The sequence below is a fragment of the Streptomyces sp. NPDC107575 genome, from assembly GCF_055657265.1.
The window spans coordinates 563,618-644,467 of the sequence record NZ_JBVKBG010000006.1 but is presented as its reverse complement, the minus strand read 5'-3'; the positions used below and the strand labels follow the sequence as shown (position 1 = coordinate 644,467).

General features: G+C 71.6%; 55 protein-coding genes, 10 tRNA genes, 1 other RNA gene and 1 riboswitch (1 of these 67 running past the window's edge). Of the genes, 27 read left to right on the top strand and 39 right to left on the bottom strand.

The features are described 5' to 3' along the window. Positions 1 to 246 precede the first annotated feature (246 nt). Complete coding sequence (locus ACZ7L4_RS32395; protein ID WP_450817892.1) at positions 247 to 801, bottom strand: MarR family winged helix-turn-helix transcriptional regulator; 555 nt, start codon at positions 799 to 801, stop codon at positions 247 to 249. A gap of 146 nt (positions 802 to 947) precedes the next feature. Here ACZ7L4_RS32395 and ACZ7L4_RS32390 point away from each other — a divergent pair, with 146 nt between their 5' ends. Then, complete coding sequence (locus ACZ7L4_RS32390) at positions 948 to 2,219, top strand: MFS transporter (protein WP_472108181.1); 1,272 nt, start codon at positions 948 to 950, stop codon at positions 2,217 to 2,219. A 4-nt stretch (positions 2,220 to 2,223) separates the two neighbouring features. On the opposite strand, the gene ACZ7L4_RS32385 is transcribed toward ACZ7L4_RS32390, so the two are convergent. Then, positions 2,224 to 3,867, bottom strand: coding sequence for an ATP-binding SpoIIE family protein phosphatase (locus ACZ7L4_RS32385; protein WP_472108135.1), 1,644 nt, complete (start codon positions 3,865 to 3,867; stop codon positions 2,224 to 2,226). Between the two features lie 157 nt (positions 3,868 to 4,024). Further along, positions 4,025 to 5,446, bottom strand: a complete 1,422-nt coding sequence (locus tag ACZ7L4_RS32380) for an NAD(P)/FAD-dependent oxidoreductase (protein WP_472108180.1) — start codon at positions 5,444 to 5,446, stop codon at positions 4,025 to 4,027. 374 nt (positions 5,447 to 5,820) lie between these two features. On the opposite strand from ACZ7L4_RS32380, the gene ACZ7L4_RS32375 reads away from it, so the two are divergent. After that, positions 5,821 to 6,585, top strand: coding sequence for a TetR/AcrR family transcriptional regulator (locus tag ACZ7L4_RS32375; RefSeq protein WP_472108133.1), 765 nt, complete (start codon positions 5,821 to 5,823; stop codon positions 6,583 to 6,585). 239 nt (positions 6,586 to 6,824) lie between these two features. Next, positions 6,825 to 8,726 carry a sigma-70 family RNA polymerase sigma factor gene (locus tag ACZ7L4_RS32370; RefSeq protein WP_472108131.1) on the top strand — a complete coding sequence of 634 codons (1,902 nt, stop codon included), beginning with the start codon at positions 6,825 to 6,827 and terminating at the stop codon, positions 8,724 to 8,726. Positions 8,727 to 8,745: 19 nt separating this feature from the next. On the opposite strand, the gene ACZ7L4_RS32365 is transcribed toward ACZ7L4_RS32370, so the two are convergent. Continuing rightward, the gene (locus ACZ7L4_RS32365) at positions 8,746 to 12,006 is read right to left on the bottom strand and encodes a BTAD domain-containing putative transcriptional regulator (RefSeq protein WP_472108129.1); all 3,261 of its coding nucleotides are present in this window, start codon (positions 12,004 to 12,006) and stop codon (positions 8,746 to 8,748) included. A gap of 57 nt (positions 12,007 to 12,063) precedes the next feature. Beyond that, complete coding sequence (locus ACZ7L4_RS32360; RefSeq protein WP_472108127.1) at positions 12,064 to 14,157, bottom strand: asparagine synthase-related protein; 2,094 nt, start codon at positions 14,155 to 14,157, stop codon at positions 12,064 to 12,066. Between the two features lie 620 nt (positions 14,158 to 14,777). Between ACZ7L4_RS32360 and ACZ7L4_RS32355 the strand changes: the two genes are divergently transcribed. The 4 genes from ACZ7L4_RS32355 to ACZ7L4_RS32340 all read left to right on the top strand — a co-directional run bounded on the left by ACZ7L4_RS32355 (position 14,778) and on the right by ACZ7L4_RS32340 (position 19,813). Beyond that, positions 14,778 to 16,199, top strand: a complete 1,422-nt coding sequence (locus ACZ7L4_RS32355) for an MFS transporter (RefSeq protein ID WP_472108125.1) — start codon at positions 14,778 to 14,780, stop codon at positions 16,197 to 16,199. Between the two features lie 60 nt (positions 16,200 to 16,259). Further along, the gene (lhgO, locus tag ACZ7L4_RS32350) at positions 16,260 to 17,492 is read left to right on the top strand and encodes an L-2-hydroxyglutarate oxidase (RefSeq protein ID WP_472108123.1); all 1,233 of its coding nucleotides are present in this window, start codon (positions 16,260 to 16,262) and stop codon (positions 17,490 to 17,492) included. A 156-nt stretch (positions 17,493 to 17,648) separates the two neighbouring features. Beyond that, the gene (trmB, locus tag ACZ7L4_RS32345; RefSeq protein WP_472108121.1) at positions 17,649 to 18,416 is read left to right on the top strand and encodes a tRNA (guanosine(46)-N7)-methyltransferase TrmB; all 768 of its coding nucleotides are present in this window, start codon (positions 17,649 to 17,651) and stop codon (positions 18,414 to 18,416) included. 62 nt (positions 18,417 to 18,478) lie between these two features. Then, on the top strand, positions 18,479 to 19,813 hold the full coding sequence (locus ACZ7L4_RS32340) for a PrsW family intramembrane metalloprotease (protein WP_472108119.1): 1,335 nt from the start codon (positions 18,479 to 18,481) through the stop codon (positions 19,811 to 19,813). Positions 19,814 to 19,832: 19 nt separating this feature from the next. Here ACZ7L4_RS32340 and ACZ7L4_RS32335 read toward each other — a convergent pair whose 3' ends face one another. From ACZ7L4_RS32335 to ACZ7L4_RS32315, 5 genes are all read right to left on the bottom strand, one after another. Next, positions 19,833 to 20,789 (bottom strand): aldo/keto reductase, encoded by a 957-nt coding sequence (locus ACZ7L4_RS32335; RefSeq protein ID WP_472108117.1) that lies wholly within the window; start codon positions 20,787 to 20,789, stop codon positions 19,833 to 19,835. 125 nt (positions 20,790 to 20,914) lie between these two features. Then, positions 20,915 to 21,967, bottom strand: coding sequence for a M23 family metallopeptidase (locus tag ACZ7L4_RS32330; RefSeq protein ID WP_472108115.1), 1,053 nt, complete (start codon positions 21,965 to 21,967; stop codon positions 20,915 to 20,917). 11 nt (positions 21,968 to 21,978) lie between these two features. Next, positions 21,979 to 22,114: riboswitch (cyclic di-AMP (ydaO/yuaA leader) on the bottom strand. A 265-nt stretch (positions 22,115 to 22,379) separates the two neighbouring features. Then, on the bottom strand, positions 22,380 to 23,498 hold the full coding sequence (locus tag ACZ7L4_RS32325; RefSeq protein ID WP_472108113.1) for a PP2C family protein-serine/threonine phosphatase: 1,119 nt from the start codon (positions 23,496 to 23,498) through the stop codon (positions 22,380 to 22,382). A gap of 187 nt (positions 23,499 to 23,685) precedes the next feature. Beyond that, a tRNA-Met gene (locus ACZ7L4_RS32320) sits at positions 23,686 to 23,759 on the bottom strand. Between the two features lie 62 nt (positions 23,760 to 23,821). Continuing rightward, complete coding sequence (locus tag ACZ7L4_RS32315) at positions 23,822 to 25,045, bottom strand: alginate lyase family protein (RefSeq protein WP_472108112.1); 1,224 nt, start codon at positions 25,043 to 25,045, stop codon at positions 23,822 to 23,824. A 258-nt stretch (positions 25,046 to 25,303) separates the two neighbouring features. Between ACZ7L4_RS32315 and ACZ7L4_RS32310 the strand changes: the two genes are divergently transcribed. After that, positions 25,304 to 27,640, top strand: a complete 2,337-nt coding sequence (locus ACZ7L4_RS32310) for a helix-turn-helix transcriptional regulator (protein WP_472108110.1) — start codon at positions 25,304 to 25,306, stop codon at positions 27,638 to 27,640. Between the two features lie 15 nt (positions 27,641 to 27,655). Here ACZ7L4_RS32310 and ACZ7L4_RS32305 read toward each other — a convergent pair whose 3' ends face one another. The 7 genes from ACZ7L4_RS32305 to ACZ7L4_RS32275 all read right to left on the bottom strand — a co-directional run bounded on the left by ACZ7L4_RS32305 (position 27,656) and on the right by ACZ7L4_RS32275 (position 38,126). Further along, a complete protein-coding gene (locus ACZ7L4_RS32305) occupies positions 27,656 to 29,029 on the bottom strand; it encodes a chloride channel protein (protein WP_472108108.1) in 1,374 nt (457 codons plus the stop codon). 101 nt (positions 29,030 to 29,130) lie between these two features. Then, a complete protein-coding gene (locus tag ACZ7L4_RS32300) occupies positions 29,131 to 31,485 on the bottom strand; it encodes an arylsulfatase (RefSeq protein ID WP_472108106.1) in 2,355 nt (784 codons plus the stop codon). A gap of 40 nt (positions 31,486 to 31,525) precedes the next feature. Further along, positions 31,526 to 32,833: an MFS transporter gene (locus tag ACZ7L4_RS32295; RefSeq protein ID WP_472108104.1), complete on the bottom strand. Its 1,308-nt coding sequence runs from the start codon at positions 32,831 to 32,833 to the stop codon at positions 31,526 to 31,528. 167 nt (positions 32,834 to 33,000) lie between these two features. Beyond that, the gene (locus ACZ7L4_RS32290; protein ID WP_472108102.1) at positions 33,001 to 34,062 is read right to left on the bottom strand and encodes a zinc-binding dehydrogenase; all 1,062 of its coding nucleotides are present in this window, start codon (positions 34,060 to 34,062) and stop codon (positions 33,001 to 33,003) included. Between the two features lie 36 nt (positions 34,063 to 34,098). Then, positions 34,099 to 35,529: an aldehyde dehydrogenase family protein gene (locus tag ACZ7L4_RS32285; RefSeq protein ID WP_472108100.1), complete on the bottom strand. Its 1,431-nt coding sequence runs from the start codon at positions 35,527 to 35,529 to the stop codon at positions 34,099 to 34,101. 61 nt (positions 35,530 to 35,590) lie between these two features. Continuing rightward, positions 35,591 to 36,874, bottom strand: a complete 1,284-nt coding sequence (locus tag ACZ7L4_RS32280; RefSeq protein WP_472108098.1) for an MFS transporter — start codon at positions 36,872 to 36,874, stop codon at positions 35,591 to 35,593. Positions 36,875 to 36,938: 64 nt separating this feature from the next. Then, the gene (locus ACZ7L4_RS32275; protein ID WP_472108097.1) at positions 36,939 to 38,126 is read right to left on the bottom strand and encodes a CaiB/BaiF CoA transferase family protein; all 1,188 of its coding nucleotides are present in this window, start codon (positions 38,124 to 38,126) and stop codon (positions 36,939 to 36,941) included. A 138-nt stretch (positions 38,127 to 38,264) separates the two neighbouring features. Between ACZ7L4_RS32275 and ACZ7L4_RS32270 the strand changes: the two genes are divergently transcribed. Next, positions 38,265 to 38,873, top strand: a complete 609-nt coding sequence (locus ACZ7L4_RS32270) for a TetR/AcrR family transcriptional regulator (RefSeq protein ID WP_472108095.1) — start codon at positions 38,265 to 38,267, stop codon at positions 38,871 to 38,873. A 43-nt stretch (positions 38,874 to 38,916) separates the two neighbouring features. Here ACZ7L4_RS32270 and ACZ7L4_RS32265 read toward each other — a convergent pair. The 6 genes from ACZ7L4_RS32265 to ACZ7L4_RS32240 form a co-directional block, all read right to left on the bottom strand. Then, positions 38,917 to 38,989, bottom strand: a tRNA-Lys gene (locus ACZ7L4_RS32265). 99 nt (positions 38,990 to 39,088) lie between these two features. Next, on the bottom strand, positions 39,089 to 40,585 hold the full coding sequence (locus tag ACZ7L4_RS32260; protein ID WP_472108093.1) for an amino acid permease: 1,497 nt from the start codon (positions 40,583 to 40,585) through the stop codon (positions 39,089 to 39,091). A gap of 70 nt (positions 40,586 to 40,655) precedes the next feature. Next, on the bottom strand, positions 40,656 to 43,811 hold the full coding sequence (locus ACZ7L4_RS32255; RefSeq protein WP_472108091.1) for an FG-GAP repeat domain-containing protein: 3,156 nt from the start codon (positions 43,809 to 43,811) through the stop codon (positions 40,656 to 40,658). A gap of 201 nt (positions 43,812 to 44,012) precedes the next feature. Continuing rightward, positions 44,013 to 46,181, bottom strand: coding sequence for a DEAD/DEAH box helicase (locus ACZ7L4_RS32250; RefSeq protein WP_472108089.1), 2,169 nt, complete (start codon positions 46,179 to 46,181; stop codon positions 44,013 to 44,015). 233 nt (positions 46,182 to 46,414) lie between these two features. Beyond that, positions 46,415 to 46,951 (bottom strand): hypothetical protein, encoded by a 537-nt coding sequence (locus tag ACZ7L4_RS32245; protein WP_472108088.1) that lies wholly within the window; start codon positions 46,949 to 46,951, stop codon positions 46,415 to 46,417. A gap of 150 nt (positions 46,952 to 47,101) precedes the next feature. Beyond that, positions 47,102 to 47,452, bottom strand: coding sequence for a metallopeptidase family protein (locus ACZ7L4_RS32240; protein WP_450817565.1), 351 nt, complete (start codon positions 47,450 to 47,452; stop codon positions 47,102 to 47,104). Between the two features lie 58 nt (positions 47,453 to 47,510). On the opposite strand from ACZ7L4_RS32240, the gene ACZ7L4_RS32235 reads away from it, so the two are divergent. From ACZ7L4_RS32235 to ACZ7L4_RS32220, 4 genes are all read left to right on the top strand, one after another. Next, positions 47,511 to 49,100, top strand: a complete 1,590-nt coding sequence (locus tag ACZ7L4_RS32235; RefSeq protein WP_472108086.1) for a metallophosphoesterase family protein — start codon at positions 47,511 to 47,513, stop codon at positions 49,098 to 49,100. Positions 49,101 to 49,180: 80 nt separating this feature from the next. Continuing rightward, a tRNA-Glu gene (locus ACZ7L4_RS32230) sits at positions 49,181 to 49,253 on the top strand. Between the two features lie 49 nt (positions 49,254 to 49,302). Further along, a tRNA-Asp gene (locus tag ACZ7L4_RS32225) sits at positions 49,303 to 49,377 on the top strand. A gap of 23 nt (positions 49,378 to 49,400) precedes the next feature. Next, a tRNA-Phe gene (locus ACZ7L4_RS32220) sits at positions 49,401 to 49,474 on the top strand. Between the two features lie 62 nt (positions 49,475 to 49,536). On the opposite strand, the gene ACZ7L4_RS32215 is transcribed toward ACZ7L4_RS32220, so the two are convergent. After that, complete coding sequence (locus tag ACZ7L4_RS32215; protein WP_472108084.1) at positions 49,537 to 50,682, bottom strand: ABC-2 transporter permease; 1,146 nt, start codon at positions 50,680 to 50,682, stop codon at positions 49,537 to 49,539. Between the two features lie 120 nt (positions 50,683 to 50,802). Between ACZ7L4_RS32215 and hrpA the strand changes: the two genes are divergently transcribed. Both hrpA and ACZ7L4_RS32205 read left to right on the top strand, forming a co-directional pair. Beyond that, positions 50,803 to 54,813 carry an ATP-dependent RNA helicase HrpA gene (gene hrpA, locus ACZ7L4_RS32210; protein WP_472108083.1) on the top strand — a complete coding sequence of 1,337 codons (4,011 nt, stop codon included), beginning with the start codon at positions 50,803 to 50,805 and terminating at the stop codon, positions 54,811 to 54,813. 95 nt (positions 54,814 to 54,908) lie between these two features. Next, positions 54,909 to 54,983 (top strand) — tRNA-Asp (locus tag ACZ7L4_RS32205). Positions 54,984 to 55,654: 671 nt separating this feature from the next. Here the strand turns inward: ACZ7L4_RS32205 and bldC are convergent. Next, the gene (bldC, locus tag ACZ7L4_RS32200; RefSeq protein WP_003949541.1) at positions 55,655 to 55,861 is read right to left on the bottom strand and encodes a developmental transcriptional regulator BldC; all 207 of its coding nucleotides are present in this window, start codon (positions 55,859 to 55,861) and stop codon (positions 55,655 to 55,657) included. Between the two features lie 487 nt (positions 55,862 to 56,348). Next, on the bottom strand, positions 56,349 to 57,209 hold the full coding sequence (locus ACZ7L4_RS32195; protein ID WP_472108081.1) for a DUF8083 family protein: 861 nt from the start codon (positions 57,207 to 57,209) through the stop codon (positions 56,349 to 56,351). Between the two features lie 213 nt (positions 57,210 to 57,422). On the opposite strand from ACZ7L4_RS32195, the gene ACZ7L4_RS32190 reads away from it, so the two are divergent. Then, positions 57,423 to 58,565: a Leu/Phe/Val dehydrogenase gene (locus tag ACZ7L4_RS32190; protein ID WP_472108080.1), complete on the top strand. Its 1,143-nt coding sequence runs from the start codon at positions 57,423 to 57,425 to the stop codon at positions 58,563 to 58,565. A 263-nt stretch (positions 58,566 to 58,828) separates the two neighbouring features. Further along, entirely contained in the window at positions 58,829 to 59,092 is a 264-nt protein-coding gene (locus ACZ7L4_RS32185) for a DUF3073 domain-containing protein (protein WP_399228641.1), read from the top strand. Between the two features lie 117 nt (positions 59,093 to 59,209). Here ACZ7L4_RS32185 and purM read toward each other — a convergent pair whose 3' ends face one another. From purM to purS, 7 genes are all read right to left on the bottom strand, one after another. Continuing rightward, entirely contained in the window at positions 59,210 to 60,277 is a 1,068-nt protein-coding gene (purM, locus tag ACZ7L4_RS32180; protein ID WP_472108078.1) for a phosphoribosylformylglycinamidine cyclo-ligase, read from the bottom strand. A gap of 32 nt (positions 60,278 to 60,309) precedes the next feature. Beyond that, positions 60,310 to 61,836 (bottom strand): amidophosphoribosyltransferase, encoded by a 1,527-nt coding sequence (purF, locus tag ACZ7L4_RS32175; RefSeq protein WP_472108077.1) that lies wholly within the window; start codon positions 61,834 to 61,836, stop codon positions 60,310 to 60,312. A gap of 84 nt (positions 61,837 to 61,920) precedes the next feature. Further along, a complete protein-coding gene (locus ACZ7L4_RS32170) occupies positions 61,921 to 62,760 on the bottom strand; it encodes an META domain-containing protein (RefSeq protein WP_472108075.1) in 840 nt (279 codons plus the stop codon). Between the two features lie 58 nt (positions 62,761 to 62,818). Next, a complete protein-coding gene (locus ACZ7L4_RS32165; protein WP_472108073.1) occupies positions 62,819 to 63,613 on the bottom strand; it encodes a maleylpyruvate isomerase family mycothiol-dependent enzyme in 795 nt (264 codons plus the stop codon). A gap of 70 nt (positions 63,614 to 63,683) precedes the next feature. Beyond that, positions 63,684 to 65,933, bottom strand: coding sequence for a phosphoribosylformylglycinamidine synthase subunit PurL (gene purL, locus ACZ7L4_RS32160; protein ID WP_472108071.1), 2,250 nt, complete (start codon positions 65,931 to 65,933; stop codon positions 63,684 to 63,686). Continuing rightward, on the bottom strand, positions 65,930 to 66,613 hold the full coding sequence (gene purQ, locus ACZ7L4_RS32155) for a phosphoribosylformylglycinamidine synthase subunit PurQ (protein WP_472108069.1): 684 nt from the start codon (positions 66,611 to 66,613) through the stop codon (positions 65,930 to 65,932). Before purQ ends, purL begins: the two co-directional genes overlap by 4 nt. Further along, positions 66,610 to 66,882, bottom strand: coding sequence for a phosphoribosylformylglycinamidine synthase subunit PurS (gene purS / locus ACZ7L4_RS32150; protein WP_266712288.1), 273 nt, complete (start codon positions 66,880 to 66,882; stop codon positions 66,610 to 66,612). Before purS ends, purQ begins: the two co-directional genes overlap by 4 nt. Positions 66,883 to 67,167: 285 nt before the next feature. Between purS and ACZ7L4_RS32145 the strand changes: the two genes are divergently transcribed. The 8 genes from ACZ7L4_RS32145 (at position 67,168) to ACZ7L4_RS32110 (ending at position 71,679) form a co-directional block, all read left to right on the top strand. Next, positions 67,168 to 67,488, top strand: coding sequence for a histone-like nucleoid-structuring protein Lsr2 (locus ACZ7L4_RS32145; protein WP_450817577.1), 321 nt, complete (start codon positions 67,168 to 67,170; stop codon positions 67,486 to 67,488). Between the two features lie 122 nt (positions 67,489 to 67,610). Then, positions 67,611 to 67,682, top strand: a tRNA-Gly gene (locus tag ACZ7L4_RS32140). A 52-nt stretch (positions 67,683 to 67,734) separates the two neighbouring features. Beyond that, a tRNA-Gly gene (locus ACZ7L4_RS32135) sits at positions 67,735 to 67,807 on the top strand. A gap of 128 nt (positions 67,808 to 67,935) precedes the next feature. Next, positions 67,936 to 68,913, top strand: a complete 978-nt coding sequence (locus tag ACZ7L4_RS32130; RefSeq protein ID WP_472108067.1) for an ABC transporter ATP-binding protein — start codon at positions 67,936 to 67,938, stop codon at positions 68,911 to 68,913. After that, positions 68,910 to 69,695, top strand: a complete 786-nt coding sequence (locus tag ACZ7L4_RS32125; protein ID WP_472108065.1) for an ABC transporter permease — start codon at positions 68,910 to 68,912, stop codon at positions 69,693 to 69,695. The genes ACZ7L4_RS32130 and ACZ7L4_RS32125 overlap by 4 nt, the downstream gene beginning before the upstream one ends. An 11-nt stretch (positions 69,696 to 69,706) precedes the next feature. Further along, the gene (locus tag ACZ7L4_RS32120; RefSeq protein ID WP_472108063.1) at positions 69,707 to 70,954 is read left to right on the top strand and encodes a sensor histidine kinase; all 1,248 of its coding nucleotides are present in this window, start codon (positions 69,707 to 69,709) and stop codon (positions 70,952 to 70,954) included. Beyond that, positions 70,951 to 71,559 (top strand): response regulator, encoded by a 609-nt coding sequence (locus ACZ7L4_RS32115; protein ID WP_385767567.1) that lies wholly within the window; start codon positions 70,951 to 70,953, stop codon positions 71,557 to 71,559. The genes ACZ7L4_RS32120 and ACZ7L4_RS32115 overlap by 4 nt, the downstream gene beginning before the upstream one ends. 44 nt (positions 71,560 to 71,603) lie before the next feature. Continuing rightward, positions 71,604 to 71,679: transfer RNA gene (locus ACZ7L4_RS32110), tRNA-Gly, on the top strand. A gap of 54 nt (positions 71,680 to 71,733) precedes the next feature. Here the strand turns inward: ACZ7L4_RS32110 and ACZ7L4_RS32105 are convergent. The 6 genes from ACZ7L4_RS32105 to ffs form a co-directional block, all read right to left on the bottom strand. Further along, positions 71,734 to 72,639, bottom strand: coding sequence for a phosphoribosylaminoimidazolesuccinocarboxamide synthase (locus ACZ7L4_RS32105; protein WP_472108061.1), 906 nt, complete (start codon positions 72,637 to 72,639; stop codon positions 71,734 to 71,736). Between the two features lie 102 nt (positions 72,640 to 72,741). Continuing rightward, the gene (locus ACZ7L4_RS32100) at positions 72,742 to 74,277 is read right to left on the bottom strand and encodes a N,N-dimethylformamidase beta subunit family domain-containing protein (protein ID WP_472108060.1); all 1,536 of its coding nucleotides are present in this window, start codon (positions 74,275 to 74,277) and stop codon (positions 72,742 to 72,744) included. 162 nt (positions 74,278 to 74,439) lie between these two features. Continuing rightward, entirely contained in the window at positions 74,440 to 76,218 is a 1,779-nt protein-coding gene (locus ACZ7L4_RS32095; RefSeq protein ID WP_472108178.1) for a M48 family metalloprotease, read from the bottom strand. A gap of 328 nt (positions 76,219 to 76,546) precedes the next feature. After that, positions 76,547 to 77,806, bottom strand: a complete 1,260-nt coding sequence (gene purD / locus ACZ7L4_RS32090; protein WP_472108058.1) for a phosphoribosylamine--glycine ligase — start codon at positions 77,804 to 77,806, stop codon at positions 76,547 to 76,549. A gap of 101 nt (positions 77,807 to 77,907) precedes the next feature. Next, entirely contained in the window at positions 77,908 to 80,172 is a 2,265-nt protein-coding gene (locus ACZ7L4_RS32085) for a DNA polymerase III subunit gamma and tau (protein ID WP_472108057.1), read from the bottom strand. A gap of 69 nt (positions 80,173 to 80,241) precedes the next feature. Then, positions 80,242 to 80,336, bottom strand: an RNA gene (gene ffs, locus ACZ7L4_RS32080) — signal recognition particle sRNA small type. A 121-nt stretch (positions 80,337 to 80,457) separates the two neighbouring features. Between ffs and ACZ7L4_RS32075 the strand changes: the two genes are divergently transcribed. Together ACZ7L4_RS32075 and ACZ7L4_RS32070 are read left to right on the top strand one after the other, a co-directional pair. Further along, positions 80,458 to 80,542, top strand: a tRNA-Ser gene (locus tag ACZ7L4_RS32075). Between the two features lie 160 nt (positions 80,543 to 80,702). After that, positions 80,703 to 80,850, top strand: the 5' portion of a protein-coding gene (locus ACZ7L4_RS32070) for a sensor domain-containing protein (protein ID WP_472108056.1). Its footprint extends 542 nt past the window's final position; 148 of the gene's 690 nt are visible here — the first part of the coding sequence; it begins with the start codon at positions 80,703 to 80,705; the stop codon falls past the right edge of the window.

The window sequence follows — 80,850 nt, the reverse complement described above, 5'->3', positions numbered from 1 at the left end:
CTTGTCTTCCCGGCTGTTGGGCCGTTCCGACGTCCCAAACATTAGCGGATTCCCGGCTCCCGAGCGAATCGGGGGTTCGGAATTGAATTCGGGCATGCCGAATAGAATCCCGGTTGGGAGATCGTGCTGAGGTTGGGTGCCGCTTGAGCGGCGGATGTGTCGCCGCAGAACCGTTACGGCCCCGTGGCAACCCGAGGTACCTTACGGACCGGGGAAGGCCGTGTCAACCCTCCCCTGTGGCCGACTTCAGTCGAGGTCGTTGAGGCGGCCGCCGGCGTCCGGCTGGGCGTCCTCCACGCGACGTAGAAGACGGGTGAGGACCTCGCCGAGGGCGCTGCGCTCCTTCGCGTTGAGGTCCTGGAGCAGGTCCTCCTCGAAGACCGTGGCGAGGCGCATCGCCTCCAGCCACTTCTCGCGGCCCTCCGCGGTCAGCTCGACGATGACGCGGACGCGGTTGTTCTCGTCGCGGTCCCGGGTGACCAGGCCCTCCTGGACCATGCGGTCGATGCGGTGGGTCATCGCGGCGGGCGTCAGGCCGAGGCGCTTGGCGAGGTCGCCGGGGCCCAGGCGGTACGGGTCGCCCGAGAGGACGAGGGCCTTGAGGACCTCCCAGTCGGTGTTGCTGATCCCGATCTCCGCGGTCTGGCGTCCGTACGCCACGTTCATGCGGCGGTTGAGTCTGCCGAGCGCCGAGACGATCTGCTCGACCTGGGGGTCGAGGGCGTGGAACTCGCGCTGGTACGCGGCGATCTGCTCTTCGAGCGTCGGTTCGGCAGCCGGCGCGCCTGGGGTGTCCGCCATGGCGCGAAGTATGGCACGGGAGTGATTGGCGTTGAAGTCCTTGCGTGTGTACTCTTTAGCTTCGAACTTTAGCTTCTAAGTCTTCAGTACTAAGAGCCGGACCAGTGGCCGGGCCAGTGAAAGGGCAGGTGAACGTGACCAGGGCGATGGGCGCCGCGATGCGCCGGATTCAGGTGGGCAGCGCGCTGAGCGCGTTCGGGATCGGCTTCACGGTTCCGTTCCTCTACGTGTACGTGGCGGAGGTCCGAGGTCTTGGGGCCGGCGCGGCGGGCATCGTGCTGGCCGCGTTCGCCATGGCCGCCCTGGTCGTCCTGCCCTTCACCGGTCGTGCCATCGACCGGCGCGGCCCGCTGCCCGTGCTCGTCGTGGCCTCGGTCGTGGCGTCCGTGGGAGCGGTCGGCCTCGGGCTCGCCACCAATGAACCGGCGGCCATCGTGGGCGCCGCGGTGCTGGGCGCGGGGACGGCGGTGCTGCAGCCGGCGCTCGCGACCATGATCGTGTGGTGCTCCGCGCCGGAGACGCGCACGCGGTCGTTCGCGACGCAGTTCTTCCTGCAGAACCTGGGTCTCGGCATCGGCGGGCTCATCGGCGGTCAGATCGTCGACGAGACCAGGCCGGACAGCTTCCTGCTGCTCTTCTCCATCGAGGCCGTGATGTTCCTGGTGCTCGCCGGGATCGTGCTGACCGTGCGGATGCCGCACGCGCCCACGCTCGGCGAGGCCGTGCCGAAGGGCGAGGGCAAGGGCGGCATGCGCGCGCTGCTCGGGCACCGGGCGATGGTGCAGCTGTGCGTGCTCGGGTTCGTCCTGTTCTTCGCCTGCTACGGGCAGTTCGAGTCGGGGCTGAGCGCCTACGGCGTCGAGGCCGCCGGGATCTCCGCGTCCACGCTCGGCATCGCGCTCGCCGCCAACACGGCGATGATCGTGGTCGCCCAGTTCGCCGTGCTCAAGCTCGTCGAGCGCCGGAAGCGTTCGCGGGTGATCGCCGCGGTGGGGCTCATCTGGACCGTGGCCTGGCTCTTCGCCGGGTACGCGGGGGTCGGGCACGGGAGCCAGGCGATGGCCACCGCCGCGTTCATCTCCACGTACGCACTGTTCGGTCTTGGTGAGGCGATGCTGTCGCCGACCGTGGCGCCGCTCGTCGCCGATCTCGCTCCGGCCGGCATGGTCGGCACGTACAACTCGGCCTTCGCGCTGGTGAAGCAGCTCGCGCTGGCGGTCGGGCCTGCCGTGGGCGGGCCGATGGGCGCCGCGCTGCACGGTCCGTACATCGTGACGTTCGTGCTGTTCTCGCTGGCGATCACCGTGCTTGCGCTGCGGCTCGGCAAGCGGCTCACGCCGGTGCAGGACCAGCCGTCGCTGGCCGGCACGCGCGTGGTCATGCGCAGTACGCCGGAGCCGGCCGCCGCGGAGGCGTAGCTCCTCAGCCCGCGCCTTCCGGCAGCACGAACTCGCACCAGACCGCCTTGCCGCCGCCCGGCGTGCGCCGCGAGCCCCAGTTCGAGGCGATCGTGGCGACGATCGCGATGCCGCGGCCCGCCTCGTCCGCCGGTTCCGCGCGGCGGCGGCGCGGCAGGTGGTCGTCCCCGTCGGTCACCTCGATGATCAGGCGGCGGTCCGTGCGGCGCAGTCTCAGCCGCATGGGCGGGGTGCCGTGCTGGAGGGAGTTGGCGACGAGTTCGCTGGCCGCGAGGACGCCCAGGTCGTGGAGTTCGTCGGCGAAGCGCCAGCTGGTGAGGACGCCGGACGCGAAGGCACGCGCGCGTGGTGCCGCCTCCACGCCGCCGAGCAGTTCGAGCGCCGCGTTGCGGAAGCGCTCGCCGTCGGTTCCCTTGCGGGCCGGGTGCTGGAGGACCAGGACCGCGACGTCGTCGTCGTGCTCGGCCGTGACACCGGCCGCCCGGATCAGGCGGTCGCAGACCACCTGGGGCGTGCCGGTCGCGCCCGCCAGGGCGTTCTCGAGCGCGGCCACTCCTTCGTCGATGTCCTCGTCGCGCCGCTCCACCAGGCCGTCGGTGTACATGACCGCCGTGGATCCGACGCCGAGCGGCACCGAGCCCGAGGCGTGCAGCCAGCCGCCGGTGCCGAGCGGCGGGCCCGTGGGTTCGTCGGCGCGGTGGATCGTGCCGTTCTCGTCGCGTACGAGGATCGGCAGGTGGCCGGCGGACGCGTAGACGAGGCGGCCCTCGTTCGGATCGTGGACGGCGTAGACGCAGGTGGCGATCTGGTGCGGGTCGATCTCCGTAGCCAGACCGTCGAGCAGTTGCAGGACCTCGTGCGGGGGCAGGTCCAGGCGCGCGTAGGCGCGGACCGCCGTGCGGAGCTGGCCCATGACCGCCGCCGCGCGGACGCCGCGGCCCATGACGTCGCCGATCACCAGGGCCGTGCGGCCGCCGCCGAGGGTGATCACGTCGTACCAGTCGCCGCCGACCGCGGCCTCGGTGCCGCCGGGCAGGTAGGTGGCGGCGATCCGCAGGTCGTCGGGTTCCTCCAACTCCTGGGGCAGCAGCGAGCGTTGGAGGGTGACCGCCGTCTCGCGCTGTTCGCGTTCGCTGGTGCGCAGGCGCTCGGCTGCCTCCGCGTGGTCGGTGACGTCGGCGGCGAAGATCAGCACGCCGGGGCCTTCCGCCGTCTGCAGCGGGGTGCAGGTGACGGTGTACGAGCGGCCGCCCGAGGTCTTGCGTGACTTGACCGTGCGGGGCTTGCCGCTGCGCAGCACCTGGTCGAGGAACGGGAGCAGGCTGAGCTCGTCGAGCTCGGGCAGTGCCTCGTGGGCGGGCTCGCCGGCGGTGCGCTCGCCGAAGGCCGCGACGTAGGCGTCGTTGACGTACGCGATGCGGTGCTCGGGGCCGTGCACCAGGGCGACGAGGGCGGGGATGCGGTCCAGGACCTCGCGTACGGGCAGCTCGTCGACGCCGCCCTCCTCGCCGGGTGCCTGCGCGGACAGGTGCTCGGCGCGGGCCGCGGGGACCGCGCCGTCGGCCCGCTGGGGTCCGCCGTGGTCGGCCCGCGCCGCTGCGCGGCGCTGCGTTCCGGGGAGCCGGGCGCTCCAGCGCGTGAAGTTCACAGGGGAAAAGCCTCGTGGGTTCGAGGGTGGGCGAGGGGCCCGCCCGGGGTCGTGGACCAGTCTGGCCGACCGTACTGACAAACGTCAGACGCCGGTCCGCGGGCGGGAGTTCCGCGCTCCGGTCACCGGTGCTCCGTCAGGGGCGTCAACAGCGCGGTCAGGGCGACCCCTTCGGGTTTTCCGGAGGCCCTTGCGGGGTGTCGCGGGAGGGTCCGCCAGATGGGTCCGTAGGAGGGACCGCTCCGGCCGCGAGTTCGAACTCGGCGCGGGGCTGTTCCAGCGAGCCCAGCGAGACGATCTCCCGCTTGAACAGACCGGAGAGCGTCCATTCGGTCAGGACGCGGGCCTTGCGGTTCACGGTGGGCACCCTGCTGAGGTGGTAGACGCGGTGCATGAACCAGGCAGGGTAGCCCTTCAGTTTGCGGCCGTAGACGTGCGCGACGCCCTTGTGGAGGCCGAGCGATGCCACCGAACCGGCGTAGGAGTGCGCGTAGTCGGTGAGCGGTTCGCCGCGTACGGAGGCCGCGATGTTGTCGCCGAGCGTGCGGGCCTGGCGCACCGCGTGCTGGGCGTTGGGCGCGCACTCCTTGCCGGGTGCCGTGACGTCCGGGACCGCCGCGGCGTCGCCGGCTCCCCACGCGTGCGGGGCGCCGTCGACGGCGAGCGCGGCGGTGCACTTGAGGCGCCCGCGTTCGTTCAGCGGCAGGTCGGTGGCGGCGAGCAGCGGACTCGGCTTGACGCCTGCGGTCCACACGACGGTGCGCGTGGGGAAGCGGGAGCCGTCGCTGAGCACCGCTACGCGGTGCTCGCAGGATTCGAGCCGGGTCTCCAGGCGTACGTCGATGTTGCGCCCGCGCAGTTCGCGGATCGTGTACTGGCCCATCTCCGGGCCCACTTCGGGCAGGACCCGGTCCGACGCCTCCACGAGGATCCACTTCAGGTCCTCGGCCTTGACGTTGTGGTAGTACTTCGCCGCGTACCGGGCCATGTCCTCCAGCTCGCCGAGCGCCTCCACGCCCGCGTACCCGCCTCCTACGAAGACGAAGGTCAGCGCCGCGTCGCGGATCGCCGGGTCGCGCGTGGAGGAGGCAATGTCGAGCTGTTCGATGACGTGGTTGCGCAGGCCGATGGCCTCCTCGACGGTCTTGAACCCGATGCCGAAGTCGGCGAGCCCGGGGACCGGGAGCGTGCGGGAGACCGAGCCCGGCGCGAGGACCAGCTCGTCGTAGGTGAGGGCGGCCGCGCCCGTGCCCTCCTCGTCGCTGGCGAGCGTGGTGTACGTGGCCGTGCGCTTGGCGTGGTCGATGGACTGCGCCTCGCCGACGATCACCTGGCACAGGTCGAGCGCGCGGCGCAGCGGGACGACGACGTGGCGCGGCGAGATCGATCCTGCGGCGGCCTCCGGCAGGAAAGGCTGATAGGTCATGTACGGGTCGGGGGTGATCACGACGATCTCCACGGCACCGCTCTTGAGCTCCGGTTTGAGCTTCTTCTGGAGCCGCAGGGCCGTGTACATCCCGACGTATCCGCCGCCGACTACAAGAATGCGCGCAGGTTCCCTCACCCTCCCATGACGCATCGGGCCCATGCGTTTGTCCACAGTCCCGACCATTTGTATGACGACCAGAAGTACCCCTTCTGGACCGGCGGTCGAGCCGCACGCGCGGGAGGTGCCCAGGTCAGCGTCGGCAGCGGGGCCGTCGGCCGGGGCGCGGGGCGGCGGGGCCGTCATGGCGAAATCCCGCACATACTCCTTTCGAGGGGCGCCCGGTGCGGAACCTGCCTCTTCTGAATCGCCTCCGGCTCAACTATGTTCGTCTCCTGTCGGGGTGTCTGGGGGGATACGCGGGCGATCGGGAAGCGCTCCCGGAAATCGCTGTCTGTTCCTCCGGCTCCGACAGACAATGGCGGGGAGTGTCTCCGGGGGGAGACGTCATTACCGGGGGAACACATATGCACATTCAGGACTCTCATTGGACCTCAGCCTCTGCCGTCGCGCCCTCGGGCGCGCACACGGGGGCCAACGGGCGGGGAGCGGGCGACAGTTCGCGCTCCACGCCGCTGCGTGTGGACGCACAGCGCAATCTCGAGCATGTGCTGCGCGCGGCCAGGGAGGTCTTCGGCGAGCTGGGGTACGGGGCGCCCATGGAGGACGTGGCGCGTCGCGCCCGCGTCGGGGTGGGCACGGTGTACCGGCGCTTTCCCAGCAAGGACGTACTGGTGCGGCGGATCGCCGAGGAGGAGACCGCGCGGCTGACCGACCAGGCACGCACGGCGCTCGGCCAGGAGGACGAGCCGTGGTCGGCGCTCTCGCGCTTCCTGCGGACCTCGGTCGCCTCGGGCGCGGGGCGACTGCTGCCTCCGCAGGTGCTGCGGGTCGGGGTCGCCGACTCCGAGGAGGGCGTGCGCGGCGAGCCGCGCGTGCCCGAGCAGCGTGCCGCGACACCGGAGCTGCGGCTCGTCGAGCAACAGCCGGCGGTCGGCGGCGAGGGCCTGCCCGCGGACGACGCGGGCGCCGCGACGCTCCTCGATGTCGTGGGCCGGCTCGTGGACCGCGCCCGGGAGGCCGGTGAGCTGCGCGCCGACGTGACCGTGTCGGACGTGCTGCTGGTCATCGCGACGGCGGCCCCGTCGCTCCCGGACGCCGTGCAGCAGGAGGCGGCCTCCGCCCGACTGCTCGACATCCTGCTCGAGGGGCTGCGCTCGCGGCCGGCGTGAGCGCTCGGATCCTCACCGAACCGAGGAGGTGACCGCGAGTCGACGACACCGTCACTCGCGGTCAACTCTCGTTGACAACACGGCGGTTGAGGCTTCCCCGAACGGGTGATCCTTAGGGATCGCGCACGCGAAATCTCCACGGATGAGTGGTTGCCGTGCAGCAACCACTTCGGGGGCCCGTGTGTGTGGCACTCTTTCCCGGTGATCGGGTCAGAGTGGGCGGTCGGGGGCATTCCGCAATGAGCGTTGACGGGCGGGACGAGCAGCGGCCCGAGGGCGGCGGGACAAGTGCCGAGAGCCCGCCCCCGCGGCAGGTGCCGAGCCAGGGCGGTCCGGGGCGCACGCCGGCCGAGCAGCCGGACATGCAGGCGTCCGTGCCGCCTCAGCGCGAGAGCGGCTCGGGCGGTGTCGACGGCGAAGCGCCTGCGCCGTCCTCCGATGCCGACCTGATCGGCCGCATGCGCGCCGGCGACGACGGCGCCTACGAAGAGCTGTACCGCCGCCACTCCGCGGCCGTGCGCCGCTACGCGCGCACCTGCTGCCGCGACGGGCACACCGCCGACGACCTCACGGCCGAGGTCTTCGCCCGCACCCTCCAGGCGGTGCGCAGCGGCAGCGGACCCGAGCACGCGGTGCGCGCCTATCTGCTGACCACCGTGCGCCGCGTCGCCGCGGGCTGGACGAAGTCGGCGAAGCGCGAGCACCTCGTCGACGACTTCGCCGTGTTCGCCACGCAGGACGCGCGCTCGCTGGAGGCCAGCGACGACGACACGCTCGACCTGGGCGCCGACGTCCGCGCGATGCACGAGGCCGAGCAGTCGATGGCCATGCAGGCCTTCCGCTCGCTGCCGGAGCGCTGGCAGGCCGTGCTGTGGCACACGGAGGTCGAGGAGGAGTCGCCCAGCGAGGTGGCCACACTCTTCGGGCTGGACGCCAACGGCACGCGCGTGCTCGCCAAGCGCGCCCGCGAAGGCCTGAAGGAGGCCTACCTCCAGGCCCATGTCTCGACCACGCTCACCCAGTCCGAGGAGTGCGCCCGCTACGCGGACCGGCTCGGCGCCTACGCGCGCGGCAGCCTGCGCACCCGGGCGGAGCGCGGCCTGCGCAAGCACATGGACGAGTGCGCCAAGTGCCGGCTCGCGGCCGGCCAGATCAAGGAAGTCGCCAGCGGCATCCCCGGTGTCGTGCCGATCGCGGTCATCGGGTGGTTCGGAGCCGCCGGGTACGCGAAGGCCGCGGCGTTCATCGGCGGTGGCGCCGCGAGTGCGGCGGGCGCGGCCGGGGCCGGTGCGGCCGCGGCGACGGGCGGCGGCTCCACGAGCGGCGGCGCCGCCGGCGGAGCGGCCTCCGAGGGGCTCGGGGCGCCCGCGAAGGCGGGCATCGCGGCCGGTGTGGTGGCCGCGGGCACCGCCGTCGCGCTGGCGATGGCGCTCACGGGCGGCGATCCGAAGCCGAAGCCGGAGGCGCGCGAGAAGGCGCCGCCGCCCGCCTCGCAGCCGATCGAGCCGAAGAAGCCGAAGCCCGAGCCGAAGCCTCCGCAGCCGGAGCCGAAGCCGCCGGCCCCCAAGCCGACCCCGCCCAAGCCGACCCCGAAGCCCACGCCTCCCCCGAAGCCGACGCCCAAGCCGACGCCTCCGAAGCCGAAGCCGCCGGCTCCCAAGCCGACGCCGCCCAAGCCGACCCCGAAGCCCACGCCCCCGCCGGCCCCGAAGGTCTTCCCGGTGAACGAGCTGCGGTACGACACCACCGGGGACGGCTCGCAGCCGGAGATCCGCCTCGGCGAGAGCAGCTGGGTGTGGCAGCGCTACGGCATGTCGATCGCCGACAAGCAGTACGCGAAGGGCGTCTCGGTGCACTCCGAGTCGTCCGTCACCATCGACCTCAACCGCAGCTGCACGACGTACGACGCGTATGCCGGTGTCGACGACATGACGCTCGGGCTCGGCGCCGTCCGGTTCTCCGTCTACGTCGACGGGGCGCGGGCCTGGAGTTCGTCCGTGGTCAAGGGCCGACAGGCGGCGGTGCCGGTGCATGTGAACGTGTCGGGGGCGAAGTCGATCCGGCTGGTCACCGAGCCGAAGAGCCCGGCCGACTCGGTGGCGGTTGCTGACTGGGCGGAGTCCCGCTTCACCTGCACGTGACGGGAGGCGGGGGGCGCGGCTAACGCCCTTCTGACGGATCCAGGTCCGCGAGCAGCCCTTCGTTCGTGAGCGCGGCGCCCGCCGCGCGCTCGGCCTCGTACCGCGCGTCGCCCAGCTCGGCCCGCGCGCGGGACTCCGCCTCCTCGTACTCCTCGCGCTCCGGCATCGACCTCGGCAGACCGGCGCGCATCACGTCGGCGGCCGCGAACAGGCGCACGGCGCGCGCCATGTCGCCCTCGCGCGCGTGCAGTCCGGCGCCGACGTCGACGAGACCCGCCGTCACCGACTCCGCCGTCTGCCCCAGGACCTCGTCGCGCAGCAGGCCGACCACCTTCACGAGGCCGGCCCCGGGGCCCGACTCGGCCGCCGTGACGCGCGCGTCGACCACTCCGAGGGCCGCGACGAACTGCGGTGGCGGAGTGCCGCCCTCGGCCACCGCGCGCGAGGCGTCGCAGTGCTCGCGCGCACGGGCCACGTCGCCTTCCGACAGGGCGAGGTAGGCCCGCAGCAGCCGGGCGAAGGCCGCACTGTCGACCACCCCGTACCGCTCCGCCTCCGCGGTCGCCATGTCGAGCGTCTTCTTCGCGGTGTCCCGGTCGCCCGCACGGAAGGCGATCTCCGCGAGGCGCGCCATGAGGAACGGCGACTCGGCGTACGCCCCCACTTCGTAGGCGAGCAGCAGCGCCTCCTCGTACTCGCCCTTGGCCTCCTCGAACCGGCCGCGCCCCATGGCCGCCTCGCCCGCCGCGCTGCACACCTGGGCCCGCATCCAGCGGTCGCCCACCCTGCGGCTCAGGTCCCGCAGCTCGGCGAGGTCGTCGTCGACGCCGCTCATGTTGCCCGGCATGTCGACCGCCATGTGCGCACGGAACATCAGGGTGACGCCGAGCTCCCAATCGCCGCCGAAACGGCGGCAGTTGGCGACGGCGGCGTCCAGGTCGGCCCGCACGTCGCGGCCGTCGAGCAGGAACAGCGTGAACGGCCAGATGATGCCGGGGAAGCGGGCTCCCTGCGGATTGGGCGGCGCGAAGACGGACTGCACGCGCAGCGCGTACGCGCGCTGTTCCTCGTCCGCCACCGTGCTGTGCGGGTAAACCTCGGAGAGCAGGAACAGGGAGAGCAGCCGCAGATTCATCTGCGGCCAGTACATCGGGTCCTCGGTGTCCTCGGGGAGCACACCGTCCGGCAGCATGCCCATGATGCGCTCGACCCAGTTCGACCCCTCGTGCCGGTAGTTGCGCAGCCACCAGAACCAGCCCATGTGCAGCGCCAGGGCGATCGCCGACTCCAGGTCGGCGGGGCCCTGCCTTGAGGTGACGCGGGTCAGCGCCGCGCGGATGTTGTCCAGCTCGGCCTCCAGGCGCTGGATCCACGGGAGTTGCTCGGCGGAGCGCAGCTCGGGGTCGGCGGCCTCGACCAGCGCGCGCAGGTGGGCGGTGTGCCGCCGCTCGGCCTCGGCCAGGAGCTCGGGGGCCTGCGCGGCGCGCTCCGTGGCGTACTCGTGGATGGTCTCCAGCATGCGGTAGCGCATGCCCGCGGCGCGCTGCTCCTGGTGGGGCGCTGCGACGAGCAGGGACTTGTCCAGGAGGGAGCCGATGACGTCGGCGACCTCGCCGCTAGAGCACACGGCCTCCGCCGCCTCCAGGTCCCAGCCGCCGGCGAAGACGGAGAGCTCGCACAGGGTGTTGCGCTCCCGCTCGTCGAGCAGGTCCCAGGACCAGTCGACGACCGCGCGGAGGGTCTGCTGGCGCGGAAGCACCGTGCGGCTGCCGCCGGTCAGCAGGCGGAAGCGGTCGTCGAGCCGGTCCGCGATCTGGCGGGGCGTGAGCAGCCTGAGGCGGGCCGCCGCCAGCTCGATGGCGAGCGGCAGCCCGTCGAGCCGGCGGCAGATCTCGGCGACGGCCGCCCGGTCCTGGCTGGGGTCGAAGCCGGGGCGGACCGCCGCGGCCCGCTCGGCGAACAGGCGGTGGGCGGGGTCCGGTGGCAGCGGCTCGACGGGGCGCACGGACTCCCCCGGTACGCCGAGGGGTTCGCGGCTGGTGGCGAGGATCGTGAGGCCGGGGCAGCGCGTGAGGAGGGTCTCGGCGAGCTGGGCCGCCGCTCCGATGACGTGCTCGCAGTTGTCAAGGATCAGGAGCAGGCTGCGGTGTGCGCAGTGCTCTACCAGGAGGCTGGTCGGATCGGTCTGCGGGCCCGACAACTCGTTCGTCATCAGGACCGTCTCGCGCAGGTCCAGTGCGCTGACCACCGCGCCGGGCACCGCCTCCGGATCGTCGAGCGGCGCCAGCTCGACCAGCCACGCGTGCGGGAGGGGCGCTGCGGCCTCCTCCGCGAGGCGGGTCTTGCCGGAGCCGCCCGGGCCCGTGAGCGTCACCAGGCGTGCTCCTCGCAACTGGGAACGGATGGCGGCCAGTTCGGGTTCCCGCCCGACGAACGAGTTCAGGCGTGGGCGAAGATTCCCGGTTCGGGCCGGTGGGGCGGGCATTTCAAGCCCCGCCGGCGATTGAGGCGCGGGGTCCGGGGCAGAGCCCCGAGACGTCACCCCGGGGTGGGCGCTCGGGACGGAGGCGTTGAGCAACTCCACGTGCAGAGCGGAGAGTTCCGGCCCCGGATCCGCCCCCAGCCCATCCGCCAGCACACGCCGCACCTCCTCATAAGCGGCCAGCGCATCCGCTCCCCGGCCCGAATCACGCAGCGCACGGATCAAAAGGGCATGCAGCGGCTCGTCGTACGGGTACGCGGTCGTGAGCTCGCGCAGCTCGGGTACGAGGTCGGCGGCGCGCCCCAGGCGCAGGTCCGCCTCCACGCGCGCGCGGACGGCGTCCTGGCGGCGGGCCTCGTGGCGGGTGCCGGCCGTGTGGTCGGGGAGGTCGACGAGGGCCGGGCCGCGCCACAGGGCGAGCGCGTCCCGCAGGGTGCGGGCGGCGGTCTCGGGGGCGTCGGCGGCGAGGGCCGCCGCGCCCTCACGGGCCAGGCGTTCGAAGACGTACAGGTCGATGTCCGGGCGGGCGGCGGCGAGACGGTAGCCGCCGGCCTCGGAGGCGACCGCCGCCTTGCCGAGGGTGCGGCGGAGCCGGCCGACCAGGGCCTGCAGGGCCGCCGGGGCGTCGGCGGGCGGGTCGTCGGCCCAGACGTCGTCGATGAGCGCGTCGGTGGGGGCGGTGTGCGGGGCGTGCAGGGCCAGGGACGTGAGCAGGGCCCGCAGCCGGGGGCCGCCCACGGGCACGGGGGTGCCCTCGTCGTCGTATGCCTGTGTGGTGCCCAGGATCTTGTACTGCACTGAGGCATTGTCGCCGCTGCGCACCGTGCGGGCCCGGCATTTTGCCCGGAGCTGCCGCTACCGCGGTCCCGCTCCCAGGGCGCGCTCCGGGACGACGCTCCCCGTCGGCACCGCACGCGCGCGTGCCGGGGTGCCGGTCCAGCAGGTGCCGCGGCGGGCGAGGAGGCGGCGCAGCCACAGTTCGAGGGCGACCAGATCAGCGAGGCCGTCGAGCGGCAGCGGCTCGCCGTCGGCCGCGGAACGCAGGGCCTTGCGGACCACGCGGGCCTCGATCAGGCCCGTCTGCGCGAGCAGCGGCGTGTCGAAGAGCCCGATGAGCTGGTCCGCGGCGAGACGGAGTCCGGCGCGGGTCGCGGCGGACGACGAGGCGTGGGAGGGCGCGCCCCAGCCGGGCGGCAGTTCGCTGACGCCCGCGCCTTCGAGGACCCGGCGCAGGATCTCGGCGCGGGCGCCGGGCTGGACGCGCAGCGCCTCGGGCAGGGCGCGGCAGGCGCGGACGACCTGGTTGTCGAGGAAGGGCGCGTGCAGGCGCTGGAAGCGGACCTCGGCGGCCTGTTCGAGGATGCGCAGGTCCGCCGCGTGCCGGGTGAGGCTCGCGCGGGCGCGGAACTCGCCGGGACGCTGCCCTGGGCCCGGCCCCGGGCGGGTCTTGCCGTCGTGGAGGCGAACCGATACTTCAGCGAGTGCCTCTCCGGTCAGCCAGCGTGCGGCGGGCCCCGGTCTGGCCCACGCGAGGGCGGCGAGCGAGGCTCCGACGGCACCGCCCGGCTCCTCGAAGTTCTGCTGCAGGAGCCGGCTGGAGAGCCCTTCGAGGCCCGCCTTGTAGGGCGTACGGGCGAGCTTTCTGGCCGCTCCGTAGACGCGCGCCGGCACCGTGAGGGAACCGTCGGCCTTCGTGAGCGCCGCGACGGGGCGCAGCATGTGGCGGCGCTGCCGGTCCATCAACAGGTCGGCGAGGCGCGCCGGGTGGGCGTCCAGGACCTGGCGGGCCCCGTAGCCGGTGAAGTGGTCGGCGCTGCCGGAGACGAGGCGGGCGCGGTGGCGGGCGGCCGTGATGAGCGACGGGCTCGGCTCGTCGGTCAGTGGCCCGTCCAACTCGGCGTACGGGAGCGCCTCTTCGCCTGCCGCCACCACTACGTGGTGGAGGCGTGGGTTCGCGGCGAGCGCCCCGGCTCTCTCCAGCTCCGCCTCGTGCTGGTCCGCGCGCGCCGAGCGGTCGTTGAAGGTGACCGCCAGAAGGCGCTCGCCCGCGCCCGTGCCGTGCCCGAGGACCGTACCGGGCATGCCGGGCAGGCCCGCCGCGAGGAGGGCGAGGGTGCCGGACGCCGGCCCCCCGGAGACGTCGGCGCCGATGCCGGGCACGGGCATGCCGCGTGCGGCCCGCCGCTCGGCGGGGCCCATGCCGGGCACGGGCCCGGGGTCCAGGTCGGTGCCGGGCACGTGCCGGGGCGCCGCGAGCCGCGTCCGCACCGCCTCGACGAGGGCGTCGCGCACGTCGTCCACGGCGCTCTCCGGGTCGACGGCGCCCACGCCCACGGCGAGCGAGGCCACCGGTTCGTAGCCGGCGATCTCGCGGGACCCGGTGCGCAGGATCAGCGCGTGGCCCGGCGGGATGCGGTGGACCCCCTGGTACGGCGTCGAGTCGTGCAGCGCCTCCGGGACGTCGGGCGCGGCGAGGAGCGCCGCCAAGTGCCCCACGTCCAGGTTGGCTTCGATGAGGTCGGCGAGCGGGAGCGCCGCCGTCGCGTACGCGGTGCCGCCCGCCCAGGGGGTGTGGAACACGGGGCGCGCGCCCGCGAGGTCGCCCACCACCGTGACGCGGCGGCCCACTTGGACGACGGCGGTGTAGCTGCCGGGCCAGGCCGTGAGGTGGCGCAGGGCGCCGCCGCGCGCGGCGAACAGGCCCACCCGCAGCTGCTCGTCGGAGGCTCCGCAGACGCCGAGGACCGCGATCCGCGTCTGGTCGTCGGCCTTCACGATGCGCACTTCGTCGGCGCGCCAGTCGCCGACCGCCCACAGCGGATCCGGGTCGCCCCACAGGAGTTGGGAGCCGACCGGATGTACCGTTTCGCCCTCGGATCCCATGGCACCCGCGGAACCGAGCGCAACGGGCCCGGAGGCGGCACTGCTCCACCCCACCAACCAGCGCATCGCCGCCTCCACAGGCTGTGGACAACACAAGGGGTCCCCATGCTGCCACGAAGGCGGCCCCAAAGAGGGGACACGGCGAAGGGAAGGAGCGGCCGGGAGGTGGCGTACGCTCCCCCTAATGCGCCCCATTTGAGCCGTGGTTGAACCGTGGTACGACCCGGGCGAGTCCGGATGACAGGGGCGAGATTCGGCCAAATCGGCCGTGGTTGGCCGGAGCTGAACACCCCGCTTCGGCCACAGCGTGTGGGCATACAGTCCGGGAGGCGCACATCACCTCCCGGACCGGTCCGCCGCCCGCGGGGATGTAGGCGGCGGTGTCCCCCAGCCCACTGGATCCAGTACAGCGGGCCGACCCACGCAGGTCCCATGCAACCGCCGGCCCACCGTCCCGGTAAGAGCGCACGCACGGGCGCACGGCACCACGCCCGGAGCACACGGTCACACGGCGTGGCCTGCGCCGTACTTCAGTACGGACAACAATCCCGCCATCCGGAATGACGACCCTTAACGCTTGGGATGCGGCGAACTACGCTGTGTGTACGAATGCCGCGCGGTTATGCCAGGCCGAAAAAGTCGGCGTGGTGCCCGGCGCGGCAGCCGTCTGTGTCGAGGGGTGGCTCATGTCCAGGGAGCAACGCGGGCCGAACGAAAAGCTCGGCGCCGTTCTCGCCCTCGCGGGAATCAGCAACGCAGGACTCGCCCGCCGCGTCAACGACCTGGGGTCGCAAAGGGGCTTGACGCTGCGCTACGACAAGACGTCGGTGGCGCGCTGGGTGTCGAAGGGCATGGTGCCGCAGGGCGCCGCCCCGCACCTCATCGCCGCCGCGATCGGCCAGAAGCTCGGCCGGCCCGTGCCGCTGCACGAGATCGGCCTGGCCGACGCGGACCCCGCGCCCGAGGTGGGCCTCGCCTTCCCGCGCGACGTACGGCAGGCGGTGAGGTCCGCGACGGAGCTGTACCGGCTCGACCTCGCCGGGCGGCGGGCGGGCGGCGGCGGGATCTGGCAGTCGCTGGCCGGTTCCTTCGCGGTGAGCGCGTACGCGACGCCCGCGTCCCGGTGGCTGATAACCCCGGCCGACTCCTCGGTGGCCCGGGAGGCGCACCACGTGGAGGACGGCGCACCGCAGAAGGTCGGCCACAGCGACGTGCAGAAGCTGCGGGAGGCCGCGGAGGACGCGCGGCGCTGGGACTCCAAGTACGGGGGCGGGGACTGGCGTTCGTCGATGGTGCCCGAGTGCCTTCGGGTGGAGGCGGCGCCGCTGCTGCTCGGCTCGTACTCGGACGAGGTGGGTCGCTCACTGTTCGGGGCGGCTGCCGAACTGACGCGCCTGGCAGGGTGGATGGCGTTCGACACCGGGCAACAGGAGGCGGCGCAGCGCTACTACATCCAGGCGCTCCGGCTCGCGCGCGCGGCGGCGGACGTGCCGCTGGGCGGTTACGTACTGGCCTCCATGTCGCTGCAGGCCACCTACCGCGGGTTCGGTGACGAGGGCGTCGACCTCGCGCAGGCCGCCATCGAGCGCAACCGGGGGCTCGCGACGGCCAGGACCATGAGCTTCTTCCGGCTCATCGAGGCACGCGCGCACGCGCGCACCGGTGACGGGCACGCGGCCGGGGGCGCGCTGCGGGCCGCCGAGGGCTGGCTGGAACGGGCGCGCGACGGCGACACCGACCCCTCGTGGCTGGGCTTCTACTCCTACGACCGGTTCGCGGCGGACGCGGCCGAGTGCTACCGGGATCTGAAGGCGCCCCGCCAGGTGCGGCGCTTCACGGAGCAGGCGCTGTCGAAGCCCACCGAGGAGTTCGTGCGCTCGCACGGGCTGCGGCTCGTGGTGTCGGCGGTCGCCGAGCTGGAGTCGGGGAACCTGGACGCGGCGTGCGAGCAGGGAACCCGGGCACTCGAAGTGGCCGGGCGGATCTCGTCCGCGCGGACCACGGAGTACGTGAAGGACCTGCTGCACCGGCTCGAGCCGTACGGGGACGAGCCGCGGGTGGTGGAGCTGCGGGAGCGGGCCCGGCCGTTGCTGATGGCACCCGCGTAGGCCGGGCGGTCCGCGTGGGCCCGAGGCTGCCCGCATGAATTGTCAGTGGGGTCGGGCAAGATGCTGGGTGTGTCGGGAGTGGAGGTGAGGCCCGTGGGGGCGGCTGGGTATGACGGGGACGTGCTGGTGGTCGGCGGGGGGATCGTCGGACTCTCCACCGCGTACGCCGTGTCGCGGGCGGCGCCGGGGACCCGGGTGGTCGTCCTGGAGAAGGAAGAAGCGCCGGCCCTGCACCAGACGGGGCGGAACAGCGGGGTCATCCACAGCGGGATCTACTACAGGCCCGGCTCGCTCAAGGCGCGGTTCGCGGTGCGTGGCGCCGCCGAGATGGTCAAGTTCTGCGCGGAGTACGGGATCGCGCACGAGGTCACGGGAAAGCTGATCGTCGCCACCGAGCGGGACGAGCTGCCCCGTCTGCACGCCCTCGTCCAGCGCGGCAGGGAGAACGGGATACCGGTGCGCGAGCTCGGCGCCGCGCAGATCCAGGAGTACGAGCCGGAGGTGCGCGGCCTCGCCGCTATCCACGTGGGGACGACGGGGATCGTCGACTACCGCGCGGTCGCCGAGCGGTTCGCCGAGGCGTCCGGGGCCGAGATCCGCTACGGGGCGGACGTCGTGCAGGTCGACCGGCGCGCGGACCGGGGCGTCGCGGTGCGGACGCGGGCGGGGGACGTGGTGCGCGGGCGCGTGCTCGTCAACTGCGCGGGGCTGCGCTGCGACGAGGTGGCGCGGCTGACCGGGGACGACCCGGAGATGCGCATCGTGCCGTTCCGCGGCGAGTACTTCGAGCTCGGGCGCCCTGACCTGGTGCGCGGGCTCGTCTACCCCGTGCCGGATCCGGCGTTCCCGTTCCTCGGGGTGCATCTGACGCGGGGGATCGACGGCGGCGTCCACGTGGGGCCCAACGCGGTGCCGGCCCTCGCCCGCGAGGGGTACGACTGGGGGACCGTACGGCCGCGCGAGGTGGGCGGCACGCTGGCGTGGCCGGGGGCGTGGCGGATGGCGCGCAGCCACTGGCGGTACGGGGCGGGGGAGGTTCACCGGTCCCTCTCGAAGTCGGCGTTCACCAGGGCCGTGCGCAGGCTCGTGCCGGCGGTCACCGCGCAGGACATGGTGCCGGTGGCGGCGGGGGTGCGGGCGCAGGCGGTGCTGCGGGACGGGACGCTGGTGGACGACTTCCTGATACGGGAGGGGGCGCGGGCGGTGCATGTTTTGAACGCGCCGTCTCCCGCGGCGACGGCGTCGTTGCCGATCGGGCGGGAGATTGCGCGGCGGGTGCTTGCGCTGTTGTGAGGCCCGCGCCGGGGTTGCGGTCTCGGGGCTCTGCCCCGGACCCCGCGCCTCAATCGCCGGCGGGGCTTAATTTGCCGGCACCCGCCGCCGGCGCTTGGAATGGCGGCACCCGCGTGAAGCGAGCCGCTCGCGGGCGCCCGTAAAATTGGCTGCACTGTGTCTGAGTCGTCTGAAACCCCCGCGTCCACCGCCCGCCCCAACGAGCCGCGGTTCCCCGACGGGCCCCGGCCCGACCCCGCGCAGTCGCACTACGAGCACCGCATCCGCAGCTTCCAGCCGCGCCGCGGCCGGGTCACCGACGCGCAGGCCGACGCCCTGCAGCGGCTGTGGCCCAAGTGGGGCCTGGACATCGACGGTCAGCGCAGGCTCGACCTCGCGGAGCTGTTCCCCGGCGTCGAGCGCGTCGTCCTGGAGATCGGCTTCGGCATGGGCGAGGCCACGGCGCAGATGGCACAGGACGATCCGACGACCGGCATCCTCGCGGTCGACGTGCACACGCCAGGCCAGGGCAATCTGCTGAACCTGGCGGAGCGCGCCGGCACCGACAACGTACGGGTGGCGAACGGCGACGCGATCGTGCTGCTGCGCGACATGCTCCCGGACGACAGCCTCGACGGGCTGCGCGTCTACTTCCCCGACCCCTGGCCCAAGAAGCGCCACAACAAGCGGCGGCTGATCCAGGCCGAATTCCTGTCCCTTGTGGCAGGTCCGCTCAAGCCGGGCGCGCTCGTGCACTGCGCGACCGACTGGGAGGACTACGCGGAGCAGATGCTCGAGGTCCTCACCGCCCACCCCGACTACGAGAACACCATCGAGGACGGCGGCTACGCACCCCGCCCCGCGTTCCGCCCGCTGACCCGATTCGAGGGCAAGGGCCTGGACAAGAGCCACGTGGTGCACGACCTGCTGTTCCGGCGGACCTGAAGACAGGCTTGATGTTCCGCTGCCCCGTCGCGGCGGCGCGCATCCCTCGTTAGGGTCAATTGGTGGCCTCGTATCCCGTCCATCCGCACCAGCAGGGCGACGTCCTCGGCGCACACCCGAGCGGCGTGGTCCCGCACGGTGCGGTTCCGCATCCCCGCTGGTGGGAGCGGAAGGGTGTGCGGGCCACCGCGCTGGCGACGCTGCTCGCGATATCGGGCGTCGTGATCCTCGCGCTCGTCCGCGAGCAGACCGGCACGGAGGGGTTCCTGGTCGGGCTCGGGCTCGCCGTACTGCCCGTCCCCCTCCTCATATCCGCGTTCCGCTGGCTGGACCGCGTACAGCCGGGCCCCTGGCGGAACCTGATCTTCTCCTTCGCGTGGGGCGCGTGCGCGGCGGCGCTGATAGCGATCGTCGCCAACAGCTTCGCGACCCGCTGGATAGAGACCGCGACCGCCGACCCCTCAAGCGCCGACACCCTCGGCGCCACCGTCATAGCCCCGATCGTCGAGGAGTCCGCGAAGGCGGCGGCCGTGCTGCTCGTCTTCCTGTTCCGCAGACGCGACTTCACCGGAATCGTCGACGGCGTCGTCATCGCCGGGGTCACCGCCACCGGCTTCGCGTTCACCGAGAACATCCTCTACCTCGGCAACGCCTTCGGCACCGACCAGCTCTCCGGCACAGCGCCGGGACTGACCTCGGTCACCGCCGCCACCTTCTTCGTGCGCGTCGTGATGTCCCCGTTCGCGCACCCGCTGTTCACGGTCCTCACCGGCATCGGCTTCGGCATCGCCGCCGCCATGGCGCCCGGCCGCGGCCGGCTGCGCCGGATGCTGCTGCCGCTCGCGGGGCTGCTCGGCGCGATGGGCATGCACGCGTTCTGGAACGGCTCGTCGTCGTTCGGCGAGTACGGCTTCTTCGCGGTGTACGCCGCGTTCATGGTGCCGGTGTTCGGCGTGCTCACCTGGCTCTCGGTGTACGTGCGCCAGCGCGAGCTGCGCACCGTCCGCCAGGAGCTGCCCGCCTACGTCGCCGCGGGCTGGCTCGCCCCGCCGGAGCCGTTCGCACTCGGCTCGCTGAAGGCGCGGCGCCTGGCCCGCGACTTCGCCACGCACTACGGCGGCCGGGCGGCCGCGACGGCGGTCGTCGAGTACGAGGACTTCGCGACGTCCCTCGCGCTGCTGCGCCACCGCGGCCGCAAGGGCAGAGCGGGCGCGGACTTCGTGTCCCGGGAGCGGGAGCTGCTCGAGGCGCTGTGGGCGCGGCGCGGCTACGCACGCCCGGCGCTCGCGTACGGCTCCCAGATCGCGGCGCCGATGTGGCTGCCCCCGGTGTACGCGGGCCCCTTGGCGCAGGGCCCCACGTACCCCGCGTACACCTACAACCCCTACCGGTACTGAAGACGGCCCTGCCGAGGGCTCACGCGGAAGCCGCCGTCAGCCGGTCGAGCTCCGCCTGCGTCAGCCGCACGTCCGCCACCGCGAGCAGCGCCGGGAGCTGTTCGACGATCCGGGCGGACGCGATGGGCGCCGTCACCGTGGGCTGCGCGGCGAGCCAGGCGAGGGCGACCGTGGCGATCTGCGCGTCGTGGGCCTGGGCGATCTCGTCGAGGGCGGTCAGGACCCGCTGCCCGCGCTCGGTCTCCAGGTGCTTGCCCGCACCGGCGGCCCGCGCGCTGTCGACGGCGACGCCCGGCCGGTACTTGCCGGTCAGGAAGCCGGAGGCGAGCGCGTAGTAGGGCACGGATCCGAGGCCCTCACGGGCGGCGACGTCCTGGAGCGCGCCCTCGTACGTGTCGCGGGAGACGAGGTTGTAGTGCGGCTGGAGCGCGACGTAGCGGGCGAGGCCCTCGCGCTCGGAGAGGTCGAGGGCCTCCTGGAGGCGCTCGGCGGAGATGTTGGAGGCGGCGATGTGCCGTACCTTGCCGGCCTTCACCAGTTCGTCGAGGGCGCCGATGAACTCCTCGACCGGCACCTCGGGGTTGTCGTAGTGCGTGTAGTACAGGTCGATGTGGTCGGTGCCCAGACGCTTCAGGGAGGCGTCGGCCGCGGCCTTGATGTTGGCGGCGGACAGGCCCTGGTACTCGGGGTGCTGACTGCCCTTGGTGGCGATGACGACGTCGTCGCGGCGGCCACGGGAGGCCAGCCACTTGCCGATGACGGTCTCCGACTCACCGCCCCGGTTGCCGTCCACCCAGGCCGAGTACACATCGGCGGTGTCGATGAAGTTGCCGCCCGCGGCGACGTACGCGTCGAGCACCTCGAAGGACGTGGCCTCGTCGGCGGTCCAGCCGAAGACGTTGCCGCCCAGGGAGAGCGGGAAGACCTCGAGGTCGGAGGTGCCGAGCTTGCGCAGCGAGGGAGAGGAGGAAGTCATGCTCCGCCTCAACACCCGTACGGAATACGGTATTCCGTGCTCCCGCCGGAAAGTGCCCCAAGAATGGGCAAACCGGCAGCCCTGACGTCGGGGGGTCAGCGCCAGGACCGCCGGGGTTCACGGGTTCAGGGGGTGAGGCCCTTGTCGCGCAGCCACGACGCGGGGTCGACGCCGGTGGACTGGCCGTCGGGGTGGACCTCCAGGTGGAGGTGCGGCCCGGTGACATTGCCCGTGGCGCCCACGCGGCCTATGACGTCGCCGGTGGAGACCTTCTGGCCCGCGCTGACGTTGAGCGAGGACTGGTGGCAGAACCACAGCTCGGTGCCGTCGTCGAGGGTGAGCACCGTGCGGTAGCCGTACGCGCCCGCCCAGCCGGCCTCCGTGACCGTGCCGGAGTGGATGGCGCGGATCGGGGTACCGGTGGAGGCGGCGAAGTCGAGGCCCGTGTGGTAGCCGGAGGACCACATGGAGCCGGGCTGGCCGAAGGTGCCGGAGAGCGTGTACGAGGCGACCGGGAGCTTGAAGCTGGCGGCCAGCTTGCGCAGCCGCTCCTCCTCCGCCTTGCGGCGGGCCTCCGCCTCGGCCTTCTTCTTCGCGGCGAGCTCCTTGGCCTTGGCCGCGTCCTGCTTGGCAGCGGCCTCCTCGGCCGCCTTCTTGGCGGCGGCCTCCTCGGCGGCCTGCTTCGCGGTGGCGTCGGCCGCGTCCTGCTGCGTCTCGGCCTGCTGCATGATGCGGGCCCGCAGCGCCTCGCCGGCGCCGGTCTGTCCGTCGGCGGCCTCGGCCTGGGTGATTCCGGCGCCGCTCAGCGGGGAGGCGGTGGCGTCGGAGTCGGAACCGGAGTCCGAACCGTCGGACATCAGCGAGCCCACGCCCGGCAGCGACTTGGCCTCGGGCAGCGAGTCCTTGACCGCGGAGAGGTCGGGCATGGAGATGTGGACCGGCGGCTTGCCGCCCTGTGCGGTGGCGATGCCGCCCGCGCCGACGGCGGCGACCACGCCGACGCCGAGAACGGTGGAGCTGCGGGCGAATCCACCGCGGCGGCGGGCCACGCGATGCCTGCCGCGGACGGGCGCGATGGAATCCTCGGTGGGATTCCACTCCTCCCAGGTCTCCTGCTCGACGCCGGAGTCGTCTTCGGGGCCGTAGAAGAAGTCGGGGGCAGGCCGGTTGGACGCCACGGGGGCGCTCTCCTTTCCTTCCTTCTCGCCTACCGGGTTAGCTGACGGGTTCGGAGCAGGAAGGTCTCCTACGGACACCAAAGGTGTCCGATTCACCCCAAGTTGGTGGTTCCCCGGCTCCCTTGCGGGATTAGGCGCGTGCGCACGGAGCCGTCTCTTGTGACGGCTGGGACGACCGCGCTGCGTTATCGAACGTTAATAGACAGCAGACAGTAATTCCAAGCGCTTCCCACTGATCGTTCACGACTCTGGCCAGGACTTTTCGGGACACCAGTGGGCGGAATGGGGCGAGTTGACGTCACACCGTCCCCACATTCAACGAACTCAACCTTCTGACGGTACGTCAATTGTTATGCGGAGCGACGCCGTTCGACTACGGTCGGCTACCTCGGGTAACAAACGATCAAGGAACTCAGGTGCGCCGCACGGCGAGCAGCGCCATGTCGTCCGTCGTCCCGTTGCCGGTGTGCGCGCGCACCTCCGCGGCGAGGGCCGCGAGGAGTTCCTCGGGCCCGGGGAAGACGCGGCCCGACAGCCGGGCCGCCGGATCGTAGAAGCGGCCGCTCGCGTCGCGCGCCTCGGAGAGCCCGTCGGTGTAGAGCAGCAGCGTGGCCGCGGACGGGAACGCCGCCTCGACGGCCCGGTCGGGCCAGCTGCCGAGTTCGCTCATGCCGAGCGGCAGCGCCGCCTGGGACGGGTCGAGTGCGCGTACGGTGCCGTCGCCGAGCAACAGCAGCGGGGCGGGGTGGCCGCGGTTGAGGACCCGGACGAGGTCGACGCCGTGCGGGATCTCGGCGAGCACCGCGGTGGTGAAGCCCTCGAAGTCGTCGATGCCGCTGCGCCGGGTGCCCTCGCGGGCCAGGGCCCGCTCCAGGCGCTGGGCGACCGCCTCCAGGGAGCCCTCCTGCTCCGCGGCCTCCCGGAACGCCCCGATGACGACGGCGACCGCGGCGACCGCGCCGAGCCCCTTGCCGCGCACGTCACCGACGATGATCCGGATGCCGTGCGGGGTGTCCTGGACCGCGTACAGGTCGCCGCCGATGAACGCGTCGGCCTGCGCCGCCTCGTAGCGCGCCGCGATGGCGAGGCCGCCGAGCCGCCGGGCCGGTTCGGGCAGCACCGCCAGCTGCGCGGCCTGGGCGATCTCGCGGGCGGAGGCCAGCTGCTCGTAGCTGCGGTAGACGATCCTGTTGAGCACACAGGCCAGCAGGCAGACGGTGGCCACGGTGACGATCTCCGTGACGAACACGGAGTCGAGGTGCTCCGTGAAGCGCAGGTGCACCGCGACGATCGCGCCGATCGACACCACGCCCACCAGGACCGTCGCGCCGAGCGAGAAGAACGGGGCGGCCACCAGGGGCGCCGCGCTGAACAGGGGGGCGCCGGGGAAGCCGCTGGGGGTGACGTACTCGTAGACCGCGCCGCCGATGACGAGCAGCAGGGGCAGCAGCCGCAGGAAGACCCGGGTGGTCGCGGCATCGGAGCCGTGCCTCCTCCGTCTCCCGCCGGTGCCTCCTGTTCGCTGCCCCACCACTCGTCTCCTGCCGCTCCCTGCCAGCTTCCGGCGTCTCACCAAGAGTTCCTGCACGGGGACGCGGAGGCGAGCAGGGGTGGGCCGTACGGGTGGGGAACGTGACGGGCGCAACACGGGCGAGCGTGCGCAAACACAAATGAACAGAGGCCGGAATCTCGATGAGATTCCGGCCTCTGTTCTTCAGTAGCGGGGACAGGATTTGAACCTGCGACCTCTGGGTTATGAGCCCAGCGAGCTACCGAGCTGCTCCACCCCGCGCCGTTGTGTTCACAACTCTACGCCATCAGGGGGAGTGAACGCGAATCGCTTCGCGTGACCGCTCACGCGGCGGCGTGCGTGAGCGTCTCCCACGCCACGAACAGGTCGTCCGTCCCCTCGGGGCGCTGCTTCCTGGTGAGCTTCTCGGTCTGCGGGAGATCCATCTTCAGCCGCCCCTGAAGGTGCTGGAGGCCGACCTCCGTGTCGGGCCCCATGTCCCGCTGCACCTTCCCGCCGCACAGCCAGGACGGGGCCTTGGTGCCCAGCTGGTACTTGGAGTGCAGTTCGAGCGCGGCGGCGAGCCGGTCCTTCACCTCTCCGTACAGGTCGACGCCCTGGTGCCAGGCGGTCTCGGCCATGTGGGAGGTGGCGGCGAGGGAGTAGCTGGCGTGCTTGAAGTTGCGGCAGGTCTCCTGGGCGAGCCCGTCCTTGAAGGTCTTCTGCCCGAACCAGTACGTCTGCAGTTCCTTCGGGGTGTCGATGCCGCTGCCCTTCGGCTTCACCGGCAGCTTCCCGTCGGAGGACAGGTAGAAGTACGCGGGGACGCGGGCCCTGAAGTGCCCGACGGCCTGGTCGAAGGCGCGCTGGTCGTTCAGGTAGACGCCCATGCTCATGGTTGCGTCGGCCATCACCAGGTCCCAGTTGCCGTTGAAGTCGGCGGAGCCGCCGCGCACTTCGGGCAGGTAGGCCTCGCGGAGCATCCGCTGGAACTTCAGCTCCTGCCCGTCCGGCCAGTCCTTGTACGTGTACTGCATCAGCTCGCCGGCCTTCGCCCAGGACGCGCCGGCCCAGGCGGCCTGCAGCCCGGCGTTGTCCTCGGTGTGCCCGGTGACCTTGTCCGACCAGGCGTTCATGATCTCGACGGCCTTGGCGGCGTGCGCCTTGTCGCGGGTGATGTTCCAGAGCAGGGCCTGCGTATAGGCGGCGATGGCGTCCTCGCGCTCCTCGACGCAGCCCTGTCCCGCCTCGGCGTCGAAGGGGCACTCGACGGTCGCGTACGGCTTGGCCTCGTAGTCGAGGTCGGCGTACTTGCTGGTGCTCATCTCCTTGTACGCGGAGATCCACGGCTCCTGTTTGCGGGCCACGTGGTCGCGGACCGCGGCCAGTTGGTCCTTGCCGACCAGGACGCCGGGGTGCGCGAAGGGGCCGCCGGAGGGCCGGTGCTCGGGGTGCGCCCCCACGTCGGAGTCGGTCCGTGTGGACGCGCCGCACGCCGTCGCGGCCACCACCAACAGGGGGACGAGTCCCCCCAGAAGAACGCGTCGCGTCCGTGCGCCCGCTGCCATGCAACACCTCCGGTCGGATCATTGGCAGCCTGACGCGTGCGGGCGGTCGGCGCAGGATCTGTTGCGCCGGTCGTGTGCGGGCGGCCGGTGGCCTCTCCCGCCGCCCTTCTTGTCGCTTCTTGCCGTGCTTCCCACCGCCTTCGGACTCTTCTCGACTCTTTCGGACGCTTTCGGACTACGGGCACCAGTTCCGCGCCCCGCGGACTACGGTGCTGCTCTTCTCTTACGACCCGCTCCCACCGGGAAGAGGCGATCGAAGTGAAGGCCGAGCGGCGCCCCGGTGATCTGCCCGTCGAGGTGACGAGCTTCGTCGGCCGCACCGAGGAGATCGCGACGGCCACCCAACTCCTGGGCCGGGTACGCCTGGTGACCTTTCTCGGGCCCGGCGGCGTCGGCAAGACCAGGACCGCGCTGCGCGTCGCCGCCCGCCTCGCGAAGGAACTGCCCGACGGGGTCTGCCTGGTGGCGCTGTCGTCGCTGACCGACCCCGATCTGCTCGCGCACTCCGTGTCCGCGGCGCTCGGCCTTCCGGAGCAGCCGAACCGCTCGCAGCTCGACGTCCTCGTGGACCATCTGGAGGACCGCGAACTGCTGCTGGTGCTCGACACCTGCGAGCACATCGTGGACGCCTGCGGAATGCTCGCCGACATCCTGCTGCGCAGCGCACCGGCCGTGCGGATCCTGGCGACCAGCCGCGAACCCCTCGACGTACCCGGCGAGCACGCCTTCCCGGTCATGCCGCTCGCCGTGCCCGCCGCAGCGGACGGCCCGCGGACCGACACCGACGCCATGCGGCTGTTCGCCGACCGCGCCGCCGCCGTGGTGCCCGGGTTCGCGCTGAACGACGACAACCGGCAGGCCGTCGCCGCCCTGTGCCGGCGGCTCGACGGCATCCCGCTGGCCATCGAGCTCGCGGCGGTGCGGCTGCGCGCCCTGTCCCTCGCGCAGATCGTGGACCGGCTCACCAGCAGGTTCCGGGTGCTGACCGGCGGCAGCAAGGTGGCCCTGCCGCGGCACAAGACGCTGCGCACGGCCATCGACTGGAGTCACGACCTGTGCTCGCCGCAGGAACGGCTGCTGTGGGCCCGCCTCTCGATGTTCGCCGGCGACTTCGACCTGCCGTCCGTGGAGGACATCTGCTCCGACGACCTGCTGCCCGCCGACGAGATCGTCGAGCAACTGATCGGGCTCGTCGACAAGTCGGTGGTGCTGCGCGCCGACGACACGGACGGGGTCCGCTACCGGCTGCTCGACACCCTGCGCGAGTACGGCGCGGAGCGCCTCGCCGAGCGCGCGGACGGGCACGCCGTGCGGGTCCGCCACCGCGACCACTACCTGGAACTGGCCCGGTGGTTCGAGGCCGAGTGGGCGGGCGACGAGCAGATGCCGCGCTTCCACCGGCTGCTGCGCGAGCGCGCCAATCTGCGGGTGGCGCTCGAGTTCTCGTACTCCTCACCGCAGGAGGCGCACACCGGGCTGACCCTTGCCACCACCCTGTGGGCGTTCTGGTTCTGCGCGGCACGCCTCTCGGAGGGGCGGTACTGGCTGCACAAGGGCCTCGACCTCGTGCCCGAACCGGTCGCCGAGCGCTCGATGGCCCTGCGCTACGCGGGCTGGTACGCGGCGGTGCAGGGCGACCACTCCCCCCAGCTGCCGCTGATGCTGGGCGAGGCCTGCGACATCGCCGTACGGCTCGGGGACGAGCGGCTGCACGCGCACGCGCAGGCCGTCCTCGGCTGCGTCCACCTGGCGATGGGACGCCCCGAGGCGGCGGTCGAGCTGTACGAGGCCGCCCACGTCACGCTGCGCGCGCTCGACGACCGGGTCGGCATCCTCATGTACGCGTACCACCTGGGCTTCCTGCACATGATGCTGGGCGATCTGGAGGCCGCCTGCGCCCACTACGACACGACGCTGTCCATGGCGGGCGCCGAGGAGCGCTGGAACCGGGGCTGGGCCGCCTGCCACAAGGCGGTCGCCCTGTGGCTGATGGGCGAGCGCGAGGAGTGCGCCCGGCTCGCCCGCGTGGCGGCCCGCTGCAAGTACGACCTGGAGGACCACCTCTGCATCGCGCACTCCCTGGAACCGCTGGCCTGGATCGCCGCGGAGGACCCCGAGCAGTGCGCGCGGGCGGCCTGGCTGCTGGGCGCCATCGCCGGCCTCTACCGCAGGTGCGGGGCCGCCCCGATGTTCGGCGTCGCCATGCTGCAGGAGTTCCAGTACGCGGCCGAGTCACAGGCCCGTCGGGTCCTCGGCGACAGCGCGTACGACTCGGCGTTCCGGGCCGGCGCCATCGCCCCGGTCGACCAGGTGATCGCCCGCGCCACCGGCGACGAGCCGCCCGCGCCCGCGGTCGAGCCCGACGAACAGGTCACCCCGCTGGGCGTGCTCACCCGCCGGGAGCGCGAGGTCGCAGCGCTGGTCGCCGAGGGCCTGTCGAACCGTCAGATCGCGCAGCGCCTCGTCATCTCCAAGCGCACCGCCGACGCGCACGTCGAGCACATCCTGACCAAGCTCGGCTTCTCCTCCCGGGCCCAGATCGCCAGCCTGGTCGGCGAGTCGAGCGGCAGCGCTCCCCAGCCGGACCTCGGCTGACGCCGCGGGGGCCGGTCACCCGGCCGGGCCGCCCGACGCCTCGCGGACCTCGCCCCGCCGGTTCATCAGCAGCACCGTCAGATGGGAGACCACGGCGGTGGCCACGATCAGCGGCATCTGGTCGAAGGCGTCCGCGCCCAGGAGCAGCACCGTCAGCGCCGCGCCGCACAGCGGCAGTCCCAGCACGGCCGTCGCCGACGCGCAGATGCCGAGGGCGAGGGCGGGCGCCGCGCCCAGGCCGGGAAGTCCCGTGCAGGCGACGGACACGGCCGCGCCGAGCAGCAGCGCCGGGAAGATGGGGCCGCCGCGCAGGCTGCCGAGACTGAGGCCCCACGCGAGGCCCTTGCACACGACCAGCGCGAGCAGCGCCGCGACGGACCAGGCGCTCGGCTGCGCGGCAAGTTCGGCGAGGGTCTCCTGCCCGGAGAGCGCCGCCTCCCCCGGCGAGCGCCCGGTGATCAGCGCGTACGCGGCGAGGCAGCCGCCGACGGCCAGCGCACACAGAACGGTGCGGGTCGCCGTGTTCTGCTGCCCCGTCCAGCCCGCTGTCCGGCGGCCCATGCGGCGTACGAGAGTGAGGGCGCAGGCGATGAGCGCCGCGAGCGGCAGGCCCCACAGGAAGTCGCCCACGTCCGGGTTGGCCATGGGCGGCACCGTGGGCAGTGCGAGGCCGCCCGTTTCCAGCCCCGTCCACGTACCGAAGCCGGTGAACACCAGCGCCCCCGCCGCGCTCGCCGTCAGACACGGCAGCAGCAGCGCGGCCAGCCGCGCGCCGCCGAGGCCCGCCGCCTCGACCACGAGGAGGGCGGACACCAGCGGCCCGCCCAGGATCGTGGAGATCGCGGCGGTGGACCCGGCCGTCGCCACGACCCCCGCCGTACGCGGATCGTCCCCGCCCCTGATCCTGCGCACGGCCAGCAGGGCGAGCGCGCTGCCGACCGCCATGAGCGGCGCCTCGGGCCCCAGCACCACGCCCAGCGGCAGCGTGACCAGTGCGGCCAGGGCCACCCCCGGCAGTTCGCGGGGCCCGATGGGCGCGCCACCGAGCCCGTTGACCGGCAGGTGCCCGCCGTGCCCCGGCATCCGCGTGACGATGGGCGCGAGCACGAGCCCGGCGACGCCGAGCGCCGGCAGCGGCCACCACCAGGGCGCCTCCGCGTACCCGACGGCCTTCGGCAGCGACGTCCAGACCTCGTGCTGCAGCCAGTGCTGCAGACTCACGAAGAAGAAGCACGCCAGGGCGATGGGAACGCCGAGCAGCAGGGACAGCAGCAGAACGCGCAGGTAGTGACGACTGAGCACCACGCGGTAGGTCGCCGCTTCGATGTCGACCGGTTCGGCGTCCTGCGGACCGGCGCCCTTGGGTTCGGCTTCCGCGGGTGGCGTCACTCCGTAGTCCATACGCACATCGGCATGACGCCCATCCAAGGGCACAGCGGCCGCTCACGCCCGCCCGGCGTGCCCGAACGGGGCACGCCGGGCGTGGTGCGTCACTGGCGGTGCAGCGCCATCCGGAGTTCGGCGTCCGGGTCCTCGGACGGGCCGTGGCCCCGGCGGAGTTCGACCGTGCGGACGCGGCCCGCCAGTTCCTTCGGCCCCCGGTAGCCGGGCCAGACCGTGAGGACGTCACGACCGGTGCGCAGGCCGTCGGCCTGCAGCCCGTACACCAGCGCGTTGGTGCGCGGCACGTCCGCCTCGGCCACGGCCGCGCCGTCCACCGAGAGGCGGGCGCGGCCCGCGTGTTCGCCGGTCCTCTCGAAGTCGAGCAGCACCTCGTGCTCGCCCGGCCTCAGATCCGCGGCGGATTCGAGGACGGTGAATTCCTTGCCCAGCAGGTTCGACACGTAGAAGACGCGGCTGTCCTGGACGCACAGGAGGTAGCCGCCCTCCGGTCCGCCGTCGGCGACCAGGACGCCGCCAGTAGCGGGGTCCTCGATGTGCGCGCGGACGCGGATCGAGTGCGAGGTGTTGCGCACGATCGGAGTGGAGCGCATGTCGAGGTGGACGTGGTCGTCGTAGCGGTAGACGTCGCGCGCTTCGAGGACGTCCGGCTCGTCCATCGAGCGCTCGGCCAGCCGGTCGTCCAGCGGCAGCACCTGGTGGCGCCCGGCCTCCTCCCACCACAGGTCGACGAGTTCCTTGAGCTTGTCGGGCCGGTCCTGCGCGAGATCGTTCACCTCGGAGACGTCGGTGTCCGCGTGGTACAGCTCCCACACGTCCGCGTCGAAGTCGCCGTCGTTCAGCGGGTGGTCGATCCGGCCGAGGCGGGTGTTGATCGCCTTCGACCAGTGCAGGGTGACGGCCTTCCAGCCGTCCTTCCACATCGCCCGGTGCCCGAACATCTCGAAGTACTGGGAGGTCCGGCTCGTCGGGGCGGCGGCGTCGCCGAACGAGTAGCGCATCGACAGGCCGTCGACCGGGAGCTGTTCGTGGCCGTCGACGACCTCGGGCATCGGGGTGCCGGCGGCGTCGAGGACGGTCGCCGCGATGTCGGTGGCGCTGTGGAACTGGGACCTGATGCCGCCGTGGTCCGTGATCGCGTCCGGCCAGTGCACGACGAACGGCACACGGGTGCCGCCTTCGTGGCAGAAGGACTTGTAGAGGCGGTTGGGGGTGTTGCCCGCCATCGCCCAGCCCGTCGCGTAGTGCGGCTGGGTGGTGGGGCCGCCCCACTCGTCGAGCAGCTCGGTCATCTCCTCGACGGTGTCGCGCACTCCGTTGAAGTACCGGGTCTCGGACGAGATGCCGTCGGGGCCGCCCTCCGCGCTCGCGCCGTTGTCGGAGACGACCATGAAGAGCGTGTTGTCGAGCTGGCCCTGCTCCCGCAGGCTCTCGACGAGGCGGCCGATCTGGTGGTCGGTGTGGGCGACGAAGGCCGCGTACACCTCCATCTGGCGTGCGTACAGGCGGCGTTCGGTGTCGGAGAGACTGTCCCAGGGCCGGATGCCCGGATTGCGGTCCGGAAGGACGGTCTCCTCGGGTACGAGGCCGAGTTCCTTCTGGCGGGCCAGGGTCTCGTCGCGGATCACGTCCCAGCCGTCGTCGAACCGGCCCTCGTACTTCTCGATCCAGTCGGCCGGCGCGTGATGCGGTGCGTGTGCGGCGCCGAAGGCCAGGTGGAGGAAGACCGGCTTGCTGGGGGTCACCAGCTTGCGTTCCCGGATCCAGTCGACGCACTTGTCGACCAGGTCCTCGCTGAGGTGGTACTCGCCCTCCTCCGCTTCGCTCCGACGGGGCACCCGGTGGTTGTCCTCGTACAGGTTCGGGTTCCAGTGGTCGTCGTCGGCGCCGATGAACCCGTAGAACCGGTCGAAGCCCTGCCCCAGCGGCCAGCGCAGATACGGGCCGGCCGGAGTGGACTCCGTCGGCGGCGTGAGGTGCCACTTGCCGGCGGCGAGGGTGCTGTAACCCCCCTGCTGCATCACGCGGGAGATCATCGCCGCGCTCTTCGGGATACGGGCGTTGTAGCCGGGGTAGCCGGTGGCCCTCTCCATGATCATGCCGATGCCGACCGAGTGGTGATTGCGCCCGGTCATCAACGAGGCCCGCGTCGGTGAACACATCGCCGCGGCATGGAAGTTGCTGTACCGCAGCCCATGGGCGGCCAGGCCGTCGATCGCGGGTGTCTCGATGCGGCCGCCGAGTCCGCCGAAGCAGCCGAGCTGCGCGAAGCCGACGTCGTCGAGGACGACCATCACCACGTTCGGGGCGTCCGGGCCGGGTGTCGGCTGTACCGGCCATGCCTCCTGGGAAGCGGCCACGTTCGCGCCGACCGTCCCCGGGAAGGGCGTGCCCTCGGGGTAGGTCCGCTTCGGTGCCGCACTGCTGCGCGGTTCGGTCTGCATGTCACTTCCTCTGGTGGTGTGTGCGGGGGCGGGGCGGGCGTCAGCGCAGGCTCAGGCGGCGCGCCTCGCGGTCGGGGTCCACCCACAGCGCGACGGCGAGACCGCCGAGGATCATGCCGAGCGCGGGTACGAGGAATCCGATGCGGTAGCCGACGCCGGGCTCGTCGAAGGCGCCGACGAGCGCGCCCATCAGGGCCGGGGCGGCGATGCCCGCGGACGTCATGACGGCGGTGCCGATGCCGAGCGCCGCGCCGCGCTGCCTGACCGGCGAGATGTCGACGACCACCAGCGTGCTGAAGATGAACATGATGCTGGGAGCGCTGAACGCGACCGTGAACAGGGCCATTTGGACCAGGTTCGAGAACTCCGCGAAGAGCGCCGCCGCGAGCGCGCCGCCGGATACGAGCAGGATCACCGCGCTCGTACCGGCCCGCGCGGCCCGCCGGCTCGCGCCCCGCCGCATCCACACAGCGGCAAGGACCGGCACGGCGAGCTCCAGGACCACGGCCACCGCGCGCGGCACCGCGAGGAAGGAACCCGCCTGCTGTTCGCTGAACCCCTCGACGTCCTCCAGGTACGCAGGGAGCCACGTCAGCATCAGCGCGATGGTGAAGTACGCGGCGAAGCCTCCCGCGGACATGGCCACGAACGACCGGGACAGCAGCAGTTTCCGGTAGGAGACGCGCGGCTCCTCGTCCGTGCTGGTGGATACGTCCTGGTCCCGGCCCGCCCCGAACGTCGTCAGCGGCCCTTCCTTGCCGACGAAGAACCAGACGACGGCCCAGACGGCCCCGGCGACGGCCAGCGTGATGAACGGGGCCCGCCAGCCGTGGTGCACGGTCAGCCACGTCAGCACCGGCGCGATCACCACGCCGAGCGCGGCGCCGATGTTCACCACGGCGGTCGGCAGGGAGCGCTTGCTGTCCGGGAACCACTTCTGCACGGAGTGCTGCGCGATGCCGATCGTCGGCCCCTCGGCGGCCCCCAGCAGGATGCGGCTGCCGAGCAGCGCGGGCAGCGTCGCGACGAGCACGATCGGCATCATCGCGACGGACCAGACCACCGCCATGCCGAGGAGCACCCACTTCGTGCTCATCCGGTTGGCGAGGAAGCCGACGGCGACGCTGGAGACGCCGAACAGGAAGAAGAAGGAACTGGCGACGAGGCCGTACTGCGCCTTGCTGAGGTCGAGTTCGTGCATCAGCGGCTTCGCCGCGATGCCGAGGACGACCTTGTCGCCGAAGTTGACGACCATGAGCACGGTCAGCAGTGCGGTGATCAACCAGGCCTGTCCGCGCCGTGGTTGGGCCTGAGCGGGGCGGCGGTCGGCGTCGGGCGGGCCGTCCACAGCAACCGGTTCCGTGTGCGGGTGAGGTGACATCTCGGGGCCGTCCTCTGAGACGAAGCGGTGGGTCCAAGAACTGCGGGGCCGTCAACCGGGTGGGGGGCCGTGATCGGCCGAAGCCGCCCCGCGCCCTCCGTGGGGGCGCGGGGCAGCGGCTGTGGTGCGGGCGGTCACATCGTCGTGAGCGCCCGGCCGAGGATCTTGCCCTGGGCCAGGTCGGTGACCGCCTTGGTGATGTCGTCCAGCGGGTAGCGGTCGGTCACGAAGGCGTTGAGGTCGAACTTGCCCGTGTGGTGCCAGTCGAGGAACGTCGCGATGTCGTCCTGGACGCAGCCGCCCGCCGTGGTGCCGATCAGCGACTTCTGGCCGGTCAGCATGTTGCCGTTGATCTGCTGGGCGATGTTCAGCTCGAGGGGCTTCTTGGGCAGGCCCACGATGACGGCCGTGCCGCCCATGTTCACGCCGAGGCGGCCGGGGCGGGCCGCGTTGATGGCGTTGGTGACGGTGTCCGGCAGGGCGACGCAGTCGACGGCCACGTCCACGCCGCCGCCGGTGATCTCGACGATCCTCTCGACGGGGCTGCCCTCGCTGCCGTCGATGGTGTGCGTGGCACCGAACTTCTTGGCGAACTCCAGCTTGTCCGCGCCGAGGTCGACCGCGATGACGTTCTTGGCGCCGCGGATGGAGGCGGCCGCGACGGCGGAGAGGCCGACCCCGCCGACGCCGAACACGGCGACGCTGCCGCCGGCCTGCACCGGGGCCACATTGCTGACGGCACCCGCGCCGGTCAGCACGGCGCAGCCGACGACCGAGACGACGTCCTGGTGGCTCCGGTCGTCGAGCGGGACGACGTACAGCTCGTCCGCGAGGCAGTGCTCGGCCCAGGTGTAGACGTTGGGCGAGTACGCGGTGCCCAGGCCCGGGATGTCGAGGGAGGCGCGGGTCGGGGTGCGGTCGGATGCGCGCGGCAGCCAGGTCACCATGACCTTCGCGCCCTCCGCGACGTGCGTGACCTCGCTGCCGGTGGCGACGACCGTGCCGTAGCCCTCGTGCCCGAAGAGCATCGGGTCGGGGTGCGGGGCGTGCATCCAGAACAGCTGGCTCTGGCAGACGCCGCTGGCGTGCATCTCGACGAGGACGTCGTGCGGGCCGGGGTCGGGCAGCGTGACCTCACGCAGCTCGATCGGGGTGCCGGGCTTGTCCTGGACGACGATGCGGGTGGGAGTGGGCATGGTGGTGCTCCTGATTCAAGGGGTACGAGGGAGGTGTCAGACGCCGGGCCACGGGCTGGGCAGCGGGCCCTCGGCGACGCGGAGCGTGACGCGCTTGGTGCGGGTGCAGCCCGCGACGGCGTCCTCGCCGTAGGCGTTGCCGAGGCCGCTGTCCTTGAAGCCGCCGAACGGCAGGGCGGAGTCCATGACGAGCGGGGTGTTGCCGTGCACGACGCCCGCGTCGATCGCCTCGGTCATACGGATCATGCGGCCCATGTCGCGGGTCCACACGTAGCTGCTCAGGCCCAGCTCACCGGCGTTGGCCAGTTCGACGGCCTCGGCCTCGGTGGTGAAGGTCTGCACGGTGAGGACCGGGCCGAAGACCTCTTCCCGCGCGATCCTCATGTCGGGGCGCACGCCCTCCAGCAGGGTCGGCCGCACGTAGAAGCCGATGCCCTCGGGGTCGACCGCGCCGCCGCCCGTGAGCGCGACGGCGCCGTCGGCCTGCGCCTCCTCCAGCATGGCGAGGACCTTCTCGTACTGGCCGCGCGAGACCAGCGGGCCGACCATGGTGCCCTTGGCGTTGGGGTCGCCGACGGTGACCTTCTCCATCCGGGTCCGTACCTCTTCGACGAACTTCTCGGCGATGTCGGCGTGCACGACGAGGCGGCTCGAAGCGGCGCAGATCTGCCCGGCGTTGACGAGGATGCCGAGGACGGCGGCGCGGGCGGCCGAGTCCAGGTCGGCGTCGTCGAAGACGACGATGGGCGACTTGCCGCCCATCTCCAGGGTGAGCTTCTTGAACGTGTCGGCGGCGGCGTGCGCGATGGCGCGGCCGGTCGGCACCGAGCCGGTGAAGGAGACGCCCGCGACCTTGGGGTTCCCGCACAGCGCGGCGCCGGTGGCACCGTCACCGGTGACGACCTTCAGGACGCCCGCCGGGATCCCGGCCTCCTCGGCCAGCTCGGCGAGCCGCACCGCGGACAGCGGCGACAGCTCGGACGGCTTCACGATGACGGAGTTCCCGCAGGCCAGGGCCGGGGTGACGCGGGCCATGAAGGCGTGCGACGGGGCGTTCCACGGCAGCACCACCACGTACACGCCGAGCGGCTCCACCACGCTGTACGAGAGACGGCCGGGGACGTCGGCGAGCTGCTGGCCGAAGAGCTTGTCGGCGCGACCTGCCCAGTAACGGGCGTGCCGGGCACCGCGGTTGGCCTCCATCATCGCGTCCGGGAGGTTCTTGCCGGTGCACTGCACGTCCAGCCGGGCGAGCTCCTGGTAGGCGGCCTCGACCAGCTCGCCCCACTTCCACAGCAGGACGCTGCGGGCCTCACCCGGCAGCGCGGCCCACTCCCGCTGGGCGACGGCGGACGCCTCGACGGCCTGGTCGCACTCCTGCGGGTTGTGGTTGTGGACCTCGGTGACGACCTTCTCGGTGGCCGGGTCGACGATCTCGATCACGGACGACTGCTGGCTGTTGGGCATGGAGCAAGAACCTTTCGTACTGTCACCGGCCCACGGGCCGGAAGTGTGAGGGGGTTGCAGGTCAGGCGGGCAGCGGCTGGGTGTCCGCCGGAGCGGGCGTCCTCGGGGCGTCGCGCTCCGGGTTGACGGTCAGGACGGCGACGAGGCCGCACACGACGGTCAGGACGCCGCCGACCACGAACGCACGCGCGTAGCCGGCGCTGTCGTCGGCCGCCGAGTCGATGAGCACGCCGGTGACCGCGGGCGCGATCAGCCCGGGCAGCGTCTGGATCGCGACCAGCAGGCCGAGCGAGGCGCCGCGCCGGTCCACGGGCGTGACCTCCGACGTCGTCTCGTACGACAGCCCGAAGGCACCCACCCCGAACCCGAACGCGACGGCGACCAGGGCGAGTTGACCCGCCTTCCCGTCGACGTACGGCAGCAGCGCGAGCGCCACCCCGGCCGCGAGGACGAGCGCCCCCTGCGTGATGCCGCGCGACGTGCGTGACGAGACACCGCGCCGGAACAGCCGGGCCGTCCACGGGCTGACCGTGAGCGGCACGATGACGGTGAACGCGGCGTACAGGGCGACGGCCTGGGCGGCCTGCGCCGACGTGTAGCCGTACTGGTCCTTCAAGTAGGACGGCAGGAACGCGGAGCCCAGCGCGACGGTCCAGTACGCCCCGAACCCGCCGATCGCGCCGCCCCACCAGGTGCGGCTGCCGAGGAACTCCCGGTACCCGCCCGGCTTCCGGTCCGTACGCCCGGCGGCCGGCACACCGAACGGCCCCTCGCGCCCGATCACGCACCAGAGCACCGCCCACAGCCCGCCGACCCCGGCGAGCGCCCAGAACGCGGCCCGCCAGCCGTGGTTGTCGATGAGGTGCGTGAGCACGGGGGCGGCGACGAAGACGCCCATGCCGGACCCGATCACGTACAGCGCGCTGGGCAGGGCGCGCCGCTTCGGCGGGAACCACTTGTACAGCGCGTGCACGGCGACACCCGCGGTCGGCCCCTCGCCCGCGCCGAGCACGATCCGCGAGGCGAACAGCGTGCCGACCGACGCCGCGAGCAGCAGCGGCAGCTGGGCCACCGACCACACGACGGCGAGCCCGAGCAGCACCCAGCGCGTCGGCACCCGGTTGGCGATGAACCCGACGACGACGGCCGAGACGCTGAACAGCACGAAGAAGCTGCTGGCCACCAGGCCGTACAGGCTCTGGCTGAGCCCCAGTTCGTCGCGGAGGGGGTCGGCGGCGAGCCCGAGGACGGTCTTGTCCCCGAAGTTGATCATCGCCAGGGCGAAGATCATGAACGCCATCAGCCACGCCCGTCGCGGCTGCGGAACCCCTGGTTGTCCAGTCATCGTCGTCACGCCTGTCTACGTCGTCGGAGATCGGGTTACGTGAAGGAAGGGAGCGGCGCCGGTGTCAGACGACGCCGTCGGCGTGCAGCGCGGCCAGCGCCTCGGCGTCCAGACCGAGGACCTGCGCGAGCACCTCGTCGGTGTGCTCGCCGAGGGCCGCCCCGAGGCTGCGGATGCTGCCGGGCGTGGCGCTGAGGTGCGGCAGCGGCGCCGCCATCAGCAGGTCGCCGTGGTGCTCGTCGTGGACCTCGGCGATGGTGCCGCGCTCGCGGTAGTGCCGGTCGGCGGCGATGTCGGCGACGTTCATGAGCGGCGCGGACGGAATGCCGGCGTCGTTGAGCAGCGTCACCACGGCGTCGGCCTCCAGGGTGGCGACCCAGGCGGCGACGATCCCGTACAGCTCGTCCTGGTGCGCCAGCCGTTCGTTCCGCTCGGCGAACCGCTCGTCCTCGACCAGCTCGGGCCGCCCCATCGCGTGCGCGAGACGCCGGAAGAGCGGATCGGTGCCGGCGTGCACGGAGACCCGGCGCCCGTCGGCGGTGTCGAAGTCGCTGGCGGGCGCGATGTGGGGATTGCGATTCCCGAGCCGCTCGCGCACAGCGCCGGTCCCGCTGTAGGCGACGAGCGCGTTCTCGCAGGCCCGGAACCCGGCCTCGTACAGCGCGAGGTCGATGATCTGCCCCTCGCCGCCGCGCAGATCACGGTGGTACAGGGCGGTCATCGTCGCGAACGCGGCCATGTAGGCGGCCATGTAGTCGATGACCGAGTAGCCGGAGCGTACGGGCGGCCGGTCCGGGTCGCCGCTGACGTACGTGAGCCCGGAGTACGCGCTGGCGATCCGGTCGAAGGCCCCGCGGTCGCGGAACGGTCCGGTGAGCCCGTACCCGGTCAGGAAGACCAGCACGGCCCGCGGGTTGAGCGCCCGCAGCGCGTCGGGCCCGAGCCCCCACTTCTCCAGCGTCGGCGGCCGGTAGTTGGTGACCACGACATCGAAGTGCGGCACCAGCTCACGCAGCAGTTCCTGACCGCGCTCGGTGCGCAGGTCGATGGTGACCGACTTCTTGTTGCGCCCCTCCTGCACCCACTGCAGGGACCGCTTGCCCGGCGCGTCCTGCCCCGCCCCGCCCCGCGTGAAGTCACCGCGGCCGGGCTCCTCGACCTTGACCACCTCGGCGCCGAAGTCACCCAGGAAGGTCGCGGTCACCGGGGCGGCCAGTACGGTCGAGACGTCGAGTACGCGTATGCCAGCCAAGGGTGGCTGTGTGTCGGTCCTGCCGGTCATGCGTCCACCTAACCAACGGTTCGTTAATAACGGAACGTTAAGATGGGACGGTACGTCGCGACCGCACACCCGACAATGGGTTACCGACCAGTAATTTCTGGGAGTGTCATGCCGGACCAGTCAGCCGAAGCCCCCGCAAAGCGCCGCCGCCGCAGCCGACAGGAGACCGAGGCCGACCTGCTCGACGCCGCACTGCGGCTCCTGGAGCGCGACGGCGCCCTCGCGGGCATCACACTGCGCGAGGTCGCCAAGGAGGCCGGGGTCAACCACGGCCAGATCTACCAGTACTTCGGCGACCGCCAGACGCTGCTGCGGGCCGCCATCGGCCGCATCCTCGACACCACGTCACTGAAGGCACAGAGCCACTGGGACAAGCCGTTCACCGAACGCCGCCGCGCGATGCTCCGCTACGCCCTGGAGCGCACCGAACTCCTGCGCCTGGAAGCCCTCTTGGCCCTCGACGGCGACCCCGAACTGACCCTCTTCCCCGAACTGGCCCGCACCAAGGAGGCCCTCGACCGCGACCGCCGCGAGGGCGACATCCCCGAGGACGCCGACGGCCTGGTCATGCACGCGATGACGGCGGCGACCTACATGGGCTACTGCATCTTCCGCGAGACCCTCGCCCGCGACCTCGGCCTGGAGCCGGAGGCCCTGGACGAGCGGGCGGCGGCGGTGTACGACCGGATGCTCCAAGGCCTCGTCACGGACCGCTGAACACAGCGCCCCACCCGGCTGTGCCGGGTGGGGCGCTGGACCGTAGACCCTGTGGGACTCGAACCCACAACCAATGGATTAAAAGTCCACTGCTCTGCCAATTGAGCTAAGGGTCCACACGCCGACCTGAGCCGACGCACCCCCGAGCATAGCCCGCCACGACCGGGAGGCCGATCGGGTATCGGTATCCCGGGTCCCGCGCGCCGGGCGGAGCGTCAGCGCAGGAACCAGTGCCGGGCCGACACCGCCCACCACGTGCCCGCGAAACCGAGGACCACGAGAACGGCGATCGGGGCGTAGTTGAAGGTCTCCCAGGTGACCGGGGAGACCTGCGGCAGCATGAAGAGGACCGTGATCACGACGACCCAGGCCACCGCGACCACGCCGATCACCGTCGACCAGCGCCCCAGGTGCCACGGCCCCCGCTCGAAATCGTCCCCCTTGCGCAGCCGCAGGAACGTCGGGATGACGTACGCGATGTAGAGGCCGATGACGGCGATCGAGGTCACGGCCGCGTACGCCGTGACGTTGATCAGGTACGGCAGGCCGAGGACCAGGGCGCCCGCCGCCGCCAGCCAGACCGCCGCGACGGGGGTGCGGGTGCGCGGGCTCACCGTGTGCCACACCCGGGAGAACGGAAGGGCGCCGTCGCGCGAGAAGGCGTAGATCATGCGGGAGTTGGCCGTCACGGACGCCATCCCGCAGAACAGCTGGGCGCCGATCACGACCAGGAGCAGCAGCTTCCCGGCCGTCGCGCCGAGGGCGTCCAGGAGGATCTGCGCGGGCGGCGCGCCCGTGGGCGAGTTCAGCGCTCCCTCGTACGACTGGATCGCGAAGGTGAAGCCGAGCAGGAGCACGAAACCGGCGATCCACGAGGTCCAGATCGAGCGGACGATGCCCTTCGGGCCCGCCGTGGACGCGTCGTGCGTCTCCTCCGTCATGTGCGCCGACGCGTCGTACCCGGTGAAGGTGTACTGCGCCATGAGCAGGCCGATCAGCACCACGTACGCGCTGCTCCCCCAGCCCGTGTTGTTCACGAACTCACCGAAGACGAAGGACGCCGACTGGTGGCTGTCCGGCGCGAAGGCGAGCGCCCCGACGATCACCGCGACGCCCAGCACGTGCCACCACACGCTGACGCTGTTGAGGAAGGCGACGATGCGTACGCCGAAGGTGTTGAGGAGCCCGTGCAGCAGCAGGATCCCGGCGAAGAGGAGGATCGTTCGGCCCGGCGTCACCTCGAAGTCGAACTGGAGGTTCAGGTAGGCGCCGAGGAAGGACGCCGCGCCGAAGTCGATGCCGGCGGTCACGGCCACCTGACCCAGGACGTTGAACCAGCCCGTGAACCACGCCCACGCCGCCGCGCTGCGCTCCGGCGCGAGCCGGTACGCCCAGAAGTACAGCCCCGCCGACGTCGGATACGCCGAGCAGATCTCGGCCATCGCCAGGCCCACGAAGAGCGTCATCAGGCCGACGCCGACCCAGCCCCAGGTGATCAGGACCGGGCCGCCCGTGTTCATGCCGAACAGGTACAGGGTCAGGCAGCCGGAGAGAACGGAAATGATCGTGAAGGAGACGGCGTAGTTCGAGAACGCCGACATGCGGCGGGCGAGGACCTGCGTGTAGCCGAGCTGGGCGAGGCGCTCCTCGTCGGAGCCCGCGGCCACGGCCGACTGCTGCGCGTCAGTGGCTCTGCTGGCATCACTTGTCATGCCCCCAGCGATTCCCTCGCCGGGGGCGCGGCATGCGGCCGATCAAGGCCCAACTCCGGTACGACCGCCGTCAGAAGACGCCCTTGTAGGTGCTCCAGCCGGTGGCGATCTTCGTCCGGGACGTGAACGACCCGTTCCCCTTGCCGTCGTTGCGGTACAGGTTCCCGGACGTGTCCCGCACGACGAGGTCGGCCTTGCCGTCACCGGTGATGTCACCCACGCCGACGAGCGTGTTGTACGAGGCGCCCCAGTCGGTGAAGACGGTGACCCGGTCCTTGAGGGTGCCGTCGCCCGCCCCGTCGTAGCGGAACAGCGTCCCGTCGTTGCGGCGGGCCAGCACGTCGCCGATGCCGTCCCCGTTCAGGTCGCCGGTGCCGACGATGTGGGTGTACGTCGTCCAGGCCGAGCGGATCTTCTTCGCGGCGGCCAGCGTGCCGTCGCTCTTGGCGGCGAGGACGTAGATGTCGCCCGTGGATGCCTTGCGGGCGAGCAGGTCGGCGCGGCCGTCGCCGGTCAGGTCGCCGGGGGAGGTCAGCACGTTGTACGCGGTGAAGCCGGTGCCGAGCTTGGTGTACTTGGTGCTCGTGGTGAGCGGCTGGCCGCAGTCGGGCCGGTAGCCGCGCAGTTCGCCGCTGCTGAGGCGGACCAGTACGTCGTTGCAGCGGTCGCCGTCGAGGTCGCCGAAGGGCACGGCGACGGCGGAGGTGGCCCAGCCGGAGGCCGAGGTCTTCCCGCTCAACGCGCCCTTTCCGTCGCCCTGTTGGAAGGTGAAGGCGCCGCTGGAGTTCATGGTGAGCAGGTCGCCGACGCCGTCCGGCACGGCATCGGGTCCCGCGTGGTCGCGGCGGACGGCCCCGGCCCCGCGCAGCGCCACCGAGCCCTTCGTCTGGAGGGCCGCGGTCCCGTCGGTGGGCCGCACGTTCAGCGTCCAGTCGTACGTCCCGTTGGGCAGGAAGGTGTCGCCGATGGCCTTCTCGTCGTCCGCGTGCCAGCCCACGGTGAGCCTTCCGCGTGCGGAGCCGCCCGTCTCGGTGTCCACGGTCTGCCCGGTGGCCCGGGAGCGGACGGTCAGCGTCCAGTCCGTCGCGGGCTTCGACAGCAGGACGGAGGTGAGGGTGCCAGGGGTCGTGTCGAACGTGGTGGCCCGCACCGTCGCGGCGTTGTCGGCGGGTGCCATCAGGGACAGCGGCTGCGTCGGCTGCCCGGAGGCGACGAGGTGCACCCGTTCCTGCGCGTCGACCCAGGCGATGGTGGAGCCGGAGCGGTCGACGGTCCAGCGGACGCGGCGCTGCGTGACCCCGGTGTCGGGCAGCTCGCCGAGGGTCCGGGTCGATGCCGTCGCGCCGGTCACCGTGGTCTGGCGCAGCAGGCCGTCCCGCTTGTCGTGCGTGACCACGTAGCCGTCGCCGAGGAGGGCCTCGCCCGCGGGTACGGCCGCCGTCGTCCCCGCCGTACGGTCGTACACCCCGGCGGGCCCGTCGGGGCCGCAGCTCCAGTACAGCAGCCGGCCCACCGCCTGGAGTTCGGCCGGGGCGCAGTCGGCTCCGGTGTCGACGGTGGCCACGGTCTTCTTGGTGTCCAGGTCGTAGCCGGTCACCGAGCCCGGGGTGGCGCCGGGCGTCCACAGCACGCTGCCCCAGAGGGCCGCGGCGGTGGTGTCGCGGGTCAGCGTGGGGGCCGCGTAGTTGTTGATCCGCTGGACGTACTGCTTGGCCGGCGTCGTGTAGAGGATGTACTCGCCGGACACGTCGGTGATGCTGCCGCCGGCGGGCACGGAGTAGTCGAACAGGTCGTACGTGCCCGGCCCGTTGACCCGGATCAGGTCGTTGGTCTGTGTGTGCTCCTGCCACACCATCCGGCCGTCGGTCGTGCCGTGGATCGCCGAGCAGGCGGCGTCCTGTGCCGGGCAGTCGCTGCCGATCAGCACGTTCGATCCGGGCGTGAACGACGTCCGGCTCCCGAACTGCGGGGTGTCGGTGGTCGGCAGGGCGCTCACGCTGCGGACGTAGTCGTCGCGCCGTCCGCTCGACGCGTCCGTGACGAGCAGCTTCCCCTGGGTGAGGGCGACCCCGCGGACCGGCGCCGCGGGTCGAGGAAGCGGCTTGACGGTCTTCGCGGCGGGCCTGCCGTCGCTGCCGGCCGCGATGCGCTGGACCGCCTGTTCGGCGTCGGGCTTGGCGATGACGACGGCGGTGCCGCCGGGGGCCGCCGAGATCCCGGGCCGGTTCATCTTGGTGACGAGGGTGATCGGGTCGCCGCCGTCGATCGGCGTCGCCCGTACCTTTCCGGCTTCGGTGCCGGTGCGCGGGCGGTAGACGAGCCAGTCGCCGACGACCGCGAGGTCGTCCGAGGGCGGTACCGCCCCGTTGTCGAGGAGGACGGGGCGCGGCGCGGCGGACAGCCCGTCGCGGTCGAGGACCAGTACGTCCTTGGTGCCGCGGCCGTACACGGCGACGTGCTCCGGGGAGAGCGTCGCGAGCGTGTATCCGTCCGGCAGAGCGGCCGACCACGCCTTCACCTCGCCGGTGCGCGCGTCGGCGTCGATGAGCCGCGCGGCGCCGTCGACCTTGCCGAGGAAGAACACGGAGGTGTCGTCCCCGCCGAGCGGTGTGCCGACGGTGCTGCCGTCGGGCAGTCCGCCCACGGTCACGTCCCGGGTCGTCCCGTCCGTGCCGGGCGACAGCAGGTGCAGGGTGTTGACGCTGGTGCCGTCCGCCGCGGTGGTCTTCGTGTACGTGACCACGGTGGCGCCGTACACGACCAGGCGTGTCTGCCCGTCCGGCACCCGGACGGTGCGGGTGGTGCGGTCGGCCGCGTTCCACAGCTCGACCGTGCCGGAGTCGGGGACGTGCGCGAGGAGGTCGCTGCCGGTGGGCATCGAGGTGATCGACGTGTAGGCCTCCGGCACCGGGAACGTCTTCCCGTCCGCGTACCGGGTCCACACCAGCTTGCTGCCGCTGGGGTCCGCGGCGCTCTCCATCCGGTGGAAGACGCCTTCGGCGCCCGCCCCGTCCGCGCCCTTGAGCTGTTCCGGCGCGTAGAGCGAGGCGGCCAGATCGGCGGTGCGCCCGGTCGCCGGGACCACGGCCTCCGCGAGGCCCGGCTCGTCCGCGGCGGCGGGCGTCGAGCTCAGCGGCAGGGTCCCGGCCGCGACGGCCGCGGCCACGGCGATGGCCGCGGCGATTCTGCGCGCTCCACCACGGCGTACGAAAGCATGACGAACCACGGATGCCCCTCCCCGATGTGCGAAGCGGCAACTGCTGTCGCGTACGACCTCTCCACCCCTGGTTGTCGTCACGCTCGCCCCGCGAGTTGCCCGATCTTATCCCCCGCCTCACCGGGAAGCAGCCGAAAAACGGCCAACAAAAAGGCCGCGGCCCCACCCCCGTGAGGGGGTGGGGCCGCGGCCCTGGCGCTTCAGGGACGGTCAGCCGTTGCGCTTCCAGCGCGGCTTGTCGTCGCGGCGGCCGAAGGAGGAGCCGGAGCCGGCGCCGCGGTGGTCGTCACGACGGCCGTAGGGGCGGTGGCCGCCGGAGGAGGGGCGGTCGCCCTGGCGGTCGCGGTTGAACGGGCGGTCGCTGCCCCGGTGGCCCGAGGGACGGTCGTCGCGGCGGAAGCCGCCACGGTCGTTGTCACGGCGCTCGAAGGAACGGCCGCCGCGGTCGTCGCGGTTGAAGCCGCCGCGGTCGTTGTCCCGGCGGAAGCCGCCGCGGTCGTTGTCACGACGCTCGAAGGAACGGCCACCACGGTCGTTGTCCCGGCGGAAGCCGCCCTTGTCACCGTCACGGCGGTCGTCACGGCGGAAGCCGCCACGGTCGCCACCGCGGTCGTCACGGCGCTCGAAGGAGCGGCCGCCGCGGTCGTTGTCACGACGCTCGAAGGAACGGCCACCACGGTCGTTGTCCCGGCGGAAACCGCCCTTGTCACCGTCACGGCGGTCGTCACGGCGGAAGCCGCCCTTGTCGCCGCCACGGTCGTCACGACGGAAGCCACCACGGTCGCCGCCACGGTTGTCGCGGCGCTCGAAGTTGCCCCGCTCGTCGCGGCGCGGACGGGACTCGTAGGAGGCACGCTCGGCGCGCTCCTGGCGCTCCGCCTCCTCGGCGGCAGCGGCGGCCTGGGCGGCCTGCTCGGCGGCGGCCTCCTGCGCGGCGGCGACGGCGGCGGCGACACCCTCCTCGTCCTCGCCGCGGTCACGGGCGGCGCGGGCGGTGAGACGGTCGGCCTGCTCGCGCAGCTCGGCGGCGCGCCGGGTGGCGCGCTCCAGCTGCTTGGTCAGGTCGGTGACCTCGCGCTCGGCCTGCTGCGCGGCGTTGCCCGCGGACTCGGCCTCGACCTCGGTCATGGAGCGGGCGCCGGTGATCTCGGCGACCTCCGGGTCGAAGGCGGCGCCGCCCTGGATGATGTGACGCCCGGCGTCGACGCCCGCGTCCTCCATGAGGCGGAAGATCTGGCGGCGCTGGTGCGGCAGCGACAGGGAGACGACCGTGCCGGTGCGGCCGGCACGGGCGGTGCGGCCCGCGCGGTGCAGGTAGTCCTTGTGGTCGCCGGCCGGGTCCACGTTCAGGACCAGGTCGATGTCGTCGACGTGGATGCCGCGGGCGGCGACGTCGGTGGCGACGAGGGAGTTGACGTAGCCCTTCTTGAAGTCCTCGAGGACGCGGGTACGGGCGCCCTGGGTCATGCCGCCGTGCAGCGCGTCGGCCTGCACGCCGGCGTCGCGGAGCTGCTCGGCGATGCGGTCGGCGCCCAGCTGGGTGCGGACGAAGATGATGGTGCGGCCCTTGCGGGCGGCGATGGCCGCGGTGACCGGCGCCTTGTCCTTGGGCTTCACGACGAGGATGTGGTGCGACATCGTCGTGACGTTGCCCTGGGCGCTGTCGACCTCGTGCGAGACCGGGTCGTTCAGGTAGCGGGTGACGAGCGTCTTGATCTCGTTCTCCATGGTGGCGGAGAAGAGCATGCGCTGGCCGCCGGCCGGAACCTGGTCCAGGATCTCGGTGACCTCGGGCAGGAAGCCCAGGTCGGACATCTGGTCGGCCTCGTCGAGGACGGCGACCTCGATGTTGCTCAGGTCGCAGGCGCCGCGGTTGATGAGGTCGCGCAGGCGGCCCGGGGTGGCGACGAGGATGTCGACGCCGCGCTCCAGGGCGTAGATCTGGTTGCCCATCGACGTACCGCCGCAGACGACCTTCATCTTGAGGCCGACCTGGTCGCCGTAGGGCTGCAGCGCGTCCGCGACCTGCATCGCGAGTTCGCGGGTCGGGGTGAGGATGACGGCGCGCGGCTTGTGCTTCTCGCTGCGGGCGCCGGCCAGGCGGGCCATCGTCGGCAGGCCGAACGAGAGGGTCTTGCCGGAGCCGGTGCGGCCGCGGCCGAGGATGTCCTTGCCGGCCAGGGCGTCCGGGATGGTCGCGGCCTGGATCGGGAACGGGGTGGTCACACCGTTCTGCGCGAGCTTGCGCACGACCGGCTCGGGGAGACCGAGATCGGCGAACGTGATGGTGGGCTCGTCGTTCTCGATGATGTCGACCGTGTCCGTGTCGATGTCGTTCTCGACGGCCTGGTCGGCGATGTTCTCAGTGGAAATGGACATGCGAAATGCGAAACCTTCCGGAGTCTCGGCACGCGCCCGCAACTCCGTGTATTCGCAATTCAGCAAATCGACCGCCTCAATGCGGTCCAGCCACGGCAAGGGAGAGTACGCGCCACGCGGCGCTCTCTTGACGGCGCCGGGCAAATGGGATCAAACGATCTACCACCATACGCACCCCCCACCCCCCGAGGCAAACCCGATCCTTGAGACCCCGATCACACGACGACCAGGCGCTAGGCCGGGTCCCCCGCCTGCGGCCGCGGTTCACTGGCCCGCTCCGACGCGGTCTCCTCGTGCGCCGAGGACGAGGGCTCGGCGGTCGGCGGCGACGTGGAGGGGGCGGGGGACGACTTCGTGGGCGAGGGCGTGGTCGTCGCGCTGGGTGAGCTCGGCCGCTGCGAGGGGCGCTGCGGGACGCTGCGGGACGGCGAGGCGGGCTTCGAGGCCGGGGTGGAGGCCCGCGTCGGCGTGGGGGAAGCGGACGAGGGCGTGGCCTCGGTCCCGGGCGAGTCGGGCCGCCGCGAGGGCATCTCCGAGGCGTCGCCGACGCGCGCGCCCACGTCCGCCCCGCCGTCCGGGACCGCGTTGCCGCCGTCGGGCGCGGCGCCGGAGCCCCGCTGCGGCGGGGAGTGGGTGGCCGCGCCTGTGCCGTCGGCGCCCACGCTCATGCAGCCGGCGGCCGCGGCGACGGCCACCGTGGTGGCGGCCAGCCGGCCCAGGCGGAGCGCACTGAGCGACAGGGCGCGTTGCGATACGGACAACTGGCGCACGGGCGAGCACCTCCGGTGCACGAGACGGGGTCACCATGGGGGGGTACCGTCCCCAACTCCTGTCGCCCGTACGAGGACACGCGCCGCGCGAGCACCGCACAAAGCCCCCACAATCAGCGCGGGGGCCTCACCCGTGTCCCGCCCGTGCCGTCAGCCGTATCCCAGCGCGTGCAGCCGCGCGTCGTCGATCCCGAAGTGGTGGGCGATCTCGTGCACCACGGTCACCTCGGTCTCCGCGACGACGTCCTCCCTGGACTCGCACATCCGCAGCGTCGGCCCCCGGTAGATGGTGATCCGGTCCGGCAGCACGCCCGCGTACCACTCGCCCCGCTCGGTCAGCGGCGTCCCTTCGTAGAGCCCGAGCAGGTCGGGGTCCTCGGCGGGCGGTTCGTCCTCCACGAACACCGCCACGTTGTCCATGAGTCGGGTCAGCTCGGGCGGGATCCGGTCGAGCGCCTCGCCGACCAGTTCCTCGAACGTCTCGCGCGTCATCTCCAGCACACGGCCATTGTCCGGTACAACCCGCATATCCACCCGTGCACTTGGGCATACGGGAGCAATGGCCCGCTCGCCAGCCGCCGCCATACGTGGAGTCCGCCGTCGCATCCGGGGCTTTCGCACCGCCCCCGCCGCCCTCCTGCGCCATTACCGTGACCGGCACCCGCACCCGGTCCTCGAACTGGTCCACCCGCCGCACCCGTACGTACGCGCCCTCGGCCTGGTCGCCGTCGTGCTGCTCGGCGCCTGGCTCGGCCTGCTGATCGTCGGCAGCGTGCGGACTCCGGTGGGGCCCATGGACACGAAGATGACGCTCCGTCCGTCGTTCTCGGGCGGTACGAAGATCAACGTGTCGCCGCTCGGTGCCCTGGAGCTGCACTCGCACACGGCGCCGATCCGCCTCGACGTCGACGTGGACCGCCTCGACCCGGCCCGCGCCCAGGCCCTCGTCGACCACCCCGAGCGGTTCTCCGGCCTTCAGGACGAGGTCGCGCGGGACGTCGAGCACGGGACGGTCGACCTGGCGCTGCGCTCCTGCGTGGCGGTGGTCGCGGGCGCCACGACGCTCGGCCTCGTGGTCTACCGCCGCCCGCGCCGCGCGCTCGCCGCCGGCGGCCTGGCGCTCACCCTCCTCGCGGCCTCCGGCGGCACGGCGTACGCGACGTGGAACCCGGAGTCCGTCCTGGAGCCGAAGTTCTCGGGCCTGCTCTCCTCGGCGCCCTCCGTGGTCGGCAGCGCCCGCTCGATCGTGACCGAGTTCGACGCCTACCAAAAGGAGTTGGCGCTCCTGGTCACGAACGTCACCAAGCTCTACGACGCGACGTCCACGCTCCCCGCGTACCAGCCGGACCCCTCGACGATCCGGGTCCTGCACGTGTCGGACATCCATCTGAACCCGGCGTCGTGGAAGATCATCGCCTCGCTCGTGGAGCAGTACCGGATCTCCGTGATCGTCGACACCGGCGACACGATGGACCACGGCTCGCAGGCGGAGAACGCGTTCCTCGACCCGATCAAGGACCTGAAGGCGCCCTACGTCTGGATCCGCGGCAACCACGACTCGAAGAACGCGACGCAGAAGTACCTCTCCGACCGCAAGCGCTTCAAGAACGTCCGTGTCCTCGACAACGGCAAGGCGGTCACGGTCGCGGGCCTGCGCTTCGCCGGGACGGGCGACCCGCAGTACACCCCGGACCGCGCGGCGAAGGCGCAGGGCGACCCTGCCGAGCGGCTCGCGGGCGTCCGCCTCGCGTCGGCGCTGCGCGACCAGCGGGCGGCGGGCACCCCGGTCGACATCGCGCTCGCCCATGAGCCGGCGGCGGCCCGGGAGGTGGACGGCGAGGTGCCGCTGGTCCTGGCGGGCCACATCCACCACCAGGAGATGGAGATGCTCCCGCTCGGCACCCGGCTGCGCGTCGAGGGCTCGACCGGCGGCAGCGGCCTGCGCGCGGTCGACAACGAGAACGGCCACCCCGATCCGGTGGAGGCGTCCGTCCTCTATCTGGACCGCTCCACCAAGCGCCTGCAGGCCTGGGACGAGATCCGCCTGGGCGGCCTCGGCCTGACGAAGGCGGAGGTCAGCCGCCATCTGCCACAGGAGAACCAGCCCGGTGCGACCCCCTCGCCGAGCCCTGGGGAGAGCTCCCCGTAAACCGTTTTGGCGATAGCTCCCTGCATCCCATATGCTTCTCACGTCCCCGACGCGCTGCAAAGCGCGCAGGCGGGCCGATAGCCCTCATCGTCTAGCGGCCTAGGACGCCGCCCTTTCAAGGCGGTAGCACGGGTTCGAATCCCGTTGGGGGCACGCACAACCGTGTGAGACACTTGCTCTCGCTTGTCTCGCACAACAGCAAGGTCCTGTGGAGCAGTTTGGAGTGCTCGCCACCCTGTCAAGGTGGAGGCCGCGGGTTCAAATCCCGTCAGGACCGCTGAAGTTCCTCGTGAACTTCGTGGCTGGGTAGCTCAGTTGGTACGAGCGATCGCCTGAAAAGCGATAGGTCGCCGGTTCGATCCCGGCCCCAGCCACAGGAATTAGGCCCCGTCCTCGGACGGGGCCTATTGCGTTCCCCGGCGAGTGTTCTCCCTGGTCAGACCGGTGCCGCGTGCAGCGGGCCCGTGCCCCGGCCGCCCGGGTGGCGATGGCGCCAGAACCAGAAGAGGGCGCAGGAGACCAGGGACCAGCCGGCCAGGACCAGGAACGGGAAGGCGTGCTGGTTGCCCTGGAAGTAGACCGCCGTGTGCTGGGCGTTGTACGAGGCGCCCGGGGGCAGCCACTGGCCGAGGCGGCCGATGAACGTGGGGAGCAGCGGGGGCGCGACCGCGCCGCCGGACGCCGGGTTGCCGAGCAGGACGAGCAGGCCCCAGGTCGGGATCATCGCCCAGCGGTGGAAGAACGTGTTGAACATCGTGAAGACCATGCCGCAGGTGAACATCGTCAGCGCGAGGATCAGCCAGGACTCGACGAAGGGCAGGTCCACCGCGCCGAGCCCCCAGTCCGCGACGGCCGCCACGGCGAAGCCGCCGAGCAGCGCGTACGCGACGGTGAAGGCGATCCGCTCGGCCGGGTTGAGGCCGCGCGCATGCACGCTGAGCTGGATCGCGCCGACGAAGCCGATGATCACGGCGGCGAGCGTGATGTAGAAGATCGTGAGGCCGCGCGGGTCGCCGCCCTGCAGCGGGTTCACGTCCTTCACGGTCACGGGGATGCCGGTCGCCTTGCTGACCGGGGGCGCCGCCTCGGTGAAGACCTGGGCGACGGTGACACCGGAGGCCCCGGAGACGTCGAGGCGGACGCGGGCCCCGTTGTCCCGCACGTCGAACACGGCGTAGATCTTCTGGGCGTCGAGCGCGTCGCGGGCCGCCTGCGGCGAGTCGTACAGCTTGAGGTCGAGCTGGGCGTCGAGGGCCTTCTCCATCGCGCCGACGAAGGCGCTGCGCCGCGCGGCGTCGTGCTCGCCGGTGACGCCGGTCGGGATGTGGTGCGGCGTCGGGTTCGCCATGGAGTACGTGTACGAGCCGGCGAAGAGGGCGGCCGCCGCGGCCAGGATGAGGACGAGCACGGTCGCCGGGAAGAAGGGCGACTGCTTGAAGCCCGCCCAGCGCTCGGGCCCGCTCAGCGGGCGCCCGTGCGCGCCGTGCGGCGGGTGCTTGGGCCCCTTCTCCGGTTCGGGCTCGTCGGGCGCCGGTCCGGGCTCGTCGGGCGGCGGTTCCGACCCATCGGGCAAGTGCGACATATCCGCACGTTAAGCCACGCGCCGGTGCTCTACATCCGGACGCCGGCCCCGGCCGTCCCGGGGCACCGCCCGCAAAACCGGTCGCCACACATTTCCCCGAGGTGAGATCCTTGAGGACGTATGTCTACGCAGCCTGCCCCCGCCGCCGATCAGTTCGCCGCCGTAGCGCGGCGGATCTCCGAGCTGTCCCTGCGCGATGCGCACCGCCTCGGGCGCAGGCTCGAAGGCGCCCGCAAGATCCGTAAGCCGGAGGCGCGCGCCGCCGTCGTCGCTGAGATCGGCGCGGAGGCCGAGAAGTCCGCCGTGCGCACGGACACCCGCCGTGCGCGCCGCGAGTCCCTCGAGGTCACGTATCCCGAGCAGCTCCCGGTCAGCCAGAAGAAGGACGAGATCGCGGACGCGATCCGCGACCACCAGGTCGTGATCGTCGCCGGTGAGACCGGATCGGGAAAGACCACGCAGATCCCGAAGATCTGCCTGGAGCTCGGCCGTGGCGTGCGCGGCATGATCGGGCACACCCAGCCCCGCCGGATCGCCGCCCGCACGGTCGCCGAGCGCGTCGCCGAGGAGCTGCACACGCCGCTGGGCGAGGCGGTCGGCTGGAAGGTCCGGTTCACCGACCAGGTCAACCAGGACAGCACCTTCGTCAAGCTGATGACGGACGGCATCCTGCTGGCGGAGATCCAGACGGACCGCGAGCTGCGCGCGTACGACACGATCATCATCGACGAGGCCCACGAGCGGTCCCTGAACATCGACTTCCTGCTCGGCTACCTGGCGCAGCTGCTGCCGAAGCGCCCGGACCTCAAGGTCGTCATCACGTCCGCGACCATCGACCCCGAGCGCTTCTCGCGGCACTTCGGGGACGCCCCGATCGTCGAGGTCAGCGGCCGTACGTACCCGGTGGAGGTGCGGTACCGCCCGCTCCTCGAAGAGGACTCGGACGACTCCGACCGCGACCAGATCACCGCGATCACGGACGCGTGCGAGGAGCTGATGCGCGAGGGCGACGGCGACATCCTCGTCTTCCTCTCCGGCGAGCGCGAGATCCGCGACACCGCGGACGCGCTGGAGAAGAAGAAGTACAAGTTCACCGAGGTCCTGCCGCTGTACGCGCGGCTCTCGCACGCCGAGCAGCACCGCGTCTTCCAGCGCCACACGGGCAGACGGATCGTCCTCGCGACGAACGTCGCGGAGACGTCCCTGACGGTCCCCGGCATCAAATACGTGATCGACCCCGGCACGGCCCGCATCTCGCGCTATTCGCACCGTACGAAGGTGCAGCGGCTGCCCATCGAGCCGGTCAGCCAGGCCAGCGCCAACCAGCGCAAGGGCCGCTGCGGCCGTACGTCCGACGGCATCTGCATCCGGCTCTACTCCGAGGACGACTTCCTCGCCCGCCCGGAGTTCACGGACGCGGAGATCCTCCGGACGAACCTGGCCTCCGTCATCCTCCAGATGACCTCGGCGGGCCTCGGCGACATCGAGAAGTTCCCCTTCATCGACCCGCCGGACCACCGCAACATCCGCGACGGCGTCCAACTCCTCCAGGAACTGGGCGCGTTGGACCCCGCCCAGAAGGACGTCCGCAAGCGGCTCACGGAGCAGGGCCGCAAGCTCGCCCAGCTCCCCGTCGACCCGCGCCTGGCCCGGATGGTCCTGGAGGCCGACAAGAACGGCTGCGTGCGCGAGGTCATGGTGATCGCCGCGGCGCTGTCCATCCAGGACCCGCGCGAGCGCCCCTCGGACAAGCAGGCGCAGGCCGACCAGCAGCACGCCCGCTTCAAGGACGAGACCAGCGACTTCCTCGCCTTCCTGAACCTGTGGCGCTATGTGCGCGAGCAGCAGAAGGAGCTGGGCTCCTCCGCGTTCCGCCGCATGTGCAAGCGCGAGTACCTGAACTTCCTGCGCATCCGCGAGTGGCAGGACATCTACACGCAGCTGCGGACGGTCGCGAAGCAGATGGGCATCCATCTCGGCGACGCCGATACTCCCGCCGCCGGCGACTCCGTCCACATCTCCCTCCTTTCCGGTTTGCTTTCGCACATCGGCATGAAGGATGCGAAGGAGTCCAAGGAGTCGCAGGCCAAGGACCCCAAGCAGGCCGGCCGCGACCGCGGGCGCAATGAGTACATCGGCGCTCGCAACGCCAAGTTCGCGATCTTCCCGGGCTCGGCCCTCTTCAAGAAGCCCCCGCGGTTCGTGATGTCGGCGGAGCTCGTGGAGACCAGCCGCCTGTGGGCGCGCGTCAACGCGAAGATCGAGCCCGAGTGGGTCGAGCCGCTCGCCGAGCACCTGCTCAAGCGCACGTACAGCGAGCCGCACTGGGAGAAGGACCAGGCGGCCGTGATGGCGTACGAGAAGGTCACGCTGTACGGCGTCCCGCTCGTCGCCCAGCGCAAGGTGAACTACGGGCGGATCGACGCCGAGATCAGCCGCGAGCTGTTCATCCGCAACGCCCTGGTCGAGGGCGACTGGCGCACGCACCACAAGTTCTTCGCCGACAACCGCAAACTCCTCACCGAGGTCGAGGAGTTGGAGCACCGGGCCCGGCGCCGCGACATCGTGGTCGACGACGACACGCTCTTCGACTTCTACGACCAGCGGGTCCCCGAACACGTCGTGTCCGGCACCCACTTCGACTCCTGGTGGAAGCAGAAGAAGCGCGAGGAGCCCGAACTCCTCGACTTCGAGCGCTCGATGCTGATCCGCGAGTCCGCGGAAGCGGTCACGAAGGACGACTACCCGGACAGCTGGCGCCAGGGCGGCCTCAAGTTCCGGGTGACGTACCAGTTCGAGCCGGGCGCGGACGCGGACGGCGTGACCGTCCACATTCCGCTCCAGGTGCTCAACCAGGTCACCGACGAGGGCTTCGACTGGCAGATCCCCGGCCTGCGCGAGGACGTGGTGATCGAGCTGATCCGCTCCCTCCCCAAGCCGATCCGGCGCAACTACGTGCCGGCGCCGAACTACGCGAAGGCGTTCCTCGACCGTGCGGTGCCGTTGCAGGAGGCACTGCCGGTCACGCTCGCGCGCGAGTTGCAGCAGATGGTCGGCGTCCCGGTCTCGCCGGACGACTTCGACCTGAGCCGCGTCCCCGACCATCTGAAGGTCACCTTCCGGATCGTCGACGAGCGGCGCCGCAAGCTCGCCGAGGACAAGGACCTGGAGGCGCTCAAGCTCCGGCTGAAGCCGAAGGCCCGGCAGGCGATCTCGCAGGCGGCCAAGGCCACCGCGGAGCGCTCCGGCGGGCCCTCGGTGGAGCAGAAGGGCCTCACCGACTGGAGCGTCGGGGCGCTGTCGAAGGTCTTCGAGACCCGCCGGGCCGGCCAGCCGGTGAAGGCCTACCCGGCCCTGGTCGACGACGGCGACACCGTCTCCGTACGCCTCTTCGACAGCGAGGCCGAGCAGGCGCAGGCCATGTGGAAGGGCACGCGCCGGCTCATCCTGCGCAACATCCCGGTGAACCCCGGCAAGTTCGCCTCGGACAAGCTGAGCAACGCGCAGAAGCTCGCCCTGTCCGCGAACCCGCACGGCTCGGTCCAGGCGCTCTTCGACGACTGCGCGATGGCGGCGGCGGACAGGCTCATAGGCGACTTCGGCGGGCCCGCCTGGGACGAGGAGTCGTACCGGAAGCTCTACGACAAGGTGCGCGCGGAGATCGTCGACACCACGGTGCGGGCGGTGGGCCAGGTCCAGCAGGTGCTGGCGGCCTGGCAGGCCTGCGAGCGCCGCCTGAAGTCCACGAAGAGCGCGGTGCTGCTGCCCAACCTCCAGGACGTGCGCACCCAGTTGAACGAGCTGGTGAAGCCGGGCTTCGTCACGGCCACCGGGCTGCGGAGGCTGCCCGACCTGATGCGCTATCTCGTCGCGGCCGACCGCCGGCTCCAGCAGATGCCGACCAACGTCCAGCGGGACACCACGCGCATGGAGAAGGTCCACGAGATGCGGGACGAGTACCTGTGGCTGCTCGAGCAGATGCCGCAGGGACGGCCCGTGCCGCAGGAGGTGCTCGACATCCGCTGGATGATCGAGGAGCTGCGGGTCAGCTATTTCGCCCACGCGCTGGGCACGGCGTACCCGGTCTCGGACAAGCGGATCGTGAAGGCGATCGACGCGCAGGTTCCGTGACCGGCCGACCGCACAGGGTGAGTTCGACCGCACGGCCTGCGCTGCTGTAGAGTCCTGTCTCGCAGCGCAACGCAGCAACAAGCGCCGCGAAACCTGGTCCTGTGGAGCAGTTTGGAGTGCTCGCCACCCTGTCAAGGTGGAGGCCGCGGGTTCAAATCCCGTCAGGACCGCAGTAGATGAGACCCGCACCGTACGGTGCGGGTCTCTTTCGTTTCGGCCCCCGCGTTCGAAAGATCGGGGCTCCGCCCCGGACCCCGCGCCTCAATCGCCGGCGGGGCCGGATGGGGCTCCCGTCGCCCCCGTAAAGGCCCCTGGGGCGCCCTGAGAGCGCCCGTGAGGCCAGTGAGGACGAAAGACCCTCGAAGGGGTGACCAAAGCCGACCCTGCGCGGCCTCAACTGGTGGCAGCCTGGGGAGAGTCGACGACATGGCAGGTGCGCACACCGGGCGCCGGATCCCAATAGCGCAAGGGCGTCACCTGCAACAAGCGACGGGGCGTGTGACGGGTGTCACCGAAGTTGTTTTGGAAACACCGTTTCTTACCCCCTCCCTACAACGGCTCAATTTAATATGTGCAATTGCACCACCCCCGACAGGTGGCCACAGGGGCGCACACGAACCCCCACCGCAGGCCGGCCCGCGCGCACAAAAAAGATCGCGCTGGACCCGGCGGAGTCCAGCGCGATCGAGTGACGCTTCCATGAGGCTGTGGAGATGACGCCTCGGCGGTCTTCATAAGAAGGAGTCCTGTTGGGGCAGGACCCGCGTCGAGTGGAGCTATGGGTGGGCGCGGAACAGGTTGGGGGACCTGAAACGCCCGTTTTGCTGCGTTGTGCGGTGCCTCAGGCCTCGCTGCGCTGCTGCGGGATGCCCGCAAGCAGAGCGCGGACCTCGGCCTCGCGGTAACGGCGGTGTCCGCCGAGCGTACGAATCGACGTGAGCTTGCCAGCCTTCGCCCAGCGCGTGACCGTCTTGGGGTCGACGCGGAACATCGTGGCGACCTCAGCCGGGGTCAGCAGCGGCTCGGCATCAGGGGTGCGAGCGGTCATGAGCGGCCTCCTCGGAGAACCGAACCTTCTCGGTTCATTCCTCTAAATTCTGCACCTTGACCCGCGTTGCCCGAAATGGCGGACGCGAGTCGAGTCGGTTATAGGACGAACGGCTTGTCCTCGGCACTACAACTACACCATCCGTCCAGCCACGTCGGCCAAACCGATGGAATTGCCCTCCCAGGTGTTCATCAGCGACGGATGCCGATGGACCGTGCCATAGCGGACAGTCACGCCACAGTGACGATCAGTCACAGAGCGATCAGGAGCCATCAGACCCCCCAGCGGCAGTGCAATGCTGAGTAATCCGTCCATGGTTGGACTTAGTTGGACGGAAGGAGCCCTCCCCGGACTCCTTGTCCTATTTTGGCACGAGGAGGGGTGATGGGCGCAAGGTCCCCGTAAGTGCCGTCCGTCACGCTTGAGGCAAACGCCCGGATCGGGACGTAGGTCCCGAAGGCCGGTGTGAGCGGCCTCACTTGGGGATTCAGTTCGCGAACTGCCGGTCGCGCGCCGACCGCCAGCGTTCCACAAGCCTCGCGTACGCCTCGCCCGCACCGTCCTCGTCACCGACGCGCAGCGCCGCGATGCCCTCGGCGACATCCGCCGCCGAGTGGTCGTCCTCGAGGAAGTCCTGCGGCAGGGCGTGCACGAGCCCGCCGTAGTCGAGCTCGACGTACGAACGGGGGTGGAACTCCTCCAGCCAGCGCCCCACATCTACCAGGCCGTCGATCAGGGGGCCTTCCTCGATCGAGTCCCTCAGCGCCTTCAGGGCCCGCGCCACCCGGCGCCTGGCCTGCACCATCGGCGTGCGGTAGCGCAGCCGCGGGACGCCGACGCCCTCCGGCCCGCCCTCGTCGCTCTTCTGCTCGTACTCCCGCTCGTCGTCCGACACGAGCACGAACCAGTTGATCGGCACCTGCCACGTGGACGTCCGGATCCAGGGCCTGGCGTCCGGATTGCGCTCCAGCCAGCGGTCGTAATCGGCGGCCGTCTGCCGGCGCACCACCGGCGGGATCGCCGCGTCCAGGACCGGCGCCGGCAGCTCGCCCGGCAGCTCGTCCAGGGCCTGCCAGCCGCGCAGCCGGGTGCGCCACGGGCACACGCACACCACCCCGTCGATCACGATCACGAACGCGTCGTCGCTCTCGTGCACCGGCACGGGCACCGGCGGCGTGGGCAGAAGATCGGCCAAAGAACGGCGCAATTCATCCTGGTAGGAGGGGAGGCTCTCGCGTTTCGCGTAGCGCTCCCAGTGGCCGCGCTCCGGCTGCGGGAAGGCTGCGAGGGGTTCGTACACGCGCAGATACGCCGCGTACGGGACAGTCACCGAGGACACCTTGGGCACGGCTGCTCCCTCCCCCGCCCACCGGCTGGAAAACACTGCAAATCGTCCCACGTGGCGACGCGGCGGGATTCGGGCCTGCTTGCGGCCCGTGCGGGCGCGTGAGGGTGATCCTGGGCACTGCGCCCGTGGCGGGCCCCCGCACGCTCTAATCTCTTGCCCACAAGCACCGACGGAAGGCCCGCCACCCGCACGGGATTCCGCCCAACCGCCGCTATGTACTTGGGAGTCACCACAGTGACCGATGTGACCGGCGACGCTGTCACCACCTCTGACACCTCCGGCGCCCCTGGCGTCCTGCACACGCTCTTCCACTCGGAACAGGGCGGCCACGAGCAGGTCGTCCTCTGCCAGGACCGGGCCAGCGGCCTCAAGGCCGTCATCGCCCTCCACAGCACCGCCCTGGGCCCGGCCCTCGGCGGCACGCGCTTCTATCCGTACGCCTCCGAGGAGGCGGCCGTGGCCGACGCGCTGAACCTCGCGCGCGGCATGTCCTACAAGAACGCCATGGCCGGGCTCGACCACGGCGGCGGCAAGGCCGTGATCATCGGCGACCCGGACACCATCAAGAGCGAACAGCTGCTGCTGGCGTACGGCCGCTTCGTGGCCTCGCTGGGCGGCCGCTACGTGACGGCGTGCGACGTCGGCACGTACGTCGCCGACATGGACGTGGTGGCGCGCGAGTGCCGCTGGACCACCGGGCGCTCCCCCGAGAACGGCGGGGCGGGCGACTCCTCCGTGCTCACCGCCTTCGGCGTCTTCCAGGGCATGCGGGCCAGCGCCCAGCACCTGTGGGGCGATCCCACGCTGCGCGGCCGCAGGGTCGGCGTCGCCGGGGTGGGCAAGGTGGGCCACCACCTCGTCGAGCACCTCCTGGCGGACGGCGCCGAGGTCGTGGTGACCGACGTCCGCGCGGAGTCGGTGCGGCAGATCACCGAGCGGCACCCCGAGGTCGCGGTCGCCGCCGACACCGAGGCCCTGATCCGCGCGGAGGGGCTCGACATCTACGCGCCCTGTGCCCTGGGCGGCGCGCTGAACGACGACTCCGTACCGGTGCTGACCGCGAAGGTGGTGTGCGGCGCGGCCAACAACCAGCTCGCGCACCCGGGCGTCGAGAAGGACCTCGCGGACCGCGGGGTCCTCTACGCGCCGGACTACGTGGTGAACGCGGGCGGCGTCATCCAGGTCGCCGACGAGCTGCACGGCTTCGACTTCGACCGGTGCAGGGGCAAGGCCTCGAAGATCTTCGACACAACGCTTTCTATCTTTGCTCGTGCGAAGTCCGATGGAATTCCGCCGGCCGCGGCGGCCGACCGGATCGCCGAACAGCGGATGGCGGAGGCCCGCGGAAGGGGCTGACGAGCGCCCTTGGGTAACGAGCATCACGCCCCTCGGCGGGTCGCTCCTCGGGAAGAGGTTAAAATCGCAGCTGACCAGCGAGGAAAGGGCTCCTGGCTGGTCCTGCGCACACGCGCGTCCTGCGGGCGACGTACCGTATGGGCGTGGGCTCAGGTACCGTGGAAGCCCTACGGACCGGTCTCCCTGCGGGGAGTCCGTTCCAGATCATGAACGCGTGTCAAGACTCTGGGGCCATGAAGCCCCATCACCGAGGGGGTCGAGCCATGGGGCGCGGCCGGGCCAAGGCCAAGCAGACGAAGGTCGCCCGCCAGCTGAAGTACAACAGCGGCGGGACTGACCTGTCGCGTCTGGCCAACGAGCTAGGCGCATCCACGTCGGATCCGGTATCGAATCAGCCGCCGAACGGCGAGCCTTTCGAGGATGACGACGAGGAAGACGACCCGTACGCCCGCTACGCGGATATGTACGACGAGGACGAGGACGAGGACGGCGAGTCCGGTCCTTCGTCACAGCGCCGCGGCGCTTGACCTCGTAACACGTCAGCGGCGTCGCAGTCGCTGCACTTCACCCGGTCCGGGGTGGTCACCACGCCGGACCGGGTTTTGTGCTGTCCGCACAAGGAGCGCCGGGCGCCCCCGCAGGGACTACGCGGCGTAGTCCCCGGTGAGCTCGGCGCCCGTGGTGTGCTCGCCGCGCTCGACGATCTCAGCGGCGACCCAGGAGTCGACGCCGCGGTCGGCCAGCGTCGCCAGGGCGACCTCCACCGACTCCTGCGGCACGATCGCCATCATGCCGACGCCCATGTTCAGCGTCTTCTCCAGCTCCAGGCGCTCGACCTGACCCTTCTCACCGACCAGGTCGAAGATCGGGTCCGGGGTCCACGTGGAGCGGTCGACCGTGGCGTGCAGGCCGTCCGGGATCACGCGGGCCAGGTTCGCCGCGAGGCCGCCGCCCGTGATGTGGCTGAAGGCGTGGACCTCGGTGGTGCTGATGAGCGAGAGGCAGTCCAGGGAGTAGATCTTCGTCGGCTCCAGGAGCTCCTCGCCGAGCGTGCGGCCGAGTTCCTCGACGTGAGCGCCCAGGTCCATCCCCGCGCGCTCCAGGAGGACGTGGCGGACCAGCGAGTACCCGTTCGAGTGAAGACCGGAGGACGCCATGGCGATCACCGCGTCACCCTTACGGATGCGATCCGGGCCCAGCAGGTTGTCGTGCTCCACGACACCCGTGCCGGCGCCCGCGACGTCGAAGTCGTCCGGGCCGAGCAGGCCCGGGTGCTCCGCCGTCTCGCCGCCGACGAGCGCGCAGCCCGCGAGGACACAGCCCTCGGCGATGCCCTTCACGATGCCGGCGACCCGCTCCGGGTGGACCTTGCCCACGCAGATGTAGTCGGTCATGAAGAGCGGTTCGGCGCCGCACACCACGATGTCGTCCATGACCATCGCGACGAGGTCGTGGCCGATCGTGTCGTAGCGGCCGAGCTGCCGGGCGATGTCGACCTTCGTGCCGACGCCGTCGGTGGCCGAGGCGAGCAGCGGGCGCTCGTACTTCTTGAGGGCGGAGGCGTCGAAGAGGCCGGCGAAGCCGCCGAGGCCGCCGAGGACCTCGGGGCGCTGCGTCTTCTTCACCCACTCCTTCATCAGCTCTACGGCGCGGTCGCCGGCTTCGATGTCGACGCCCGCGGACGCGTAGCTGGCACCAGTGGTCTCAGACATTGCCTGGGATCTTTCGGTTGATGAATCGGGGTCTACGGGCGACGGATCGCGTCGGACGCAGCCGTGGACGCAGGACCTGCGGCCAGTTCCGTCTCCAGGAGCTGCTTGCCGAGGAGCTCCGGGTCGGGGAGGTCCATCGGGTACTCGCCGTCGAAGCAGGCCCGGCAGAGGTTCGGCTTGGCGATGGTGGTCGCCTCGATCATGCCGTCGATGGAGATGTACGAGAGCGAGTCGACCCCGAGCGAGGTGCCGATCTCCTCGACCGTCATGCCGTTGGCGATCAGCTCCGCGCGGGTCGCGAAGTCGATGCCGAAGAAGCAGGGCCACTTGATGGGCGGCGAGGAGATCCGCACGTGGATCTCGGCCGCGCCGGCCTCGCGGAGCATGCGGACCAGGGCGCGCTGGGTGTTGCCGCGCACGATCGAGTCGTCGACGACGACCAGGCGCTTGCCCTTGATGACTTCCTTGAGCGGGTTCAGCTTCAGACGGATGCCGAGCTGGCGGATCGTCTGGGAGGGCTGGATGAAGGTGCGGCCGACGTAGGCGTTCTTCACCAGGCCGTTGCCGAACGGGATGCCGGAGGCCTCGGCGTAGCCGACCGCGGCCGGAGTTCCGGATTCCGGGGTGGCTATGACGAGGTCGGCGTCGACCGGGGCTTCCTTGGCGAGCTTGCGGCCCATCTCCACGCGGGAGAGGTACACGTTCCGGCCCGCGATGTCCGTGTCCGGGCGGGCCAGGTACACGTACTCGAAGACACAGCCCTTCGGCTTTGCTTCGGCGAAGCGGGAGGTTCGCAGGCCGTTCTCGTCGATGGCGACGAACTCGCCCGGCTCGATCTCGCGGACGAAGCTGGCGCCGCAGATGTCGAGCGCGGCGGTCTCCGACGCGACGACCCAGCCGCGCTCCAGGCGGCCGAGGACCAGCGGGCGGATGCCCTGCGGGTCACGACCGGCGTACAGGGTGTTCTCGTCCATGAAGACGAGCGAGAAGGCGCCCTTGACCTGAGGCAGCACCTTGGCGGCCGCCTCTTCCACGGTCAGCGGCTTGCCGTCCTCGTCGACCTGCCCCGCGAGCAGGGCCGTCACCAGGTCGGTGTCGTTGGTGGCCGCGACCTGCGTCGCGCGCCCGTTCTCCTTGGGGAGCTCGGCGACCAGCTCGGCGAGGTGCGCCGTGTTGACCAGGTTGCCGTTGTGCCCGAGGGCGATCGAACCGTGCGCGGTGGCACGGAACGTCGGCTGGGCGTTCTCCCATACGGAGGCCCCGGTGGTCGAGTAGCGGGCGTGACCGACCGCGATATGACCTTGCAGGGAGCCTAGGGATGTTTCGTCGAAGACCTGGGAGACGAGTCCCATGTCCTTGAAGACGAGGATCTGGGAGCCATTGCTGACCGCGATTCCCGCGGATTCCTGACCCCGGTGTTGGAGGGCGTAGAGCCCGAAGTAAGTGAGCTTTGCGACCTCTTCACCCGGAGCCCAGACACCGAAGACGCCACAAGCGTCCTGGGGGCCTTTCTCGCCGGGGAGCAGGTCGTGATTGAGTCGACCGTCACCACGTGGCACGTCTTCGAGTGTAGTCGTGATCCCTCAGTGGTCCGAATTGGGGACCGGGGCTACGCGGGTTGACCGGGGCGGATGTGACCCAATTCATCGGCCGGGGGTGCTGTCGGCGGCGGTGAGCCCGATGCCGGAGCCATCCGGCTTGGTCAGCGTGAGGCCGTTGCCCCGGATCTCGTAGGCCGCCTTGTTCTTCAGGACGTCGAGCATCGCCTGCTCGACCTCTCCGGCCGCCCCGATGCAGCCCATACGCGTGCTGGTCAGCGGCCCGAAGGTGATGTGTCCGTCCTTCACGGTGGCCTTCGCGCGGCCCTGATTGCAGCCGAGGCGGGCGCTGACGTGGCCGTCCTTGTCGAAGACCAGGCGGGCCCTGTCCTGGGCGGCCTTCGGCAGGGACCGGGTGGCGTCGTCGGTGCTCAGGCTGGTGACGTTCCACTTGGTCCCGGCGAGCGCGGCGTCACGCTGTTTGGCGAGGGTGACGGTGTCGCCGTTCGCCCGTGTGAGGGTCAGCCGGTCCTTGCCGCCCCCGGCCGCCTTCACCGTGTTCTTGTCCGCCAGGGCACGGGACAGCGTCTCCTCGAAGGCGCGTACGCCCTTGTCCTCGCAGAGCATCATGGTCCGCTTCGACTTGCCCAGGTCGACGCTGTCGCCGGTGACCTCGGCCGCCGCGTCGAAGTGGTTGCAGCCGTAGTTGCCGCGCACCCGCTCGTCCGAGACGAACTCGAGGTACGCGCTGCCCGGGGCCTTCGTCGCCTTCCCGTCCACCGTCACGCTCTGGACGGTCCAGTGGACGCCGGTGATCGGGGCTCCGCCGACGGTCGTCGAGCCGGCCTTCTCGTCGCCGCAGCCGGTCACGGTGGCCAGCGCGGCGAGCGGCAGGACGGCGGTGCTGATCAGGGCACGGGTACGGGTTGTACGTAGCGTGAGCATGGCAATGGGACGTGGCGGTCCGCGTTCCGGTTCCGGCCCGCCGCGCGTTCCGTGCGCATCACGCCATGATCGGCAGCAGCTCCGCCAGATCGGCCCGCTCGCCGCTCGCGCTCACCAGCGCGCCGTCCACCGCCGCCGACCAGCTCGTACGGCCCGTGGCGAGGCGGATCCAGGTGAGCGGGTCGGTCTCCACGACGTTCGGCGGGGTGCCGCGGGTGTGCCGGGGGCCCTCGACGCACTGGACGACGGCGTACGGCGGGATCCGAACCTCGGTCGACGCACCCGGGGCCTTCGTGGCGAGGGCATCGGCGAGGATCCGGGTGCAGGCGGCCAGCGCCTGGCGGTCGTACGGGATGTCGAGGCCCGGCACCGCGTCGTTCAGGTCGTCGGTGTGGACGATCAGCTCGACGGTGCGGGTGACCAGGTAGTCGGCGAGGGTCATGTGGCCGGTGCGGTTGGCCACGAGGGCGTCCCCGTCGTGCTCGGCGAGGGAGCGTTCGAGGCCCTGCGCGGCCTCGGCGTAGAGCGTCGCGAGGTCGTTGTCGGCCGCGAGCCCGCGCACGTACACGTCGATGTCCTCGGCGTGCGGGGCCGAGGTCATCGGCCAGTCCTGCGGCCTCAGTTCGGCCTTGCCCGAGCCGGCGACGGCGAGCCCGCGGGAGACGGCGCTCGACGCCATCGTGATGTGCGCGGCGAGCTCCCGCACGGTCCAGTCCCCGAGCCGCGTCGGCCCGGCGAGCTGCTCGGGCGTGAGGGCCTCGACGCCCTTGCGCACGGCGTCGAACTGGGTCAGGACGGCGGTACGGGTCTTGTCGAGGTTGTACGCGCGGGGCTTCCTCTTGGCCGGTGGCATGGGGTGAGCCTATGACCGGCGGAAGCCCCCGCCCAACAAGGCGGGGGCTTCTCGCTGTTCGTCCCGTCCGTCAGCCGAAGATCCCGGCGAACGTGCCCTCGTGCGCGGCACGCAGCTCGTCGAGGGAGAGCGCGAACTCGCCCTGGACGTCGACCGAGTCGCCGTCGACGACACCGATGCGGGTGACGGGCAGACCGCGCGCCCCGCACATGTCGTTGAAGCGGAGCTCCTCGCTGCGCGGGATCGACACGACCGCGCGGCCCGCCGACTCCGAGAAGAGGAACGTGAACGCGTCCAGGCCCTCGGGGACGATCAGGCGTGCGCCCTTGTCGCCGAGCAGCGCCGACTCGACCACGGCCTGGATCAGGCCGCCGTCGGACAGGTCGTGCGCGGCGTCGATCATGCCGTCGCGGGAGGCCGAGATGAGGATCTCGCCGAGGAGACGCTCGCGCTCCAGGTCGACCTTGGGCGGCAGACCGCCGAGGTGGTCGTGGACGACCTGGGACCAGGCCGAGCCGCCGAACTCCTCCTTGGTGTCGCCCAGCAGGTAGAGGAGCTGGCCCTCTTCCTGGAAGCCGACGGGGGTGCGGCGGGTGACGTCGTCGATCACGCCGAGCACGGCCACGACCGGCGTCGGGTGGATCGCGGCCTCGCCCGTCTGGTTGTAGAGCGAGACGTTGCCGCCGGTCACCGGGGTGCCGAGCTGCTGGCAGCCGTCCGCGAGACCACGGATGGCCTCGGCGAACTGCCACATGACGGCCGGGTCCTCGGGCGAACCGAAGTTCAGGCAGTCGGAGACGGCGAGCGGCTTGGCACCGGTGGTGGCGACGTTGCGGTACGCCTCCGCCAGCGCGAGCTGTGCGCCCGTGTACGGGTCGAGCTTCGCGAAGCGGCCGTTGCCGTCCGTCGCGATGGCGACGCCGAGGCCGGTCTCCTCGTCGATGCGGATCATGCCCGAGTCCTCGGGCTGCGCGAGGACGGTGTTGCCCTGCACGAAGTGGTCGTACTGCTGGGTGACCCACTTCTTCGACGCCTGGTTCGGCGAGGAGACGAGCCCCAGGACCTGGTCCTTCAGCTCCGCGCCGTTCGCCGGGCGCGGCAGCTTGCCCGCGTCGTCGGCCTGCAGCGCGTCCTGCCACTCGGGGCGGGCGAGCGGGCGCTCGTAGACCGGGCCGTCGTGCGCGACGGTGCGCGGGTCGACGTCGACGATCTTCTCGCCGTGCCAGAAGATCTCCAGGCGGTCGCCGTCGGTCACCTCACCGATGACGGTGGCGATGACGTCCCACTTCTCGCAGATCTCCAGGAAGCGGTCGACCTTCTCGGGCTCGACCACGGCGCACATGCGCTCCTGCGACTCGCTCATGAGGATCTCCTCAGGAGAGAGCGTGGAGTCGCGCAGCGGTACGTCGTCCAGCTCGACGCGCATGCCGCCCGAGCCGTTGGACGCCAGCTCGGAGGTGGCGCAGGAGATGCCGGCCGCGCCGAGGTCCTGGATGCCGACGACGAGCTTCTCGGCGAAGGCCTCCAGGGTGCACTCGATGAGGAGCTTCTCCTGGAACGGGTCGCCGACCTGCACGGCGGGACGCTTCGACGGCTTCGCGTCGTCGAAGGTCTCGGAGGCCAGGATGGAGGCGCCGCCGATGCCGTCGCCGCCCGTGCGGGCGCCGTACATGATGACCTTGTTGCCCGCACCGGACGCCTTCGCGAGGTGGATGTCCTCGTGCCGCATGACGCCGATGGCACCGGCGTTGACCAGCGGGTTTCCCTGGTAGCAGGCGTCGAAGACGAGCTCGCCGCCGATGTTCGGCAGGCCCAGGCAGTTGCCGTAGCCGCCGATGCCGGCGACGACGCCGGGCAGCACGCGCTTGGTGTCGGGGTGGTCGGCCGCGCCCATGCGCAGCGGGTCGACGACCGCGACCGGGCGGGCGCCCATCGCGATGATGTCGCGGACGATGCCGCCGACACCGGTGGCCGCGCCCTGGTAGGGCTCGACGTACGACGGGTGGTTGTGCGACTCGACCTTGAAGGTCACGGCGTAGCCGTTGCCCACGTCGACGACGCCGGCGTTCTCGCCGATGCCGACGAGCAGCGCGTCGGACTCCGGGGCCTTCTCGCCGAACTGGCGCAGGTGGACCTTGGAGGACTTGTACGAGCAGTGCTCGGACCACATGACCGAGTACATGGCGAGCTCGGCGCCGGTGGGCCGGCGGCCGAGGATCTCCACGACCCGCTCGTACTCGTCCTTCTTCAGGCCGAGTTCGGCCCAGGGCAGCTCGACGTCGGGAGTCTTCGCGGCGTTGTCAGTGGTGTCGAGGCTCATGAGGCGGCGACCAGCTTCTTGAGGATCGAGGTGAAGAACGGGAGGCCGTCGGTGCGGCCGGACCCGATGAGGGGCTCGACGGCGTGCTCCGGGTGGGGCATCAGACCGACGACGTTGCCCGCCTCGTTCGTGATGCCCGCGATGTCACGGAGCGAGCCGTTGGGGTTGAAGTCCACGTACCGGAAGGCGACGCGACCCTCCGCCTCCAACATGTCGAGCGTGCGCTCGTCGGCCACGTAGCGGCCGTCCATGTTCTTCAGCGGGATGTGGATCTCCTGGCCCGCCTCGTAGTCGGAGGTCCAGGCGGTGTCCGCGTTCTCCACCCGCAGCTTCTGGTCGCGGCAGATGAAGTGCAAGTGATCGTTGCCGAGCATGGCGCCGGGGAGCAGGTGGGCCTCGGTGAGGACCTGGAACCCGTTGCAGATCCCGAGGACCGGGAGGCCCGCCTTCGCCTGCTCGATCAGCGTCTCCATGACGGGCGAGAAACGCGAAATGGCGCCCGCGCGCAGGTAATCGCCGTAGGAGAAACCGCCGGGCAGGACGACCGCGTCGACCTGCTTCAGGTCCTTGTCCTTGTGCCAGAGCGCGACCGGCTCGGCACCGGCAAGCCGGATCGCGCGCTGGGTGTCGCGATCATCGAGGGAACCGGGAAAGGTGACGACGCCAATACGAGCGGTCACTTTTCGGCCCCCACCGCAGGCTCTTCCACCTTGACGGTGAAGTTTTCGATCACGGTGTTGGCGAGGAAGGTTTCCGCCAGCTCATGGATACGGGCAAGAGCGGCGTCATCCACCGGCCCGTCCACTTCGAGCTCGAAACGCTTTCCCTGACGTACGTCGGAGATGCCGTCGAAACCGAGGCGCGGCAGCGCACGCTGCACCGCCTGGCCCTGGGGGTCGAGGATCTCCGGCTTGAGCATGACGTCGACTACGACGCGTGCCACTGGCACTCCCGGTGTGTGGGTTGAGCTGGTCCGTTCAGCGTACCTGCCCAAATTTTCTACTCGCGTAGACAGTAGGAAGCTACGAGATGCGGATCACGTTATGGCAACGACATGAGATCCCCACGGAAAATTAAGGGAAAGACTCCGGATAACCACCCCGCGGGACACACCGAGACTTTTAACTGGTCTTCCCACTGCAATGCCCGACAGGGTAAAAAGGAATTGGTAACAGCAAACCTGTCTGCATCACCGCACGTCAAAGCGGGGTGCTGGACGAAGGGACCGATATTCGTGGCGCAGCGTGTCGTGGTCACCCTCTTTGACGACATCGACGGCGGGGAAGCGGCGGAAACGGTCGCATTCGGTCTCGACGGTTCGTCGTACGAGATCGACCTCAATAAGGCGAACGCCCATCAACTGCGCGAAGCGCTGGCCCCCTACCTGGAGGCGGGCCGCAAGCGGTCCAGCAGGACCGGCAAGGCGTACAAGCGCACCGAGGTCGGCCCCGACCCGGCCGCCGTGCGCGCCTGGGCCCGCTCGAACGACTTCGAGGTCCCGCCGCGCGGCCGCATCCCGAAGCGCGTCTACGAGGCATTCGCCGCGGCCAACTGAGCCCGCGCGCCCGCCGCTCGGAGCCTCTCGGCGACCGGACTTGCGCTGCACCCCCGAGGGTCGGCTAAAGTCTGGAGCACGCCGAGGGGCGAGGCCGCAGGGCCGGACCTCACGGAGTACATGCGGGTGTAGTTCAGTAGTAGAACATCCCCCTTCCAGGGGGAAGGCGCAGTGTGCAATTCCTGTCACCCGCTCTGCATCGTGTACCGAGCACTTCGGTGAGTACGGTAGGCTGATGCAAGCAGTGCGAACGTAGCTCAGTTGGTAGAGCGCAACCTTGCCAAGGTTGAGGTCGCGAGTTCGAACCTCGTCGTTCGCTCAGAGATCGAAGGCCCCGGTCCTCCTGGACCGGGGCCTTCGGCGTTCCCGGCCCCCTCTGACATTTGTCATGCGAGCCGATGACAGCGCGCACTGACGAACTCCCGCCCCGGGCGGAACGCTGGACCCATGACCAGCAACGAGCGCGTGATCGACGTCACCGATCTGCGCCGCGTGTACGGGGACAACACCAAGGGTTCCTTCGAGGCGGTGCGCGGAGTCGACTTCTCCGTGGGCCGCGGCGAGCTCTTCGCCCTCCTCGGCACGAACGGCGCCGGAAAGACCTCCACGGTCGAGCTCATCGAAGGGCTCGCGGCCCCGGCCGGCGGCCGGGTGCGGGTGCTCGGGCACGACCCGTACACCGAGCGGGACCTGGTGCGGCCGCGGATCGGGGTGATGCTGCAGGACGGCGGCTTCCCCAGCGAGCTGACCGTGACCGAGACCGTACGGATGTGGGCCGGGTGCACGAGCGGGGCCCGGCCCGTCGGCGAGGCCCTGGACGCGGTGGGGCTCGGCAAGCGCGGGAAGGTGCGCGTCAAGCAGTTGTCCGGCGGTGAGAAGCGGCGCCTCGACCTGGCGCTCGCGCTGCTCGGGCGGCCCGAGGTGCTCTTCCTCGACGAACCGACCACCGGCCTCGACGCCGAAGGGCGCCGCGACACCTGGGAGTTGGTGCGCCGGCTGCGCGAAGAGGGCACCACCGTGCTGCTGACCACGCACTACCTCGAAGAGGCGGAGGAGCTCGCCGACCGGCTCGCGATCCTGCACGAGGGGCGGATCGCCGCCGAGGGCCGCGTCGACGAGGTCGTCGCCTCGCAGCCCTCGCACATCTCCTTCGAGCTGCCCGACGGGTACTTCGTGGGCGACCTGCCGCCCCTCGGCTCGCTCGGCGTCGACGCGCACGACATCGAGGGCCGGCTGATCCGGCTGCGCACCGAGGACCTGCAGCGGGCCGCCACCGGGGTGCTCGTGTGGGCCAGGGACGCGGGCGTCGAACTGCGGCGGCTCGATGTCCGCGGCGCCTCGCTGGAGGAGGCGTTCCTGCGGATCGCGCAGGACGCCAAGGGCTCCGCGGGGGAGCCGGACCGGGAGAAGGAGATGGCGGTATGAGTGCCGTGACGATGGCCACGACGACCTCCGCGGGGCGGCTCAAGGCGCTCGCGCGGGCCGAGTTCACGCTCATCGGGCGGAGCAAGGGCGTGCTGTTCACGGCGGTCTTCGTGCCGCTCGTGCTGCCCTTCAGCGTCTCCCAGTCGGTGGACAAGGGAGACCTCAAGGGCGCGGGCCTCAACCTCGGCACCGTCATGATCTCCTCGGCGATCGCGTTCTCGCTGCTGTTCGCCGTGTACAGCTCGCTGGTGAGCGTGTACGCGTCGCGGCGCGAGGAGCTCGTCCTCAAGCGGCTGCGCACCGGGGAGCTGCGTGACCTGGAGATCCTCAGCGGGGCCGCGGTGCCGTCCGTCGTGATCGGGCTCGTCCAGTGCACCGCGGTGGCCGTCGTGTGCACGTTCGCGCTGGACGCGGGAGCGCCAGAGGCTCCTCAACTGGTCGTGCTCGGCGTGCTGTTGGGCATTCCGCTGTGTGTCGCGCTGGCCGCGCTCACCACGGTCTTCAGCCGCAGCGTGGAGAGCGCCCAGGTCGCCGCGATGCCGATGCTGCTCGTGTCGATGATCGGCTCCGGCGGTGTGGTGCCGCTGGAGATCTTCCCGGACAAGCTGGCGACCGTGTGTGAGCTGCTGCCGCTGACCTCGGCGCTCACCCTTGTACGGGGCGGCTGGAGCGGGAGCCTGTCCGGCGGGGAGTCCCTGAAGGCGATCGTCATCGCGGTGGCCTGGATTCTGGTCGCGGTGTTTGCTGTGCAGAAGCGGTTCCGGTGGGAGCCGCGGCGCTGAGAGGGGTTGACGTGCGGGTTCGCTGGCGGGACCGGAGCAAGGTCGAGCGGGTCGAGTGGCAGACCCGGGTCACGCTGCGCGCGGTCAACTGGCTGTTCTTCGCGGCCTGGTCGGTCTCCGGCCTCGCGGGCAGCGTGCTGCACGGCACCGTCCCGTACGCCCTCGCCGGCGCCCTGCTCGCCGTGAACCTGGTGCAGTGCGTGGTCGGCGACCGGCACGCGCTGGCCGCCCTCGACCAGTATCTGGGCCGGGGCCGTGTGCCCCGGGCCCTGACGGGGGTCGCCGCCGGGCTGGCCGTCGTAGCGTTCGGGCTCATCATCGCGCTGACCGTCACCGACAGCGTGCGGGACGGCCTGATCTTCATGCCGCTGGTGTTCGCCCCCATGCCGTTCACCTGCGCCTACGCGCTGACGGTGCCGGTGCGGTCCTTCGCGCGGCGGGCCGCCGTCGCCGTCGTGGTCTGTGTCGCCGCCGCCGCGGTCGTCGGCACGTCGCCCGGGGGCCTCGTGGCCGTGGCCCTGCTGATGGCCCTGACAGCCGTCCTCGCCCTGCTGACCTTCCGGTGCTCCGCCTGGTCCCTCTCCGTCATGTGGGACTCCGAGCGTTCCCGCGAGGTCGAGGCGCGGCTCGCCGTCGCCGAGGAGCGGCTGCGGTTCGGGCGTGACCTGCACGATGTGATGGGGCGCAATCTGTCCGTCGTCGCGCTCAAGAGCGAGCTCGCGGTGCAGCTCGCGCGGCGCGGGCGGACCGAGGACGCCGTGGCGCAGATGACCGAGGTGCAGCGCATCGCGCAGGAGTCGCAGAAGGAGGTCCGCGAGGTCGTACGGGGGTATCGCGAGGTCGACCTCGGCGTCGAACTGGCCGGTGCGCAGGGTGTGTTGAGCGCCGCAGGGATCGCGTGCACGGTCACCGGGTCCGCGGCCGGACTGCCGGGCGACGTGCAGTCCGCGCTCGGCTGGGTGGTGCGGGAGGCTACGACGAACGTGCTGCGGCACGGCGACGCGAAGGCCTGCCGGGTGGAGCTCGTGACCCGGGCGGAGGAGGTCGTGCTGACGGTGGAGAACGACGGGGCGGGGGTCGGCGCCGGGGGCGGACAGGGGTCCGGGCTCGCGGGGCTGCGGGAGCGGTTGGCCGCTGTGGACGGGGAGTTGGAGGCGGGAGAAGTGCGGTCCGGAGTGTTTCGGGTGGTGGCGAAGGTGCCGGTGGCGGCGGCGGGGCCGGCCGGGGTGCGGGAGCCGTCCGCGGAGGGTGTCCGATGACCGTGCACGTGCTGCTGGCCGACGACGAGCACCTCATCCGGGGCGCGCTCGCCGCGCTGCTCGCGCTGGAGGACGATCTCGTCGTCGTCGCGGAGGCGGCCACCGGGCCCGAGGCGCTCGCCATGGCGCGGGCGCACAAGCCGGACGTCGCCGTGCTCGATCTGCAGATGCCGGGCGCCGACGGTGTGAGTGTGGCCACATCGATCCGGGACGAACTGCCCGGCTGCCGGACCATGATCGTGACCAGTCACGGGCGTCCGGGACACCTGAAGCGGGCCCTCGCCGCGGGCGTGCGGGGCTTTGTGCCGAAGACGGTGAGCGCCCAGCGGCTCGCGGAGATCATCCGCACCGTGCACGCCGGAAACCGGTATGTGGACCCGGAGTTGGCGGCCGACGCGATCTCCGCCGGGGACTCGCCGCTGACCGCGCGCGAGGCCGAAGTCCTCGAACTCGCGGCCGACGGCGCACCCGTCTCGGAGATCGCGGAGCGGGCCGCGCTGTCCCAGGGGACGGTCCGGAACTATCTGTCGTCGGCGGTCTCGAAGCTCGGCGTCGAGAACCGGCACGCGGCCGTGCGTCTCGCACGCGAGCGAGGTTGGGTATAGTTGGCGTCGCGCCACGGCGCAGCGGCACCGCGCAAGCGGCGCTTGCGAACGTAGCTCAGTTGGTAGAGCGCAACCTTGCCAAGGTTGAGGTCGCGAGTTCGAACCTCGTCGTTCGCTCCATGAAGAAAGGCCCCCGGTCCTCGGACCGGGGGCCTTTCTCGTTTTCTCGTCCTGCTACGCGTCCCAGGGCGTGCCCGTCAGCAGCTCGTACGCCTCGATGTACTTGGCGCGGGTCGCGGTGACGACCTCGTCCGGGAGCGCGGGCGGCGGCTGCTCGCTCTTGCGGTCCCAGCCGGAGGCCGGCGAGGTCAGCCAGTCCCGCACGAACTGCTTGTCGTAGCTCGGCTGGGCGCGGCCCAGCTGCCACTGGTCGGCCGGCCAGAAGCGCGAGGAGTCCGGCGTCAGCACCTCGTCGGCGAGGATCAGCGAGCCGTCCTTGTCGTAGCCGAACTCGAACTTCGTGTCCGCCAGGATGATGCCGCGCTCGCGCGCGATGTCCCGGGCCCGGCTGTAGACGGAGAGGGTGGCCTGGCGCAGCGCGGCGGCGGTCTCCGCGCCGACCTGGCGGGCCACCTCCTCGTAGCTGACGTTCTCGTCGTGCTCGCCGACCTCGGCCTTCGTGGCGGGCGTGAAGATCGGGGCGGGCAGCTCGGAGCCGTCCTCCAGGCCCTCGGGGAGGGCGAGGCCGCAGACCGTGCGCGACTCGTTGTACTCGACCAGGCCGGAGCCGGTGAGGTAGCCGCGGGCCACGGCCTCGACCGGGACCATGTCGAGGCTCTTGCAGACGAGGGTGCGGCCCGCCCAGTCGGCGGGGGCGCCCTCGGGCAGCTCCTGCGAGATCACGTGGTTCGGGATCAGGTCCTGGAGCTGCTCGAACCACCACAGGGACAGCTGCGTGAGGACCTTGCCCTTGTCCGGGATCGGCGTGGGCAGCACCCAGTCGTAGGCGGAGATGCGGTCGGTGGCGACCATGACGAGGTCGCCCGCCTCGTTCCGGTACAGGTCCCGCACCTTGCCGGTGTGGAGATGCACCAGGCCCGGCACCTGAACAGGCTCGGGCTTTTCGACGAATCCGGACACGGTTCCTCCCCGTGGTTCTGTACGAGTACCTCTGATTCTCCCGTACACGGGGGCGGGTTTTGGCCACGGGTCCGGTGCGGCGGTGTGTGCTCGGTCTCGTCGTCAGTCGCGTTTGCAGATGCGGTCGAGGAGGTTCGCCGTCGCCCGCTGGATCCGGGGGTCGACGTGGCCGGGGCGGTCAAGGGCCGGGGACCAGGCGAACGTCCCGGACGCGAAGACCAGCGCCCCGGACGGCGACCGGTACAACGATGTCTCCTGGTGCCTGCGGGCCTTGTCGCTGTCGCGGTACGGGGAGTGGGCGAGCAGGATCCGGTCCTGGTGCTCGGGCAGGGAGGTGCGCGGGAAGTACCGGTCGGCCTCGCCCGCGACCAGTCCCTCTATCTCGTCCCCCTCGTGCGCGCCCGTGGCCTCCCACAGCCAGTGGTCCGCGTTCCGCACGATCAGGGGGTGGGGGTCGGGGACCCGGCCCGCGTACTGGATGCCCATCAGCTGCTGCTCCGGCTTGTCGATCTCCCGCCACAGCGTGGGCTTTCCGGGTCCTCTGCGCTTGCGGCACGTGAGCAGCCGGTCCGGTACGCCGGACGGGGCCGGGCCCAGCTCCACCTGCCAGTACATGGTGTTGGCGGAGAGGAAGACGAGCGAGGTCCCGTTCTCCCGGGCCAGCTCGGTCGTGCGGCGCATGTTCGCCGACCAGTACTCGTCGTGCCCCGGGAAGACCAGGCCCCGGTAGCGGGTCGGGTCGATGCGGCCCGCGTGCAGGTCACGGGCGTCGGCGTACGCCAGGTCGTAACCGTACCGCTCCGCCCAGCGGATGAAGTCGTACGCGTGCCCCACGTGCAGGGGCAGGCCCGCGCCCGCGTACGGGCGGTCGAAGGAGACCGTGATCGCGGCCTCGCTCTCGCCGAGCAGCCGGCCCTCCTCGTCCCACGCGTGGTACAGGCTCGCGCCCGTCCGCCCGTCCTCCGGGTAGAGGTTGTACGCCTGCCAGGTGATGTCCGGGAGCAGGAGCAGCAGATCGGCGGGCTCGGCGTCGCGGACCGTGAAGGGGATGTGCGAGCGGTACCCGTCGAGCGTCGTGAGGACGGCGACGTACGCGCCGACGTTCCAGTACGACGGGATCTGCAGCCGCCACGACAGCCACCAGTGGTGGCAGGAGACCGTGCGGTCCGCGGTCAGCGGGGGCGGCTGGACGATGCCGGACAGGCGCGGGCTCGTGGTGATCTTGCGGGCGCCGTCGCCCCCGTAGTGGCCGATGCGGTAGACGTCCACGGTGAACTCCTGCGGCGGGTCCACCGTGATGTGGAAGTCGATCGCCTCGCCGGGGGCCGCCGCGCCCGTCGAGGTGAAGCCCTTGATCTGGCGGTGCACGTCGTCGGCGGTGCGGGGGCCGCTGGTGCGCGGGGCGGGGATGTCGTGCGCGCCGGGCCGCGGCACATGGTCGACATACCAGGGAACGACATGTCCGGTGTCGTCGAAATAGTGCTCACTTCCGCGCAGCCAGGGGAGCGGTCCCTGTCCGAACGGGTCCGTGACCGCGTGCGCCAGCGCGCCTGATTCCCAGCGGGGAGTACGCGCGCGGGGCGGGGGGATGTCCTTGCTCGCCAGGTCCTTCGGGTGCCCCTCCCTGTCCGGCCCCATGCCTGCTCCCCTCCCTCGCTCCCCCGAGCCCTCACCCGCGGTCATGTCCGCGACCGGTCCCAGCACATCACATTACGCACGCACTCCGTCACCGTTCGTCGCGAATTGACGAGAGTGGAACAGTTCCCTCCGGATTTCCGGGAGTTGAGGGGGTTGGACGCCTCACACGAGGCGCACCGGCTTCTCCGGGCGCACGCCCCGGCCGGCCAGCCAGTCCTTGAGCGGCTCCACGTCCCCGTCCTCCACCAGGCTCAGCACTCGGGGCGTCAGATCGGCCGTCCGCTCCCCGTCGACCAGGAGCGAGGGGCCGTCCAGCCAGTCCAGGCCGGGGGCCGCACCCGCCGTGTCCACGGCGGCGCAGCAGACCATCGCGGTGACGTGGTCGGCCAGCAACTCCCGCCCACTGCGCGGCGGTTGCAACGGGAACAGCGGCAGCGCCCCTTCGTCCCACAACGCCCCGTCCGGACTCCCCTGCCCCGCGGGCGGCCCGGCGGCGACAGGCCGAGCGCTCTCCTCCCGGGCCACTTCGGCGGCGAGGGTGGAGGAGAGGGCGTCGAGGGCGGGCTCGTCGTGGTCGGCGCCGACCACGCCCTCATCGAGCTTCTCGGCGCCGGGTGCGGGCATTTCGAGCCCTTCGGCGGTGGGGGCGGAAAGATCAAGCCCCTGCGGCGATTGAGCAGCGGGGTCCGGGGCGGAACCCCGAGGCGTGGGAGCGGTCAGGTGGTCCAGGACACGGGAAAGCGTGGGGCCCTCCGGCCCTCCGGAGGGGTCCCGGACGCCCAAGGCATCCAGCACCCGGTGCAGCCGCGCCGCATCCGCCCGCCACTTCCGGTCCACCACCTCGTCCGGATACTCCTGCCAGTCCACCGGCGCCCAGTCCGGCCCGCGCTCGGCCGGACCACCGTGGAAGAGGCGCGCGGCGAGCAGGGACGCCGCCTCGTCGACGGTCCCGGGCTCCTCCAGCAGATCGCACGCGGGCCGCTCGCCGAGCCGCGAGGCAAAGCTCCCGTCCTGCGCCGCGAGGCGGTCGCGCCGGGACAGCTCGGTCAGGGCCGCGACCACGCCCGCGTCGAGCCGGGCCGGCCAGCGGCCCATCCGCCAGGCCGGCAGCGCGACCCGGGTGAGCAGCCGGTCCCAGCCCGCGTACGCGAGTCCGACCTGCTCCTGGGCGACGATCCGCAGGCCGTAGTCCACCGCCTGAGCGCGCTCGGCCGCGGCCGCGGCGACGCCGCGCTCCATCTCGGCGGCGTGCACCCGGCAGCCGGTCAGCAGCAGCCGGGCGACCCGGCCGACGCCGCCGAGCACCGCACGGGCCAGCGGGCCGCGGCCGTTCGAGGAGGAGACCGCCACCGCCGCGTCCAGGCCGCGGATGAAGCGCCGGGCCGCCGCTATGTCGGGGTGCGCCGAGGGTCCCGTACCGGCGACGACCGGGGCGAGGACGGCGCGCAGCTCGGCCACCCGCATCCACCACAGGAAGGGGGAGCCGATGACGAGGACGGGGGCGGCGGGGGCCTTCGGGTCACCGCCTGCGACGGGCGCGGGCGGGCCGTGGGCCGGGTGCGTACGGTCCTCGAGCCAGCTGTCGCAGTCCGGGGTGAGCGCTATCGCCGAGGGCGCCGGGACGTCGAGCCGGTCCGCCAGGTCGCGCACCAGCCGGTAGAGGTCGGGGGCGGTCTTCTCGGCGATCGGGATCGTCGGGCTGACGGCCGGGCGGGCGCGCGCCACGACGAGGGCGACGGCCGCGGCCGCCAGCAGGACGACGAGGGCGATCGCGCTCACGATGCCGCGCGCGACATCCCAGCCCCCGCCCGTCAGATGGCCGGTGCTGCCACCCGCGAGCAGCACCACGGAGGCGGCCGCGGGAAGCAGCGCCAGGGCCGTCGCCCTGCTGCGGATGCGCAGCACGGCGAGGGCTCGGGAGCGCGCGCTCTGCGCACCCATCTCCACACCCGTACCGGACACGACCGATGTCACCCCCTGCTGCCCTTGCCTGGTGCCCAGCCAGGGGCCGAAACCCGCGGCAGAGCTCTGGTGGCGTTGCTCACTCCCCCACAATGGCACCCGCCACTGACATCGCAATGCCGGTGGTCCGTCTGGTTCTGCGCGGCTCGCACGGGTGCCGTAACTCCGTGCGCCGCACCCTAGTTGGGGGTTCCGGCCTCGTCAGCCGGTTGGGCCAGCGGTCACTCGATGGAATGGCTTTGGGTAGAGGTGGGTGACATCGGGCGCCGGGCAGGCGAGGGTGTGGCCCGCCCGGAACCGGTCTCCGTCAGTGGCCGGAAGCGGCCTTCGCGGCGATGTCCGTGCGGTGCTGCGAGCCGTCGAGGCCGATGCGGTCCACGGCGGCGTACGCGCGCTCGCGGGCCTGCGTCAGATCGCCGCCGACCGCGGTGACGGACAGCACGCGGCCGCCCGCGCTGACGACCGCGCCGCTGTCGCCGTCCCGCTTCGTGCCGGCGTGCAGCACGTACGCGTTCGGGGCGTCCTGCGCGGCCACCTCGTCGAGCCCGGTGATCGGGTCGCCGGTGCGCGGGGTGCCGGGGTAGTTGTGCGAGGCGACGACGACGGTCACGGCCGCGTCCTCGCTCCAGCGCAGCGGCTCCAGGTCGGCGAGCGTGCCGTTGGCCGACGCCAGCAGGACACCGGCGAGCGGGGTCTTGAGGCGGGCCAGGACGACCTGGGTCTCGGGGTCGCCGAAGCGCGCGTTGAACTCGATGACGCGGACGCCGCGGCCGGTGATCGCGAGACCGGCGTAGAGCAGGCCCGAGAACGGGGTGCCGCGGCGCTTCATCTCGTCGACCGTCGGCTGCAGCACCGTGTCGAGGACTTCACCGACCAGCTTCGGGTCGGCCCACGGCAGCGGCGAATAGGCGCCCATGCCGCCGGTGTTGGGGCCCTCGTCGTCGTCGAGCGCGCGCTTGAAGTCCTGGGCGGGCTGCAGCGGGACGACGGTGGTGCCGTCGGTGATCGCGAAGAGCGAGACCTCGGGGCCGTCGAGGAACTCCTCGATGACGACGCGCTCGCAGGCCTTCGCGTGGGCGCGGGCCTCCTCGATGTCCTCGGTCACGACGACGCCCTTGCCCGCGGCGAGGCCGTCGTCCTTCACGACGTACGGGGCGCCGAACGCGTCGAGCGCCTCGTCGATCTCCGCCGCGTTCGTGCAGACGTAGCTGCGGGCGGTGGGGACGCCGGCGCCGGCCATGACGTCCTTGGCGAACGCCTTGGAGCCCTCCAGCTGGGCGGCCTCGCCGGACGGGCCGAAGACGGGGATGCCGGCGGCGCGGACCGCGTCGGCGACACCGGCGACCAGGGGCGCCTCGGGGCCGACCACGACGAGGTCGGCCTCCAGCTCCCGGGCGAGGGCGGTGACCGCCGCGCCGTCGAGGGCGTCGACCGCGTGCAGCTCGGCGACCTCGGCGATGCCTGCGTTGCCTGGAGCACAGTGCAGGGCGGTGACGTCGGGGTCGAGGGACATTGAGCGGCACAGGGCGTGTTCGCGGGCGCCGCTGCCGATGACGAGGACCTTCACGCCGGTCAGCCTATCCGCCCGACCGGGGTGGTCTTGTACGGGCTACCCAAGGCGGGGCGGGCGGAGCTTTGTGCGTTCCTCCAGCCACCGCGCGGGGCGCGCTACTCGTTCGTGAACTCCTCGACCACCGTCGCGCCCAGTTCGCGGACGATCAGGTCGTGGCCCGACAGCGCGTTCTCGTCGAGGTCCGGGTCGTCGTCCTCCGGGATGTCGTCCTCCACCGACACCGAGCGGCGGGGCGGCTCCTGAGGAGGAGCGGGGGCCGGGGTCGGCTCGGCGCTCGGCGGGGCGGGCTGGGGGGCGGACGACTGGGACTGCTGGGCCGGGGGCGCGGGGGCCGGGGCGGGCGCCGGTGCCGGGGCGGGCGCGGGGGCGTACCCGCCTCCGCCGTAACCGCCACCGCCGTAGCCACCGGCGGGCCCGGGCGGCGGGGGTGCGCCGCCGCCACCCGAGGTGTCGACGACGGCGTCGATCTTCCAGTTCGCCCCGAACTGCTCGGACAGGGCCGCCTTCAGTACGTCCTCGCTGCCGCTGCTCGCGAAGTTGTCACGGGCGCCCGCGTTCACGAAGCCGAGCTGGAGCGTGGTGCCGTCGAAGCCCGTCACCTGCGCGTTCTGACTGAGCAGGATCCAGGTGAAGCGGCGCTTGTTCTTGACCGCCTCCAGGATGTTCGGCCAGAGCGTGCGGGGGTCGGGGCCGCCGACCGGGGCCGGAGCGGCGGGCGCGGGGGCCGGGGCCGACTGCTGCGGGGCGGGGCCAGGTGCCGGAGCCGGGGCCGACGCCTGTGGGGCGGCCGGGGCGGGCGGCTGGCCGGAACCCGCGGCCGCGGCCGTGGGCCAGCCGCCGGGCCTGCGGGCGCCGCCACCCCCGCCCGCCTGGGCGGCGGTGGGCCAGGAGCCCGGGGCGGCAGGGGCCGGCTGGGCCTCCGCAGGCGGGGCGGCAGCCGGGGCGGGGCTCGGCGCGGGGGCCGGGGCCACAGGGGCCTGGGCCTGCGGAGCCACCGGCGCCGCGGGAGCCGGAGGAGTCGGAGGAGTCGGAGCCGCACCGGGAGCAGCCCCCGGAGCGCCGCCTCGCACCGCGGCCCGGGCCGCCGCGGGCCCGCCCCCCGGCTCGACGGGCGGCACGGGCGCCGGGGCAGCGCCATGGGCATCGGGCCCGGGAACGTACGCCATGGAGGGCGCGGGGCCCTGCCCGCCCGGCGTGAAGACGCCACCGCGCTCGATGCGGTCGAGGCGGGCCATGACCGAACGCTCGTCGTCGTACGCCGCGGGCAGCAGCACGCGCGCGCAGATCAGCTCGAGCTGGAGCCGCGGGGCGTTGGCGCCGCGCAGCTCGGTCAGGCCCTGATTGACGAGGTCGGCGGCCCGGCTGAGCTCGGCGGCGCCGAACGTGCTCGCCTGCGCCTGCATCCGCTCCACGACATCGGCCGGGGCGTCGATGAGCCCCTTCTCCGCGGCGTCCGGAACGGCGGCCAGGATCACCAGGTCCCGCAGCCGCTCCAGGAGGTCGGCCACGAAGCGCCGCGGGTCGTTGCCCCCCTCGATGACGCGGTCCACGACCTCGAAAGCCGCGGCGCCGTCACCGGTGGCGAACGCCTCGACGACCGAGTCGAGCAGCGAGCCGTCGGTGTAGCCGAGCAGGCCTGTCGCCATGGCATACGTCACACCGTCGTCGCCCGCGCCGGCGAGCAGCTGGTCCATGACGGACATGGAGTCACGCACGGATCCCGCGCCCGCCCGGACGACGAGCGGCAGCACGCCCTCCTCGACGGCCATGTCCTCCTTGCCGCACACCTCGCCCAGGTAGTCGCGCAGCGTCCCCGGCGGCACGAGCCGGAACGGGTAGTGGTGCGTACGCGACCGGATCGTCCCGATGACCTTCTCGGGCTCGGTCGTGGCGAAGATGAACTTGAGGTGCTCCGGCGGCTCCTCGACCACCTTCAGCAGCGCGTTGAAGCCCGCCGACGTGACCATGTGGGCCTCGTCGATGATGTAGATCTTGTAGCGGCTGGAGGCGGGGCCGAAGAAGGCCTTCTCGCGCAGATCACGGGCGTCGTCCACGCCACCGTGCGAAGCGGCGTCGATCTCGATGACGTCGATCGATCCCGGCCCGTTGCGCGCGAGGTCCTGGCAGGACTGGCACTCCCCGCACGGATTCGGGGTGGGACCCTGCTCACAGTTGAGACAGCGGGCCAGGATGCGCGCGCTGGTCGTCTTGCCGCAGCCGCGCGGGCCCGAGAACAGGTACGCGTGATTGACCCGGTTGTTCCGCAGCGCCTGCTGCAGCGGGTCGGTTACATGTTCCTGCCCGATGACCTCGGCGAACGACTCCGGGCGGTAACGGCGGTAGAGCGCGAGAGACGACACGCATACGAGGTTATAGGCGCGCACTGACAACCGGACCCGCCCACGGGTATCGCCGGCCGTCCCGGAAACGTAAACGCCCCCCACGCACCCGCCAGAGCCGACTTACCCTTGCTGCCTTCCGGCCCTGGGGGAGTTCAGTCAGATAGCGCCACGTGAGGGGCTGACGCCAACAGTACCCGATCCCCACCCGTGGAAAGAACCCGGAGGTCCGCCCTCCGATCGGTCGACGACCTTGATCATCAACGTGGTCGCGAGCACCCTTCAGCGTCTTGTATTGTTTGCGGCGGAGGATTCGCCTAGTGGCCTAGGGCGCACGCTTGGAAAGCGTGTTGGGGGCAACCCCTCACGAGTTCGAATCTCGTATCCTCCGCACCCGCCCGTCAGGGCAGGCGAAGGGCCCCACCGTTTCGGCGGTGGGGCCCTTCGTCGTTTCCGTGGCCTCCTGGAACCCTGGGGCTGGGGATAACCCCACCCCCAAGACACCCCGCAGCCCCATGTCGCCGGAGCCGTCGAATCGCGACGCTTGTGGCATGACCTCGACCACGCTGTCCTACGCGAGCACCACTGCGACCACGCCGAAGGCGCCGGCCCGCCCGGGGTTCTGGCGCGCTCCGTTCTCCGGTGTCACCCATCGCGAGATCGGGCACACGATCACGTCGCTGCCCGTCGCGATCGCCG

Coding starts and splice junctions, on each gene's coding strand:
- ACZ7L4_RS32360 (WP_472108127.1), bottom strand. CDS start 14,157: ATGCGCTGGTTGGTGGGGTGGAGCAGTGCCGCCTCCGGGCCCGTTGCG.
- ACZ7L4_RS32100 (WP_472108060.1), bottom strand. CDS start 74,277: ATGGGGCCGGACAGGGAGGGGCACCCGAAGGACCTGGCGAGCAAGGAC.
- ACZ7L4_RS32185 (WP_399228641.1), top strand. CDS start 58,829: ATGGGGCGCGGCCGGGCCAAGGCCAAGCAGACGAAGGTCGCCCGCCAG.
- ACZ7L4_RS32390 (WP_472108181.1), top strand. CDS start 948: ATGGGCGCCGCGATGCGCCGGATTCAGGTGGGCAGCGCGCTGAGCGCG.
- bldC (WP_003949541.1), bottom strand. CDS start 55,861: ATGACCGCTCGCACCCCTGATGCCGAGCCGCTGCTGACCCCGGCTGAG.
- ACZ7L4_RS32260 (WP_472108093.1), bottom strand. CDS start 40,585: ATGACAAGTGATGCCAGCAGAGCCACTGACGCGCAGCAGTCGGCCGTG.
- ACZ7L4_RS32375 (WP_472108133.1), top strand. CDS start 5,821: ATGCACATTCAGGACTCTCATTGGACCTCAGCCTCTGCCGTCGCGCCC.
- ACZ7L4_RS32280 (WP_472108098.1), bottom strand. CDS start 36,874: ATGACTGGACAACCAGGGGTTCCGCAGCCGCGACGGGCGTGGCTGATG.
- ACZ7L4_RS32380 (WP_472108180.1), bottom strand. CDS start 5,446: ATGCGTCATGGGAGGGTGAGGGAACCTGCGCGCATTCTTGTAGTCGGC.
- ACZ7L4_RS32335 (WP_472108117.1), bottom strand. CDS start 20,789: ATGACTTCCTCCTCTCCCTCGCTGCGCAAGCTCGGCACCTCCGACCTC.
- ACZ7L4_RS32315 (WP_472108112.1), bottom strand. CDS start 25,045: ATGGCAGCGGGCGCACGGACGCGACGCGTTCTTCTGGGGGGACTCGTC.
- ACZ7L4_RS32300 (WP_472108106.1), bottom strand. CDS start 31,485: ATGCAGACCGAACCGCGCAGCAGTGCGGCACCGAAGCGGACCTACCCC.
- lhgO (WP_472108123.1), top strand. CDS start 16,260: ATGCTGGGTGTGTCGGGAGTGGAGGTGAGGCCCGTGGGGGCGGCTGGG.
- hrpA (WP_472108083.1), top strand. CDS start 50,803: ATGTCTACGCAGCCTGCCCCCGCCGCCGATCAGTTCGCCGCCGTAGCG.
- ACZ7L4_RS32235 (WP_472108086.1), top strand. CDS start 47,511: ATGGCCCGCTCGCCAGCCGCCGCCATACGTGGAGTCCGCCGTCGCATC.
- ACZ7L4_RS32250 (WP_472108089.1), bottom strand. CDS start 46,181: ATGTCCATTTCCACTGAGAACATCGCCGACCAGGCCGTCGAGAACGAC.
- ACZ7L4_RS32370 (WP_472108131.1), top strand. CDS start 6,825: ATGAGCGTTGACGGGCGGGACGAGCAGCGGCCCGAGGGCGGCGGGACA.
- ACZ7L4_RS32115 (WP_385767567.1), top strand. CDS start 70,951: ATGACCGTGCACGTGCTGCTGGCCGACGACGAGCACCTCATCCGGGGC.
- ACZ7L4_RS32170 (WP_472108075.1), bottom strand. CDS start 62,760: ATGCTCACGCTACGTACAACCCGTACCCGTGCCCTGATCAGCACCGCC.
- ACZ7L4_RS32395 (WP_450817892.1), bottom strand. CDS start 801: ATGGCGGACACCCCAGGCGCGCCGGCTGCCGAACCGACGCTCGAAGAG.
- purM (WP_472108078.1), bottom strand. CDS start 60,277: ATGTCTGAGACCACTGGTGCCAGCTACGCGTCCGCGGGCGTCGACATC.
- ACZ7L4_RS32355 (WP_472108125.1), top strand. CDS start 14,778: ATGTCCAGGGAGCAACGCGGGCCGAACGAAAAGCTCGGCGCCGTTCTC.
- ACZ7L4_RS32190 (WP_472108080.1), top strand. CDS start 57,423: ATGTACTTGGGAGTCACCACAGTGACCGATGTGACCGGCGACGCTGTC.
- ACZ7L4_RS32290 (WP_472108102.1), bottom strand. CDS start 34,062: ATGCCCACTCCCACCCGCATCGTCGTCCAGGACAAGCCCGGCACCCCG.
- ACZ7L4_RS32125 (WP_472108065.1), top strand. CDS start 68,910: ATGAGTGCCGTGACGATGGCCACGACGACCTCCGCGGGGCGGCTCAAG.
- purL (WP_472108071.1), bottom strand. CDS start 65,933: ATGAGCCTCGACACCACTGACAACGCCGCGAAGACTCCCGACGTCGAG.
- ACZ7L4_RS32215 (WP_472108084.1), bottom strand. CDS start 50,682: ATGTCGCACTTGCCCGATGGGTCGGAACCGCCGCCCGACGAGCCCGGA.
- ACZ7L4_RS32130 (WP_472108067.1), top strand. CDS start 67,936: ATGACCAGCAACGAGCGCGTGATCGACGTCACCGATCTGCGCCGCGTG.
- ACZ7L4_RS32095 (WP_472108178.1), bottom strand. CDS start 76,218: ATGGGTGCGCAGAGCGCGCGCTCCCGAGCCCTCGCCGTGCTGCGCATC.
- ACZ7L4_RS32270 (WP_472108095.1), top strand. CDS start 38,265: ATGCCGGACCAGTCAGCCGAAGCCCCCGCAAAGCGCCGCCGCCGCAGC.
- ACZ7L4_RS32165 (WP_472108073.1), bottom strand. CDS start 63,613: ATGCCACCGGCCAAGAGGAAGCCCCGCGCGTACAACCTCGACAAGACC.
- ACZ7L4_RS32285 (WP_472108100.1), bottom strand. CDS start 35,529: ATGCCCAACAGCCAGCAGTCGTCCGTGATCGAGATCGTCGACCCGGCC.